We start from the raw sequence: 114,582 nt of genomic DNA, 5'->3' as shown, positions 1-114,582 counted from the left end.
CCAGCACCGTGAGCAGCTCGCGCGGAACCCGGTCTACGAGCACGACCGCACCCACGTCTCCGACCACCCGATCCGGGTGGGCCTCTCGACCTCCTCCGTCTACCCGATGACGGTGACCGAGGTGTTCGGCACCGCCCAGCGCCTGGGCTACGACGGCGTCGAGGTGATGATCACGAACAACGCCGAGACCCAGGACGTCGACCTCATGCGCGGCCTCACCGCGCAGACCGGGCTGCCGGTGATGTCGCTCCACGCCCCCACCCTGCTCTTCATGCCGCGCGTCCTCGACAAGGACCACTGGGTCAAGCTGCGCCGGACCTGCGAGATGGCGAAGGAGGTGGGCGCGCGCTCCGTCGTCGTCCACCCGCCGTTCCGCTGGCAGGGCGAGTACGCCAAGGGGTTCGTGCCCGGCGTGCGGGAGCTGTCGAAGGAGACCGGGATGATCCTCGCGGTGGAGAACATGTACCCGTGGCGCGCCGGCGTGCGCGAGGTGCTCGTCTACTACCCGGACTGGAATCCGCTCGACGAGGACTACGACGCGATGACCTTCGACTTCTCCCACGCCGCGACGGCCGGGATGAACGCGCTCGAGACCGTCGCCGGCATCATCGACCGCCTCGCCCACGTCCACCTCACCGACGGCGCCGGCTCCCTCAAGGACGAGCACCTGGTGCCCGGCCGCGGCACGATGCCCGTCGCGGAGACCCTCCAGCACCTCGCCAAGCACAACTGGTCCGGCGACGTCATCGTCGAGGTCAACACCCGGTTCGCCCGCAAGAAGTCCACGCGCGAGGAGATGCTCGCCGAATCCCTCGCGTTCGCCCGCAAGCACCTGGGACTCGATGCCGCTCAGGCGCGAGCCGAGTCGGGGGGATCGGCCGTGACCGCAGACGAGGAGAACGCATGACCATCGCATTCATCGGCACCGGATCCATGGGCGGGGCGCTGCTCGCCGGCGTGCTCCGCGGGGACACCGATCCGGCATCGATCATCGCCACCACGCAGTCCCGCGAGTCCGCCCGGCGGCTCCACGACGAGCTCGGGGTGCGGACCACCGCGGTCGAGGACGACGCGGAGGCCAACCGCGGTGCGGCGGCCGAGGCCGACTACGTGTTCCTCGGGGTCAAGCCCTGGCTCATGGCCGACACGCTCGCCGAGATCACCGACGCCCTGCGCCCGGGCACGATCCTCGTGTCCATGGCCGCCGGGGTGTCGCTCGCGCAGCTCGCCGAGGGGTCCGGCGGCGCGCCGGTCATCCGGGTCATGCCGAACACGCCGAGCGGGATCGGCCACGGGGTCATCGCGCTCGCCGCCACCGCAGACGTCCCGGAGGACGCCGTGACCGAGGTGTCGGAACTGCTCGCCGGGGCCGGTGACGTCGTGCCGATGACCGAGGACGAGCTGCAGACGATGATCGGGCTGTCCGGTTCCGGCGTGGCGTACTTCTTCCTCCTCGCCGAGGAGCTCGTCGCGGCCGGCATCGCCCAGGGGATGAGCCCGGACATGGCGCGGCGGATCGTCGTCGGCACCGCCAGCGGGGCCGGCCGCCTGCTCGAGGACACCCCGGATCCCCGGAAGCTGCGCACCGCGGTGACGAGCAAGGGCGGCACCACGCACGCCGCGATCACCTCGTTCGCCGCCGACGACTTCTCAGCGATCGTCGAGCGCGCCGCCCGCGCTGCCTCCGCCCGGGCCCGGGAGATGGAATCCGGCGACTGATCGCACGGCTGCGGCCGCGGCGCCGGTAACCCATCCACCTGACGCGTGTGCTCGAACCCTCCGTCGACCTGCCATGTGTGCTCGCCGGAGGGCTCGATCATCGAGCGCATGTGCCAGGTCGATGATGCACAGGTGGCTGGTCGGCGTACCGGAGCATGACCTGTTCCAGGGCACCTCACACCGGGACTGCACGCAGTTCGAGGGCCTCCCGGATCTCCCGGCAGAACCGCGCCGCCGAGGTGCGCCGCGTGATCCGGATGACGATCCATTCGTGCCGGACGAGCGCGCCGTAGCGCTCGATGTCACGATCCCACTGCGATTCGTCGAGCCGGTGCTGGGGGCCTTCGTACTCGATCGCGATCCGCGGACCGACATATGCCATGTCCGGGTGGATCGCGGTGGGGAGACTCGGCAGCCGCACTGCGGGTGCCACCTCGGGCTCGGGCAGCCCCGCAGCGACGATCGCGAGCCGTGTCCGCGTCTCTCCCGGAGACCGGACACCGGCGCGCGCTCTCGTCAGGGCCTCGAGCGCAGTGCGCCGGCCCCGGTAGTGGACACGTCCGGTGAGGAGGTCGCGGAGTTCCTCCGCAGTGAGATCCGGGGTGTCCTGCCAGGTGCCGAGCAGCGCGTCGAAGACTGCGATGAGATCGCCGATGCGCAGGTGTCCGGCGAGTTCGTGGATCACCAGATCCCCGCGGTTGATCCGCACGCCGCAGTGCCCGCGCGGGTCCAGATGCCGGCTCGCGTGCCCGACGACCCCGGGTCGGCGGACGGGGCGGGTGCCGAAGGGGACCGTGACGTGGAGAAGCGCATCGGCCCGATAGGGGGTCGGGAGACCGAGGAGGAGCGCTGCAGTCGTGTGGGATCCCACGGCGTCCGGGCGAACGGTCTGCAGGGCGGCGAGCCGCTGCTGCACCTCGATCCATGTCGGATCCGCCCACCGGGGAGCGATGACGACGCGGGTGCGGCCGGCATCCTCGTAGACCCCGCGGTGGATGCGCGTGGCGCCGCGTGAGCGCGTCGGCTGATAGCGGGACAGGCCGTGCTCGGCGCGGTCGGCGGAGCAGAACAGTGCCGGCAGTTCGATGCGCTTCGGTGAGGCGGACATGGCGTTCATGCTGTGCGGATCGAACCCGTGGCGCACGGGGCGCGGCCGAGGTGTGGACAGCGACCGACGATCCACAGCCTGGCTCTCGCACCGGTCACCCCGGTATCCACAGCCGACACTCGCATCGGTCGGCCGACGTGCGCCCCGAGTCTCAGACCACCAGGTGCGTCATCGACCTGCCGCTTCTGCTCGAACCGGTCATCGATCTGTCAGCAATGCTCGATTCCCGGGCCGATTGTCGTGCACAACTGGCAGGTCGATGGGATCGTCGTGCACAAGTGGCAGGTCGACGGGGAAGAGGGGACGTGTGCTCGAGGGATTCGGTTCCTGGGGCGCTTCAGCCCTCAGGGGCGGCCGGCGAAGCGGCCGAGGAGCTCGACGTGCCCGGCGACGATGAGCACGTCCTGGCTGCCCACCCGGCTCGAGGGCTCGGCATAGGTGAAGTCGCGGCCGGGGCTCTTGATGCCCACCACGGTGACGCCGTACGTGTCGCGGATCCCCGCCTCGGCCAGGGTGAACCCCTGGACCTCCTTGGGCGGGCGCATCTTGACGACGGCGAAGTGCCCGTCGTCGAACTCGATGAAGTCGAGCATCCGGGACGACACGAGGTGCGCCACGCGGGCGCCCGCCTCGGACTCCGGGTAGAGGACGTGCTCGGCGCCGATCCGTCGCAGGATCTTGCCGTGCGAGTTCGACATCGCCTTCGCCCACACCTGGTCGATCCCGAGGTCGACGAGGTTCGCGGTGGTGAGCACGCTCGCCTCGATCGAGGTGCCGATCCCCACGACCGCGGTGCTGAACTCCCCGGCGCCGATCTGCCGCAGCGCCTCGATGTTCGTCGAATCGGCCTCGACGACGTGGGTGAGGCGGCCCGACCACTCCTGCACGGCCTCGGGGTTCTTCTCGATCGCCATGACCTCGCGGCCGAGCTTCATGAGGTTCTCCGCCGTCGCTCCGCCGAACCGTCCGAGCCCGATGACGAGGATCGAGGCGCTCGACTCGATCGCTGACGCGCGGTCGGCGCGGGACTTCCTAGCCAATGATCGGCCTCTCTTCCGGATAGCGGAACAACCGGCGCGTGTTCTGCTGCGACAGCGCTGCGGCAAGCGTAATCGTACCGAGCCGCCCGAGGAACATGAGCACGCTGAGCACGTAGAGGCCGGAGTCCGGTGCCTCGGCGGTGACCCCCGAGCTCAGGCCGCACGTGCCGAAGGCGGAGATCACCTCGAACAGCACGAGGTCGAGCGGCATCCGGGTGAAGTGGAGCATCGCGAGGGTGCCGGCGAACACGAGCGCGCTGCCGGCGAGCGTCACCGAGATCGCGACCTTGATGACCGGCGGGTCGATCCGGCGATGGAACGCGGTGACCTCCTGGAGGCCGCGGGCCTCGGACAGCGCGGCGAGGGCGAGCACCGCGAGCGTGGTGACCTTGATGCCCCCGGCCGTCGACGAGGAGCCGCCGCCGATGAACATGAGCACGTCGAGGAGCAGATGGCTCGTCTGATTCATGTCCGCGATCTCCATCGTCGCGAACCCGCCCGAGCGCGGCATGACCGCCATGAAGAGTACCTCGAGGGCGGTGTGGCCCGGGCCCTCGGCGCCGAGGGTACGGGGGTTCGAGGCCTCGAAGAAGAGGAGCATGACGAAGCCGATGAACACGAGGATCGCCGAGGTCGCGAGCGTGAGCTTGGTGTGGAGGTCCCACGACCGCGGCCGGTTCCACGCGATGGTGATCATGAGGACGACGGGGAAGCCGAGCGAGCCAACGAACACCGAGACCATGATCACCGAGAGGAACCACGGGTCGTTCGTGAAGTGCTCCATCCCGCCGGGGTGGACGGTGAAGCCGGCGTTGTTGAACGAGGAGATCGCGTAGAACACCGAGTGCCAGATCGCGGTGCCGATCGACTCGCCCTTGCCGAGGAACGACGGCAGGAGGAGGCCGGCGACGATGACCTCGGCGATGAGGATCGTCGAGACCACGGTGCGCAGCAGGGTGCCGACCTGGCCGATCTGGAAGGTGTTCGTCGCCTGGGCGGCGATGAGGCGCTGCCGCACCCCGAGCTTCTTCGACACGGCCATGCCGAGCACCGAGGCGAGGGTGAGGATGCCGAGGCCGCCCACCTGGATGGCCGCGGTGATGACGCCGATGCCGAAATCCGACCAGTATTCCTCGGTCACCACGGGGGAGAGGCCGGTGACGCAGACCGCCGAGACCGCGACGAACAGGCTGACGGCGAAGCTGAAGTCCTCGGGGTTCCGATGGGCGACCGGCAGGCAGAGGAGCGCGGTGAAGATCGCGATCGCCCCGAGGAACGACACCATCGCCAGGCGCGCGGGCGAGGCGTCGGCGACCTCGTCGATGAAGTCGCGGAGGCGCCGGCCGGGGGAGAGCACCCGGTCGCGGAACGGGGAGGCCGGCCGGCGACCGTTCACGGGGACAGTCCATTCATAGGGACAGTGTAGACAGTGCCGACGCCCACCAGGAGCGATGGCGCTCCGGGTGGGCGTCGGCGGTTCGTGCGGACGGTCAACGGGCACGTGTCCGCCCGGCGGTCACCTCCCGATCACTGCGGGCGGTGGGGGAGTGCGGTCTCCTCGAACACGCGCTCGGCCATCGGGGCCATGTCGGCCTCGCCGCTCTCCCACCACTCGTCCATCTCCTCGAATGAGCCGCCGTCCTCGAAGCCGAGCTCCTCGACCGCGCCGCTCCAGGTCTCGATCGACTCGCTGACCCGGGCGTCGATGTCCTCGCCGAGGATGCCGCCGTCCACGACCTCCTGGCGCTGCCGGGCGTTCTCCTCCTTGATGAGCTCCTCGGTCGCCGGGTCGAAGACCGCGATCTCACCGCCGGCCTCCTTGGCCTGGCGCACGCTCTCCGCATTGCCGTCGGCCGTGATCCCGACGAAGCCGGAGTACGAGGTGGCCGCCGCGTCGAAGATGATCTGCTGGTAGGCCAGCGGGAGGTTCGCGAAGCTCGACCCGGCGAGCTCGGCGCCGACCGCGCGCGAGGACATGCTCGCCTCGTCCGTGCTGTAGGAGATGTTCGGGGCGACCTCGAGGATCCCCGATTCCGCCGAGGGGAGCAGCTGTGCGAAGGTGCAGTCCACGGTGCCGCGTTGGAGCGCCTCGAAGACCTCGACGTATTCCATCGACACCGGCGAGGCGCCGAGGGCGTTGGCGACGCCGTGATGCGAGGTGCTCGCGACGCGGATCTGCCGGCCCTTCCAGTCGTCGGGCTGCGAGCCCGGTTCGGCGCACACGGCGTAGTAGCCGCCCGAGGACACGATCGGGGTCAGGGGAGTGACGCCCTGCGCCTCGTACTCCTCGAGCAGCGATTCCGAGCTCCAGCCGATGTCCGCCGAGACCGCGGTCATCACCATCTCACCGGTCATCGGCGAGATCGGCACGCCGGAGAAGGACTTCGCCGCGGCGTCGAACGACGGGTAGTCGCTCGGGTTGTAGATCGGCAGATCGTAGGCGAGGTCGAGGCGGCCGTCGGCCAGCGCATCGTCGACCTCCGCGTACCCGGCGATGGCCTGGCCCCAGATGATCTCGATCTCGATCTTGCCGCCCGAGCGCTCCTCGATGTACTCCTTGTACCCGAGCGCGGCCGGAGCCATCACCGAGTTCTGCGAAGCTGCCGGCGGCTGGTACTTGAGCGTCACCGGTTCGAGGTCGGCGATCGCGGCGTCGACCTCCTCCTGCGAGGCGCCGTACTCGAATCCCTCGCCCCCGCCGGAGCCTGCGCCTCCGCCGCTGCCGGCGGAGCCCGCGCAGCCGCTGAGAACGAGTGCGCTCGAGGAGGCGAGTGCGAGGAGAGGAAGGGTTCTGGTCTTCATGCGTGAGGACACCTTTGTCGTCGGAGTGGATCGGGTGGATCAGGGGGTGACTGAAGACTACTAAACATTCGGTTGGGTTTGAAGACGGAGCGACGGCATGGACTTCCTGCCCGCTCCGGCAGCGGCATCGCACCGCGGTGCCCGGGTGCCGCCCCGGTTCCGGGGAGCGCCCGCGTCGGCCGGACCGACGCCCCGCATCACCCCCGTCCCACCTCTCCCGCACCCCCGAACCGACACCGGCCACTGCCCCGAACCCACACCGGCCACCACTGTGAACCGACACCGGCCGCCACCCGGTACCGACAGTGACCCGGCTCGCATTCGGCGCTACAGTGGGGGAATGAGCAGGCGCGAGACCGACGTTTTCGTCATCTGGGACGACTCCTTCACGGAGTACAATTTCGGGCCCGAGCACCCGATGAACCCGCTGCGCCTCGACCTCACGGCCAAGCTCGCCACCGATTTCAGACTCTTCGACAACGCCCGCGTCCACATCTCCGGCGTCCCCGAGGTCGACGAGCCCACCCTGCTCCGCCTCCACTCGCAGGAGTTCGTCGACGCGGTCAAGGACGCGGAGCGCTCGAGCTCGATCGACGAGGCGACCGCGCAGAAGTACGGCGTCGGCACCGAGGACGTGCCCCGCTTCGAGAAGATCCACGAGGCCTCCGGCCGCATCTTCCAGGGCAGCGTCGAAGCCGCTCGCGCGATCACCGGCGGGAACTACGAGCGCGCAGTGAACTTCTGCGGCGGCATGCACCATGCGATGCCGGGCCGCGCCGCCGGCTTCTGCGTCTACAACGACCTCGCCGGCGCGATCGACCACTTCCTCGCCGAGGGCTATGAGCGCATCGCCTACCTCGACCTCGACGCCCACCATGGCGACGGGGTGGAGAACTTCTACTGGGACGACCCCCGCGTGTTGACGATCTCGCTCCACGAGAACGGCCGCTTCCTGTTCCCGGGCACCGGCTTCGCCAACGACATCGGCGGGCTCTCCGCCTCCGCCTCGGCGGTCAACGTCGCCCTGCCCCCGCGCACCGACGACGCCGACTGGCTGCGCGCGATCGACTCCGTCGTGCCCGCCGTGCTCCGCGAGTTCCGCCCGCAGGTGCTGATCTCCCAGCACGGCTGCGACGGTCACCGCCTCGACCCGCTCACCCACCTGCGGCTCAGCGTCGATGCGATGCGCCGCGCCGCCGAATGGGTGCGCGACCTCGCCGACGACTACGCCGAGGGCAGGTGGCTCGCGACCGGCGGCGGCGGGTACGCGCTCGTCGACGTCGTCCCGCGCGCCTGGGTCAACCTCGTCGCGATCGCCGCCGGGGCCGACATCGTCCCCTCGACCGCCCTGCCCGAGCGCTGGAAGGACTACGTCACCGCGATCGCCGGGGTCACCCCGCCGGAGGTCATGACCGACGGCCACGACGGGATGTTCGCCTCCTGGGCCGGGGGGTTCGACCCCGAGTCCGACCTCGACCGCACGGTGATGTCGACGCGGAAGAACATCTTCCCCTTCTACGGCCTCGACGCCTACTACGACTGACGCCCGCAGCCGAGCCGCCCCGCTGCTCCGCCGCACCCCGCCGCCGAGGCGCCCCTGTCCCACCGCTCGGGGCGCACCGAGCGCCCCGCCCGCCGCGTGGGGTGCGTCTCACCGGGACGGGGAACTTGGGGTTCTCCCCCGGGAAGCGATAGAATCGAGCGGTTCAGTTCAGCAGGTGCGCACTGCGTGTTCACCTGGATTTCGACTCCGTGAGGAAACACTGTGGGTTCTGTCATCAAGAAGCGTCGCAAGCGTATGGCCAAGAAGAAGCACCGCAAGCTTCTCCGCAAGACCCGCCACCAGCGCCGCAACAAGAAGTAAGCCGCTGGTCCGCGGTTTCGGGCCCCCGTCGGAGACGCCGGCGGGGCTTCGTACTGCCGTCCGGGCCCAGCGCCGTCGAGGGAGCAGAGCATGAGCGTCGAGCTGACGTTCCTCACCCGCCGGGACTGCCATCTGTGCGAGACGGCGCGGGAGAACGTGCAGACCGCGATCGCCTCCCGCGACGTCACGCTCACCGAGGTCGACGTCGACACCGACGCCGATCTCCGCGACAAGTACGGCTGGGACGTGCCGGTGGTCCTCCTCGACGGCCGGCAGCACAGCTTCTACCGCGTCGATCCGCAGCGGCTCGCCCGCGCGATCGACGCGCTCATCGCCCGCCGGCCATGACCACGGCCGCCGGCGACCACATGGAACAGGAGTGAGCTCGGTGGTGGATACGGTGCCCCGGTCGGCATCCCGGCCCGGCATGCCCGCGCGCGCTGTCCCCGCCCCGGTGGTGGGTCGGCTGCCCGGCTACCTCCAGGCACTCGAGGCGCTCATCTCGGAGCGCGTCCCCACCGTGTCGAGCGAGGAGCTCGCCGGAATGTGCGGCGTCCGGTCCGCGATCCTGCGCCGCGACCTCAGCCACCTCGAGTCCGCCGGACGGCGCGGTGTCGGCTACGACTGCGCGGCGCTCGCCGCCACCATCCGCGAGTTCCTCGGCGTCGACCGGACGCGCCGGATCGGCATCATCGGCGCCGGCCGCCTGGGCTCCGCCCTCGCCGACTACGCCGGTATCCCCGACCGAGGCTTCGCCCTCCACGGCGTCTTCGACATCGACCCCGCGGTCATCGGCACGACCGTCGGCGGCGTCGCCGTCGCCCCGGTCGCCGAGATCCACCGCGTCGTCGCCGCCGAGCGCATCGAGCTCATCGTCATCGCCGTCCCCGCCTCCTCCGCCCAGGCCGCCGCGGATGCCGCGGTGGACGCCGGGGTGCGCGGGCTCATGAGCTTCGCCCCCGTCGTCCTCACCGTCCCCTCCGAGGTCAGCGTCCGGCACGTCGACCTCGCCACCGAGCTCCAGGTGCTGGCCTACTACACCTCCGTGGAGTCCCCGGACGCCGACTCGGCCGCGCCGGACACCGACCCGGCCGGAGCACGCACAGACACCGACGCACCAGCAGACACAACGGAGCAGCAGCAGTGACCCTTCTCGTCCTGGGAATCTCCCACCGGTCCGCGCCCATGTCGGTCCTCGACGCGCTGGCCCTCGATGCGACGGGGGTCGACGCCCTCCTCGGCCGTGCCCGGGAGGGGAAGTACGTCGGCGGGGCGACCGTTCTCGCCACGTGCAACCGGCTCGAGCTCATCGCCGATGTCGAGGCCTTCCACGGCGGTCTCGCCGACCTCGGCTCCGCGCTCGTCGAGGCGGTCGGACTGCCCTGGGACGAGCTCGCCCACCACGTCTACGTGTACTTCGACACCAAGGCGATGGAGCACCTCCTCACCCTCGCCGCCGGCCTCGACTCGATGGCGCTCGGCGAGGCGCAGATCCTCGGCCAGCTCCGCCAGTCGTTCACCTCCGCGCAGGAGTCCGGGGCGCTCACCGGCGACCTGTCCCGCGCCCTCCAGGAAGCGCTGCGCGTCGGCAAGCGCGCCCACTCCGAGACCGCCCTCGACAGCGTGTCCCAGTCGCTCCTCGACACCGCGCTCGCCGCTGCGGTGCCCCACATCGGCCCGCTCGAGCAGGCGAACGCGCTCGTCGTCGGGGCCGGTGCGATGTCCGGGCTCACCGTCGCCACCCTCCACCGCGCCGGGGTCGCACGCATCACCGTGGTCAACCGGACGCTCGAGCGCGCCGAACGGCTCGTCGCCCCCGTGGGCGGCCGTGCGATCACCCTCGACGAGGAGTCCCTCGCCCGCGAGATCGCCGATGCGGACCTCGTCGTGTCCGTCACCGGCTCCCGCGGCACCGTGCTCGGCCAGGACCAGATCATCGCCGGCATGCAGCAGGACCTCGACGCCCAGCCCAACAAGTTCCTCATCGACCTCGCGCTGCCCCACGACATCGCCCCCGACGTCGAGGAGCTCCCGCACATCCGCCTGCTCGGCCTCGAGGACCTGTCCGCGATGTTCGCCGACACCGGCCACCGCACCGACTCCGACGTCGTGTCCGTCATCACCGAGGTGCGCGGAATCATCCGCACCGAGATGGAGAGCCTCGCCGCCCACCGCGAGGCCCGCCGCATCGCCCCGACGGTGAGCGCGCTGCGCTCCCAGGCCGAGGCGACCGTCGACTCCGAGTACGCGCGCCTGGAGAAGAAGCTCGCCGGGAAGGTCGACGAGAGGGCGCTTGCGGAGATCCGCAAGGCGATGGCCCGCGCGGTGGACAAGATCATCCACACGCCCACCGTCAAGGTCAAGGAGCTCTCCGCCGGCGACTCCGAGGTCGACTACGCCGCGGCGCTCACCACCCTGTTCGACCTCTCCGCCAAGCCCAAGGCCGACGGCATCGACCGCTCGAAGGTCGCCGTCAGCGCCCCCGGCGTGCCTCCGGTGACCGCGCGGAACAACCACTACATCCCCGCCGACGGCCTGCGCCCCGTCGCCGACCACACGCTTGACGTCATCGAACCGGCCAAGCCCACCGGGCGCACCCTGCGGCTCGGTACCCGCCGGTCGATGCTCGCCCGCTCCCAGTCCACTGCGATCGCCCAGCAGATCGCCGCGCAGACCGGCTGGCGGGTGGAGATCGTCGAGGTCGTCACCGAGGGCGACGTCAACATGAACCCGCTCGCCCAGATGGGCGGCACCGGGGTGTTCGTGTCCGCCGTCCGCACCGCGCTCCTCACCGGCAAGATCGACGTCGCCGTGCACTCGCTCAAGGATCTGCCGACAGCGCCGGCGCCGGGCATCGAGCTCGCCGCGGTGCCGCCGCGCGTCGACCCCTCCGACGTCCTCATCGCCCGCGACGGACTCGCTCTGTCCGAGCTGCCCGCCGGGTCGATCGTCGGCACCGGCTCGCCGCGCCGGGCCGCCCAGCTGCGCGCCGCCCGCCCCGACATCGAGGTGCGCGGGGTGCGCGGCAACGTCGACACCCGCATCCGCCACGTCACCGAGGGCCGGATCGACGGCGTCGTGCTCGCCGCCGCGGGCATCCGCCGGCTCGGCCGGCTCGCCGAGGTCACCGACGTCATCGATTCCTCCGTCATGCTCCCGGCCCCCGGCCAGGGCGCGCTCGCGATCGAGTGCCGCTCGGTCGACTCCGACCTCGGCGAGTTCGACGCCGAGGTGCGCCGCGCCCTCGATTCGATCCACGACGAGGCGACCGCGCTCGCGGTGATGTGCGAGCGCGCCGTGCTGTCCCGCGCCGAGGCCGGCTGCTCCGCCCCGATCGGCGCGCTCGCGCAGATCGACGGCCACTCGCTGAGCATCACCGGGGTCATGGCCGACGACGCCGGCCGCCTCCAGCGCGTCAGCCGGATGGCGAGCCTGCCCCGCCGCAGCGCCGAGGTCACCCGCGCCGAGGTGCGCCATGCCGCCCGCTCGCTGGGCGCCGACACCGCCGATGAGATGCTCTCCGCACTCGGCATCACGATCGGCGGCTCGGCCGGCACCAACGCGCCGTCCGAGCACGTCGATCCGCGCACCCCGGCGAGCGTCGGCGCCGCCGGAGACACCCGGGACGGCACCGATGACTGAGCTGAAGAACGCACAGACGAATGCGCCGACGGCCGCGGCCGCCGCGCTCTCCGCCCTGCACGGCGGAGAGCCCCGCCCGCTCGTCTACTTCCTCGGCGTGGGCCCCGGCGACCCCGGTCTCATGACCTACAAGGGTGCGGAGCTGCTCGAGCGCGCCGCGCTCGTCGTCCGCGACCCGGGCGTGCTCGACGAGATCGTCGAGGCCTTCGTCGACACCGAGGTGCCGCTCGTCGACGCCGAGGAGCTCGGCCAGGCCGCCTCGACCCGCGGCCGCCGGCTCGCCGAGCTCGCCCGCGAGCACGGCACCGTCGTGCGCCTCGTCCCGCACGACGGCATCCTGTTCTCCACCACCACGGACGAGGCCGCCGCCTGCCGCCGCAACGAAGTCGAGTTCGAGATCGTCCCCGGCGTCGGCACGAGCTCGTCCATGTCGGCCTACACCGGCACCCCGATCACCACCAACCGGGTGCGCTCCGTGCGCTTCGTCGAGGCCGGCTCGCAGACCCACACCGACGTCTCCAAGCACCGCAACACCGGCCACGTCATCAGCGGCACCGTCGAGCAGATGATCGAGGCCCTGACCGCGCTGCTGTCCGATGGCTGGCCGGAGTCCACCCCGGTGCTGCTCGCCACCCAGATCTCCACCGTCCACCAGGTCACGATCGAGGCGACGATGTCGACGGCCGCCGCCCGGCTGCTCGACGAGGCCGCCGCGAGCGAGCCGGTCGTCATGCTCATGGGCCAGGGCATCGAGCAGCGCACCGACCTGTCCTGGTTCGAGTCGAAGCCGCTGTTCGGCTGGCAGGTGCTCATCCCGCGCACCCGCGAGCAGGGCGCCTCGACCGCGGAGCTGCTCACCGAGCACGGCGCCGTCGGCACGATCGTGCCGACGATCGCGATCCAGCCGCCGCGCACCCCCAACCAGATGGAGAAGGCGATCCGCGCCCTCGTCACCGGCGACTACCAGTGGGTGGGCTTCACCTCAGTCAACGCCGTGCGCGCGGTGCGCGACTGGCTCGAGCAGTTCGGCCTCGACACCCGCTGCCTCGCCGGCGTCAAGGTCGCCGCGGTCGGCGGACCCACCGCCCAGGCGCTGCTCGACTGGGGCGTGGCACCGGACCTCGTGCCGAGTGAGGAGTGGTCGGCCCGCGGCCTGCTCGAGGACTGGCCGGAGTTCGAGGACTCCGCCGACCCCATCAACCGGGTGCTGCTGCCGCGCGCCGACATCGCCACCGAAGTGCTCGTCGACGGACTGCGCGAGGCCGGCTGGGACGTCGACGACGTCACCGCCTACCGCACCGTGCGCGCCGCCCCGCCCCCGGCGCCCATCCGCGAGAGCATCAAGCGCGGCGACTTCGACGCCGTCCTCTTCACCTCCTCGTCCACCGTGCGCAACCTCGTGGGGATCGCGGGCAAGCCGCACCCCTCGACCGTCGTCGCGTGCATCGGCCCGGCCACCGCGCAGACCGCGGAGGACCACGGACTGACGGTCGACGTCATCGCCGCCGAGGCGCACCTCGGCTCCCTCATCGCCGGACTCGTCGACCACGCCCGGTCGCTGCGGGCCGCCGACAGCGCCGCCAACCGCACCCCGCAGCGCCCCTCGCAGCGACGCCGCACCGCTCGGAAGAAGAAGTGATATGAACGACTACACCCTGGCCCCCGGAGCCCCCCGACCCCGCCGCCTGCGCCGTTCGGCGGCCGTGCGCCGGCTGGTCCGGGAGCACCGGCTCAACCCCGCGGACCTCGTCCTGCCGATGTTCGTCAAGGAGAGCCTGCACGAACCCGCCGAGCTGCAGAGCATGCCCGGCGTCCACCAGCACACGCTCGACTCGCTCGTCGAGGCCGCGGTCGCCGCCGCCGACGCCGGGGTCGGCGGCCTCATGCTGTTCGGCATCCCCGCCGAGCGCGACGAGATCGGCTCGCAGGGGTGGGCGCCCGACGGCATCCTCAACCGGGCGATCGCTGCGGTCCGCGCCGCAGTGGGGGAGCGCACCGTCGTCATGGCCGATCTGTGCCTCGACGAATTCACCTCCCACGGCCACTGCGGCGTGCTCGACGCCGTCGGCGCGGTCGACAACGACGCCACACTCGACGCCTACACCCGGATGGCGCTCGCCCAGGCGGAGGCCGGGGCCGAGGTGCTCGGCCTGTCGGGCATGATGGACGGCCAGGTCGCCGCCGTGCGCCACGCCCTCGACACCGCCGGTCGCACCGACGTCATCGTGCTCGCCTACGCCGCGAAGTACTCCTCGGCGTTCTACGGCCCGTTCCGCGAGGCCGTCGAGTCCCCGCTCCAGGGCGACCGCCGCACCTACCAGCAGGATCCGGCCAACGGCCGCGAAGCGCTGCGCGAGCTCGACCTCGACCTCGCCGAGGGCGCCGATATCGTCATGGTCAAGCCCGGTCTGCCCTACCTCGACGTGCTCGCCGACGTCGCCGCCGTCAGCCCCGTGCCGGTGTGGAGCTATCAGATCTCGGGTGAGTACGCGATGATCGAGTTCGCCGCCCGCGCCGGGGCGATCGACCGGATGCCCGCGATCCTCGAGAGCCTGCTGTCGTTCAAACGGGCCGGGGCGGACGCGATCCTCACCTACTGGGCCGCCGAGGTCGCCGTGGAGATCGGGGCCGCCCGGTGAGCTCGGAGAAGCGCACCCGGCAGGATGCGAGCGGCGAGCCCCGCTGGCTCGACACCACCGAGCAGCACGCCTGGCGGAACCTCGTCGAGGCCTTCGAGCTCCTCATGCGCCAGCTCGACAAGGACCTGCGTGCGAACTTCCCGATCGGCATGCACGAGTACGAGCTCCTCGTCCGCCTCTCCGAGCAGCCCGAGCACACGATGCGCATGGCGGTGCTCGCCGACGAGGTCGGGATGTCCCGCTCCCGGCTCACCCACATCGTGACCCGGATGGAGAAGCGCGGGCTCGTGTCCCGCTGCTCGATCCCGGAGGACGGCCGCGGCGTCAACTGCACGATGACCGAGGACGGTCACGCCCTGCTCGTCGAGGCCGCCCCGATCCACGCCGCCGGTGTCCGGGAGCATCTCATCGACTTGCTGGACGAGCACGAGATCGAGACGATGAGGGACACCTTCCGCACCGTCAACGCCCACATGCGCACCCAGCGCTGAGACCCGAACCCCGATCCCGAGGAGCGACATGACCCCGCAGCCCACCGACCGGTCCCGGAGCCTGTTCGAGCGGGCCTCCGCCGTCATCCCCGGAGGCGTGAACTCCCCGGTGCGGGCGTTCGGCGCCGTGGGCGGCACCCCGCGCTTCATCGACCGTGCCGAGGGCGCGCTGCTCACCGACGTCGACGGCAACGAGTACGTCGATCTCATCGGCTCCTGGGGTCCGATGATCCTCGGCCACGCCCACCCGCAGGTGCTCGACGCCGTCCAGCAGGCCGCGGCCAGGGGGTTCTCCTTCGGCACCCCGAGCGAGAACGAGGTGCTGCTGGCCGAGGCGATCACCGCCCGGATCGACCCGGTCGACGAGGTGCGCCTCGTGTCCTCGGGCACCGAGGCGACGATGTCGGCGATCCGGCTGGCCCGCGGCTACACTGGCCGGCCCGTCGTCGTGAAGTTCGCCGGCTGCTACCACGGGCACGTCGACGCGCTGCTCGCCGAGGCCGGCTCCGGGCTCGCGACCTTCTCCCTGCCCGACACCCCGGGCGTGACCGGGGCGAGCGCGGCGGACACCATCGTCCTGCCCTACAACGATCAGGACGCGCTGCGCGCGGCCTTCGCCGAGCACGGCGACCGGATCGCGTGCGTCATCACCGAGGCCTGCCCGGGCAACATGGGCATCGTGCCGCCGCGCGACGGCTTCACCCAGCTCATGCGAGAACTCACCCACCAGCACGGGGCACTGCTGATCTCCGACGAGGTCATGACCGGCTTCCGGGTGTCGGCCACCGGCTGGTACGGCTGGGAGCACGAGCGCGTCGGCTACCCCGACGGTCCCCCGGACCTCTTCACCTTCGGCAAGGTCATGGGCGGCGGCTTCCCGGCCGCGGCCTTCGGCGGCCGCCGCGAGGTCATGTCCCACCTCGCCCCGGCCGGACCCGTCTACCAGGCCGGCACGCTGTCGGGGAACCCCGTCGCGACCGCCGCCGGGCTCGCGACGCTGCGCCTGACCGAGGAGCTCGACGTGTACCCGACCCTCGAGGCCGCTGCGGACGTCCTGCGCCCGGAGATCTCCGCCGCGCTGACCGCCGCCGGGGTGCCCCACGTCATCCAGAGCGCGAACTCGATGTTCTCGGTCTTCTTCACCGACCGCGAGGTCGTCGACTACGCCGGCGCCCGCAGCCAGGACAGCGCGGCCTACGCCGCATTCTTCACCGCGATGCTCGAGCAGGGCATCCACCTGCCGCCGAGCGCCTTCGAGGTGTGGTTCCTCTCCCTCGCCCACACCGGGGACGTCCTCGACCGGATCGTGTCCGCCCTCCCGGCGGCCGCCCGTGCCGCGGCCGGCGCCCAGGCCGGCGGGACGGGGTCGATATGAGCCGCGTGACGATCCACCTCACCCGGCATGGCGAGGTCCACAACCCCGAGGGCATCCTCTACGGGCGGATCCCCGGCTACGGCCTGTCCGAGCGGGGCCGCGCGATGGCCGAGCGCCTCGGCGGGTTCTACGCGGAGGCCGGCCGGGACGTGCGGCTCCTCGTGAGCTCCCCGCTCCAGCGCGCCCAGGAGACCATCGCCCCGATCGCGTCCGCGCTCGCGCTCGAGCCGCGCATCGATGAGCGGGTGATCGAGGCGGGCAACGCGTTCGAGGGCATGCTCGTCGACCGCAGCAGCCTGTCCCGCCCGGAGAACCTCGCGAAGGTCTACAACCCGTTCCGCCCGTCCTGGGGCGAGGCCTACACCGACCAGGTCAAGCGCATGCGCGCTGCGATGGCGAGCCTGCGGGTGCGCCTCGAGGCCCGCGCCCGGGCCGACGGCGGGGAGCCCGAGGGCGTCATCGTGTCCCACCAGCTGCCGATCTGGGTCACCCGCCGCGCAGCCGAGAGCCGGCCGCTGTGGCACGACCCCCGGGACCGGGAGTGCGCGCTCGCCTCTGTCACCTCATTCACATTCGAGTCCGGCACACTGGAGGCCGTGGAATACCAGGACGTGTGCGCAGACCTCCAGCCGAACCGGGCGGTGCCCGGGGCATGACGAGCCGACGCCAGCTGCTGTCCCTCGCCGCCACCGCCGCCGTCGGCGTGCTCGCCGTCGGCTGCTCCGCGGAGTCCGATGCGCTCGCCGAGCAGGCCGGCTCCGACCAGGGCTACGTGTCCGGCACCGGCGTCATCACCCAGGTGCCGGCCGAGGAGCGCGGCGAGCCCCTCGAGCTCGAGTTCGAGCTGCTCGACGGGACCACCGCCTCGCTCGCGGAGTGGCGGCCGAAGGCCGTCGTCATCAACCTCTGGTACGCCGCCTGCCCGCCGTGCCGCAAGGAGGCCCCGGACCTCGCGAACGCCGCGCAGGCCTTCTCCGAGGAGACGATGTTCCTCGGCGTCAACGTCCGCGACCAGGCCGCCGCCGCGCAGGCGTTCGTCGACTCCTTCTCCGTGCCGTACCCGAACATGCTCGACACCGACGGCACCATGGTCGCCGCGCTGTCGACGATCCTGCCGCCGCAGGCCACTCCCTCGACGGTGATCCTCGACGCGCAGGGCCGCGCCGCCGCCCGCGTCGTCGGCGCCGTCGAGGAGTCGACGCTGCGCGGTCTCATCGAAGACGTGCTGGCGGAATGATCCGTGCCTGACGTCCTCGCCGGAATCGGATCGACCTTCGCCCAGACCGCGCTCGACGGCCCGCTGCTCGCCGCGATCGCGGTCGCCGCGCTCGCCGGGGCCGTGTCCTTCGCTTCGCCGTGCGTGCTCCCGCTCGTGCCCGGCTACGTCGGATACGTCACCGGGCTGTCCGGCGATGCGCTGAGCGACCGGCGGACCGGCCGGGTGGTGCTCGGGATCAGCCTGTTCGTCCTCGGCTTCGCCGTCGTGTTCGTCGCGCTCGGCACCCTGTTCTCCGGCCTCGGGATGATCCTCGCGCCGTGGATCGACCTCGTCACCCGGATCATGGGTGTCGTCGTCATCATCGCCGGCATCGTGTTCCTCGGCGGCCTGCGGATCTTCCAGCGCGAGGCCCGCATCCACGCCCGGCCGCGCGCCGGCCTGTGGGGCGCCCCCGTGCTCGGGGCGACCTTCGCGCTCGGCTGGGCGCCGTGCATCGGCCCCACGCTCGCCGCCGTGCTCGCGCTGTCGACCGGTTTCGGGGCCGAGGGCGGCCTGTGGCGCGGCGCGCTCCTGACCTTCGTCTACTGCCTGGGTCTCGGCATCCCCTTCATCCTGCTCGCCGTCGCCCTCCACAAGGGGATGGGCCGGGTCGCCTGGCTGCGTCGGCACCAGCGGACCATCGTGCAGGTCGGCGGCGCCATGCTCATCCTGCTCGGCATCCTCCTCGTCACCGGCCTGTGGACGCGCTGGATCTACAGCCTGCAGGGACTCATCTCCGGGTTCGAGATGGTGATCTGAGACCGCCATGAAGCGAGAGGAGACGAACGCGCCCGTGACGCGCACGAACGAGACGGCCGACCGGCAGGGATCCGGGTCCGCTGCGAAGAAGTCCGGCGCCAAGGCCGCGCCGGCGGACATCGGCACGATCGGGATGCTGCGCTGGGCCTGGCGCCAGCTCACCACCATGCGGGTGGCGCTCATCCTCCTCCTCATCCTCGCGCTCGCCGCGATTCCCGGATCCCTGTTCCCGCAGCGCATCCAGGATCCGGGCCGAGTGACGCGCTTCATCGAGGAGAACGGCCGCTGGGGGGAGATCCTCGACAGCCTCCAGGTCTTCGACGTCTATTCCTCGTTCTGGTTCTCCGCCGTCTACATCCTGCTCATGATCTCGCTCGTGGGCTGCATCCTGCCGCGCACCGCGCAGCACTGGAGGGCGATGCGCGCCCGGCCGCCCAAGGCCCCGCGCCGGCTGACCCGGATGCCGGGCTACGCGACCTTCCCACTCGGCGACGACGACCCCGCGGACCTCCTCGACCTCGCCGAGGAGCGGCTGCGCAAGCACGGCTACCGGACCGCCCGCAACGCCGACCACATCGCCGCCGAGCGCGGCTATCTCAAGGAGACCGGCAACCTCGTCTTCCACGCCGCGGTGCTCGGCACCGTCATCACCATGGCGGTCGGCGCGCTGCTCGGCTACTCCGGCCAGCGGGTGCTCGTCGAGGGCGACACCTTCACGAACTCGCTCGTGTCCTACGACTCGTTCGAGCGCGGCACGTACTTCGACGCCGACCGGCTCGACGACTACCGGCTGCGGCTCAACTCCTTCACCTCGACCTTCGACGACGAGGCGATCGGCAACCAGTTCGGCCAGCCGCGCAGCTTCGAGGCGGACATCACCGCGTTCCACGACGGCGCGGAGACCCAGCACCGGGTGCGGGTCAACGAGCCGATCCGGATCGACGGCAGCCGCATCTACCTCACCGGCAACGGCTATGCCCCCGTCCTGACCACCCGCGACGCCGACGGCGACGTGACCTTCTCCGGGCCCGTCGTGTTCCTCCCGCAGGACGGCGTGTACACCTCGCGCGGGGTGCTCAAAGTGCCCGATGCTTCCCCGGAGCAGCTGGGCTTCGTCGGCATCCTGCTCCCCACCGCCGCGCTCAACGACGACGGGGAGCTCGTGTCCGAGTTCGCGGAGCTGCGGAACCCGTACCTGGTGATGAGCGCCTACGCCGGCGACCTCGGGCTCGACGACGGGGTGCCGCAGTCGGTGTACGAGCTCGAGGCGGAGAACATGGCCGAGGTGATCGACCCCGCGGGCGTCCCGGTCACCCTCCAGCTCGCCCCGGGGGAGACCACCGATCTCCCCGGCGGCCACGGGAGCGTGACCTTCGAGGGCGTGCAGACCTTCATCGCCCTCGACATCCGCCACGACCCCACGCAGGGGCTCCTGCTCCTCTTCTCCACCCTGCTGCTCGCCGGCCTCGGGCTCTCGCTCTTCATCCCCCGCCGCCGCGTGTGGGTGCGGGTGAACGGGGCCGAGGTCGAGGTCGCCGCGCTCGCCCGCGGCGAGGACCCCAGGGTGGAGCAGACCGTGGAGGACCTCGCAGTAGAATTGAACGACTGACCGCCGGAACCGCCGGGCGCTCCGTCAGCGGAGCGCCGCCAACCTCGTAGGGGATACGCACCCATGGATGTCGATTACGAACTCGCCAGCTGGTCGAACCTGCTGACCTATTCGGCGATGGCGGTGTACGCGATCGCGTTCATCGTCTACGCCTTCGACCTGTTCGGCGGGCAGCGGCTCCGCTCCACCGAGGCGGCCTCCGGCGACCGGAAGGCGACGGCGAGCGCGCGCGGGGCCGGGGCGGCAGATCGATCGGGTGCGCGGGCGGATGCCCGGACGAGCGCACGCAGCGGGGTGCGGCGCACCTCGCGCGGGGCATCCGTCGCCGTCCTCGACGAGGCCGACACGACGACCGCGGAGGCCCCGGCCTCCGGCGGCCCGGCGGGCGGCGCCGGTTCCGGTGGCCGCGGCGGCGTGAAGGGGCGCGCGAGCGGCGGCGATGCGGCGGAGGCGCTCGACCTCGGCCCGCGCTCGCGGAAGCTCGCGCGCATCGCGACCTCGCTCACCGTGCTCGCACTCGTGCTCCACGTGGGTGCGGTGCTCACGCGCGCGCTGTCGGTCATGCGGGTGCCGTGGGGCAACATGATGGAGTACGCGATGACCGCCGCGGCCATCGCCGGCATCGTCTACCTCGTGGCGCTGCGGTTCCGCGACATGCGCTACCTGGGCACCTTCGTCACCGGCGCGATCCTCGTCACCCTGGGTGTGTGCATCACCGTGTTCTACACCCCGGCCGCCCAGCTCGTGCCGGCGCTGCAGAACTACTGGATCTACATCCACGTGCCGATCGCGATCCTCTCCACCGCGCTGCTGTCGGTCTCTGCGGCACTGGCGCTGTTCCAGATCTGCAAGGCCTGGTCGGAGTCGCGCGGCTCGTCGCGCCGTCTGGCGTTCATGGACCGGGTGCCGAGCAGCGGCGACATCGAGCAGGTGTCCTACCGGATCGCCGCGGTCGGCTTCATCACCTGGACCTTCACCCTCATCGCCGGTGCGATCTGGGCCGAGCTCGCCTGGGGCCGGCCGTGGGGCTGGGACTCCAAGGAGATCTGGACCTTCGTCGTCTGGGTCATCTACGCCGCCTACCTCCACGCCCGGGCGACCCGCGGTTGGGGTCCGACGAAGGTCGCCGTCCTCAACCTCATCGGCATGGCCTCGCTCGTGTTCAACTTCGCGATCGTCAACGTCTACTTCGACGGCCTCCACTCCTACTCCGGCATCTGACCCAGCACTCAGTTCACGAAGCTTGAGCACTCAATTCACGAAGGTTCCTGAGAGCGAAACCGCAAGATTCTGCGATCTCACGGCGGGTGAGGAGGGCGGACCCTCCGGCGGAGTTCGGCCCCACCGCAGCGGAGTCCGAACCCTCCGGCGGAGCCCGGCCCCACCGCAGCGAACTGCGCGGTATCCGAAATCAGGCGCGCAATTGCGCGCGTGAATCCGGATACTCCGCGGTTGGACGAAGCCCTGCCAGTGCGTGGTCGGGATCGGGGCGAAGTCGCGGGTCGATAGGGGGGCGCAGTCATGGTGTCTGTCCCCGCAACGAACTGCGCGGTATCCGAAACCAGGCGCGCAATTGCGCGCATGATTCGGGATACCGCGCAGTCGGGTGAAATGCTGCTCCGGAGCTCAGCTGCCGGGCTTGGGATCCTGACCGTCACCGGGCGCGGGACCGGTGGCACCGCTGTTCGGGCCGTTGTCCGGGTCGGCGTCCGTGCTCTGCTCCTCGGTCCGCTTCTCGTTCCGGCCCGCGGCCGAGGTGCCGTGCTTCTCCGCACGGGCGCGCTCCTCGGCCTCGGCGCGGTGCCGGCGGCGACGCTTCTCCGCCTCGACATCGTCGGCGATCCGGCGCAGGAACTCGGGATCGTCGTCGGGGGCGACCGGGCCGGACTCCGCGCGCGGCTTGAACGAGGACCGTCCGAACACGTACCAGAGGACGACGCCGAACACCGGCACGAGCAGGATGACGAGCGCCCAGGCCCACTTGGGCATGATCCGGATGTGCTCGCGGTCGCGCAGCAGACAGTCGAACACCCCGTAGAGGGTGATGGCGGTCAACAGGACGATCGCTCCGACGAGGATTCTGGGCATGCCATCCAGCGTAATCGACCGACCTGGGAAGCCACTAAACTCGGAGGCATCATGCAGAACATCGTCGTGTACTCCCTCCTCCGCCTCGTCCTCCTCGCCGCCACCGTGGGCATCGTGTGGTGGATCGCCGGGATCTCGCTGCTGAGCACGCTCGCGGCGATCATCATCGCCACCCTGCTGAGCATCCTGCTGCTCGGCGGAGCACGGCGGAAGGCCACGTCGACGATGGAGAGCTGGGACGGCGAGCGGAAGCAGCGCCGGGCCGCCCGCCGCAGCGCCGTCGCCCCGGATTCCGACGAATCCGTCGAGGACGCCGCGCTCGAGGACATCTCCGGTCACGTGGGCGCACCGAGCGAGGCCGCCGAGGCGCGCGCCGAGCAGGATGCGCAGGTCGAGGAGGGTGGATCGGATCGCTCCGCTGCCGAGGGTCACGTCGCAGATCATCCCGCGGCCGACCGTCCGGAGACGAACCCTGCTGCTGCCGGCCGCCCGGTCACCGATCTGCCTGTCTCCGGCCAGCCCGGCACCGATCGCCCGGCAACCGACCCGTCAGAGAGCGAGGCCGAGCGCGAGGAGCGCTGAGTACGTCAGGGCCGTGAGCCCGGTGTTCTTGATCGGCGGGATGAGCGCGGTGCCCTGGGATCCGCTGAGCACCGTCTGCAGCGGGCCGATCGCGAGCACGAGCGAGAGCGCGGCGAGGACCGCCGCCGGGTGGCCGGACAGGATCGGCACGAGGAGCAGCAGGTACGGGACAGCGACGAGCAGGGTGTAGGCCGCCCGCGCCCGCTGATCGCCGAGCAGCACCGCGAGCGTCGTCTTGCCGGCCTCGGAGTCGGTGGGGATGTCGCGGAGGTTGTTCACCATGAGCACGGCGCACGAGAACAGGCCGATCGCCACCGCTCCCGCCCATGCTGCCGGGGGCAGCTGCTGGATCATGACGTAGGTGGTGCCGAGCGTGGCGACGAGCCCGAAGAAGATGAAGACGAACACCTCTCCGAGCGCGTAGTAGCCATAGGGGTGGCTGCCGCCGGTGTAGAACCACGCGGCGAGCACCGCGAGGATCCCCACCGGGACGAACCACCAGGACTGCGACACGAGGACGAGCACGATGCCGGCGAGCGCGGCGACTCCGAAGGAGATGAACGCCGCCCGCTTGACGGCTCCGGGCGGGGCCGCGCCCGAGGCGGTGAGCCGCTGCGGGCCCACCCGGACGTCGTCGGTGCCGCGGATCCCGTCGGAGTAGTCGTTGGCGAAGTTCGAGCCGATCTGCAGGCCGAGGGAGACGATGACGGCGAGCAGCGCCCGGAACAGCAGGGTGCCGATCCCGAGCTCGGGCCGGTCGGCCGGATCCACGGAGCCGATGATGAGCGAGGAGAACCCGCCGATCGCCCCGAATGCGGCGCCGGTGCCGATGAGCACCGGTGCGATCGCGAGCGGCAGGGTGCGCAGCCGCGCGCCTTCCGCCCACTGGGCGATGGTGGCCATCGCACCTCTTTCCTCACAGCTGACGAAAACCGACGTCCTCATGGTACCCACGTGCAGGTGAGGGACCTCGGGCGGGTGGGTTTCAGGTTGATAACCATTGACCCGCGCATGTGCTCCCCGGCCGATCGCCGTCGACCTGCCGGTTCCGATCGACGACACGCCGGGCGCGCGTGCAGGAGCGGCAGGTCGACGGTCGGGAGGTGACCGCTGGTGCCGGTCGACCGTGGATCGCTCAGTTGGGGCCGAGGAGCTCGCCGGCGAGGCGACGGGCCGCGGCACGATCCGGCTTGCCGATCGAACGCACCGGCAGACTGTCGACCGCGTACACGTGGCGCGGCAGCGCATGACGGGGGAGGGTGCCCGCCGCGAGGTCGCGCACCTGCTCGGTGAGCTGTTCCGCCGCCGAGGCGCCCACCCCGGCCGGGCTCAGCAGCGCGATGAGCGCTTCGCCCCACTCCGGGTCCGGGACGGAGGTGACGAGCACCTCCGCGATGCCGTGCGGCTCGAGCAGGGCGAGCAGGGCGTTCTCCACCGCGTGCGGGGAGACGTTCTCCCCGCCGGTGATGATGACGTCGTCGGCGCGGCCGAGGATCTCGAGGACGCCCGCGTCGAGTCGGCCGAGGTCGCTCGTGAGGAAGGACCGGGCGCCGGTCGCGGTGTGCCCGAACCCGGTGCCCGAATCCGGCAGAGCGATGAGCCGCAGCCCGTGGTCGGAGTCCTCGACCCGCAGGTATCCGTCGGCGACGACGGGGCCGGCGAGCGCGACCCGCCCGTCCTCGATCGTCACGGCGACCTCGTCGAAGGGGTGCCCGTCGTACACGCAGCCACCGCAGGTCTCGCTCATCCCGTAGGTCCGCACGATCCGCAGCCCGGCGGCCTGCGCGGCGGTGAGCAGCGCAGGCGAGATCGCCGAGCCGCCGAGCAGGATCGCGTCGAAGGCGCGGGCGGCGGCCTGCGCGCGCGGGTCGGCCATGATCCGCACGAGCTGGGTGGGGACGAGCGAGGTGTAGAGCGGGGTGCGCGCCGCGGGGCTCCTGCGCGCGCCGGATTCCTCGCTTCCCGCAGCGTCTTCGGCCCGCACCGTCATCCGGCCGACATCGGCGGCGAACGCCTCGGCGGTGAACCGTCCCTGCGCCACCACCGGCTCGGTGCCGGCGAGGATCGAGCGCAGGAGCACCTGCACCCCGGCGATGTGGTTGTCCGGCAGCGTGAGGTACCAGCGACCGGGCCCGGCGAGGAACCGCTCGGTCGCCCGGGCCGAGGCGGTGAGCGCTGCCGCGGAGAGCGCCACGGCCTTGGGAGCGCCTGTGGAGCCGGAGGTGAAGAGCACGAGCGCGGGGTGCTCGCGCCCGGTGCCGGCGGGATCGTAGCTCGCCGGGTCGACGACGCGGAGCTCTCCGCCGCGGTCACGGGGGAGGACGACGGCGACCTCGCCGGCGAGGGCACGCCGGAGCACGGCCAGGGTGGCCTGCGGCGAGGGTGCGTTCCGCTCACCAGATGCGTCCGCCGCCGGCCCCGTGCTGGCCGGCCCCGTGCTGGCCGGCCCCGTGCTGGCCGGCCCCGCGTCCGCTGCCGGCACCGCGCTCGATGTTCCCGTGCTCCGAGCCTCGGCTGCGTCCGGGGCCTCGGCTCCGCTCAACCCGCCCACCGGGCTCAGTAGTACCAGGGGTAGGGCGACCAGTCGGGGTCGCGCTTCTCGAGGAAGGCGTCGCGGCCCTCGACGGCCTCGTCGGTCATGTAGCCCAGGCGGGTCGCCTCGCCGGCGAACACCTGCTGGCCGACGAGCCCGTCGTCGACGAGGTTGAACGCGAACTTGAGCATGCGCTGCGCATTGGGCGACTTGCCGAGGATCTCGCGCGCCATGGTCAGGGCCGCGGTCTCGAGCTCGGCGTGGTCGACGACCTCGTTGACCGCCCCCATGTCCGCCATGTCCTGCGCGGAGTAGGTGCGGCCGAGGAAGAAGATCTCTCGCGCCTTCTTCTGCCCCACCATCTTCGCGAGATAGGCGGAGCCGTAGCCGGCGTCGTAGGATCCGACGTCCGCATCGGTCTGCTTGAAGCGTGCGTGCTCGCGGGAGGCGATCGTCATGTCGCACACGACGTGGAGGCTGTGTCCGCCACCGGCCGCCCAGCCGGGCACGACCGCGATGACGACCTTGGGCATCATCCGGATGAGCCGCTGCACCTCGAGGATGTGGAGGCGGCCGGCGCGCGCCGGGTCGACGGTCTCCGCGGTGTCGCCGCTCGCGTACTGGTACCCGGAGCGGCCGCGGATCCGCTGGTCCCCGCCGGAGCAGAACGCCCAGCCGCCGTCCTTGGGGCTGGGCCCGTTGCCGGTGAGGAGCACGCAGCCGACGTCCGGGGTCTGGCGCGCGTGGTCGAGCGCGCGGTAGAGCTCGTCGACGGTGTGCGGTCGGAAGGCGTTGCGCACCTCGGGCCGGTCGAAGGCGATCCGGACGCATCCCAGATCGCTGCCGTCGGGGTCGAGGGCGCGGTGGTAGGTGATGTCCGTGAAGTCGAATCCGGACACCTCCCGCCAGGCGCTCGGGTCGAAGATCTCGGACACGGTGCTGGTCTCGGTCATGGGCCCCAGCATATCGGCGGCTCGCCGGGCCGTGAGACAGTGTCCCACCGGTGCGCCCTAGCATGGGGGCATGACCACACGCGACGGCAGCGCTGGACACCCCGGTCGAAGTGTGGGGGATTCGGCGATCGGTGGTGGTGCTGTTGCCACCACTCGAAGCCGAAAGTCCCACACTCCGGGGGCGAACATCGCCTTCGCCGCGCTGCCCGCCGGCCCGCGCGAGGTGTTCTCCCGGATCGCCGTCGTGTCCCTGCCGATGGTCACCCGGTTCCGGGGCATCACCACCCGCGAGGCGCTGCTCCTCGAGGGCCCGGCCGGCTGGGCGGAGTTCTCGCCCTTCCTCGAGTACGAGGTGCCCGAGGCCTCCCGCTGGCTCGCCGCCGCCCTCGAGTACGCGTGCACCGATCCGCCGCTCCCGCAGGCCGACGCGGTGCCGGTCAACGGGACGATCCCCGCCTGCCCACCGGGATCCGTCGCCGCGGTCGCCGCCCGGTACCCGGGTGCCGGCACCTTCAAGATCAAGGTCGCCGAACACGGCCTCGACTCGCTGGCCGAGGACTGCGCGCGCATCGACGCGCTCCGCGCCGCCGCTCCCGGAGCGCAGGTGCGCCTCGACGCCAACGGCCGCTACACCGTGGCCGAGGCGCGCACCGCGCTGCGGACGTTCTCCCGGTTCGAGCTCGACTACATCGAGCAGCCGGTGATGGACGTCGAGGACCTGGCCCGGGTCCGCGCGGACGTGGACCGCGCGGGCCTGGGGATCCGGATCGCTGCGGACGAATCGATCCGCAAGGCCTCGGATCCGCTGCGGGTCGCCGCGCTCGGCGCCGCCGACGTCATCATCGTCAAGGTCCAGCCGCTCGGCGGCGTGCGCGCCGCGCTCGGCGTCATCGGGGCTTCGGGGCTGCCGGCGGTGGTGTCGTCGGCGCTCGACACTTCGGTGGGGCTGAGCGCCGGAGTCGCGCTCGCCGCGAGCCTGCCCGCGAGCGCCCGGCTGGGTGAGGGCATCCCCGCGTGCGGGCTGGGGACGAGCGCCCTGTTCCACTCCGACGTCGCGGACCCGCCGCTGCGCGCCTCGGGCGGGGTGCTGCCCGTCGGCCGCGTGACGCCCGCGGAGGAGCGGCTCAGCGCGCTCGCCGCGACTCCGGACCGGGTGCGCTGGTGGACCGATCGGCTGCAGCGCTGCTGGGACCATCTGCGGACCTCTCCGCACTGACCGGACCCGAGAGCGCCTCCGCGCCGGAGCGCGAGCCCGTGCCCATGCCGGAGCCCGTACCGGCTGCCGCATCGGCGCCCATCGCGTCCTCGGGCGAGTCCAGCGGGGTGATGCTCACCGTGGTGAGCGCGTCCTGGCCCCAGGTGCGGAAGTGGCGGGTGCGCTTGCCGGGGACGATCGGGTCGTGGAGCGCGCCGGCCATCCGGCCGGTGAGCTCCAGGCGCCCGTCCGCGTCGGCGGCGAGATCGTAGACGTTCTCCGCCAGCGGCGAGGAGATCGCGATCCGGTAGCGCTGTCCGGGGTGGTAAAGCGCCGGCGTGCGCACGCGGAAGGTGCCCGCGCCGTTGAGCGTGAAGGACGCCGGGGTGACCTCGGCGAAGGTGACGAGCTGGGCGCGTCGCCGCGAGATCGCCACATCCCAGCCGTGCACGGCGAACACCGGCTCCCCGGTGACGTAGGTGAAGGCCGCGCCGTCGTGCACGCCTCGCGCGCCCGCAGCCACCGGCTGCTCGTCGCGCAGCCCCGGCAGCCCGCCGCCTGCCGCCGAGGTGCCCCGCCGGCTGGGATCGTCGAGCGCGGCGAGCCATTCGGCGAGCTCCCGCTGCCAGGCGAACCAGTTGTGGAGGCCGGTGGCGCGCGGCGACCAGGTGTGGTCGATCCCGAGCTCGGTGAGGCGCTCGTGGAACTTCAGCCCGTGCTGGTTGACCGTCGCCTCGAGGACGTCGACGTGATCCTCGTCCTCGTCGTCCGCATGCGGAGTGCCGGAGCCGGCGGTGAACCACAGGTCGGTGCCGGCGAGGTTGGGCGCCAGGCTCATCGGCGAGTTCGCCTGCCATTCGGCGAGATCCCGCTTGGGGTCGCCGAACAGCGACTTCGCGGCCCCGCCTTCGCGCAGCGCGATGATGTCGAACAGCGGCACCGCGGAGAGCGGGTCGAGCGGGGAGGAGAACGCGGCGGCCGCGCAGTAGCGGTCGGGGTGCTGGGCGGCGTACTTCATCGCCCCGTACCCGCCCATCGACAGGCCGGCGAGCAGCGCCCCCGAGCGCTCCGGGTTCACCGAGTAGCGGTCGGCGATGAAGGCGGGCAGCTCCGCGGTGTGGAAGGTCGGCCAGTCGAGGGTGGTCTCCGTGCGCTCGCCGCCGCCGATCGTGTGGCGGGAGTACGAGGCGGCGCCGGCATCGGGCATGACGACGAGGTACGGGCTGTCCGCCGTGAGCTGCTCGGCGGCGCCGAGGTCGGTCCACGACCGGAAGTCGTCCCCGCCGCCGTGGAACAGGTAGATGACGTCGGCGACCTCGCTCGGCCGGCCGGGCAGGAGCACGCGCACGCCCACGGTGCGCCCGAGTGCAGGGGAGTAGACGAAGAACTCGCGCAGCCGGGCCGACAGCTTGCGCTTCTCCCGCACATGGAAGGTCGCCGCCGCCTCGCCCGTGGGCTCGGGTCCGAGGAAGCTCAGGGTCTGGTTGCGGCCGGGGAATTCCCCGGCGCGGGTGCGGGCAGCGGTGAGTACCCGCACGAAGCGGGCGCCGACGGAGAGCATGAGGGAGCGGGAGTTCATGGAGGATCCTCGAGGTGGAACGTGGGGTTCTGGGTTCTGGGTTCTGAGTTCTGCCGGTCGGAGGGTGCGGGGCGGCGCACGGCCGGCAGGTGCGCGGCCGACCGAGCGCGCGGTCCGCAGCGCTTCGCGCGGGAGATCGGGGGAATCGGAGGGCGGAGATGGACGCGGGGTTGCGAATATACCTCCCGAAGGTGAACGGACCACCCGGAGAATCCGGAGAGCTCGCTCGGAATCCGCCGCATGATCGCTGCGCCCCATGATTGAATCGAGGCGATGAACACCTCCACCGCGACCGCCCGCGCCCTCGTCTCAGCCCTGCTCGCCGCCGGGGTGCGCGACGTCGTCGTCTCCCCGGGTTCGCGGTCCGCCCCGCTCACCTACGCCGTCGCCGAGGCGGCCGCCGCCGGGCTCCTCGACGTCCGGGTGCGCATCGATGAGCGCGAGGCCGGCTTCCTCGCCCTCGGCATCGCCAAGGGCCGGCGGGCCGCCGGGACCGACCGGCCGGTCGCCGTGGTGACGACCTCCGGCAGCGCCGTCGCCAACCTCCACCCCGCCGTGCTCGAGGCGTCCTACGGCTGCCTCCCGCTGCTCGCCCTCACCGCCGACCGGCCTGCCCGCCTCCGCGCGACCGGCGCCAACCAGACGATCGACGACCAGTCGCTCGTACTCAGCGACGTGCGCGAGCGCTTCGACCTCACCGCCGGCCCGGATGCCGCGGCGCTCGCCGCGGACGTCGCGGCCACCGCAGTGCGGCTGAGCATGGGCGAGGGATTCGCCGGGGGCCGCCCGCCCGGCCCCGTCCAGCTCAACGTCCAGTTCGATGTGCCGCTGGTCCCGGACGCCGCGGATCCGGACGCCTGGTGGGGATCGAAGGCGCGCCTCGAGCGCGAGCCGGTGCCGCTCGACTCCGCCTTCGTCCGCACGGTCCTGCCCGCGCTCGCCGGTGAGGTCGCGGCGCTCGGCGGGGATGCCTTCGGGCTGTCGGCGGAGCGCCTCGGCGGGCTCCTCGCGGAGTTCCGGGTGCCGGTGCTCGCCGAACCGTCCTCCCCGCTCCTGCGCTCGCCGCACCTCGTCACGGATCACACGCGCGTCCTCGATGCCCGCGGCGACCTCGTCGAGCGCATCACCGATCTCATCGTGCTCGGCAAGCCGACGCTGTCGCGCCAGGACCAGCGGCTCCTCAGCCGTCCCGGGCTGCGGGTGCACCGCGTGCAGCCCGACCTCGACCAGGTGGCCGGAGAGGAATGGCAGGCCGCGCTCGCCCAGGCCCTGCCCGAGGTGCCCGCCGGCCGCGACGCCTGGACCGCCGCCTGGCTCGACGCGGCACGCACGGTCCAGCCCGATCAGCACTCCGCCCCGCCGGCGACCCGGGGCGGCACACCGCACGCAGACCTCGACGACGACCCTGCCCACCTGGACGATCCCGCCCACCTGGACGACCCTGCCCACCTCGACGGCTCGGCCCCGCTCACCGGCGAGGCCGCCGCCGCGGCGGTCGCAGGTGCCCCGGGCACGGTGTACATCGGGAGCTCGAACGCGGTGCGCTACCTCGACCGGGTGCTGGCCCCCGGAGCGCCGGTGGAGGTGTTCGCCTCCCGTGGGCTCGCGGGGATCGACGGGCTCGTCTCCACCGCGATCGGCTTCGCCGCCGGCAGCGGACGCCCGGTGCGGCTGCTGCTCGGCGACGTGTCGCTCCTCCACGGCATCGGCGGTCTGCTCCGCGAGGCCGAGGAGCCGCTGCCGCCGGTGCAGATCTTCGTCCTCAACGACGACGGGGGCGCGATCTTCGCCGGCCTCGAGCACGGCCGGCCGCACCTCGCCGCGCACTTCCCGCGCTTCTTCGCCACCGCGCACGGCCGGACCTTCGCCGAGCTCGCCCGCGGCTACGGGTGGCCCTACGCGGTGTGCCGGACGACCGCGGAGGTCGGCGCGGCCGTGGCGACCGGCGAGCCGGGGGTCTACGAGATCCCGATCGTCCCGGTGCTGGGCTGAGCCGGCGCCCTCAGCGCTCGACCCCGAGCGCGCGCTTCATCGGGGCGAGCTTCGCCTCGGTCTCGGCGAGCTCGGAGGCCGGGTCGGAATCGGGCATGATCCCGGCGCCGGCGAACAGCCTGATCCGGTTCGGCGCCTCGAGCTGACCGCAGCGCAGCGCGATCCCGAACTGGCCGTTGCCGCGCTCGTCGATCCAGCCCACGGGCCCGGCGAAGCGGCCCCGGTCCGCGTCCTCGAGCTCTTCGATGACCTCGAGCGCCCGGTCCTTGGGGAAGCCGCCGACCGCCGCGGTCGGGTGGACCGCCCGGGCGACCTCGAGCGCGGTCGGGCAGCCGTGATCGCCCCGGCGCAGCGTGCCGTGGGCGTCGGAGGCGAGGTGGATGACGGTGGCGAGCTGGAGCAGATGGGGCTCGGCGTCGACGTGGAGGTCCTCGCTCACCGTCGACAGGCTCGCGGCGAGCGAATCGATCGCGAAGGCGTGCTCGCTCGAGTCCTTCGCGGAGCCCAGCTGGGCGCGGGCGGCGGCGATCTCCTCGGCCGGATCGCCCTGCACCTGATAGGTGCCGGCGAGCACCCGGGAGGTCACCTGCCCGTCGGTGACGCCGATGAGGAGCTCCGGCGTGGCGCCCACGAGCCCGGCGACGTCGAACGTCCAGCAGGTCGGGTAGGCGGAGTTGAGGCGGCCGAGCACGGCGCGCACATCGATCTCCTCGTCGGTCTCGACGACCTCGTCGCGCGCGAGCACGACCTTGCCGAGCGGCTCCCCGGCCGCGGGCCCGGCTCCGGCGGACGTGCCGCCCCCGGTCGAGGCGCCCGCCCCGGCCGGTGTGCCCGGTGCGCCGTCCGCTCCCGCCTCGGCTCCGGCTCCCGTGCCCGCCTCGGCGCGGAGGCGCTCGACGGCCCGGGCGACGATCTCGACGTAGTCCTCCGGGGTGACATAACCCGGCCGGGTCCGCGGAGCGCGCGGGGGAGCGAGCGGCGTGTGGGAGAGCGCGAGTCCGCCGGCGTCCTCGGGATCCCCGGGCGTGGTCACGGCGGTCAGCCACACCCGGCCGTCGCGGCGGCCCATGACGAAGCGCGGGATGTCGATGACCGAGGCGGTCGCCGAGTGTGCGGAGAAGGCGAGCGCGGCGAACCCGATGAGCCCGGAGCCCGGCAGCCCGACCTCGTTGTCGACCTCGGCCGCGGCGGCGATCTCCTGCCAGGCCGCGGACAGCGCATCGAAGCGGTCCGGCCCGGCGGCGCGCAGGCGCAGCGCCCGGCCGATCCCCACGAGACCCGCGGTGCCGCGCACCCAGCAGCTGAAGCCCGATGGCGGGAGCTGGGCGAGGAACTCCTGGGGGCTCGCCGGCAGGCCCTGCACGAACGGTCGGGGAGCCTGCGGGCTCACGCCGTCGATGAACCACGAGCGCACCGCGAACCCGGGTGCCGGGGCCGGCATGCCGGCGGTGACGTCGAAGGTCTTCATCGCCCTCGATCCTAACCGGGACGCCGATCGGCCGGGACGCCGATTGGCGCGCGGGTGCGCTCCCTTGAGACCATGGGACGCATGACTCGCGCGCGGCTCGACAAGAAGAAGACCGATATGGCGTCGATGTTCGACGGCGTCGCTCGGCGCTACGACATCACCAACGATGCGATGACCTTCGGTCTCGCCCGACTGTGGCGCCGGGAGATCACGAAGTCCGTGGACCCGCGGCCCGGCGACCGGATCCTCGACCTCGCCGCCGGCACCGGGGTGTCCTCCGTGCCGCTCCAGCGCGCCGGCGCCCAGGTGGTCGCCGGGGACATCTCGGAGGGGATGCTCGACGTCGGCCGGCAGAAGCACCCGGAGATCGAGTTCGTCTACGCCGACGCCACGGACCTGCCGTTCGACGACGATTCCTTCGACGCCGTGACGATCACCTACGGCCTGCGCAATGTGCAGAACCCGGAGCTCGCCCTCCACGAGATGCTCCGGGTCCTCAAGCCCGGCGGCCGCCTCGTCATCGCCGAGTTCTCCACCCTCGAGTCCGCGCCGCTGCACACCGTGTACTCGGAATACATCATGGCCGCGCTGCCGGCGATCGCCCGCGCCGTGAGCTCGAACCCCGACGCCTACGTCTACCTCGCCGAGAGCATCCGCGAGTGGCCCGACCAGGTGACGCTGGCCCATCTCATCCGCGACGCCGGATTCGACCAGGTGAAGTACCGCAACCTCACCGGCGGGATCGTCGCCGTCCACCACGCGCTCAAGCCGCAGGCCGGGGCCGAGGCGCCCGCCGCACCGTCCGCTGCCCGCAGCGACTCCGACGGATCCCGCGCCGACGCCGGCGATACCGGCCCCCGGAGCGGTTCCGACGACGCCCCTGCCCGCGACAGCGCCTCCGACGGCGACCACGACGTCGAGGTCCGGCTCGCAGTCGAGGCCGCGGACGCCCGCCCGGAGCCGGGTGCATGACCACCACCATCGACGCCGACGTCATCGTCGTCGGCGCCGGACCGGCTGGCTCGACGGCCGCGGCGCACCTCGCCCGCGCCGGGCTCGAGGTCGTCGTCCTCGAGAAGTCGTCCTTCCCGCGCGACAAGGTGTGCGGCGACGCCCTGACCCCGCGCGCCGTCCAGGAGCTCGATCACCTGGGATTCGCGACCCCGGAGGCGTCCGGCTGGCACCGCAACCGGGGGCTGCGGCTGATCGGCGGCGGCCACCGGCTCGAGATCGACTGGCCCGAGGTCCAGGGAGTCCCGTCCTACGGGCTCACCCGCGCCCGCTCGCGCCTCGACGAGGAGCTCGCCCGCCACGCCCAGGCCTGCGGCGCGCGTCTGTTCGAGCAGGTCCACGCCTCGGAGCCGGTGTTCGGCGCCGACGGCTGGGTGCGCGGGATCAAGGCGACCGGGACTGACCACCGCGGTCGCAAGGTCGGGCCCGAGGCGCTGTTCCGGGCGCCCACCGTGATCGCCGCCGACGGGGTGTCCGCGCGGATGGCGATCGCGCTCGGCATCGAGAAGCGCGACGACCGGCCGATCGGCGTGGCCGTGCGCACCTACCACTCCTCCCCGCGGCACTCCGAGGCCTACCTCGAGAGCTGGCTCGAGCTGCGCGCCCGCACCGATGCCGGTGCGCTCGGCGAGCCGATGCCCGGCTACGGCTGGCTGTTCCCCATGGGCGACGGCACCGTCAACGTGGGCCTCGGCATCCTCGACACCTCGCCCCAGTTCGGGAAGGTCGACTACCGGGCGGTGCTCCGCGACTGGATCGCCGCGATGGGCGAGGAGTGGTCGATCGGGGAGGAGACGCGGCTCGAGCCCGTGCGCAGCGCCGCCCTGCCGATGGCCTTCAACCGCACCCCGCACCTCAAGCAGGGCGTGCTGCTCGTCGGGGACGCCGCCGGGATGGTCAACCCGTTCAACGGGGAGGGCATCGACTACGCGATGCTCAGCTCCCGGCTCGCCGCCGAGGTCGTCGCCACCTACGCCCGGTACCCGGAGCGGATCCGGCGGGAGAAGCTCGCGGAGTACCCGGCGCTCGTGCGCGGACACCTCGGGAGCTATTTCACGCTCGGCCGGGTGTTCGCCGCGCTCATCGGCAGGCCCGAGATCATGGCGCTGGGGATCAAGTACGGTATGAGTGTCGACACCCTGATGCGTTTCGTCGTCAAGCTCTTGGCCAATCTGTATCAGGACTCGGCGGTGCGCGAGCGCGATCTGTACGATCGCCTCATCACCGCTCTGACGACCGTGGTCCCCGCGACCAGCAATGACTGAGCAGCGAAGCGATGACTGAGCGCCGCGCCCCACAGCGCGCGGCGCCCGAGCCCCTGAGGACGATTGAAGAGGACATGACGAACGCCGCCGAGACCTCGCCCACCCCGGTGGAGCACGGCACGCGCGAGGCGCGGCCGCTGACCCCGGCGGCGTTCGTGCAGGCCGACTCCGCGCTCGCGGAGCGGCTGGCGGACCGACTGGTGCGGATCGAATCGCTCCTCAACGCGGTCGTCGAGCAGGCGAGCGCGCTGCCCGACGAGGCCTGCCACCACCTGCTGCGCGCCGGCGGCAAGCGGGTGCGCCCGCTGCTCGTGCTGCTCGCCGCGGAGTTCGGGGAGTCCGACCGGGTCGACGTCGACCGGGCCGCGGCCGCCGTCGAGCTCATCCATCTCGCCACCCTCTACCACGACGACGTCATGGACGATGCGCCGATGCGCCGCGGGGCGCCCGCCGCCCACACGGTGTGGGGCAACAGCGTCGCGATCCTCACCGGCGACCTGCTGTTCGCCCGTGCCTCCCTGCTGACCTCGCAGATGGGGACGGCCGCGGTGCGGCTGCAGGCGGAGACCTTCGAGCGCCTCGTGCTCGGCCAGCTCCACGAGTTCACCGGGCCCGCCGACGGCATCGACCCGATCGACCACTACCTCGAGGTGCTCGGCGACAAGACCGGGTCCCTCATCGCGGCCGCCGGCGAGTTCGGGCTGCGCTACTCCGACGCCCCGGGCGAGCTCATCGCCCCGCTGCGGGAGTACGGGGAGAAGGTCGGGGTGGCGTTCCAGCTCGCCGACGACCTCATCGACCTCGTGTCCGACGGTGCGAAGTCCGGCAAGACTCCGGGCACCGACCTGCGCGAGGGCGTGGCGACCCTGCCCGTCCTCTACGTCCGGCAGGACGCCCGGGCCGGTGACGCCGCCGCCCGTGAGGTCGTCGCGCTGCTCGAGGAGGACCTGGGCTCGGACGCCGCGCTCGAGCGCGCCCGGCAGGCCCTCGTCGCGCACCCTGCCACTGCCCGGGCCCGGCGCGCCGCCGAGGCGTGGGCCGAGGATGCCGTGGCCGCGCTCGCCCCGGTGCCCGACGGCGAGGTCAAGGACGGGCTCGTCGAGTTCGCCCGCTCCGCCGTCACCCGCGCCGCCTGATCCTGCAGGGGTGCACCCGGCCCTGCGCTTCACTCGGCTCTGCTTTCCCAGGTCGATCCAGTGCGGTTACCCTCGGGTATCCGCACTGAGGTGACCGCGGAACGCCCGCGACCACACTGGAGTGTCCCCGGAACGCCCGAGGCCCCTACCGTCGCGCCTGATCCCAGCTCCGCGCCTCAGCCGGCTCCGCGCCTCGGCTGGCCCCGCGCTTCAGCGGCGGGGGCGGCGGCGGGAGGCGCGGACCATGTCCACGGTGAGGATCGCGACCGCGGACCAGATGATGAAGAAGCCGATCCAGCGGGCGGTCGACATCTCCTCCCCGAGCACGGTGACGCCGAGGATGAACTGCATCGTCGGGGTGATGTACTGCATCATCCCCACCCAGGACAGCGGCACCCGGCGGGTCGCCGCCCCGAACAGGATGAGCGGGATCGCGGTCACCGGCCCGAGCGAGAGCATGATGAGCGTGTGGCCCACCCCCTCGGTGCCGAAGTGCGAGTTCCCGCTGAGCACGAACCAGGCGATGGCGGCGAGCGCGAACGGGGTGAGCACGGTGGACTCGACGGTGAGCCCCTCGAGCGCGCCGACCCGCCCGCCGACCTTGTTCTTGATGAGTCCGTAGAGGCCGAAGGAGAACGACACAAGCAGCGCCAGCCACGGCACCTGGCCGTAGCCCACCGCGATGACGACGACGGCGATCGTGCCCACGGCCATCGCGACCCACTGGAGAGGTCGGAGCTTCTCGCCGAGGAACACCACACCGAGGAACACGGTGACGAGCGGATTGAAGAAGTAGCCGAGCGAGATCTCGATGACGCGTTCGAGCTGCACGCCGAGCAGGAACCCGAACCAGTTGATCGCGACGACGAAGCTCGCCAGCGCCAGCGTCCAGAACACACCGCGGTTCCGGAACGCCGTGAGGACCCGGCCGTAGCCGCGGGCGGCGGTGAGGAGGAGGACGCAGGTGACGAGCGACCACACGATCCGGTGGGCGAGGATCTCGACCGGGCCGGCCGGCTGGGCGGCGGCGAAGATCAGCGGCATCCCGCCCCAGAACAGGTACCCCGAGAGTCCGAGGATGAGGCCCGCTCTGCGCCGTGCGGACTCGTCGTCCGGGATCTCTGGGTCATTCACATCGGCAGTCTAGTGACTATCTGCACAGTGTGCTGTGACTTCGGTGATTTCGGACACTTCGGTTCGCCCCGATTCCGCGCCCTCACTAGACTGGGTGGCTGACCGAAACGAAAGGTTGTGAGAATGACACGTCCCCTCCGGGTGGCCATCATCGGCGCAGGTCCAGCAGGGATCTACGCGGCCGACCTCCTCACCAAGGCCGAACGGGACTTCGACGTCAGCATCGATCTCTTCGAACGGCTCCCGGCCCCCTTCGGACTCGTGCGTTACGGCGTGGCACCCGACCACCCGCGCATCAAAGGCATCATCAACGCACTCATCAAGGTCCTCGACCGCGGCGACATCCGGCTGTTCGCGAACGTCGAGTACGGCACGGACATCACGCGCGAGGAGCTCCAGCGCCACTACGACGCGGTGATCTTCTCGACCGGGTGCTTCATCGACGCCAAGCTCGACATCCCGGGCGTCGACCTCGACCGGTCCTACGGGGCGGCGGACTTCGTCAACTGGTACGACGCGCACCCCGACGTGCCGCAGACCTGGCCGCTGGACGCCGAGCGCGTCGCGGTGATCGGCAACGGCAACGTCGCCCTCGACGTCGCGCGCGTGCTCGCCAAGCAGGCCGACGACATGCTCAGCACCGAGATCCCGGACCACGTGTACGAAGGTCTCAAGCAGTCGCGGGTCACCGATGTCCACGTGTTCGGCCGGCGCGGTCCCGCGCAGGCGAAGTTCACGCCGCTCGAGCTCCGCGAGCTCGGTCACGTCAAGGACGTCGACATCATCGTGTACCCGGAGGACTTCGAGTTCGACGAGGCCTCGATGGCGACGATCCATTCGAACAATCAGGTCAAGCAGGTGACGAAGACGCTCACCGACTTCACCCTGCGCGAACCCACCGGCGCCCCGCGCCGTCTCCACCTGCACTTCCTCCACGCGCCCGTCGCGGTGCTCGGCGACACGGGCGTGACCGGCCTGCGCACCGAGCGCCAGGAGCTCGACGGCAGCGGCGGCGTGACCGGCACCGGCGAGTTCACCGACTGGCCGATGGACGCCGTCTACCGGGCGGTCGGCTACTTCGGCACCGCCCTGCCCCAGCTGCCGTTCGACGACCGGCGCGGCGTCATCCCCAACCACGAGGGACGGGTCGCGGACACCCTGCGCCAGGCCGACGCCGCCGAGGCCCCCGTGCTGCCCGGCGTGTACGCCACCGGGTGGATCAAGCGCGGGCCCGTCGGCCTCATCGGCCACACCAAGGGCGACGCGCTCGAGACGATCACCCACCTCATCGCCGACCGCGCCGCCGGCGGCCTGCCCGAGCCCGAGGCGCCCACCGAGGACGCGATCATCGAGCTGCTCCGCTCGAAGTCTGTCGACTTCGTCGACTGGGAGGGCTACCACCTCCTCGAGGCGGCGGAGAAGGCGCTCGGCGAGCCCCACGGGCGCGAGCGCATCAAGATCGCCACGCGCGAGGCGATGCTCGCCGAGGCGCGCCGGGCCGTCGTCGCCGCCGACGAGACCGTCGGCTGAGTCGGACTCAGCACCGCACGGCACCGCACCGGAACATGACAGGGCCGGGACGAGGATTCCTCGTCCCGGCCCTGTCGGGTCCGAGCCCGCGCCTCGGCGGCGGTCCGGCTCAGCGGTAGTTGGCGAACTGGAGATCGACGTCGAGGTCCTTGCCCTTGAGGAGGGCGATGACGGCCTGGAGGTCGTCGCGCTTCTTCGAGCTCACGCGCAGCTCGTCGCCCTGGATCTGGGCCTTGACGCCCTTGGGCCCCTCGTCGCGGATCGTCTTGGAGATCTTCTTCGCGTTCTCCTGGTCGATGCCCTCCTTGAGGCTCCCCTCGATCCGGAACTCCTTGCCGGAGGGGAACGGCTCGCCGGTGTCGAGCGACTTGAGCGAGATGCCGCGCTTGACGAGCTTCGACTGGAAGACGTCGAGGACGGCCTTGACGCGGTCCTCGCTCACCGCCTTCATGAGGACCTTCTCGCCGGACCACTCGATCGAGGCCTCGGTGCCCTTGAAGTCGTAGCGGGAACCGATCTCCTTGGCCGCCTGGTTGAGCGCGTTGTCGGCCTCCTGCCGGTCCACCTTGGACACGATGTCGAACGATGAATCACTGGCCATTGCTGCTCCTCGCGATGGGGGATGTCGGTCGACGGCCAGTCTAGTGGGCGCGGTTTGGCGTTTTCCGGGAGGGCCTAGTATTCTTCCATAGGTGCTCGGCGAAGAATCGGCGGGCGCGCAGCATTGGCAGGTTGCCCGAGCGGCCAAAGGGATCTGACTGTAAATCAGACGGCTTCGCCTTCATAGGTTCGAATCCTATACCTGCCACAGCTCGGACGGCCCCGGCCCGGTGGAGACACCGGACCGGGGCCGTCGTCGTCCGCCGCCGAGGGGCGGCCCGGCCCCCTCACCCGCCCGCACGGCCACGCCCGCAGCGCCCCGCTCGCGTGCGGTCCGCGCCCGGCCGGACGCCGACTCGCGCCCGCGCGCGATTCCGATAGTGTGGCCGTATGCACGCACCCATCCAGAGATACCTCGACACCGTCCACGAGAGCCTCCTCGACATCCGCGGCGGGTCCACGAAATCGTCGAACACCGTGCTCGCCTCCCAGGACCCCAACCTGTGCGGGCTGGCGATGACGACGTCCGACGGCTTCACCTACACGGCCGGCGATGCCGAGGTGCCCTTCGCGATCCAGTCGATCTCGAAGGTCTTCTGCTACGCGATCGCGCTGCAGGACCGGGGCTTCGCCTACATGGACTCGAAGATCGACGTCGAGCCCTCCGGCTCGTCCTTCGCGGACCTGTCCTCGGAGTCCGGCAGCGGCCGGCCGAAGAACGCGCTCATCAACATCGGCGCGATCGCCGCGACCGGGCAGATCCTCCCCGAGCGCGGCAGGACCGTGTTCGACAAGATCCTCACCGTGATGTCCGCGTGCGCCGGCCGCGAGCTCGAGATGGACGAGGACGTCCACTCGCAGGACAGCCAGGGCAGCGCCCACAACCGCGGCCTCACCTGGTTCCTCTCCTCCTGGGGCATCCTCGAGGGCGATCCCAACCCCGCGCACGACGACTACACCAAGCAGTGCGCGATCGCCGTCACCGCCCGGGACCTCTCCGTCATGGCCGCCACGCTGGCCAATCGCGGCGTCAACCCGGTGACGCAGGAGCGGGTGTTCGACACCCGTGTCGTGCAGCGGGTGCTCTCCGTCATGCTCACCTGCGGCATGTACGACGACTCCGGGGACTGGGTGGCGAGCGTCGGCCTGCCCGCCAAGAGCGGCGTGGGCGGCGGCATCATCTCCGTGCTGCCCGGCCAGCTGGGCCTCGCCTCCTTCTCCCCGCCGCTCGACGAGCACGGCTCGAGCGTGCGCGGGCTCGCCGCGCACCGGCAGATCTCGAGCGACCTCGAGCTCCACTTCGTCCGCACCTTGAAGGCCGGGCTGTCGACCATCCGCTCGAACGAGACGATCGACAAGACCCCGTCGACCACCCGTCGCCCCGAGGCCGCTGAGAAGGTGCTCGCCGAGCACGGCCACCAGGCGCACGTCGTCGAGGTCATGGGTGACCTGCTGTTCTCCGGTGCGGAGGTGCTCTCCCGCGAGGTCGCGAAGTTCGGCGACGACACCGAGTGCATCGTCCTCGACCTCAGCCGCGCCGACGACATCGCCGAGGTGTCCGTGCGCCAGCTGTCGCGCATGGCGCGCGCGCTCGACGAGGTCGGGGTCGCCCTCGGCCTCGTCGACCCCGACGACCGGCTCAGCGAGCTCATGGTCCCGGTGGAGATGGACGTCGAGATCTTCGGCTCCCGCAACGAGGCGCTGACCTGGGCGGAGAACCGGATCCTCGAGGAGTACGGCGACGCGGACTGCTTCCCCGACGAGGAGGCCGACCGCCCCACCCTCATCGGCTCGATCGACCCCGAGTTCCGGGAGAAGATCGCCGAGCACCTCGTCGACGAGGAGTACGCCGCCGGCGACGTCATCCGCCGGATCGGGCAGAAGTTCGACGGGATCCGCTTCATCACCTCGGGCACGGTCCACACCCTCTCCCCGGCCGACCGCGGCCGGGAGGTCGTGTCGATCCTCACCGCGGGCATGTCGTTCGGGGAGCTCTCCCTCAACGACCACTTCAAGCAGCCCTTCACCGTCAAGGCCGTGACCGACACGGAGATCAAGCTCCTGCCCAAGGACGCGATCGAGAAGATGATGGAGACCGACCCGATCACGGCCTCGCACCTGTGGCGGGCCATCGCGGTGGAGGGCTACGCGCGGCTCGGCCAGGTGCTCCGGGGCCACAGTTGAGATTCGCCGAGTACCTCCGCGCACAGCGGGTGGCCGCGGCACCGGGCCGGGACGACCGGCCCTGGGTCATCGCCCACCGCGGCTACTCGGGTGCCGCGCCGGAGAACACCCTGGCCGCGGTCGACGCGGCTCGGGCGATCGGCTGCGACTTCATCGAGGTCGACCTCGGGATCAGCGGGGACGGCACCCCGATGGTGCTCCACGACTCGACCCTCAACCGCACGACGACCGCCACCGGCACGATCGCGCAGATGAGCGACGAGCGGATTTCGCTCGCCGATGCCGGGTCCTGGCTGGGGCCCGGTTTCGCCGGCCAGCGGGTGCCGAAGCTGCGGACCCTGCTCGCCGACCTCGCCGAGCACGGCGGCAGGCTCCTCCTCGAATTCAAGGACGACTGGTCCCCGGGGGCGGTGTCCCAGGTCGCCGCGGACATCATCGAGACCGGGATGGCCGACCGGATCATCATCCAGAGCTTCTCCGTGCGCACCCTCGAGGCCGCCCGTGACCTCATCCCCATGGTCCCGCGCTGCCTGCTGCGCCTCATGCCGCGCGACGGCGACGTCGAGCTCGCGCACGCCCTCGAGGTCATCGGCTACAACCCCTCCGAGCGCGGCTTCTTCGCCCGCCGTCAGCTCGCCGAGGAGTTCATGGAGCTCGGCTTCGGGATGTTCGTGTGGACCGTCGACGCGCCTGCGGTGTGGGAGCGGCTGCTGGGCTCGGGGATCTCCGCGATCATCACCAACCACCCGGGACGACTCCAGGGCTACCTCGCCGCCAAGTACGACGCGGTGTGACAGCGGGGCGAGCGCGCGGAACCGTCGGCGGTCGGGACCGGTGACGTCGGCGCACCGACCCGGTGACGCTCTCGCCGCAGCTGTGCCGGAACCGGAACACCCCGGCCCGGCCATGGACCGCCCCGCGTCATAGAGTGCTCAGTATGCTCATCCGACCGCTGTCCTCCGTGGAGCCCGCCCACCGCGGCGCGCGCCGTGCCCCGGTGCTCCGGAGGCTCCTCGTGACGGCTGCGTGCGCCGTCCTCGGGGCCGGATCCGTCATCTCCGCCGTGCCCGTGACGCCGACCGTCGCAGCCCCGGCCCCCACCGCCGAGGCGCCCGCCCCGAGCCGGACACCCGCCCCGGACGAGGGACCCGACGAACAGGCCGCCGGCGCCTCGGATGAGACCGAGCTCGCTGAGTCCGCCCGGCAGTGGTACATCGACGGCTACGTCGAGCGCATGGGGGAGGCCTGGGACGACGGCGAAGTTTTCACCGACAGCGCCACCGCTGCGTTCTGGGACGAGAGGCAGCGCGGGATCGTCGACGATGCGCTCGCCGAGCTCGAATCAGATGTCCCCTCGGTGTACATCGGGCTGATGAATCGCTTCCCGTCCCGCGATCGCACCGGAGAGCAACTCAGTGGGGACACGTCGGAACGGATGCTCGAGGAGATCCTCCTCGCCGACGCCGAAGCGCGTGCCATCGAGACCGCCTACTACGTCCTGTGGAACTCGGATGCTGAGCTCTACACGATGGGATTCTCCGAGGGGGTCCTCACCCGCTCTCTCACGAAGGAGAGGGTCCCCGAGCTCAATGCGGAGGTTCCGGGCCCGGCGATCCACTACGCGATCCGCACCGGGCTCGATCACGCAGAGGACCCCGCTGCGAACGACATCGAGAGGCTGACCTCCGCGGCCCAGGATGTGCGACCCGAGCACGCCGCCGTCGATCGGGTTCCGCTGTTCCCCGTCTTCCACACCATCGTGCTCATCGGGGTGGGCGGACTCCTCGGTGCCGGCTACCTCGTGCTCGGCGGGATGATCCGCTCCGGCGCCGAGGTCCTCGGCTCCCTGCTGTTCGGGCGCCGGGAGAAGCGGCGCGCCCGCGCGGCGGCGGACTCCGTCGAGCAGCTGCGCGACCTCAATCGGATGCGTGACCGCGCTATCGGAGCACGCCTGAGCTTGCGCCGGCGCGAGCCGCTGCCGGGCGATCTCGGCGCGGCCGTCGACCGGCTGCCCGCACCGGGCGACACGACCAACCCGCTCGTATGGACCGCATGGACGGTCCTCGACGACGAGGCGCGCGGGCGCCGTCGTGAGCGGTGTTTCTTCCTCCCGCACCTCGAGGCCCAGGAGCGGCGGACCTGGGACGGCTTCGGCGGCGACATCGAGGTGCCGGTCTCGACCGTCATCGCCCAGGAGCTCGCGGCCGGGGAGGCGCCCGACTTCCTCTCGGACAGGGGAATCGCGCAGGGCCGTCCCTACTGGCAGGACGAGGATTCGCCGTTCGCGCTCAGCGGCTTCGGCGCGTTCGGTCCGCTGAGCACGGCGCTCGCCTCGGCGTCCGAGGGCTGGGAGCCCTCGCCGGGATTGTTCGAGAGCCCGTCCGAGTTCGAGGCGGCGTTGAGCGCGGCCGACGAACAGGATCGTGCCCGGAAGGGTCATCGAACAGGCGGTCGCAAGACGGCTCCGAGGAGCGCACCGGTGCGTCCCTGGCTGCCTGCGTGGATCCACATCACAGCCGTCTCGCTCGTCATCCCGGTTCTCGTCACGGGGCTCGGGTGCCTGTACGAGCAGAATCGGCGTGCGGGCATCGCTTCCGTCGCCTCGCCGGCCCACCTGCCGCTCGTCGCCCTCGAGGGCGAGGTCGACACGACACGGGTCGATGCCGCGGCCCGGGCCGTCGAGGAGGACGGTGTGTACATCGATCCCACCCAGCGGCTCGGGTACGCTCCCGAGGACGAAGAGCGCTTCGCCCGCCTCGTCGCCGAAGCCGAGGACCCGGTCGCCGTCGTGGTGATCGACTTCGAGAGCACCGACGCGTACCGCGGCGGGTCCACAGGCTTCGAGCTCGCACTGCACGACCGGATCCCGGAGGACACCACCCTCGTGATCGCGAGCAGCGGCTTCGTGCAGCTCAGCCGCTACGAGGCGATCCCGCGCTACGACGGCGGGGAGGCCGAGCTCCGTGAACGCACCGCCGACCTGCCGGTGCGCGACGTGGTGAAGGAGTACATCACTGCGCTGCCCGGCATCGGGTGGTCGGAGACGCGGGACCCGGAGACCGAGCACCGGAACTTCTACGACTATCAGGCCGAGGAATACGAACCGGGGCCGTTCCCGGGTACCCCGGAGTACTTCGACCGGGTGCGGACCTCGGTGATCAGCTCCGGCGCCGTCGCGCTCGTCCTGCTCATCATCGGCGGTCTGGTGTTCGGCCGCGCATACCTCGACAACACGAGAAGGAAGTGAGGATCCGGTGGGACGCTTGCTTGCAGCCGCGGTGCTGACCGAAGCACTGCTCGGAGGCGGCCCTGTGCTCGCGGCGGCGGTGGAGGCCCCGGACCGTGCCGCAGTGGTCGCTTCCGCGGGGAGCGCGGAAGCGGCGGAGGGCACGGCCGAGGATTCCGGAGCCCCCGAGCCGACCGATGCGGAGAGGGTCGAAGAGCTCTTCGAGGGCACCGAGACGACACTCGAGGCCGCGGTGCGGATCGCCGCGGAACTCGACGAATCCCCTCTCTACGTCGACGAGGCCGCGGCGGATCGCTATCCGCAGGCCACCCTGGACGTGTTCGAGGAGAAGGTCGCCGCGACCGAGCACCCGACCTATCTCGTTCTGCTCGGGGTGACCGATTACGCCGATTCCCGCGACCTTCCCATGCTCATCGCGCAGGCGCACGGCGGCGAGGGCGCCTTCATCGTCGTGCCCGCCGACGGGATCCTCCGGCACACCGTCGAACTCGCGGACCTCGACGCGCATCTGGCCGTCGAGCAGCAGTTCGACCGATGGCATCACGATCCCGACTCTCGGGTGTCGAGCGTCGAATGGCTCAACGATGTGCTCGATCGGCTGGCTGACCCGCAGTACGAGGAGTACGAGCCGCCGCTGTCGGACCGGATCCGCCAGGCGATCACCTACCACCCGGTGCGCTCCGCCGTCATCGCCGGGGTGGTGCTCGTCGGGCTCGTGGGCGGGGTCTGGTTCCTCGCCCGGAGGCGTCCGGTGCGCACCCGCAAGTACCGGATCCCCGACAGCGTCATGGCCGCGGCCAGGGACTCCGACCGCAGCAGGATGCGTCGCGTGCTCGGCCAGGACGCGCTGCGGATCGCGGAGAAGCTCGAAGCGCTGCAGACGGAGGGGCTCAGCGCCGAGCAGTCGGCGACCGTGCAGCGCGGGCTCGACGCCTTCGGCCTGGCACGGCGCATCGCCGAGGACGAATCCGCGGCCGAGGACGACCTCGTGGGCTCGCTCGTCCTGTTCGACATCGCAGAGCGGTCTCTCGAATCGGTCGAGCGCCAGCGCTCGGCGCGGCTCACCGGCGGCCGGCCGCTGCGCGGGCCGTGCACGGTGAACCCGCGCCACGGCGAGGCGCACAAGGTGGGGAAGGTCACCGCCGGCGGCGGTCGCGGACTCACCGTGCCGATGTGCGCCAGGTGTGCGCTCGAGCAGCGCCGCGGCCACCCGCTCCAGTGGCTGCGCGTGGACGGCGCCCCCTACCCGGACCGCGACACGGTGTGGGCGCGCACCCTCTACGGTGCGACCGAGGCCGACCTCGTCGAGGAGGTCATCCGCGCCCGCGCCATGCGCTGAGCCGGTGCGAAGACGGTGCATCCGGGCCTCCTGATCGCTGTGTGAGACCCCGGTTCAGCCGATTTTGCGTTCACGGAATCGGGTGTGTAGAGTGTCTTCTCGTTGCCCCAATAGCTCAGTCGGCAGAGCGTTTCCATGGTAAGGAAAAGGTCAAGGGTTCGATTCCCTTTTGGGGCTCTCGTACGAATCACGATTCGTGCCGGGGCGGGGTAGCTCAGCTGGTTAGAGCGCACGACTCATAATCGTGAGGTCGCGGGATCGAGTCCCGCTCCCGCTACAGAACAGAAGGCCCATCGGCATCATGCCGATGGGCCTTCGTCGTCCCCTCTTGACCTCGCGCCGTCGTCCGGGCAGACTAAAGTCACTATCCTGAACGTTCGCTCGGTCGATTGAACCCGACGCGGAGGTGCATCGCAGCGCATCGATCTCGAGGAGGAGACGCGATGGGAGCCGACGGCCCGACCGCAGCCCACCCGCCGCAGGCGGACAGCAGCCGGCCGACTGCCAGCACGCACCTCGCCCGCGCCTTGTCCCGGATCCTCGGCACCCCGGTCCACGAGGTCGCGGTGAGCACACTGGCCGGGGGAGCGAGCCGGGAGATCCTCCGGTTCGACGCGCGCACCACCGACGGCACCCGCACCTGCGTGCTCCGGGCGGACCATCGCGGGAACGAGGCGCCGGAGGCGAACGCCTCCGAGGCGGCCGTGCTCGCCGCCGCCGGCCACGCCGAGGTGCCCTGCGCGCGCCTGATCCACGACGACACCGCCGGAGAGCTCATCGGCACGCCGGCCCTCCTCCTCGAGCACGTCACCGGGGAGGCGATCGCCCGTCGGATCCTCCGCGACGAGCGGTTCGCCGCCGCCCGTACCGCGCTGCCCGACGACCTCGCCCGCGCCGCAGCCCGGATCCACGCGATCGACCCGGCCGCAGTCGCCCGGGCTGAGCTGACCCGCCTGAGCGATCCCGTCGAACGGCTCGCCGCGGACTACCGGGAGATCGGCATCGTCCGCCCCGTCATCGAGGTCTCTCTGCGCCGGCTCGCGGAGACCCGGCCCCCGGCCGGGGGCGAATCCCTGGTCCACGGCGACTTCCGGCTCGGGAACCTCATGGTCGACGAGTCCGGACTCGCCGCGGTCCTCGACTGGGAGCTCGCCCACCTCGGCGATCCGGACGAGGACCTCGGCTACCTCTGCATGCGGGCCTGGCGGTTCGGCGGACCCGGAGAGGTCGCCGGCCTCGGCGACCTCGATGCCTTCCTCGACGCCTACGCCGAGGCATCCGGTCGCCGCCCCGACACCGCCGCGGTCCGCTGGTGGCAGGCCCGCGCCACCCTGTGGTGGGCGATCGGCACGCTGCGGCAGATGCAGCGCGCCCATGAGGAGCACCCCAACGAGCTCGAGCTGCTCGCGATCGGCCGACGCTGTGCCGAGCAGGAGCACGACCTCCTCCGCCTCCTCTTCGCCGATCACCTCGCTCCCGCACCCGAGGCGCACTCAGCAGCGGAGTCCATCCCGACCGGATCCGGGGGGCCGGCCCCGGCCGTGACCGCGGACGCCGCCCACGGGGTGCACGCCGCACCGAGCGGCCCGGCGCTCACCGCCGATGACCTGTTCTCCGCGCCCACCGCCGACGAGCTCCTCGGCGCGCTGTCCCGCTGGCTCACCCGGGACGTCGTCGCAGGCGACGGCTCCGTCACCGCGTTCCGCGGCCGGGTGGCACGCAACGTCGTCGACCTCGTGCGCCGGCAGCGCAGCCTCGAGCCCGCGGCGCTGGCCGAGGTCTCCGCCGGCCTGGCACGTCTCGGCGTCGCCGGCGAGCACGGACTCGCCCAGCTGATCCGGGAGGGTGCCGACCCTGCCGAGGCCGCCGCGCTCGTCCCCGTCCTCGACACCGCCACCCGCTGGCGCCTGCGCACTTCCAACCCCGCTCACCTCCAGGAGACCTGACATGGACTACCGCCTGCCCGACCACCTGACGACGCTCATGGGAGAGCTCGACACCTTCATCGAGACCACGCTGCGCCAGCTCGAGCAGACCGACGACAACATCCGGTTCTTCGACCACCGCCGGGAATGGGCGCGCACCGACTGGGACCGGGGCGGCATCCCGCGCACCGACTGGGAGGACCTCCTCGGCACCGCGCGGCGACTGGCCGACGAGGCCGGCTTCTACCGCTATCACCTGCCGAAGGACGCCGGCGGCTCCGGCGGCACGAACTACGACATGGCGGTGCTCCGCGACTTCCTCGCCGCCAAGGGCCTCGGGCTCCACTGCGACCTGCAGAACGAGCACTGCATCTTCGGCAACAACGTGGGGCTCCTCCTCATGCACGCCTACGGCTCGCCGGAGCAGCAGGCGGAGTGGAACGCCGGCCTCGCCGACGGCAGTCGCCATCTGGCCTTCGGCATCACCGAGCCCGACCACGGGTCCGACGCCACCCACATGGAGACCACCGCGACCCGCACCGCCGACGGCTGGCGCATCAGCGGGGAGAAGATGTGGAACACTGGCGTCCACACCGCCGAGCGCGACATCATCTTCGCCCGCACGAGCGGCGAACCCGGCGACGCCCGCGGCATCACTGCGTTCCTCGTGCCCACCGACGCGCCCGGATTCGAGGTGCTCGAATACGTGTGGACCTTCAACATGCCCTCCGACCACGCCCACATCCGTCTCACCGATGTGGAGGTGGGCGACGCCGACATCCTCGGCGAGGAGGGTCGCGGGCTGCAGATCGTGCAGCACTTCTTCAACGAGAACCGGATCCGGCAGGCCGCCTCGAGCCTGGGCGCGGCGACGTACTGCATCGAGGAGTCGGTGGCGTACGCGCAGGAGCGCGCGCCGTTCGGCAAGCCCCTGGCGTCCAACCAGGCCATCCAGTTCCCGCTCGCGGAGCTCCACGCCCGGGCGTCCTCGCTGCGCTCGTTCATCCGGGAGACCGCGTGGCTCATGGACACCGACGGCGCGTTCTCGGTCTCCGACCGGGTGTCGATGGCGAACTACCTCGCCAACCGGCTGTGCTGCGAGGCCGCCGACCGGGCGATCCAGGTGCACGGCGGCATGGGGTACTCGCGGAAGAAGCCCTTCGAGCATATCTACCGCCACCACCGCCGCTACCGCATCACCGAGGGCTCCGACGAGATCCAGCTCCGCCGGGTCGCCGGCTACCTCTTCGGGTTCATGAAGACCCGTGCCCCCAAGGGCGTCGACGCCTGAGCCGGGCTCCCGACCCTGTCAGTCCCGCAGCTGCCGTCGCAGGATCTTCCCCGTCGCCGTCTTGGGCATCTCCTCCATGATCTCCACCTGGCGCGGGTACTTGTACGCCGCCATGTTCGCCCTGCAGTGCGCGATGAGCTCGTCCGCATCCGTGCGATGACCGCTCTTGAGGGTGACGAACGCCTTGACGGTTTCACCGCGGTAGGGGTCGGGGACGCCGACCACTGCGGCCTCGCTCACCGCGGGGTGGCCGTAGAGGACGTCCTCGACCTCCCGGGGCCACACCTTGTACCCCGAGGCGTTGATCATGTCCTTCTTCCGGTCGACGAGGTAGAACCAGCCGTCCCCGTCGACGAACCCGACGTCGCCGGTGCGCAGGTACTCGCCGTCGAAGGCCTGTGCGGTCGCGTCCGGATTCTCCCAGTACCCGGACGTGATCTGCGGTCCGGCGCTGAGGATCTCCCCGTACGCGCCCGGCTCGCAGTCGTCCCCGTTCTCATCGACGATCCGGGACCGGGTGCAGTAGATCGGCTGACCGACGGACAGGGCTCCCGAGGTGGGATCGACGGGAGCCTTCTCCCCTCGCGGGACGCTGTGCGTCGGCGAGGACGTCTCGCTCATCCCGTAGATGTTGTGGACGTACGCCCCGAAGATCCCCTCGAGACGGTCCGCGAGCGCCGGGGCGATCGGGGCGCCTCCGGAGAAGATCGTGGTGAGGGAGTCGAAGTCGCCGTCCTCCTGCGCCGGGCTGTCGGCCAGCGCCATGAGCGCGGTGATCGCGCCGACGGCGAAGACCGGTCGCCGCCTGCGGATCGACTCGAGCATGACCGCAGGATGGAACCGGTGGCTGAGGACGAGCGGGCTCCGGGCCCGGATGGCGAGCATGATGTGCCCGACCATCCCGGTGATGTGGAACAGCGGAGCGATCCCGAGCACCGGCTGCCCCGGTTCGAGCCCGGTGATCTCGAGGTAGCTCTCGGCGTTGAACACGAGGTTCCCGTGGGTGTTCTGCGCGCCCTTCGGCTTCCCGGTCGTGCCCGAGGTGTACGTCAGGACCGCGATGTCCTCGGCGGAGATGTCGGGAGGCACGGACTCCTCGCGCCGCTCCTGCGAGAAGATCGACTCCGCCGACAGGACGTCCGCACCGAGCTCCTCGCCGACCCGGGCCTCGGAGATCTCGACCTCCTCGCCCTGCTGCGTCCACTGCGTGTGCCCACCGACGACGGTGAGGACGACGGCGGTGTCGCCGACGACGTCCTGCGCCACAGCGCGGTACAGGCTCGGGATCGTGACCAGGACGCGCGCCCCCGAATCCTCGAGCTGATAGCGCAGCTCGCGGGTCGTGTTCATCGGGTTGATCGGCACCGCGATCCCGCCGACCTCGAGCGCGGCGATGAGGCCGACGACGAAGATCGGATCGTTCTGCGTGTACAGCGCGACCCGGTCGCCGCGCCCGACTCCCGCACGGCTCAGCTCAGCGGCGAACGTGCGTGCCCGGTCATCGACCTCCGCGAACGTCCATGTCGCGTCGAAGCTGTGGAGGAAGGGGCGGTCGCCGGCCTCGTCCACCGCGGCCCGCCACATCTCGACGACGGTGGAGTACGGCGAGGCGATCGGAGTGGAGAACGGCTTCATCGGATCACCACGGGGTTGACCGGTGAACCCGTCGCCCGGTGGATCTTGATCGGGGCGGCGGTGTAGAGGAAATCCCACCGGTTGTCGGCGGCGCACGCGGCCGCGAGCTTCTCGAGGTCGCAGATCTCGGTGAACACCACTCCGAGATTGCGCATGAGGGCGTTGTGGAGGATGAGGGATGCTCCGGTGTTCGGATCCGTCGTCACCTCGTTGGCGATCGTGTCGGTCACGAGGTTCGGGATCTCGGTGTCGTGGAACCACTCGACGAGTTCCGGGGAGTACGCGAGCCCGGGTTCGCAGAAGTCCTCGTAGAACGCGTCCCCCTCGTCGAAGAAGCGCTGGAGGTGGTTCGTCCGGATGACCAGGATGTCGTGCTTCTCGATCGTCACACCCTGGGATTCTGCGCATTCCAACAGGTCGTCGCGGCCGAAGGTGCGCCGGGATTCGATCGAGTCGACCCCGAAATGCCGTGCCATGTCGAGGAGGACGCCGCGACCGACCACGCCACGATCACCGATCGGTTCGACGCTCGCCTTCTCCATTCCTCCGATGGTGGTGCGTGCGTCGTACCCGTTCCACAGCTGCCCGTCGTACCACACGTGTCCGAGCGCGTCGTACTGTGTGGAGCCCTGGAGGAACGCGAGGAGCTTGTCATCCGCGTAGTGCAGACCGCCCGGGAACTGCGGGGCGTCCTCCCCGTCCCAGGTCGACTCGTCGAGGATCATCTCCCGCTGGGCCGGCTCGCGGCCGGGGAAGACCGGGTCCCCCTTAGGGTCGCCGATCAGCCGCTGCAGAGTGTGGACCTCGCCCGAGACGACGCTGCGAACGCCGCGGAGGACTTCGTCCTTGGTTAGGTAGTTGAGGGAGCCGATCTCATCGTCAGGGCCCCACTTGCCCCAGTTCTTCGGGGCGTCGGCGAGAATCTCAGTCAGGTCAGGAACGTTGGTCATGGCGTCATTGCCTTTCGCGTTTCGACTGCATCTTCACAGATCCGAACGAGCGCTAACTCGAACGGGCCCCCAGACTATGCGGGGTGCGAGTTTTTGTGAAGCTGCGGGGAGTGAGAGCGGCACACGAGTGTTAGGGTTTTTAGCATGACTAAAGACACTGCGGCACCGGCGGAGAGCGGCGAGCTCGGACGGCGCGTCCGCGCGGCCCGCAACTCCGCCGGCCTGACCCTCGAACAGGTGAGCACGCGGATCGGCGTGAGCCCGGCGACGCTGTCCCTCATCGAGCGCGACAAGGTCTCGATCACCGTCGACCGGCTCACCGACATCGCCGCCGCCCTCGACATCGAGCTCGACGCCCTCGTGTCCGGCTCCGCGGTCCCCACCGCGGGCGGGTCCCGCACCGACAGCCGGCACGACCACACGCTGCCAAAGGTGCTCGAGGCGGCCATCACCTGCTTCAACCGCTGGGGCTACCACGGCACCTCGATGCGCCAGATCGCGCAGGAGGCCGGGGTGAGCGTCGCCGGCGTCTACCACTACTACGAGAGCAAGCAGCAGATGCTCGTCGCGATCCTCGACACCACGATGGCGAACCTCATCGAGGGCGTCGAGGGCGTGCGCGCCAAGGTCGCCGACCGCCCGCCGGAGGAGCGCTTCGCCGCCGTCGTCGAGGCGCTCGCCTACTACCACGCGACCGCGCGGAGCAAGGCGTTCATCGGGGCGAGCGAGATGCGCAGCGTCGAGGAGCCGCACCGCACCCGCATCGCCGAGCTGCGCCGCTCCGTCCAGCACATCATCGACGAGGAGGCCGCGGCCGGGGTGGAGACGGGCGTGTTCACCGTCCCCGACCTCAAGATCGCCAGCCGCGTCGTGGCGAACATGTGCACCTCGCTCGCCCAGTGGTACGACCCGAGCGGACCGGTGAGCCCGGAGTCCGCCGCCGCCGACCTCGCCGACTACGCCGTCGCGATCATGCAGGTGGGCCCGCGCCGCTCCGGCTGATCGGACTCCACGCCGAGCTGCGGCGCCGCGGAGTGACGCGGCTCGCACCATCCCGGACCCGTCCGACATGAAGGCGGGGGCCGTCCGCCGATAGACTGCCAGGACCGAGACCGCCGGGTCCGGGCGCCGAGCGCCCGCTCCGGCGGGCCAGACCACCAGAAGGAGCAGCATGGCAGTGAACACGGAGCTGCAGGGCTCGAGCTATCCGCTCGCGCAGCCGTTCGAGGTCACCCGCGAGGCGATCGCCCAGTTCGCCCGCGCCACCGGTGCGAACAGCCGGTCCCACTTCGATCCGGAGTCCGCGGCCCAGTTCGGCTACTCCGACGTCGTCGCCCCGCCCACCTTCGCGGTGATCCCCGCCCAGCGCACCGAGGCTCTCTACATCACCCGGCCCGACGCCGGCATCGACTTCGCCCGGGTGGTCCACGGCTCGGAGCAGTTCACCTACACCCGTCCGATCGTCGCCGGGGACGTGCTCGCGGCGACCTGCCACGTCGACGGCATCCGCGAGGCCGGCGGCCACGCGATGATCACCACCCGCACCGAGCTCACCACCGCGGACGGCGACGAACCCGTCGCCACCGTGGTCTCGACCATCGTCGTGAGAGGAGAGGACGCATGAGCGACCAGCCCACCGGAGTCCCGCGCGAGGAGTACCGCCCCTCGCCGTCCGACATCGCCCCCAAGCTCGCCGACCTCCAGGTCGGGCGCACCGTCGTCACCGCGAGCATCCCGCTGTCCCGCGCGGACCTCGTCCGCTACGCCGGGGCCTCGGGCGACTACAACCACATCCACTGGAACGAGCGCTTCGCCCGCGAGGTCGGCCTCGAGAACGTCATCACCCACGGCATGCTCACCATGGGCTCGGTGATCTCCCGGATCGCCGAATGGGCGGTGGACCCCGGCGCGATCGTCGACTACCGCACCCGGTTCACCTCCCCGGTCGTCGTGCCCGATGCGGAATCCGGCGCGCCGGACACCCCGACGACCTCGCTGGAGATGACGGCCTCCGTCGGCGCCGTCGACACCGAGGCCGGCATCGCCCGCCTCGACGTCGAGGTGACCTCCGGCGGCACGAAGGTGCTCGGCCGGACCCAGGTCAAGGTCCGCCTCTCGTGAACCTCGCCGAGCTCACGACCTTCCGCGTGGGTGGGCCGGCCGACACCGTCACCGAGGCGCCCACCCGGGGCGCGCTGGCCGAGTTCTGCGCCGCCCACCCGCTGCAGGCCGGCGGGCCGCGCCCGGACGTGCTGTTCGTCGCCGGCGGCTCGAACCTCCTCATCGGCGACGCGGGGTTCTCCGGACCCGTCTGTCTCATCCGCTCCACCGGGGTGCAGATGCACGAGGTCACCCCCGACGAACGGCTCCTCACCGTCGAGGCGGGCGAGAACTGGGACGCGTTCGTCGCCGACACCCTCGCTCGCGGCCTCACCGGTCTCGAGGCGCTCTCCGGGATCCCCGGCACCGTCGGCGCCACCCCGGTGCAGAACGTCGGCGCCTACGGGGCGGAGGTCGCCGAGTCGATCGAATCGGTGCTCGTGTTCGACCGGATGAGCGGCGACGAGCTGCGCCTCGACCGCACCGACCTCGAGTTCGGCTATCGCACCTCGCGCCTCAAGCGCACCGCGGCGAACACCGGGGCGGTGCAGTTCGTCGTGCTCGCCGTGACCTTCCGGCTCGGCGTGTCCCGGCTGTCCGCCCCGGTGCGCTACACGCAGCTCGCCCGCGCGCTCGAGGTCGACCTCGGTGAGCAGGTCGACACCCGCGAGGTGCGCGAGGCGGTCCTCGCGCTGCGCGCCTCCAAGGGCATGGTGCTCGACGACGCCGACCACGACACCTGGTCCGCCGGCTCCTTCTTCACCAATCCGATCCTGCCCGCCGACGCCGCACTCCCCGCCGAGGCCCCCGTGTACCCCGTCACCGACCCGGTGACCGGCGCCCGCGACCCGCGCCTGGTCAAGACCTCGGCGGCATGGCTCATCGACCGGGCCGGGTTCGGCCGCGGATTCGGGCTGGGGGAGCGGTCCACCCTGTCGCAGAAGCACACGCTCGCCCTCACCAACCGCGGCGATGCCCGCGCCGCGGACATCCTCGAGCTCGCCCGGCACATCCGCGCCGGAGTGCGCGAGGCGTACGGGATCACGCTGGAGCCGGAGCCCAACCTCATCGGGTGCAGCCTGGACGCATGAGCCCTCTCCTCACCCGGACCCCTCCCGGTGGGCGCCCGGGGCGGCGGACGCACCGATTCGACGAGCCGCGCGACATCGCCCGCACCCTGTTCCGCGTGCTGCCGGGCCTCGGGGTCGTCCTCGCCTGCCTGCTGCTCGTCGCGCCGTGGGCCGTGCTCACCGCCCGGACCGAGGCGAACTTCGGCCCGCACATGGCCGAGTACTCGCTCACCACGGATGCCGCGGTGACGATCGACCTCGGGGCGCTCGGCAGCGTGCGGATGCCGGCGGCCGAGCTGCTCCCGTTCGGCCTCGGCGCGCGCATCGACGTCGGCGAGATCCCGGCGGAGTCCGCGCTCGGCGGCACCACCCTCGACGCGCTCGGGGAGGACGTGTCCGCATACGCGACGTTCTTCTCCTCACCCGAGGGGCAGTTCCGGATCGTCGCCCGGGGACTCGCCGCCGACGCCCTCGCCAGGGAGGCCGGGGCCGGGCTCGGGCTCGCCGCCCTCATCGGCGTCGTCGTCGTGATGCGCGGGCCGCCGGACCGCAGCACGCCGCGCTCGCGGCGCCGCACCACCGCCGGACTCGCCTCCGGCACCGCGCTCGCGTGCCTGCTCGCCGTGCTCCTCGTGCCGATCCAGCGCCCGCAGCCCATCACCGCCAACCCCGCCTTCGCCGGCACCCCGCTCGCCGGGGCGGAGGTCACCGGTCGGCTGTCCGGGGTGATCGACGAGGCGGTGGGGCTGGTCGACGGATTCATCGAGGACAACGACGCGTTCTACGACCAGGCGCTGGCCGCGCTCGACACCGCCTGGACCGAGCGCCCGTTCGACGCCCGCTGGTCGGCGGCCGCCGCGCTCGTCCCGCCGCCGGACCCGCGGACCGGCGGACACAGCGGCGAGGTCGTCACCGCGGTGCTCGGCTCCGACCTCCACTGCAACGTCGGCATGGCCCGGGTCGTCGGGGACGTGGTCGTGCGCACCGGGGCCGACCTCTACCTCGACGGCGGCGACATCACGATGACGGGCACCCCGGCGGAGAACTACTGCGTCGACGCGCTCGCCCACCAGCTGCCGGACCGGCTGCCGCGCGTCCTCATCAAGGGCAACCACGACTCCCTCGACACCGCTCGGCACGCGGCGAGCACCGGCTGGACGGTGCTCGCCGACGGCACCGTCGAAATCGCGGGGCTGCGGATCCACGGCGGTCCGGACCCGCGGCGGACGGTGTTCGGCGTCTCCGAGCCGGTGCTCGAGACCGGGGAGACCGCCGCGGAGTTCGGCGCACGGATGGCCGCCGAGGCGTGCGGGGCCGAGGCCGACATCACCCTCATCCACGACCCCCGGCACGCCCAGCCGGCGCTCGAGACCGGGTGCGTGCCGTTCGCGCTCAGCGGCCACTGGCACCGCCGGGTCGGCCCCGAGCCCTTTGCGCGGGGCATCCGCTACGTCAGCTCGACGACCGGTGGGGCGCTCGCCGACGCTCTCACCCCCGGCCCGCTCAAGATGCCCGCCGAGCTCAGCATCATCCGCTTCGACGCGGACACCGGGGCGCCGCTCGACCTCCAGGTCGTCACCGTGGACATGGATGCCGGGGTGACCTTCTCCGCCCGCGAGACCGTGCCCCGGCCCGGCCCCTGGGCGCCGGCCGAGGATCCCGAGGCCGGGGCGCAGGCGGACGGCGGGCCGTGAGGAGGGTGCCGACGGGCAGCGACCGGCCGGCGGCGGGCGCCTCGGCCTCGGGACCGGCCCGGTTCGACGGCGAGGCGGCGGAGACTGTATGCTCGTGCCTTGGCGGTGGGCCCTCCGCTTCACGCGGGTGCCCCTCCACGCCGAAGGGGTGTGGCGCAATTGGTAGCGCAACGGTCTCCAAAACCGTAGGTTGCAGGTTCGAGTCCTGTCACCCCTGCTCAGGCTTCGCCGGTCGGTTCGACGATCCGGCTCGGCGGCACAGGACCATTTCAACGACGACCGAGTGAGGATGCGTGGCAGACACACCTGCAGAGGCCTCGGGGGCTCGGAGAGAGCGCTCCGCGGACCAGAAGAAGCGCGGGCTGTTCGGCGGCCTGCTCCAATTCTTCCGCGAGGTCGTGGCCGAGCTCAAGAAGGTCGTCACCCCGACCCGCAAAGAACTCATCAACTACACCCTCGTGGTGCTCGCCTTCGTCGTCGTGATGATGCTGCTGGTGACGGCACTCGATTTCATCTTCGGCAAGCTCGCCGGGACCGTCTTCGCAGGAAGCCCCCTCTGGCCGCTCTGGTGAGCCGCCCACCGCACCTCAACAGCGCGCGGACCGCGCAGCCCTGGCGCACGCCAACCACTCACTCATAAGGAGAACTGGTGTCGGACAACACCCCGGAAACCGAGAACGTCGAAGCAGTCGAGCCGCAGGCGGCCCCTGCCGAGGAGCAGACCGCCACGGTCGACCCCGCAGAGACCCCTGAGACCGCCGACGCCGCGACCGAGGGTGCTGAGACCGTCGACCCCGTCGATCCCGTGCAGGACGCCCCCGCCGAGGCGACCGCCGATTCCGCGGACGCCCCTGCCGATGCGACCGAGGCACCTGCCGACGGCGCAGCCGAGACCGGCGAGCAGGCCGGTGAGGAACAGGCCGCCGAGTCCGAGGGCGCGGATGCCCCGGACGAGGACGAGGTCGACCCGGCCGAGGAGTTCAAGGCCGAGCTGCGGATGAAAGAGGGTGACTGGTACGTCATCCACTCCTACGCCGGCTACGAGAACCGGGTGAAGGCCAACCTCGAGAACCGGATCGTCAGCCTCGACATGGAGGCGCACATCTTCGAGATCCAGGTCCCCATGGAAGACGTCGTGGAGATCAAGAACGGCCAGCGCAAGCAGATCCGCCGCGTCCGGATCCCCGGCTACGTGCTCGTCCGCATGGACCTCACCGACGAGAGCTGGGGCGTGGTGCGCCACACCCCGGGCGTTACCGGATTCGTCGGCAACGCCTACGACCCGGTCCCGCTGCGCCTCGACGAGGTGTTCTCCATGCTCGCCCCGGTGTTCGAGGAGCAGCAGGCGAAGGCCCAGGCCGAGGCGGGCGCCGGCGGCGGTTCCCAGGCCGGCACCCCGATCTCCGTCGAGTTCGAGGTCGGCGAGTCCGTCATGGTCAAAGAGGGCTCCTTCGAGGGCCACCCCGCCACCGTGCAGGAGATCCGCCCCGAATCGCAGAAGCTCACCGTGCTGCTCTCGATCTTCGAGCGCGACGTGCCCGTCGAGCTCGGCTTCGAGCAGGTCGCCAAGATCTGATCAGCACCCCCCAGCACTCACCGCGGCAGGCGCTCGGCACGGTCCGGGCGCCTGCCGCGTTCCAGGACCCGGAGGCGCGGATTCGCGCCGGCGGGCGTTCCGTGGAACAATGGTGTGGTTTGATTGCCGTTTCTCATCGGCTTCGGCGATCACCCGCCCTGCAGCACTCGGCTGCGGGGCCGACGAAACAGAAAAGGACCGAAACATGCCTCCCAAGAAGAAGGTCACCGGTCTGATCAAGCTCCAGATCCAGGCAGGTGCCGCCAACCCGGCGCCTCCGATCGGCCCGGCGCTTGGTCAGCACGGCGTCAACATCATGGAGTTCTGCAAGGCGTACAACGCCGCGACGGAGAACCAGCGCGGGAACGTGGTCCCGGTGGAGATCACGGTGTACGAGGATCGCTCGTTCACCTTCATCACCAAGACCCCGCCGGCCGCAGAGCTCATCAAGAAGGCCGCCGGCGTCAAGTCCGGTTCGGCCACCCCGCACACCGACAAGGTCGCTCACCTGAGCGCCGACCAGGTGCGCGAGATCGCCGAGACCAAGATGCCCGACCTCAACGCCAACGACATCGAGGCCGCCTCGAAGATCATCGCGGGCACCGCTCGTTCGATGGGCATCACCACCGACATCAAGGCCTGATCCTCTCGGATCGGACCCCACCAGTGGCAGGGCCTGCGCGGCCCGGACCACGACTGCAAGGAGAGAAGCAGATGGCACAGCGCTCGAAGGCCTACAGGGCCGCCGCGGAGAAGATCGCGGCAGACACGTTCTACGATCCGGCACAGGCGATCGCCCTGGCCAAGGACACCTCGGTGTCGAAGTTCGACGCGACCGTCGAGGTCGCGTTCCGCCTGGGCGTCGACCCGCGCAAGGCAGACCAGATGGTGCGCGGCACCGTCAACCTCCCGCACGGCACCGGCAAGACCGCCACGGTCCTGGTGTTCGCCGCCGGCGACCGTGCAGAGGCTGCCCGTGAAGCAGGTGCCGATTACGTCGGCTCCGATGACCTGCTCGAGAAGGTGGCCGGCGGGTTCACCGCGTTCGACGCGGCCGTCGCCACCCCGGACATGATGGGCAAGGTCGGACGCCTGGGCAAGGTGCTCGGTCCCCGCGGCCTCATGCCGAACCCCAAGACCGGCACGGTGACCATGGACGTGGCCAAGGCCGTCCAGGACATCAAGGGCGGAAAGATCGAGTTCCGGGTGGACAAGCACTCGAACCTCCACTTCATCATCGGCAAGGCGTCGTTCGACCAGGAGAAGCTCCAGGAGAACTTCGACGCCGCGCTCGAAGAGGTGCTCCGTCTCAAGCCGTCCTCCTCGAAGGGCCGCTACATCTCGAAGGCCACGATCTCGACCACCAACGGTCCGGGCGTGCCCGTCGACGCGAACGCCCTGCGCCCCTGACGCAGCGCTGAACCGCCGCCACCGGCGGGGTGCGGATCCGTCCGCACCCCGCCGGTGGCGTATTCACACACCAGTGATCGTTCTGCGCTCGATGGTGCGCGTCCGATGCACTGGAAGGGTCCGCCGAAGTGCGGCCAGCCGTCGGCGAGGCCGTGACCGTGGGCGCGGTACGGGCCGGCCCGCTGCCCTGACCGGGGTGGTGAGGCGGCGCGGCGCTCAGTCGTCGGCGCGGCGCTCGATCCACCAGTCGCCGAGGCGCGAGATCGCGAACCCGAGCACGATCGACAGCACGATCGCGATGATCACCGCGACGATCGTCGGGACCGGGATCCACCGTGCGGTGACCCAGCCGAAGCCCACGGAGTACAGGGCCCAGAGGACCGAGGCAGTCGTCAACGCACCGGTGAAGTCGCGCAGCGGCATCCGGCCGGCGCCGGCGAGCAGCGACACGGCGGTGCGCCCGAGGGGGATGAATCGGGAGATGACGAGCACCTCGAGCGCTTCGTCGGTGAGCCGGTCCTCGATCCGGTCGAGCCTGCGCTGCGCGCGGGGGGAGGACAGGAGCGGCCACCGCCGGAAGTCGAAGCGGGAGGCGACCGCATAGAGGACGAGGTCCCCGGCGATCGAACCGGCGATCATCGCGAGGACGAGTCCCAGGAAGGACGGCTCGCCGTTCGTGGCGTTGAGCGCGCCGAGGCCCACGAACAGAGCCGTCGAGGGGATCGGCGGGACGATGCCGGCGATCGCATTGACGAATGCGGCGATGGGGTACACCGCGAGCGTTCCGGCGAAGCCCGCCACCCATGCACCGATCTCCTCCACCGCCCCAGGCTACAGGTCTCCCCGGGCGGCCCGGCCGCGGCCCCGTCGCGGCCCCGGCCCAGCCGCGGATTTGGAGTCCGGGGCCGCGTGCACTAGCATGAAGACTGCCCAAGACCGTCGGTCCCCGTGGGAATCACCTCATCCGGAATCGGATGATCGTGCCCACTGGCGAAGACTCGCAGAGAGTGACCAGCGCAGGTGTCATGAGAACGATGATCAGGATGTTCGCATCCGCAGTCGCAGCGTTCCGTGCATTCTGCGCGGAGCGCTTTTTCGTGTTCTCGGCACCGACATCGTACGAAAGGAATACCATGGCGAGGCCTGACAAGGCAGCGGCAGTTGCGGAGCTCAAGCAGTTGCTCGAGAACTCCCCGGCTGCAGTGCTGACCGAGTACCGCGGTCTCACCGTCGCGCAGATGAAAGACCTGCGCGTAGCACTCGGTGAGACGGCAAGCTACGCCGTGGTGAAGAATACGCTCACCGCTATCGCTGCCAAGGAAGCCGGCATCGAGGCATTCGACGGACTCCTCAACGGACCCTCCGCCATTGCCTTCATCACCGGCGAACCGTCCGAGGCCGCGAAGGCGCTGCGTGACTTCGCCAAGGCGAATCCGCAGCTGGTCATCAAGGCAGGCTACCTCGAGGGGAAGCCGCTGACCGCTGACGAGATCACGAAACTCGCCGACCTCGAATCCCGCGAGGTGCTGCTTGCGAAGGCAGCCGGTGCCATGAAGGGCAGCCTCTACAAGGCCGCCTACATGTTCACCGCCCCGCTGGTCAAGACCGTCCGGACCGTCGACGCTCTTCGCGAGAAGAACGCCGGCTCCGAGGCCGCCGCGACCGAGGACGCATGAGTTTCACCCCTGTAAACCACCCCGGCTGCGATCGTCAGCCATGTAAGGAAGGACATAGCCACCATGGCTAAGCTCACCCCCGAAGAGCTCATCGAAGCGTTCAAAGAGCTCTCCCTGATCGAACTCTCCGACTTCGTCAAGCAGTTCGAAGAGACCTTCGAGGTCGAGGCCGCCGCTCCGGTCGCCGCTGCCGCCGCCCCTGCTGCCGGCGGTGCCGGTGGCGAGGCCGCCGCCGAGGAGAAGGATGAGTTCGACGTCATCCTCGAGTCCGGCGGCGAGAAGAAGGTCCCGGTCATCAAGGAGGTCCGCGGACTGACCTCGCTCGGCCTCAAGGAGGCCAAGGAGCTCGTCGACGGCGCTCCCAAGGCCGTCCTCGAGGGCGTCAACAAGGAGACCGCGGAGAAGGCCAAGGAGGCCCTCGAGGCCGCCGGCGCCACCGTCTCCCTCAAGTGATCCGATCCGCCGCGGTCCGAGCGATCGGACCGTGAGCGGAGCGTATCCAGCACCGGACCCCGCTGCCCCCGTGGCAGCGGGGTCCCGTGCATTCACCCCTCAATTTTTGTAGGTTCCTGAGAGCGATTCCGCGAGAATCTGCAATCTCAACGCCGCGGCGGCTGCTCGAGGACCCGGTGCGCGTGGAATCCGGAGTGCGGGGTCCGGTGCGCGGTATCCGGTGTGTCCGGACCGGCACGCGTCCGCCACATGCGGGATCGCCGCGGGCTCTACCGTGATCGTATGAACCGATCCCGTGCTCGCAGAATCTCCCGCGGCTGTGGTGCCACTGCCCCCTCGGGTGCCCCCGCTCACCGCGGCGCCGCAGCCGGCCGAGGTGCCATGGTCTCGCGCGGCCACCGCCGCCGGGGCGCCCCCGCCCTCGGCACGGTGGCGCTCGCCATCCTCTGCCTCAGTGCCTGCGGATTCGTCCCCGACCCTCTCCCCACTCCGGACCCCACGGTCGGCCCGTCGACGGAGTCGGACGCCCCGCAGCCGGCCCCGTCGCCGCTCGACCCCGCGGAGACAGCCCTGCGGATCATCCACCGCGACTCCTCGGTGCCGCCCCGGTACCACCGGAGCTACCGGCTCGACGCGGATCCGAGCGCCGCGAGCATCACCGTCGACTCGTACGGGGCCCACATCGGGCAGGCGCGCGAGCAGATGGACGCCGAGGTCTGGGCGGATGCGATCGCCGCCGCCGAGCACGCAGTGCTCAGCGATCAGACCTGTGGCGGCGAACCGCCCCCGGCCGGAACGAAGTCGACCACGCTCGAGGTGTGGGTCGGGGACGATCGCCTCCACGTGATCGAGGGCCGGAACAGCTGCAGCCGCGACGGGCAGGCGTACCCGGTGGTCGAGGAGGTCGCAGCGTCGCTGCGCGGCCTGTTCGACGAGCAGGCGGTGTTCCGCCCGGACGAGGAGCCGGGCAGCGCGTCCGCGTTCCCGCCGGAAACCGGGGCGCCGCGCCCGTGACCCTGCAGGACCCCGGCCGGCCCGGGCTCACCCCGAGGATCCCTGGAGTACTCGATCGGGGTCCGGTGCCTGCGACCATCAGCGGATCGAAGCGCGCTGACGAAGCGACCGGCACACCGCTGCTTCAGCGCAGCCGGCGCACCCCGGCCGGCAGGTGGGAGCCTGCCCCGGTGCCCACCCAGGTGAACGGGGGAGCGGTCCGGGATGGCACCTCGGCAGTGGAGTCGCTCTCTGCCACCGCTGCGATGTCCCCGAGTTGGGCGGCGAGGAACGTACGGTCGACGGGCTGACCGTGCCCGGGCGCGAATACCTGCGGCTGCGGGAGAGCGAGCAGGGTCTCGAGCGATTCGGCCCACCGCGCCGGGAGCGCATCGTCGCCGAACTGAGGCGGCGCACCCTCTTCGACGAGATCCCCGACGAGCGCGACGTCCTCGCACAGGATGACGAGGTCGGACTCGGTGTGCCCGCCGAGCGGGAGGAACTCGACCGTGCAGTCGCCCAGCGACAGCGTCTCACCGGTGTCGACCGCCGTCACGGGGACGAGGAGGTCCTCCGGCGTGGGCAGGTCCGGCTCGTGCTCGAGGGGGACGGCTTCGAGCTGGATCCACGCCGAGGCCCGGTGATCGCGGACGAATCCGGGGGAGGCGAGGAAATCGTCGACCCCGTCCGCGGCGAATGCGGCATTGCCGAAGAAGTGGTCCCAGTGGTCGTGGGTGTTGACCACGGTGAGCGGCAGATCGGTGAGGGCACGGAACGCCGCGAGGATGGATCCTGCCTGGGCAGGTCCGGCGCCGGTATCGACGACGAGTGCCCGCTCGGGGCCGACGACGAGGTACGAGTTGAGCTGCACCGGGTCCGAGGTGAACACGTAGATCTCAACCATGCGGGCTCCTGTTCGGTGGGGGAGGCCCGGGTGGGGCCGGTGGGCCGGGTGGAGGGGGTTCGGAGCTGTGCGGAGGTCCTGGAGTGTGCGGCGGCCCGGGCGGGCGGGGCTGCTGCGGCCGTGGCGACCACTGCTCATCGGGCCGACCGGCCCAACCCGGAGGCCCCCACGGAGACGGCTGCTCCGGCCGTCCGCCGGAACCGGGGTACGGCGTCTGGGCCGGACCGTTCGGGGCAGGGCCGCCCGGGTTCGTTCCGGGTATGCCCCCGAGTCGGGCGTGCGACGGAACCGGTGGACGTGGTGCCGCTTCCGCAGCGCTGCGCGGTCCCGGCACCCCCGGCCCTGCCTGCGGCACCCCCGGCCCTGCCTGCGGGACCCTCGGCCCTGCCTGCGGCACCCCCGGCCCTGCCTGCGGGACCCTCGGCACTGTCTGCCGGAATCCCGGTCCCGGCGCCCCAGGCGCTCGCGAGTATCCCGGACCCGGCGGGTACCCCGGCCACTCCGGACCGACAGACCCGCCCGGCCTCGGCGCCTGCTGCCCGCCCCGGGTCTGGTCCTGCGGCTTGCGGAGCAGGAGCCACACCACGACGCCGATGAGCACGAGCGCGAGGACGATGAGAGCGAGCCAGACGAGATCGCGGAGGAACCACACGATCGCCGCGACCGAGGCGCCGAGACCCCACCACAGTGCCCAGGCCCGCGAGCGGACCGCACCGTAGACGAGCAGCGCGACGTGGTCGACGAGGAACAGCACCGTGTACCAGCCTCCGTCGACGAGCCCGGCGTACACGCCGGTGAGGCTCACCGCGGCCGCGGAGATCACCCGGCGCAGGGTGCCGCCGACGGGTGCGTCGCCGCGCCGGTCGGCCAGCCACGCCCAGAGCCAGGCGACCGCGGCGAGGAAGTGGAGATTGACGACGAGAGCGGTGGACACGACGCCGTGGGCGGCGATCATGAGGCCGATGGCACCGACGAACGAAGCGCATTCGGGCAGGATCCGGCGGATGGTCGTGTCCCTGACCCGTGCGGTGAGGAGGGCGAGCATGAGCGCGGGGATCGTCACCGAGACGCCGACGGCGAGCTGCGTGACGGAGTTGAGCCAGGGGACCTCGACGTCGAGCAGCGGGGTCGCGACGATCGCGGTGACAGCGGCCGCGAACGCGACCGCCAGCGGAGCCGTGGCCGGCTTCCCGGCCGAGGTGAGCGCCCAGTAGCACCCGTACCACAGGGCCCAGACGACCCAGGCGGAGACGACGGTCCGGAGCGCCCCGTCGTCGAACGGCAGACCGGAGAGCTTGATGACTGCGATGGCCGAGGCCGCGGCGACCGGGAGCAGCAGCCACTGGTTCCGGTGCACGAGGGTCGCGTGTGCCCCGGCGGCGGCGAGCAGCACACAGGTGATCACGGCGAACAGCGTGGACGCCTGGCCGGCCCGGAACACGGTGAGGACGGTGAGCGCACCGAGGCCCACCCAGACTGCGGTCGAACCGAGACCGGGAGGCGCGTGTCGGCTGCCCGGGGCGCGGGGCCGCATCCGGTGGCCGAAGACCACCACCGCGTGGAGCAGGAGCAGGCCGCCGACGGCGCCGAGGGCGAGCACCCCGAGGCCGAGGTCGCTGTCCGGAGCGGGGAACACGGGGACGAGGACGTCGAGGGCGACGGCACCGGCGAGGAGCAGGGCCATGGTCCCGGCGTAGCGGGCGCGCCAGCGGCGTCCGGCCCGCAGCAGCAGGACCTCCGCGACGACGACTCCGCCGAGCAGCGCGACGGTGAGCCCCAGGCGCACGACGTCGTTCGGGACCGGGGCGGTCATGCGCAGGCCGTCCGCCCCGTACGACGAGGCCACGGTGAGTGCTGCTGCGGTGACGAGCGGGATCGCGCCGGTGAGGAGGAGCGCGGAGCGCACCGCCCAGGCGGCGGCGCACAGCGCCAGGAGCAGGACGAGGTAGCCGCCGAACGCGAGGAGCGGGTGTCCGGCATCGGGCGCGCCGAACGCGGGGGCGAGCAGAGTGCCGCTCGTCACCGCCGACAGCAGCGGGGCGGAGCGGCGGAGGTGGAGCAGATGCCGCCCGCGCTTCGAGGTGATCCACGCCGCGCCCGCGCCGTCCGCGGCGAGCACGAGGACGAGACCCACCATGAGGAAGAGGTACGGAGCCCCGCTCGAGGGGGACACCTCGGCGTCGCTCACGCCGAGTGCGGCGGCTGCCCAGGGGCCCAGGGTGCAGCCGAGCGCCACCGCTCCGGCACGCGCCGGGGGGAGGTCGAAACGCAGCGCGCAGACGACGAGCAGCACCACGAGGAGCACGGTGAGGGCGATCGTGCCGCCGGCGAGCGGCCGCACCAGGGGCGAGGCCAGTGAGAACGGCGAGACGAGCGTGGCGATGAGCCCGATCCCGGCGGCGACTCCGAGGACGAACCAGGTGGCGAGGGTGCGACGGCGGTGGAGCAGGGTCTCCCCGAGGAACCCGGCGGACAGGGCCAGGGCGGTGAGCACCATGGCGCCTGCCTGGGTCGCCGGGGGCTGGTCCGGCCAGAGGCTGCCGATGGTCGCGCCGACGGCCCAGATGAGGGAGGTCGAGAGCGCCAGCCGGGCGATCGGACCGCGGACCGTCGAGCCCAGGCACCACGCCCCGACGAGGTAGTGGACGCCGAGCACAGCGAACAGTGCGGCCCAGGCCCACGCGCTCGGGAACGGATCGATGAAGACGGAGGCGACCACCGCCGCCGGCGCGACGACCTCCCCGAGCACGAGGTGCGGCAGGACGAACGCAGGGTGGACCCGGCCGGTGAGCAGCCGGGCGGCGACGGCGAATGCCGTGGCGGCGAGCACGAGAGCGCAGAAGTACCAGACCGTCGGGGCGGGCGTCAGGGCCATCATCGACAGCACGAGGGAGAGGACGAAGAGCAGTCCGAACCAGGTGATGAGCGCCGAGCGCAGCCGGAAGGCGGCGAAGCCGTAGCAGAGCGCCCCGACGGCGGAGGAGATGAACCACGCCAGCGACGGGCTCGTCAGCGACAGCCCGCCGAGCAGCCCGCCGGCGATCGGGACGAGCGCGAGGCCGAGCCCGGTGAGCGCGATGCCGATCGGGCGCAGGCGCGGTGCCAGGCCGTGGAGGAGCAGACCCGCACCGTAGGCGAGGAGCGCGACGGCCCAGATGCTCACGGCCCGCAGCACCGCCGACTGGCTGATCCCGGCGAACACGACCGCGGCCGCGAGGACGAAGAGGCAGGCGACGCCGAGGAGGAGATTGGGGTACAGCACGCTCCGGTCGGTGCGGGCCGGAGAGGGAGCCGGTCGGCCGCCCTGCGATCGACCGGGCACCGGATGGCCGGGCGCAAGATGCCCGGCAACCGGTTGGCCCGGCGTCGGAGCCGCCGTGCGAGGGGCCTGCATCCCGGGTGCGTGCATGCCGGGGGACTGGTTCCCGGGCGCGTGCATGCCGGGGTGCGCAGCGGAGCGCGGTATCGGGGGGCCGGCGACCTGCGCGTCCGCCTGCGGCACCCAGGGCGGGCGCGGAGGCATCGTGCCAGGGCGGGGGAAGGGTACCCGGGGCGACCAGCCGCACGAGTGGCCCGCGGCCGGGGCGCCTCGGCGGCTCCCCGCCCCGCGCCGAGGCTGATGAGGGTGGCGATCCCCGCGGCGAGGAGCACCGGCAGGGCGACGGCCCAGGAGATCCACAGCCACACGATGAGATATCCGGGATCGGCCCCAGTGTCCATGTCTCCTCCGGTCCAGGCAAGGGCGCGGCGATGCGCGACCGCGCCGTCAGCCCGAACCTACCAGCCGCCGATGCCGCGCCTGCGGTTGTCCACAGTCAACCGCACCCGCGTGGCGACGGCCCCGCCAGGCATCGCTCCGGACGATCGGCGGTGGTAGAAGTGGACCATGAGCGCATCCCCGGCACCCTCATCCGCCGCGCTGCTCGCTCATGCCCGTCCGGCGCCGGACGACGGCACCCGGCCCGCCGAGTCGGGGGACCCCGCGCGGCCGACCCCGGCCACCGGCCCGGGCTCGGCCGACCTGCGCCTCCTCCGGGCCGCCGACGTCGCCGCCGACCCGCAGCTCTTCGGCGAGTTCCTCGACCACGTGCAGGCGATCGAGGAGGAGGTGCTCATGGAGAGCATCGGCCTCCCCGAACTCGTCACCACCGCCGCGGAGCGCCGTGCTGGCTGGGAATCGGACCCCCACCACCTGCGCGATCTCGCTCTCGCCGTCGGCGGGGACGCGTGCCTCGGCTGCGCCGTCGTCGTCGCCCCGCTCCGGGACAACCTCGACTCCGCCGACGTCGCGGTCGATGTCCTCCCCGGCCTCGCGCCGGAGACTGCCGCCGCGGTCGACGATCTGCTCTGGGCCCACGTCGACGCGGTCGTCTCGGAGGTCGGCCGCACCGTCCTCTACGCCGACGAGCAGCACCCCGACCACCCGGACGACAACTACTCCGCAACCGCACTCGGGCGGCCCGCCGCCCATTTCGACGGTGCCCGTCCCGAGGGCGGCTCCGACTCCGGTACCGCCCGTCCGGACCCCGGGGCGGCTCGCCTCGACCCCGATCGCGGGCCGAACGGCACCCGGCCGCTGCGCCGCCTCGCGCCCGGCCACGGCGCCCTGTTCGCCGACGACCCGGCGCTCCTCCTGCTCGAGTCCCGCGGGTTCAGCCTCGTGCAGATCGAGCGCTTCGCCGTCCTCCCCGTGAGCGACGTCCCCGCGCCCGAGGTGCCGGCCGGCCTCCGCGCGCACAGCTGGGTGGGCGATGTCCCCGCCCACCTCCTCGACGCGCTCGCCCACCTCCTCACCGTGTTCGAGGCGACGATCCCGGTGGGGGAGGCCGATTTCGAGCCCGTCGTGCACACCCCGGAGCGCGTCCGCGACGAGGACCGGCTCACCCGGGCCCGCGGCATCACGGCCTACGGGACGGTGCTGCTGCGGGCGGACGACGGCGCGCCGCTGGGCGCCACCGTCTACCACGTCGGCGAAGGCCGCGAGTTCGGGTTCCAGGAATCCACGGTGACGGTGCCGGAGGCCCGCGGGCGCGGATACGCGGTGCTCCTCAAGCGGCTCAATGCCGGCCACCTGCGCGCGAGCGCCCCGGAGGTCGAGCGGGTGTACACGTGGAACGCCGCGGAGAACACGCCGATGCTCGCGATCAACGACCGGGTCGGCTTCCGGGCGCTGGGGATGACCGGCACTTGGCAGCGCGGAGGCGGGTGATCCCTCGCCCCGGGATCGCTCCTACGGGGTACCTGACCAGGAGCGGGAGTGGAGCGCAGAGGAAAAAGTGAGAGCCTACCACATCCGCACTTGCGTTCCGGGCATTACAGGTCTAGTGTGGATATTTGCGTTGCTTCGCCTTCGTGGTGCCTTCATATAGCGGTGGGCACATCGGAAATCCCGGCCTGAGCAGACCGTGGAACCCGGATGTGTACGTCACACCTGGTCCCTGCGGTCCTCGACGCCGGCTCAGGTGAAGCCGGACTCAACAGGTGACCCACTCGGAAGGATCCCATTGGCCGCCGCCAACGAAAACACCAGGACCGCTAACCCGCCCCAGCGCATCTCCTTCGCGAAGATCCACGAGCCGCTCGAGGTACCCAATCTGCTCGGACTGCAGACCGACAGCTTCGACTGGCTGATCGGCAACGAGCGGTGGCAGGACCGCGTCATCGATGCCACCGAGCGCGGGGACGACTCCGTCGCCACGACCGCCGGTCTCGAGGACATCTTCGAGGAGATCTCGCCGATCGAGGACTTCTCCGGATCGATGTCGCTGTCGTTCCGCGAGCACCGCTTCGAGCCTCCCAAGTACTCGATCGACGACTGCAAGGAGAAGGACATCACCTACTCCGCTCCGCTGTTCGTCACCGCGGAGTTCATGAACAACAACACCGGCGAGATCAAGAGCCAGACGGTCTTCATGGGCGACTTCCCGCTCATGACCGAGCAGGGCACCTTCGTCATCAACGGCACCGAGCGCGTCGTCGTCTCGCAGCTCGTCCGGTCCCCGGGCGCCTACTTCGAGTCGACCCCGGACAAGACCTCCGACAAGGACATCTTCACCGCGAAGATCATCCCCTCGCGCGGCGCCTGGCTCGAGTTCGAGATCGACAAGCGCGACCAGGTCGGCGTCCGCCTCGACCGCAAGCGCAAGCAGTCGGTCACCGTGCTGCTCAAGGCCCTGGGCTGGACCGAATCGAAGATCCTCGAGGAGTTCGGCGACTTCGAGTCGATCCGCGAGACCCTCGCGAAGGACACCGTGTCCACGCGCGAGGAAGCCCTCATCGACATCTACAAGAAGCTCCGCCCGGCCGAGCCCGCGACCGTCGAGGCCGCCGAGGGGCTGCTCAACAACCTCTACTTCAACCCGAAGCGCTACGACCTCGCCAAGGTCGGCCGCTACAAGGTCAACCGGAAGCTCGGCATCGACCGGCCGCTCTCCGACTCCGTCCTCATCACCGAGGACATCGTCGCGACGATCCGCTACATCGTGTCCCTCCACGCCGGGGCGGACACCATGCCCGGCGTCCGCGACGGCGAGGAGATCGACCTGCGCGTCGCGCTCGACGACATCGACCACTTCGGCAACCGCCGCATCCGCGCGGTCGGCGAGCTCATCGAGAACCAGGTGCGCACCGGTCTGTCCCGCATGGAGCGCGTCGTCCGCGAGCGCATGACCACGCAGGACGTCGAGGCGATCACCCCGCAGTCGCTCATCAACATCCGTCCCGTCGTGGCCGCGATCAAGGAGTTCTTCGGAACCTCCCAGCTCAGCCAGTTCATGGACCAGAACAATCCGCTGGCCGGGCTCACCCACAAGCGCCGCCTGTCGGCGCTCGGCCCCGGCGGCCTGTCGCGCGACCGCGCCGGCATGGAGGTCCGCGACGTCCACCCCTCGCACTACGGACGCATGTGCCCGATCGAGACCCCGGAGGGCCCGAACATCGGCCTCATCGGCTCGCTCGCCTCGTACGCGCGGATCAACCCGTTCGGGTTCATCGAGACGCCGTACCGCAAGGTCGTCGACGGTGTCGTCACCGACTCCACCGAGTACCTCACCGCCGACGACGAGCTCGAGTACTCGATCGCCCAGGCGAACGCCCCGCTCACCGACGACCAGAAGTTCGCCGAGGAGTTCGTCCTCGCGCGTCCCAAGGGCGGCGGCGGCGAGGCCGAGCTGCTCCCGGCCGACGAGATCGACTTCATGGACGTCTCCGCCCGCCAGATGGTGTCGGTGGCGACCGCGCTCATCCCGTTCCTCGAGCACGACGACGCCAACCGCGCGCTCATGGGTGCGAACATGCAGCGCCAGGCCGTGCCGCTGGTGCGCAGCGAGGCCCCGCTCGTCGGCACCGGCATGGAGTACCGCGCCGCGGTCGACGCCGGCGACGTCATGGTCGCGACGAAGGCCGGCGTCGTCACCGACGTCTGCGCCGACTACGCCACCGTCCTCAACGACGACGGCACGACCATCACGTACCGGGCGGAGAAGTTCCGCCGCTCGAACCACGGCACCTCGTACAACCAGCGCATCCTCGTCGACGAGGGCGACCGCGTCGAGGTCGGCGCCGTGATCGGCGACGGCCCGTCGACCGAGAACGGCGAGATGGCGCTCGGCAAGAACCTCCTCGTGGCGTTCATGTCCTGGGAGGGCCACAACTTCGAGGACGCCATCATCCTGTCCCAGCGCATGGTGCAGGAGGACGTCCTGTCCTCGATCCACATCGAGGAGCACGAGGTCGACGCGCGCGACACCAAGCTCGGCGCCGAGGAGATCACCCGGGACATCCCGAACATCTCCCCGGAGGCGCTGGCGGACCTCGACGAGCGCGGCATCATCCGGATCGGCGCGGAGGTCACCGACGGCGACATCCTCGTCGGCAAGGTCACCCCCAAGGGCGAGACCGAGCTCACCCCGGAGGAGCGCCTGCTCCGTGCGATCTTCGGCGAGAAGTCGCGCGAGGTGCGCGACACCTCGCTCAAGGTGCCCCACGGCGAGTCCGGCACCGTCATCGCGGTCAAGGAGTTCGACCGCGAGGACGACGACGAGCTCGCTCCCGGCGTCAACCAGCTGGTGCGCGTCTACGTGGCGCAGCGCCGCAAGATCACCATCGGCGACAAGATGGCCGGCCGCCACGGCAACAAGGGCGTGATCTCGAAGATTCTGCCGATCGAGGACATGCCGTTCCTCGAGGACGGCACCCCGATCGACATCATCCTCAACCCGCACGGCGTGCCGCGCCGCATGAACATCGGACAGGTTTTCGAGATCCACCTCGGGTGGGTCGCCAAGCAGGGCTGGAAGATCGAGGGCAACCCCGACTGGGCCAAGGAGCTCAAGCACTTCCACTTCTCCCGCGAGGCGGAGCCGGGCACGAACGTCGCCACCCCGGTGTTCGACGGCGCCCACGAGGAGGAGCTGCGCGGACTGCTCGACTCGACGCACCCCAACCGCGACGGCGACCGGCTGATCGACAGCTCGGGCAAGGCGCGGCTGTACGACGGCCGCTCCGGCGAGCCGTTCCCGTACCCGGTGTCGGTGGGCTACATGTACATCCTCAAGCTCCACCACCTCGTCGACGACAAGATCCACGCGCGCTCGACCGGACCGTACTCGATGATCACCCAGCAGCCGCTGGGCGGCAAGGCGCAGTTCGGCGGTCAGCGATTCGGCGAGATGGAGGTGTGGGCGCTCGAGGCGTACGGCGCCGCGTACACCCTCCAGGAGCTGCTGACGATCAAGTCCGACGACATCCCGGGCCGCGTCAAGGTCTACGAGGCGATCGTCAAGGGCGAGAACCTGCCGGATCCGGGCATCCCGGAGTCCTTCAAGGTGCTCATCAAGGAAATGCAGTCTCTGTGTCTCGACATCGAGGTCCTGTCCTCGGACGGCATGCAGGTGGAGATGCGCGACTCCGACGAGGAGGTCTTCCGCGCGGCCGAGGAGCTCGGCATCAACCTGTCCCGTCACGAAGCCAACACCGTCGAAGAAGTCTGATACTTACGAACGCGAACCGACGATCGTGCGCGATCGTCACCGAGAAAGAGGATTTACGTGCCTGACGTCAATTTCTTCGATGAGCTGCGGATCGGCCTGGCCACTGCCGACGACATCCGCCGCTGGTCGCACGGCGAGGTCAAGAAGCCCGAGACCATCAACTACCGCACCCTGAAGCCGGAGAAGGACGGCCTGTTCTGCGAGAAGATCTTCGGACCGACCCGCGACTGGGAGTGCTACTGCGGCAAGTACAAGCGCGTGCGCTTCAAGGGCATCATCTGCGAGCGCTGCGGGGTCGAGGTCACGCGGGCCAAGGTCCGCCGTGAGCGGATGGGCCACATCGAGCTCGCCGCGCCGGTCACCCACATCTGGTACTTCAAGGGTGTGCCCTCCCGCCTGGGCTACCTGCTCGACCTGGCGCCGAAGGATCTCGAGAAGATCATCTACTTCGCCGCGTACATGATCACCTGGGTCGACGAGGACTCCCGGCACCGGGACCTGCCGACCCTGCAGAACCAGATCGACGTGGAGAAGAAGCAGCTCGTCGACCGTCGCGACGCCGACATCGACCGGCGTGCCCGGAAGCTCGAGGAGGACCTCGCCGCGCTCGAGGCCGAGGGCGGCACCGCCCAGGCCAAGAAGAAGCTCCGCGACCAGGCGGAGCGCGAGATGGCGAACCTCCGCAAGCACTCCGAGCGCGACATCGACCGCATCGAGAAGGTCTGGGACCGGTTCAAGAACCTCGCCGTGTCCGACCTCGAGGGCGACGAGTCGCTCTACCGCGAGATGGTCGAGCGCTTCGGCATCTACTTCTCCGGCGCGATGGGCGCCGAGGCGATCCAGAAGCGGCTCCAGGACTTCGACCTGGAGGCGGAGTCGGATGCGCTGCGCGAGCTCATCAAGACCGGCAAGGGGCAGCGCAAGACCCGGGCACTCAAGCGCCTCAAGGTCGTCAACGCGTTCCTCACCACCGACAACACCCCTGAGGGCATGGTCCTCGACGCGATCCCGGTGATCCCGCCGGAGCCCCGCCCGATGGTGCAGCTCGACGGCGGCCGGTTCGCGACCTCGGACCTCAACGACCTCTACCGTCGGGTGATCAACCGCAACAACCGGCTCAAGCGCCTGCTCGACCTCGGCGCCCCGGAGATCATCGTCAACAACGAGAAGCGGATGCTCCAGGAGGCCGTCGACTCGCTGTTCGACAACGGCCGCCGCGGCCGTCCGGTCACCGGGCCGGGCAATCGCCCGCTCAAGTCGCTGTCGGACATGCTCAAGGGCAAGCAGGGCCGGTTCCGCCAGAACCTGCTCGGCAAGCGCGTCGACTACTCCGGCCGCTCGGTCATCGTCGTCGGCCCGACCCTCAAGCTCCACCAGTGCGGTCTGCCCAAGACGATGGCGCTCGAGCTGTTCAAGCCCTTCGTCATGAAGCGGCTCGTCGACCTCAACCACGCGCAGAACATCAAGTCCGCCAAGCGCATGGTCGAGCGCCAGCATCCGCAGGTGTGGGACGTCCTCGAAGAGGCGATCACCGAGCACCCGGTGCTGCTCAACCGCGCACCGACCCTGCACCGCCTGGGCATCCAGGCCTTCGAGCCGCAGCTCGTCGAGGGCAAGGCCATCCAGATCCACCCGCTCGTGTGCTCGGCGTTCAACGCCGACTTCGACGGCGACCAGATGGCCGTGCACCTGCCGCTGTCCGCGGAGGCGCAGGCCGAGGCCCGCGTGCTCATGCTGTCGGCGAACAACATCCTCAAGCCCTCCGACGGCAAGCCGGTCACCATGCCCAGCCAGGACATGATCATCGGCATCTACCACCTGACGAGCGAGCGGTCGGGCGCCGAGGGCACCGGACGCGAGTTCTCCTCGATCGCCGAGGCCATCATGGCCTTCGACCGCGGCGAGCTCGACCTCGGGGCGAAGATCCGCGTGCGGATCGACGACATCGTCCCGAACGAGTCGATGACCATGCCCGAGGGCTGGGAGCCGGGCACGCCGGCCGTCGTCGAGACGACGCTGGGTCGCGCGCTGTTCAACGAGACGCTGCCGTCGGACTATCGCTTCATCGACGCCACCGTCGACAAGAAGATGCTGTCGAAGATCGTCAACCGGCTCGCCGACTTCTACCCCAAGGTCGAGGTCGCCGCGACGCTCGACAACTTCAAGGCCACCGGCTTCTACTGGGCCACCCGCTCGGGTCTGACGGTCGCGATGTCCGACATCGTGTCCCCGGACGCCAAGGAGGGCATGCTCGCCAAGGCGGAGGACCTCGCGGCCAAGGTGCAGGAGCAGTACGACTTCGGTGCTCTGACGGACGACGAGCGCCGCAACGAGCTCGTCAAGATCTGGTCGGAGACCACCGACGAGGTCGATGATGCGATGCAGAAGAACTTCCCGGAGAACAACTCCGTGCTGCGCCTCGTCGAGTCCGGCGCCTCGGGCAACTGGACGCAGGTCCGGCAGCTCGCGGGTATGCGAGGCCTGGTGACGAACCCCAAGGGTGAGATCATCCCGCGTCCGATCAAGTCGAACTACCGCGAGGGCCTGTCGGTGCTCGAGTACTTCATCGCGAGCCACGGAGCCCGCAAGGGACTCGCCGACACCGCGTTGCGGACGGCGGACTCGGGCTACCTCACCCGTCGCCTCGTCGACGTGTCCCAGGACGTCATCGTGCGCACCGAGGACACCGACACGACGAAGGGCCTCACCCTGCCGATCGCGCAGGAGGGGCCGACCGGGGAGCTCGAGGTCCACGAGTTCGCGGAGACGAGCGTGCACGGCCGCCTCACGGTGTCCGACATCACCGACTCCGACGGCACCGTGCTGTACCCGGCGAAGACCGATGTCACCGTCGAGGTCGTCGAGAACCTCGTCGCCCACGGCATCCGTGAGATCAAGGTGCACTCCGTGCTCACCGCCGACTCCGACGTGCAGATCTCGGCCGTCCACTACGGACGGTCGATGGCCACCGGCCAGCTCGTCGACATCGGCGAGGCGATCGGCACGGTCGCGGCGCAGTCGATCGGCGAGCCCGGCACCCAGCTGACGATGCGCACCTTCCACACCGGTGGCGTGGCCGCCGGCGGCGGAGGAGACATCACGCAGGGTCTGCCGCGTGTGACCGAGCTGTTCGAGGCGCGCACGCCCAAGGGATTCGCGCCGATCGCCGAGGCCACCGGCCGGGTCAAGATCGATGACTCGCGCAAGACGCGCTACGTCATCATCGTGCCCGACGACGGGGCCGAGGAGATCGAGCACGCCGTGGGCCGCCGCTCGCAGCTGCTCGTCGAGGACGGCCAGCACATCACCGCCGGTGAGAAGCTCGTCCAGGGCGCTGTCGACCCCAAGCAGGTGCTCCGCATCCGCGGTCGCCGGGAGGCCGAGCGCTTCCTCGTCGACGAGGTGCAGAAGGTGTACCGCTCGCAGGGCGTGGGCATCCACGACAAGCACATCGAGGTCATCGTGCGCCAGATGCTCCGGCGCGTCACCGTCATCGAGTCCGGCGACACGACGCTGCTGCCCGGCGAGCTCGTGGACCGCGGGCGGTACCAGGCGGAGAACCGGCGGATCGTCGCCGAGGGCGGCACCCCCGCCTCGGCCCGCGACGAGCTCATGGGCATCACCAAGGCCTCGCTCGCGACCGAGTCGTGGCTGTCGGCGGCCTCCTTCCAGGAGACCACCCGTGTGCTCACCGAGGCGGCCCTCGAGGGCAAGTCGGATCCGCTGCTCGGCCTCAAGGAGAACGTCATCCTCGGTAAGCTCATCCCGGCCGGAACCGGAATGCACAAGTTCCGCGACATGGTCGTCGAGCCCACCGAGGAGGCCAAGCAGGAGATGTTCAGCAACTCCTACGGCGACTTCTACCCGAGCCTGACCGGGGAGGGTGCGGCCATCCCGCTCGAGGACTACGACTTCGGAGCGTTCAGCTGAGCTGAGCCCCCGCGGTCATAGGACCCGCAGACACGCGCTGGGCCCGGAGTGAATCTCTCCGGGCCCTGCGGTCATTCACGGGTCCTGCCGGCCCCGATCATCGAGTGGTCAGTTTCCTTCGGATACTCGCGGGAATCCGAAAGAACCTGACCACTCGACGGGAGCTGCGGCGGCGCGGCTCAGTAGAGCGCGACGAGGCGCCCGACGACCTCGCCCTTGGCGAGCTTGTCGAGGCCCTCGGGGATGTCCTCGAAGCCGATCGTGGTGAGGGTGGGCTCGAGCTCGCCGGTGGCGAGGTACTCGTACACCCCGGCGATGTCCTCCTTGGTGCCGCCCTGCGAACCGATGAGGGTGACCTCGGAGAGGATGAGGGCCCTGGTCGAGATCGTCGCCCCGAGCCGGCCCATGCCGACCTGCACGACGATGCCGCCGCGGCGCACGGTCTCGATCGCCTCGGCGGTGGTGGTGCCGAAGCCGGCGTAGTCGATGATCGCGTCGAACTCGACGTCGGAGAACTCGCTGATCGACTTCGCGACGCCCTTGGCGCCGTTCTTCTTCGCGGCGTCCCAGACCTTCTCGTTCACCTCGGCGACGTAGACCTCGGCGCCGGCGAGGATCGCCACGCGCGCACCGATCTGGCCGAGCCCGCCGAAGCCGATGACGCCGATCTTCTCGCCGGGGCCGGCCTGGCCGTTGGTGATGATCGCGTGGTACGAGGTCATGCCCGCATCCGTCGCGGCCGCGCCCTGCTCCCAGGACACGCCGTCGGGGATCGGCACGAGCGCATTCGCGTCGAAGGCGATCTTCGGCTGGAAGCCGCCGTCGGCGACGTAGCCGGGAGCGCCGGCCGGGGTGGTCGGGCAGACGCCCACCCGGTCACCGACCTTGACGTTCGTCACGCCCTCGCCGAGCTCGGCGACGACGCCGGCGTTCTCGTGGCCGATGGTGATGGGCTGCTTGGCCAGCGTGGACAGCCACCCCTCGTCCTCGAGCAGACCGACATCGGAGTTGGCAGAGGCCCGCGGCCTTCATCTCGATGACGACCTGGCCGGGTCCGGCCTTCGGCTCCTCGACCTCGTTGAGGACGAGGAGCTCGTGGGTGTTCGTGAACTGCCATGCCTTCATGGGGCACCGCCTTCCTGTGCAGAGGTCCCGGCGGACCGGTAGGTGCACCGGGAATCGGATGATTCAACCATGAACCTCAACGCATACGAGGGCGATGGGGTTCACGGAGTGACCCTCGTCGTATCAGTCAGCGGCGGAATCGACCGCTGAGGTGCCCCGTGGTCCGCTCGGGCAGGTGGCCCACGGCCTGCTCGGGCAGGTGCCGCACGGCTCGAGCGGGCAGGGGAGGGACCTCTGCCTCGGGGCCCTCAGCCGAGCAGCACCTGCACCTCGTCCCAGCGGTGCTGCGGGACGAGCTTGAGGTTGTCGACGGCGTCGGCCATCCGGACGCGGGTGATGTCCGTGCCGTCGAGCGCGGCCATCTGGCCCCAGCCCTCGTCGAGCACGATATCGACGGCCGCCATCCCCAGACGGGTCGCGAGCACCCGGTCGTAGGCGGTGGGAGAGCCGCCGCGCTGCAGGTGGCCGAGGATCATCGCCCGGGTCTCGATCCCCGTGGCCTCCTCGATGAGCGGGGCGAGGTGGTCGCCGATCCCGCCGAGGCGCACCCGGCCGTGCTTGTCGGTGCCGCGGTCGGCGACCTGGTCCTCGACGCCCTCGGGCACGAACCCCTCGGCGACGACGACGAGCGGCGCGCGCCCGCGGTCCCAGGCCGAGCGCACCCAGTCGAAGATCTGCTCGTAGCTCACCGGGAACTCGGGGATGAGGATCGCATGGGCGCCGCCGGCCATCCCCGCCTGCAGGGCGATCCAGCCGACGTTGCGGCCCATGACCTCGAGGACCATGCAGCGGTGGTGGGAGTCGGCGGTGGTGCGCAGTCGGTCGATCGCCTCGGTGGCGATCGACTGGGCGGTGTCGAAGCCGAAGGTGTAGTCGGTGCCGTCGAGGTCGTTGTCGATGGTCTTCGGCACGCCGACGACGGGCATCCCCTCGTCGTCGGCGAGCCGGGCGGCGCCGGCCAGCGTGCCCTCGCCGCCGATCGCGATGATGGCATCGATCCCGCGGCGCTCCATCACGGTGCGCATCTGCTCAGGGCCGCCCTGGGAGTACGGGTGGGTCCGCGAGGTGCCGAGGATCGTGCCGCCGCGGCCGGACAGGCCGCGCACGTCGACCATATGGAGCGGGTGGGTGTCGTCCTCGAGGAGCCCGCGCCAGCCGTCGCGGATCCCGGTGAAGGAGAAGCCGTGGGCCCGGATCCCCTTGCGCACCGCGCCGCGGATGACGGCGTTGAGGCCGGGGCCGTCGCCGCCCGAGGTCATGATTCCGATGTTCATCTGTTCTCCTTCGGTCGTGCGCGGATCTGTGGTGTCGTGCGCGGATCGGCGCTGGGCGGGCGTCGGTGGTGCCGGGCCCGGGCCCGGCCACGTGTCGTGCGGTTCCCATGCGGGCCCGGGCCGGGGATCCGGCGGCAGACTATCGGCACCGGATGAGCAGGAGGTTACGAGCGGGAGATCGCGCGCGCCCAGCCCGGATCGATCTTGACGTCGTGGCCGGCCATGAGGCTGAAGCCGGTGAGCACGAGCGTGCCGTTCGAGCCGTCGCCGCGCGCACCCTTCTTGATGTCGTTGCCGGCCAGGACGTTGACGGTGCGGTCGATGATCCGGACCCCGCCGGGGACGTAGATCGTGTTGCCGCCCATGAGCGCGTAGCAGTCGACCGTGATCTCCACCCCGGGTCCGAACGCGTCGGTGAGGTAGAGATCGTCCCCGCCCATGACGCAGCAGCTGCGGACGGCGGGCGTGCCCGGGGCGACCTCGATCTCGCGGCCGCTGAGGATCGCCACGGAGTTCTCCTCCGGGCCGAACCCGGCACGCGCGGGGACCACCTCGCCCGCGCCCGAGGTGCGGGCCGGGACGATCGTGCCCGCACCGGACGCCCCGGGGCCGTCGGGGCCCGTGCCGAGCTGCCGCTGGATCCGCAGGGTGAGCTCGGCGCCCTCCGGCAGGTCGGCGATCGGCTCGAGGAGCTCGTCGAGGAACTTCGACCCCACGACGACCGTCTGCCGCTCGTCGACCTCGAGGGGATCGAGGCGCCCGGAGGCGTGCGCGGCGGCGAGCACGTCGAGGACGGCGTCGCGGTCCTGGTCGCCGGCCCGGATCCGCCGCGGTGCGGGCTCGATGGGGGAGTCGGGGGTCATGGACCCAACTCTAGGGCAGGACCCGGCGGCCCACCACAGACGGGGTGCGCCCGTGTTTTGACCGATGGAACCCGCACCGTCTACGCTTGACCGTGTCTGATTTCTTTCAGGCATGTCCGCACGCCCGCGTGTGGGCCGGGCCGTCGGGACCGTACTCCGGCGGCGCACACCGGACCACCGCATGGGCGAGCAGGCCGCACAGTCCACCTGCACCACCGGTCGGGCGCGGAGCCGTGAGCTCGCGACACACCCGACCTCGGGGTGGGAGGGGCCGTGCGTGGACTGGGATCGAGCAGGTCGCTTCACTCGATTCCGGTGGGACATGTGCGAGGGGTACGGGCAGGGTCCGCACCGGCGGCACCCGCGCCCTCGGACTTAGGAACAGCGAGAAGCAAACGGAGAAGAACTCAGTGCCGACAATCCAGCAGCTCGTCCGCAAGGGACGGCATGACAAGGCCGCGAAGAACGCAACGCCTGCCCTCAAGGGCAGCCCGCAGCGCCGCGGTGTGTGCACGCGTGTGTACACCACCACCCCCAAGAAGCCCAACTCGGCGCTCCGCAAGGTCGCCCGCGTGAAGCTCTCCAGCCAGATCGAGGTCACCGCCTACATCCCCGGCGAGGGCCACAACCTGCAGGAGCACTCGATCGTGCTCGTCCGCGGCGGTCGTGTGAAGGACCTCCCCGGCGTCCGCTACAAGATCGTGCGCGGCTCGCTCGACACCCAGGGAGTCAAGGGTCGTCAGCAGGCCCGCAGCCGCTACGGAGCCAAGAGGGAGAAGAAGTAATGCCACGTAAGGGCCCCGCACCCAAGCGCCCGGTCGTCATCGACCCGGTCTACAGCTCGCCGCTGGTCACCCAGCTCATCAACAAGATCCTGCTCGACGGCAAGCGCTCCACCGCCGAGCGCATCGTCTACGGCGCGCTCGCCGGTGCCGGCGAGAAGACGAACACGGATCCCGTCGTGCTGCTGAAGAAGGCGCTCGACAACATCCGTCCCTCGCTCGAGGTCCGGTCCCGCCGCGTCGGCGGTGCGACCTACCAGGTGCCGGTCGACGTGCGCCCCGTGCGCGCCACGACCCTCGCCCTGCGCTGGCTCGTGGGCTACTCGCGGCAGCGCCGCGAGAAGACCATGACCGAGCGTCTGCAGAACGAGATCATGGATGCCAGCAACGGCCTCGGCGCCGCAGTCAAGCGTCGCGAGGACACCCACAAGATGGCCGAGTCCAACAAGGCCTTCGCCCATTACCGCTGGTGACCTCCGGGCCGGCCGGACCACCGTCCGCCCGGCCGGTACACCCAGTCATCGAGACGAGAGAGAGACACCGTGGCACTCGACGTGCTGACCGACCTCAACAAGGTCCGCAACATCGGCATCATGGCCCACATCGACGCCGGTAAGACCACCACCACCGAACGCATCCTCTTCTACACCGGTGTGAACTACAAGATCGGCGAGACCCACGACGGCGCCTCGACGATGGACTGGATGGAGCAGGAGCAGGAGCGCGGCATCACCATCACCTCGGCTGCCACGACCTGCTACTGGGAGGGCAACCAGATCAACATCATCGACACCCCGGGGCACGTCGACTTCACCGTCGAGGTGGAGCGCTCCCTGCGCGTGCTCGATGGCGCCGTCGCCGTGTTCGACGGCAAGGAGGGCGTGGAGCCCCAGTCGGAGACCGTGTGGCGCCAGGCCGACAAGTACAACGTCCCGCGCGTGTGCTTCGTCAACAAGATGGACAAGCTCGGTGCGGACTTCTACTTCACCGTCTCCACCATCAAGGACCGTCTCGGTGCGAAGCCGCTGGTCATCCAGCTGCCGATCGGGGCGGAGAACGACTTCGCCGGAATCGTCGACCTCGTCGAGATGAAGGCCTGGATCTGGCCGGACGAATCCCAGAAGGGTCAGGACATGACCGAGACGGAGATTCCCGCCGACCTGGTCGAGCGCGCCGAGGAGTACCGCAACCAGCTCATCGAGGACGTCGCCGAGGCGGACGAGGAGCTCATGGAGAAGTACCTCGACGACGGTGAGCTCACCGTCGACGAGATCAAGTCCGGTATCCGCAAGCTCACCATCGCCTCCGAGGCGTTCCCGGTGATGTGCGGTTCGGCGTTCAAGAACAAGGGCGTCCAGCCCATGCTCAACGCCGTCATCGACTACCTCCCGACCCCGCTCGACGTCGAGGCCGTCGAGGGCCACCCGGTGGGCGACGAGGAGACCGTCGTCACCCGCGAGCCCTCGACCAGCCAGCCCTTCTCGGCTCTCGCGTTCAAGGTCGCGACCCACCCGTTCTTCGGCTCGCTGACCTACGTCCGCGTGTACTCCGGCAAGGTCGCCTCCGGCGCCCCGGTGCTCAACACCACCACGGGCAAGAAGGAGCGCATTGGCAAGCTCTTCCAGATGCACTCCAACAAGGAGAACCCGGTGGAGGAGGCCGTCGCCGGCCACATCTACGCGTTCATCGGCCTCAAGGACACCACCACCGGTGACACCCTGAGCGACCCGAGCGATCCCGTCGTGCTCGAGTCGATGAGCTTCCCCGATCCCGTGATCTTCGTGGCGATCGAGCCCAAGACCAAGGGCGACCAGGAGAAACTGTCGACCGCGATCCAGAAGCTGGCCAAGGAGGATCCCACCTTCACGGTCAACCTCAACGACGAGACCGGTCAGACCGAGATCGGCGGCATGGGCGAGCTGCACCTCGACATCCTCGTCGACCGCATGAAGCGGGAGTTCAAGGTCGAGGCGAACGTCGGCAAGCCGCAGGTGGCCTACCGCGAGACTATCCGCCGCAAGGTGGAGAAGGTCGACTACACCCACAAGAAGCAGACGGGTGGATCCGGCCAGTTCGCGAAGGTCCAGGTCACCTTCGAGCCGCTCGAGGTCACCGGTGAGACGATCTACGAGTTCGAGAACGCCATCACCGGCGGCCGCGTGCCCCGTGAGTACATCCCGAGCGTCGACGCCGGCATCCAGGACGCCATGCAGATGGGCGTGCTCGCCGGCTACCCGCTGGTGGGGGTCAAGGCCATCCTGGTCGACGGCGCCTACCACGACGTCGACTCCTCGGAGATGGCGTTCAAGATCGCCGGCTCGATGGTCCTCAAGGAGGGCGTCAAGAAGGCGAACCCGGTTCTGCTCGAACCGCTCATGGACGTCGAGGTCCGTACGCCCGAGGAGTACATGGGCGACGTCATCGGCGACCTGAACTCGCGGCGCGGACAGATCCAGTCGATGGAGGATGCATCGGGCGTCAAGGTCGTCCGCGCACTCGTCCCGCTCTCGGAGATGTTCGGCTACATCGGCGACCTGCGGTCGAAGACCCAGGGCCGCGCCGTGTACTCGATGCAGTTCGAGAGCTACTCGGAGGTCCCCAAGGCTGTTGCCGAGGAGATCATCCAGAAGGTCCGCGGAGAGTAATCTCCGCCCCCAGTCTGCGCGGGCTCCACAGCCCGACGGCATATGAATATCCAACCCAGGCGTAGGATGTGAACCGCACATCCTGCACCACCCACGAGGAGGAACCCAGTGGCAAAGGCTAGCTTCGACAGGACCAAGCCGCACGTCAACATCGGCACGATCGGTCACGTCGACCACGGCAAGACCACGCTGACCGCGGCGATCACCAAGGTCCTGGCCGACAAGTACCCGGATCTCAACGAGGCGCGCGCCTTCGACCAGGTCGACAACGCGCCCGAGGAGAAGCAGCGCGGCATCACGATCAACGTGTCGCACGTCGAGTACCAGACCGAGAAGCGTCACTACGCTCACGTCGACGCCCCCGGTCACGCCGACTACATCAAGAACATGATCACCGGTGCGGCCCAGATGGACGGCGCGGTCCTCGTGGTCGCCGCCACCGACGGCCCCATGCCCCAGACCCGTGAGCACGTGCTGCTCGCGCGTCAGGTCGGCGTGCCGTACATCGTGGTCGCGCTCAACAAGTCGGACATGGTCGACGACGAGGAGCTCCTCGAGCTCGTCGAGATGGAGGTGCGCGAGCTCCTCTCCGATCAGGAGTTCGACGGCGACAACGCCCCCGTCGTCAAGGTCTCGGCGCTCAAGGCGCTCGAGGGCGACGCCGAATGGGTCAAGACGGTCGAAGAGCTCATGGACCAGGTCGACGAGTACGTCCCGGAGCCGGAGCGCGACATCGACAAGCCGTTCCTCATGCCCGTCGAGGACGTCTTCACCATCACCGGCCGCGGCACCGTCGTGACCGGTCGTGTGGAGCGCGGTGTGCTCCTCCCCAACGAGGAGATCGAGATCGTCGGCATCAAGCCGACCTCCTCGAAGACCACCGTCACCGCCATCGAGATGTTCCGCAAGACCCTGCCGGACGCTCGCGCCGGTGAGAACGTCGGCCTCCTGCTGCGCGGCACCAAGCGCGAAGAGGTCGAGCGCGGTCAGGTCATCGTGAAGCCGGGTTCGATCACCCCGCACACCAAGTTCGAGGGCCAGGTCTACATCCTGTCCAAGGACGAGGGCGGCCGTCACAACCCGTTCTACTCGAACTACCGTCCGCAGTTCTACTTCCGGACCACCGACGTCACCGGCGTCATCACGCTGCCCGAGGGCACCGAGATGGTCATGCCGGGCGACAACACCGACATGTCGGTCGAGCTCATCCAGCCGATCGCCATGGAGGAGGGCCTCCGCTTCGCCATCCGCGAGGGCGGACGCACCGTCGGCGCCGGTCGTGTCACCAAGATCGTCGAGTGATCTGAAGCGCGACTGAGCAGAGGCCCCGGAGAGCGATCTCCGGGGCCTCTGTCGTGCCCGGGCGCCGTTCCCGACATCGCAGGGTGTGCCGTGCTAGCTCGGAAACCGGCTCTCCACACCCGTGCGTCCGGGGTTATGGTGGGGGCTGACAGGACATTTCGACGGCGACACGGAGGCTCGATGATGAGGCCGAGACGGCGGAGATCCAGGCGCCTGCTGCCCCTGGCGGCGGCCGCAGGAGCAGCGGTGATGGCACTCTCCGGCTGCCAGACCGACCCGGGCGGGAACACGATCACGTGGTACATCAACCCGGACAACGGCGGGCAGGATGCACTCGCGGAGAAGTGCAGCGCGGACTCCGGCGGCGAGTACCGGATCAGCACCTCGGTGCTGCCGAACGACGCGGAGAGCCAGCGCGAGCAGCTCATCCGGCGCCTCGCCTCGAACGACTCCTCGATCGACATCATGAGCCTCGACACCGTCTACGTCCCCGAGTTCGCCAACGCCGGCTACCTCGAGCCGGTGCCCGAGGAGTACACGGAGTCCTTCACCGAGGACGTCATCGAGGCCGCCGCGGAGTCCTCCTACTGGGAGGACGAGCTCGTCTCCGCCCCGCTCCAGGCCAACACCCAGATCCTGTGGTACCGCAAGTCCGTCGCCGAGGCCGCCGGGCTCGACATGTCGCAGCCGGTGACCTGGGACCAGATCATCGAGGCCGCGCAGAGCCAGGAGAAGGAGATCGGCGCACAGGGCATCCGCGCCGAGTCCCTCACCGTGTGGCTCAACGCCCTCATCGAATCCCAGGGTGGGCAGATCGTCGCCGATCCCGAGGCGGAGCCGGAGGAGACCGAGCTCGGCCTCGACACCCCGGAGGGGGAGAAGGCCGCGGAGATCATGTCGACGATCGGGAAGGAGGGCCTCGGCGGGCCCTCGTTCTCCAACCTCGACGAGAACGGCGCGCTGCTGCGTTTCCAGGGCGATAACGGCGGCTTCATGGTCAACTGGCCGTTCGTCTACTCGGCCCTCGTCGCGGGCGGCGAGGACGGCTCGATCGACCAGGCGGTCCTCGACGACGTCGGCTGGGCGCCGTACCCCGCCGTCGAGGAGGGCACCCCGGGCGCTGCTCCGTTCGGCGGCGTCAAGCTCGCCGTCGGCGCCTTCTCCTCGAACCCCGAGGCCGCGTTCGCCGCCGTCGACTGCATCCGCCAGCCGGAGAACCAGGCGGAGTACTTCATCACCGACGGTCTGCCCCCGGCGACCCGCGAGGCGTTCGACGATCAGGCGGTGCAGGACGAGCTGCCGTACGCGCAGGCGATCCTCGACTCCCTCGAGACCGCCGCCTCCCGTCCGATCTCGCCCTACTACTCGACGATCACCGGCGGCATCCAGCGGTCCTGGCACCCGCCGGCCGACATCGACCCGGCCACCACCCCGGCCGAGTCCACCGCACTCGTCCTGGAGATCATGCGCGGGGAGGCACTGCTGTGAGCGAATCGACCGAACTCCGCGGCCCCGGCGGCGCCTCCGCCCAGTCCCCGGGCACGACGCGCGGCCGCGAGAAGCCGGGCCGGACCGGGACGCGGAAGCGCTACACCTCGGAGCGCAGCCGGGCCGAGGCGAAGCTCGGGCTCATGCTCGCCGCGCCGGCGGCGATCGTGCTCCTCCTTGTCACCGGCTATCCGATCCTCCAGGCCGTCTACCAGTCGTTCTTCAACCTCCGGCTCACCGACCAGGAGAACTCGTACTTCAACTGGGGGGCGAACTACGTCACGGTGCTGTCGGACCCGCTGTGGTGGCAGACGCTGGGCTTCACGCTCCTCATCACCGTCGTCACCGTCGCCGTCGAGCTCGTCCTCGGCTTCTTCTTCGCGATGGTCATGCTCAACGCGATGAAGGGTGTGCGGGGGCCGATCCGCACGATCATCCTCGTGCCCTATGGCATCATCACCGTCGTCGCGGCGTTCTCGTGGAAGTACGCCTTCGACCTCGGCACAGGTTTCGTCGGCACGTGGTTCGGGATCGAGGGCTTCGACTGGTTCGGCAACTTCTGGTCCGCGTTCGCAGTCATCTCGCTCGCCGAGATCTGGAAGACCACGCCGTTCATCTCGCTCCTCATGCTCGCCGGGCTCGCACAGATCCCCGGTGACATGGTCGAGGCCGCGACCGTCGACGGCGCGAGCTGGTGGCAGCGCCTCACCCGCGTCATCCTGCCGAACATGAAGTCCGCGATCATGGTCGCCCTGATGTTCCGCACCCTCGAGGCGTTCCGGATCTTCGACTCCGTGTTCGTCATGACCCAGGGCGCCAACGGCACCGCGACGGTGTCCTCGCTGGCCTACGACCAGACGATCTCGCAGCTCCAGACGGGCCTCGGCTCCGCGGTCTCGGTGCTCCTGTTCCTCTGCGTGGGCCTCATCTGTCTCCTGTTCATCAAGGGGTTCCGCGTGAACCTCGGCGATTCGAGAGGTTGAGCCATGGCCGCCACGCGCACCACCTCGCCGCTGACGAAGACACTGTGGATCGTCGCCTTCGTGCTCATCGCACTGTGGGCGCTGTTCCCCGTCGTCTGGATCCTGTCCCTGTCGCTCAAGAGCCCCTCGGACATCGCCAACCGCCAGTTCTGGCCGACGGAGCTGTCCTGGGAGAACTACGACCTCATCCTGTTCGGCGGCGCCCAGGAGCTGTTCCTGCCGGCGCTGCGGAACTCGATCGGGATCTGCCTCATCGCCACGCTCGTCGCTGTCGTCCTCTCCACCCTCGCCGCGTACGCGATCGCCCGCCTCGACTTCCCGGGCAAGAACGTCGTGCTCTACATGTCGCTGGCGATCACCGTGTTCCCGGTGATCTCGATCGTCACCCCGCTGTTCAACCTGTGGTCGACGATCGGCCTCTACGACACGTGGCTCGGCCTCATCATCCCGTACCTCTCGCTCACCCTGCCGATCTCCATCTGGACGCTCACCTCGTTCTTCAAGGAGATCCCCTGGGAGCTCGAGCAGGCCGCGCAGGTCGACGGGGCGACTGCCTTCCAGGCGTTCCGCAAGGTCATCGTGCCGCTCGCCGCACCGGGTGTCTTCACCACCGCGATCATCGCCTTCTTCATCGCGTGGAACGACTTCCTCTACGGCATCTCGCTGACCTCGACCTCGGCGGCCCGCCCCGTGCCGGCGGCGCTGTCGTTCTTCACCGGCGCCTCGCAGTTCGAGGAGCCGGCCGGCTCGATCGCCGCCGCCTCGATCGTCGTGACGATCCCGGTGATCATCATCGTCCTCCTGTTCCAGCGCCAGATCGTCTCCGGCCTGACCTCGGGCGCGGTGAAGGGATGACCCGCGCGCTCGTCACACCGACCTCCGTTCGCCCCCGTCAAGGAGCACACCATGGCTGAAATCGAACTCCGGAATCTCGTCAAGCGCTACGGCGACGGGTTCCCCGCCGTCAACGACGTCAGCCTGCGGATCGAAGACGGCGAGTTCGTCATCCTCGTCGGGCCCTCGGGTTCGGGCAAGTCCACCGTCCTGCGGATGATCGTCGGTCTCGAGGACATCACCGACGGCGACCTCCTCATCGACGGCGAGCGGGTCAACGACAAGGCCCCGCGCGACCGCGACCTGTCGATGGTGTTCCAGAACTACGCGCTCTACCCGCACCTCACGGTGTACGAGAACATCGCGTTCCCGCTGCGCCTCGACAAGACCTCGTACCCGGAGGACGAGGTGAAGGCGCGCGTCGACCGGGCGGCGACGATGCTCGAGCTCGGCGAGCACCTCGAGCGCAAGCCGGCGAACCTGTCCGGCGGCCAGCGCCAGCGCGTGGCCATGGGGCGCGCGATCGTCCGTGACGCCAAGGCGTTCCTGTTCGACGAGCCGCTGTCGAACCTCGACGCCAAGCTCCGCGGGCAGATGCGCACGGAGATCGCCCGGATGCAGCGCAACCTCGGCGTCACCACCGTCTACGTCACCCACGACCAGACCGAGGCGATGACGCTCGGGGACAAGGTCGCCGTCCTCAAGCGCGGCGCGCTGCAGCAGTATGCGAGCCCGCAGGAGCTCTACCGGGAGCCGGTCAACATCTTCGTCGCCGGCTTCATCGGATCCCCGTCGATGAACTTCCTGCCGGTGACCAATCGCGGCAACGGCGAGCTCGAGTCGCCCTTCGGCACCTTCCGGCTGCCGGAGGAGCGGGCCCGGGGGATGGCCGAGGCGCCCGAGCTGCTCATCGCCGGCCTGCGCCCCGAGGCGTTCCAGGATGCCGACCTGCTCGAGGAGGACGAGCTGGACCGGGGCGCCGTGATCACCGCCGAGGTCGATGTCACCGAGTGGCTCGGCAACGAGATCTACGCCTACCTCCCCTTCGAGGCCACCCCCGAGGTGCAGGAGTCGCTCGACGAGCTCGACCGCGACCTCGACGGCGAGGGCATGCGCACCCAGGTCGTCGCCGCGCTCGACCCGCAGTCGCGAGTGCGCGAGGGCGACACCGTGCGCCTGTTCTTCGACCCCGCCGACGTCATGGTGTTCGACCCCGCGACCGGGGACAACCTCACCCGCGACGAGGAGCGCGCCGCGGAGATCACCCGGAAGTCGGAGGAGGCCCGGAGGCGGGCCCTCGAGCGCGCCCGCAGCGAGCAGGGCGCCGGAGGGCAGAAGCGCGGCAGCGGGAACGGTGCCGCGGGCGCGGGCCAGAGCGCGAGCGGCCGGACTGACGCCGGCACGGGCGACCGCACTGCGGACGGCGGCTCCACCACGGGGTCCACCTCGACCGGGCGCTGAGCAGCCGCCGGCGAACTGCGCGGTATCCGAAACGCGACGCGCAATTGCGCGACAGGTTCCGGATACCGCGCAGTCCATGAGACGATTCGGAGACCGGAGACCGGAGACCGGAGACCGGAGACCGGAGACCGGAGACCGGAGACCGGAGACCGGCAGGGGCGGTGGGACCGTACCGCCCCCCTCCACCGCACGGTGCGGTGAAGGTCACAGACCGTCGTGCGCCCCGGATTTGCGGTGCCTTGGCGGCTGTGACAAGATGGACAAGTTGCATTTCGGCCTCATGACCCCTGCACAGCGGCACTCAGCCGCGAACAGGCCGGAATCCACCGGGAGAATCTGCCGCAGGCGGGTTCGTCAGCACCGGGCAGCCGATTGATGAAGTGTCAGCTTCGCCCGCAAGGGAGTGGCGACACGCCCGACCTCGGGGGTCGGTCACACCAAGCCGGAGCAGACCGCGCGATCCGTACAGGACGGCGGTTGATGTCCGGGAAGACCAAGAGAAAGAGTTACGACGCCATGGCGGGACAGAAGATCCGCATCCGGCTCAAGTCGTACGACCACGCGGTCATTGACAGTGCAGCACGCAAGATCGTGGACACTGTCACCCGCGCGGGCGCTACGGTCGTGGGCCCCGTGCCGTTGCCGACGGAGAAGAACGTGTACTGCGTCATCCGTTCGCCGCACAAGTACAAGGACAGCCGCGAGCACTTCGAGATGCGCACCCACAAGCGGCTCATCGACATCGTCGACCCGACGCCGAAGGCCGTCGACTCGCTCATGCGACTCGACCTCGCCGACGACGTCAACATCGAGATCAAGCTCTAAGGGGGAGTAATGGCCAACATGCGTTCCAAGGCTCTCCCGACCACCCGCACCGTCAAGGGACTGCTGGGCACCAAGCTCGGCATGACCCAGGTGTGGGACGAGCAGAGCAACCTGGTCCCGGTCACCGTGATCGCCGCCGGGTCGAATGTCGTCACGCAGATCCGCAACGAAGAGGTCGACGGCTACACCGCCGTGCAGATCGCCTTCGGCGAGATCGATCCGCGCAAGGTCGACAAGCCCACCGCCGGACACTTCGAGAAGGCCGGGGTCGCCCCCCGCCGCCACCTCGTCGAGCTGCGCACCGCCGATGCCGGTGAGTACGAGCTCGGCCAGGAGCTCGGCGCAGACGTGTTCGAGGCCGGCACCAAGATCGACGTGACCGCCAAGAGCAAGGGCAAGGGCACCGCCGGCGTCATGAAGCGTCACGGCTTCGCCGGCGTGGGCGCCTCGCACGGCGCGCACCGCAACCACCGCAAGGCGGGCTCGATCGGCGGGGCTTCGACCCCCGGTCGCGTCTTCAAGGGCCTGCGGATGGCCGGTCGGATGGGCGCCGTCAAGCACACCACCCAGAACCTCACCGTCCACGCTGTCGACGCTGAGAACAATCTGCTCCTCATCAAGGGCGCCGTCCCCGGCCCCAAGGGCGCGGTCGTTCTCGTTCGCTCCGCCGCGAAGGAGGCCTGAGAGAGATGACTGAAACCACGACTATCGACGTCCTCGACGCCGCCGGCAAGAAGTCCGGAACCGCGCAGCTGCCCGCCGACGTGTTCGGGGTGGCGACCAACGTGCCGCTCATCCACCAGGTCGTCGTCGCCCAGCTCGCCGCGGCGCGCCAGGGTACCCACAAGACCAAGACCCGGTCCGAGGTCCGCGGCGGCGGGCGCAAGCCGTACCGCCAGAAGGGCACCGGCAACGCACGCCAGGGCTCGATCCGCGCCCCGCAGTACGCCGGCGGCGGGATCGTCCACGGCCCGGTGCCGCGCGACTACTCGCAGCGGACCCCCAAGAAGATGAAGGCCGCTGCGCTCCGCGGCGCCCTGTCCGACCGCGCACGCCTCGACCGCGTGTTCGTGGTCAGCGCACTCGTCGACGGGGACGTCCCGTCGACGAAGCAGGCCCGTGCGGCGCTGTCGAACCTCAGCGACCGGGCGAACAAGCTCGTCGTCGTCGAGCGCGCCGATGAGCTCACCTATCTCAGCGTCCGCAACCTCCCGAAGGTGCACGTGCTGCCCGCCGACCAGCTCAACACGTACGACGTGCTGATGGCCGACGACATCGTGTTCACCGAGGGCGCGCTGGCGACCTTCCTCGACGGTGCCGCCCGCGGCCGCGTCAAGGCAGGCGGACGCGACACCCGCGAGGAGGACGCAGAATGAGCGTGACGTTCAAGGACCCGCGCGACATCATCATCGCCCCGGTCGTCTCGGAGAAGACCTACAACCTGATGGACGAGGGCAAGTACACCTTCCTCGTCGATCCGCGGTCGAACAAGACCGAGATCAAGTACGCAATCGAATCCATCTTCGGTGTGAAGGTCGCATCGGTGAATACCCTGAATCGCCAGGGGAAGCGCCGTCGGACCCGCTCCGGCTGGGGCAAGCGCAATGACACCAAGCGTGCCATCGTCGCCCTCAAGGAAGGTTCGATCGACATTTTCGGCGGATCGCTCTAAGCGATACCCCTCGTAAGAAGGATCAAGACTCATGGGAATCCGTAAGCACAAGCCGACGACCCCGGGCCGACGCGGCTCCTCGGTCGCCGACTTTGTCGAAGTGACCCGGTCTACGCCGGAGAAGTCACTTCTGCGCCCGCTGTCCAAGAGCGGCGGCCGCAACAGCCAGGGACGCGTGACCACCCGCCATCACGGCGGCGGACACAAGCGCCAGTACCGTGTCATCGACTTCCGTCGCCATGACAAGGACGGTGTGCCCGCACGCGTCGCACACATCGAATACGACCCGAACCGCACGGCGCGCATCGCCCTGCTGCACTACGCGGACGGCGAGAAGCGCTACATCCTCGCGCCGAACCGCCTCAAGCAGGACGACCGCATCGAGGCCGGCCCGACGGCCGACATCAAGCCCGGCAACAGCCTGGCCCTGCGGAACATCCCGGTCGGCACCGTCGTCCACGCAGTCGAGCTGCGTCCGGGCGGCGGCGCCAAGATCGCCCGTTCCGCCGGCTCCTCGGTGCAGCTCGTCGCGAAGTACGGCCCCTACGCGCAGCTGCGCATGCCGTCCGGCGAGATCCGCAACGTCGACGTGCGCTGCCGCGCCACGGTCGGCGAGGTCGGCAACGCCGAGCAGTCGAACATCGACTGGGGCAAGGCGGGACGCATGCGCTGGAAGGGCAAGCGCCCGACCGTCCGCGGCGTCGTGATGAACCCCGTCGACCACCCGCACGGCGGTGGCGAGGGCAAGACCTCCGGTGGACGCCACCCGGTCAGCCCGTGGGGTCAGAAGGAAGGCCGCACCCGCAAGCCCAACAAGGAAAGCGACAAGCTCATCGTGCGTCGCCGCCGCACCGGCAAGAAGCGTTGATAGGGAGCCTGAAGAATGCCTCGTAGCCTCAAGAAGGGCCCCTTCGTTGACGAGCACCTGTACCAGAAGGTCGCTGCTCAGAACGAAAAGGGCACCAAGAACGTCATCAAGACCTGGTCCCGACGCTCGATGATCATCCCGGACTTCCTGGGACACACCATCGCGGTGCACGACGGACGCAAGCATGTCCCGGTGTTCATCACCGAGGCCATGGTCGGGCACAAGCTCGGCGAATTCGCCCAGACGCGGACTTTCCGCGGCCACGACAAGGACGATCGCAAGGGCCGCCGCCGCTGAGGCGGGCAGCTCGAAGCGATCTTCGACAAGGAAAGAAGGAAGCGATGGAAGCCAAGGCGAAGGCGCGTTACCTGCGCGTCACGCCCCAGAAGGCTCGGCGCGTCGTTGACCTCATTCGTGGTCAGCAGGCAACCGAAGCTCTGGCGGTGCTGAAATTTGCAGAACAGTCGGCGTCCGATCCGATCTACAAGCTCGTCGCCTCGGGCATCGCGAATGCGCGTGTCCAGGCCGACAAGCTCGGTGAGGCGTTCGACGAGAACGAACTGGTCATCTCGGAAGCATTCGTGGACGAGGGACCGACCATGAAGCGGTTCCGGCCTCGTGCCCAGGGACGTGCCTACCGCATCAACAAGCGCACCAGCCACATCACCGTCGTGCTGGCATCGGGAGACGACCTCCCGGTGGGCGCTTCACGGAAGGGGAACCGCTGATGGGACAGAAGATCAATCCCAACGGATTCCGTCTGGGAATCACCACCGACCACAAGTCGAAGTGGTACGCCGACTCGACCAAGGCCGGGCAGCGCTACAGCGACTACGTGGGCGAGGACGTCAAGATCCGCCGCCTGCTGAGCACCGGCCTCGAGCGGGCCGGCATCTCGAAGGTCAACATCGAGCGGACCCGTGACCGGGTGCGCGTCGACATCCGCACCGCGCGTCCCGGCATCGTCATCGGTCGCCGCGGCGCCGAGGCCGACCGCATCCGCGGGCAGCTCGAGAAGCTCACCGGCAAGCAGATCCAGCTCAACATCCTCGAGGTCAAGAACCCCGAGACCGATGCACAGCTGGTGGCGCAGGGCGTGGCCGAGCAGCTCGCGAGCCGCGTGGCCTTCCGCCGTGCGATGCGCAAAGCGATCCAGTCCGCGCAGCGGGCCGGCGCCAAGGGCATCCGCGTGCAGTGCGCCGGCCGTCTGGGCGGCGCCGAGATGAGCCGCTCGGAGTTCTACCGCGAGGGACGCGTGCCGTTGCACACCCTCCGGGCGAACATCGACTACGGCTTCTACGAGGCGCAGACGACCTTCGGCCGGATCGGCGTCAAGGTGTGGATCTACAAGGGCGACTTCACCGACAAGGAGATCGCCGCCCAGGAGGCCGCACAGCCGAACGCACGGGGCCCGCGCGGCGCCGGCGGCGGTGCCCGCGGTCGCGGTCGCGGAGGACGGGGTCGGGGCACCGACCGTCGTCCCGAGGGCGGCCAGAGGAAGACTGACAACACTGCCGAGGCGGCTCCGGCCGCAGCGGCCGGATCGGAGGGCTGACACATGCTGATCCCTCGTCGAGTCAAGCACCGCAAGCAGCACCACCCCAAGCGCGGCGGCATGTCCAAGGGCGGCAACGAGGTCACGTTCGGTGACTGGGGAGTCCAGGCTCTCGAGCCGGCCTACGTGACCAACCGGCAGATCGAGGCGGCTCGTATCGCGATGACCCGCCACATCAAGCGCGGCGGCAAGGTGTGGATCAACATCTACCCCGACCGCCCGCTGACCAAGAAGCCCGCCGAGACCCGCATGGGCTCCGGCAAGGGCTCACCCGAGTGGTGGGTGGCGAACGTCAAGCCCGGTCGAGTTCTGTTCGAGCTCGCCGGTGTCCCCGAGGAAGTCGCTCGCGAGGCCCTGCGCCTGGCGATCCACAAGCTTCCTCTCAAGGCCCGCATCGTGCGGCGCGAAGGTGGTGAATGACAATGGCGATCGGTTCCAAGGACCTGTCCATGGACGCCCTCGACGGCTTCGACAACGACCGTCTTGTCGAGGAGCTGAAGAAGGCCAAGGCCGAGCTGTTCAACCTCCGGTTCCAGTCGGCCACCGGTCAGCTCGAGAGCCACGGTCGACTCAAGGCCGTGCGCCGCGACATCGCCCGGATCTACACCGTGCTCCGTGAGCGCGAGCTGTCGATCCGGACGAACCCGGCCGATGCCAAGGAAGAGGATAAGTGATGGCCGAGCAGACCCAGGCAGCCGCAGCACAGGAGTCGGAGCGCAATTCGCGCAAGACCGAGCGCGGGTACGTCGTCTCCGACAAGATGGACAAGACCATCGTGGTGGAGGTCGAGGACCGCAAGAAGCACCGTCTCTACGGCAAGATCATGCGGAAGACCAGCAAGATCAAGGTCCACGACGAGCAGAACACGGCAGGCATCGGCGACCTCGTCGTCGTGTCCGAGACCCGTCCGCTGTCGGCGACCAAGCGCTGGCGGCTCGTCGAGATCGTCGAGCGCGCCAAGTAAGAGGCCCGCACACGCCCCGGGTTCCCCCGGTCCCGCCCCTTCCGCGGCGGCCACCGGGACTCCCGGGGCAGGGCACACACGTCAACCATCCGTTCCGTCAGGCTCGCCACCGGTGAGAACCGACGAGACGACAGGAGATAAGCAGTGATCCAGCAGGAGTCGCGACTCAAGGTCGCCGACAACACGGGCGCGAAGGAGATCCTCGCGATCCGGATCCTCGGCGGTTCCGGCCGGCGCTATGCCGGCATCGGCGACACGATCGTCGCCACCGTCAAGGACGCCATCCCCGGCGGCAACGTCAAGAAGGGCGACGTCGTCAAGGCGGTCGTCGTCCGCACCGTCAAGGAGCGCCGTCGCGCCGACGGCTCGTACATCAAGTTCGACGAGAACGCAGCGGTCATCCTCAAGACCGACGGCGAGCCTCGTGGAACCCGCATCTTCGGACCCGTCGGGCGCGAGCTGCGCGACAAGAAGTTCATGAAGATCATCTCGCTGGCGCCGGAGGTGTTGTGAGCATGGCAGGAAAGCTCAAGATCAAGAAGGGTGACCTCGTGCAGGTCATCGCCGGTGCCCGCGCCTGGCGCGGGGGCGACCGCGGCAAGCAGGGCAAGGTCCTCGAGGTGTTCCCCGAGACCAACCGCGTCCTCGTCGAGGGCGTCAACCGGGTGACCAAGCACCGCAAGGCCGGCCAGACCGCCTCGGGCGCCACCGCGGGCGGCATCGAGATCCACGAGGCACCGATCCACGTGGCCAAGGTGATGCTCGTCGATCCCAAGGACAACAAGCCGACCCGCGTGGGCTACCGCACCGAGGAAGTCGAGCGCGACGGCCGCACCCGCACCGTGCGGGTCCGCGTCTCGCGTCGTACCGGGGAGGACATCTGATGACCGACAGCACCGTGCAGACCCGCCCGGCACCGCGCCTCAAGCAGGTCTACCGTGAAGACATCGTGCCGAAGCTCCAGGAGGAGTTCGGCTACGGCAACCCGATGCAGGTCCCTGGCCTCGTCAAGGTCGTCGTGAACATGGGTGTCGGAGACGCCGCGCGCGACTCCAAGCTCATCGAGGGCGCGATCCGCGACCTCACCCTCATCACCGGCCAGAAGCCCGTGGTGACGAAGGCCCGGAAGTCGATCGCGCAGTTCAAGCTGCGCGAGGGACAGCCGATCGGCGCCCACGTCACCATGCGCGGGGCCCGGATGTGGGAGTTCCTCGACCGCGTCGTGTCGCTCGCGCTGCCGCGCATCCGCGACTTCCGCGGACTGTCGGACCGCCAGTTCGACGGCAACGGGAACTACACCTTCGGTCTGACCGAGCAGTCGATGTTCCACGAGATCGACCAGGACGCGATCGACCGCGTCCGCGGCATGGACATCACCGTGGTGACCACCGCCAAGACCGACGACGAAGGCCGGGCGCTGCTGCGCCACCTGGGCTTCCCGTTCAAGACCAACTGAATCTCTACGTTGTAGGTCCGACGCGGCGCACGCCGCCGACGAAACCCCAACGAGGAAGGGCAACAGCCCAATGACAATGACTGATCCCGTCGCAGACATGCTCACGCGTCTGCGCAACGCCAACTCGGCGTACCACGAGGATGTCAGCATGCCCTACAGCAAGCTGAAGTCGAACATCGCCGAGATCCTCAAGACCGAGGGCTTCATCTCCGACTGGCGCGTCGCTGACGCCGAGGTCGGCAAGAAGCTCGAGCTCGACCTCAAGTTCGGCCCCAACCGCGAGCGCTCGATCGCCGGCATCCGCCGCGTGTCGAAGCCCGGTCTGCGGGTCTACGCGAAGAGCACGAACCTGCCCAAGGTGCTCGGCGGACTCGGAATCGCGATCCTGTCGACCTCCTCGGGTCTGCTCACCGACAAGCAAGCATCGAAGAAGGGCGTGGGTGGGGAAGTCCTCGCCTACGTCTGGTAAGGAAGGGGGAGAGCACAATGTCACGTATTGGCAAGCAGCCGATCTCCGTTCCCTCCGGTGTCGAGGTGAAGATCGACGGTCGCCGCGTCTCCGTCAAGGGACCGAAGGGCGAGCTCGGACTCACCGTCGCCGAGCCCATCGAGGTCACCCTCGAGGACGGCGCCGTGAGCGTCACCCGTCCGAACGACGAGCGCGAATCGCGTTCGCTCCACGGACTCACCCGCACCCTGATCAACAACCAGATCGTCGGCGTCACCGAGGGCTACTCGAAGTCGCTCGAGATCGTCGGCACCGGTTACCGCGTGCAGGCCAAGGGCTCGAACCTCGAGTTCGCCCTCGGCTACAGCCACTCGATCACCGTCGAGCCGCCGGCCGGGATCACCTTCTCGGTCGAGGGCCAGAACAAGCTGACCGTCTCCGGCATCGACAAGCAGCTCGTCGGCGAGGTGGCGGCAAACATCCGCAAGCTGCGCAAGCCCGAGCCCTACAAGGGCAAGGGTGTGCGCTACGCCGGCGAGAACGTTCGCCGCAAGGTCGGAAAGGCTGGTAAGTGACCATGGCCTTCGGAAAGAAGCAGAGCTACGGCAAGGGGAAGGGCGCTGCACGCGCTCGCCGCCACGTCCGTCTGCGCAAGCACATCAACGGCACTGCCGAGCGTCCCCGTCTCGTCGTCAAGCGATCGAGCCGCCACGTGTTCGTGCAGGTCATCGACGACAGCGTCGGGAAGACCCTGGCATCGGCCTCCACCATGGAAGCCGATCTCCGGTCCGCCGGCGACGACAAGACCACGAAGGCACGCCGGGTCGGCGAGCTCGTCGCCGAGCGCGCCAAGGCCGCGGGCATCGAGTCCGTGGTGTTCGACCGCGGCGGCAACACCTACCACGGTCGTGTCGCCGCGATCGCCGAAGGTGCACGCGAAGGAGGACTGTCCCTGTGAGCACTGAAGAGAACAAGGACCAGCAGGTGGCCCAGACCGAGACCCCGCAGACCGATGACCGCAACCGCGGTCGCGGCCGGGGCCGCGGCGAGGGCGGCGGCCGCGACGGCCGTCGCGGCAACCGGCAGGACCGCGACGACAAGAACCAGTTCATCGAGCACGTCGTCACCATCAACCGCGTGTCGAAGGTGGTCAAGGGCGGACGCCGGTTCTCCTTCACCGCGCTCGTCGTCGTCGGTGACGGCAACGGCATGGTGGGCATGGGCTACGGCAAGGCCAAGGAAGTTCCCGCGGCCATCGCCAAGGGTGTCGAGGAGGCGAAGAAGAACTTCTTCCGCGTCCCCCGCATCCAGAAGACCATCCCGCACCCGGTGCAGGGTGAGGCCGCCGCAGGCGTCGTCCTGCTGCGTCCGGCCGCCCCGGGTACCGGCGTGATCGCCGGCGGTCCGGTCCGCGCCGTCCTCGACTGCGCCGGCGTCCACGACATCCTGTCGAAGTCGCTGGGCTCCTCGAACGCCATCAACATCGTGCACGCCACGATCGCGGCGCTCAAGGGCCTCGAGCGTCCCGAGGAGGTCGCGGCCCGCCGCGGCCTGCCGGTCGACGAAGTCGCGCCGTACGCGATGCTGCGCGCACAGGAGAGCGGAGCGAACGCCTGATGGCACAGCTGAAGATCACGCAGATCAAGTCCGAAATCGGTGGCAAGCAGAACCAGCGCGAAACCCTCCGGAGCCTCGGTCTCAAGAAGATCAACGACGTCGTCGTGAAAGAGGACCGGCCGGAGTTCCGCGGCATGGTGAACACCGTGCGCCACCTGGTGAAGTGCGAAGAGGTGGATTGAGATGGCAGAAGAGAATGTGCTGAAGCTGCACCACCTGCGTCCTGCCCCCGGCGCCAAGACCGCGAAGACCCGTGTGGGTCGCGGTGAGGCGTCGAAGGGCAAGACCGCCGGTCGCGGCACCAAGGGAACGAAGGCTCGTTACCAGGTTCCGCACGGCTTCGAGGGCGGGCAGACCCCGCTCCACATGCGGCTCCCGAAGCTGCGCGGGTTCAAGAACCCGAACAAGGTGACCTTCCAGGTCGTCAACCTCGACAAGCTCTCGTCGCTGTTCCCCGAGGGCGGCACCGTGGGCGTCGAGGACCTGGTCGCCAAGGGCGCCGTGCGCCCCAAGCAGCCGGTCAAGGTGCTGGGCACCGGAGAGATCTCCGTCAAGCTCGACATCACCGCCGACAAGTTCTCCGCGTCCGCGATCGAGAAGATCGAAGCGGCCGGAGGGAAGACGACGACCGCCTGAGGGTGACCCCTCGGCCCGGTCGCTGGGAGGGAGGTCGCCTGCGGGCGGCCTCCCTCCTGTCGCGTCCGCACCCCTGAGCGTGCACCGGGGACCCCCGTCCGGGGCCGGCCGTTCGGTTTCAGGGGCGCGGAACCACCCTGCTACAGTTCAACAGGTACTCTCAACGACTCATCATCCGAGGATCGCCGGCCCCTGCGCACGCGCGCGGCCGCCCGCCTTGGTGGACACCCCCAGGAGGACGCTTGCTCGGCGCAATTGGGCGGGCTTTCAAAACGCCCGATCTGAGGAACAAACTCCTCTTCACACTCGGCGTGATCGTGCTCTACCGGCTCGGCTCGTACATCCCCGCCCCCGGCATCGACTACGCGCAGGTCCAGCAGTGCGTCGCCAACCCGCAGCTCAACCAGGGTGCGTTCGGGCTCGTCAACCTGTTCAGCGGCGGAGCGCTGCTCCAGCTGTCGATCTTCGCGCTCGGCATCATGCCCTACATCACGGCGAGCATCATCACCCAGCTCCTGCGCGTGGTGATCCCGCGCTTCGAGGCGCTCCACAAGGAGGGCGCCTCCGGCCAGGCGAAGCTCACCCAGTACACCCGGTACATGACGATCGGACTGGGCATCCTCAATGCCACGACCCTCGTCTCCACGGTGCGCACCGGTGCGCTGTTCGGCAATGTCGAAGGCTGCCAGGACCTCATCGTCAACGACACCTGGTGGGGCGTCCTCATCATCGTCATCACCCTGACCGCCGGCACCGGCCTCATCATGTGGCTCGGCGAGCAGATCACCGAGCGGGGCGTCGGCAACGGCATGTCGCTGCTGATCTTCACCGCCGTCGCCGCCGGGTTCCCGGCCGCCTTCGGCGCGATCCTCACCTCGCAGGGCATCGACATCTTCCTCATCGTCGTCGCGGTCGGCCTCGCGATCGTCGCGCTCGTGGTGTTCGTCGAGCAGTCCCAGCGCCGCATCCCGGTGCAGTACGCCAAGCGCATGGTCGGCCGCCGGATGTTCGGCGGGACCTCGACCTATATTCCGATCAAGGTCAACCAGGCCGGCGTGATCCCCGTGATCTTCGCCTCCTCGGTCCTCTACCTCCCCAGCCTCATCGCGCAGTTCGGCGACCCCGAGGCGCAGTGGGTGCAGTGGATCACCGAGTACCTCACGACGGGCGACCACCCGATCTACATGCTCGTGTACTTCCTGCTGACGATCTTCTTCACGTACTTCTACGTCGCGATCACCTTCAACCCGGAGGAGGTCGCGGACAACATGAAGAAGTACGGCGGATTCATCCCCGGCATCCGCGCCGGCCGTCCGACCGAGCAGTACCTGAGCTACGTGCTCACCCGGATCACCTTCCCGGGCTCGCTGTACCTCGCGTTCGTCGCGATGATCCCGCTTATCGCGCTCGTGCTCATCGACGCCAACCAGAACTTCCCGTTCGGCGGCACCTCGCTCCTCATCATCGTCGGTGTGGGCCTGGAGACCGTCAAGCAGATCGATTCGCAGATGCAGCAGCGCCACTACGAGGGGCTGCTGCGCTGACCCCGACCGTCTCGGCCGCGCCCGCCCCGGGTACCGGCCGGCGGCGGGACCATCCTGAAAGGAACACACCATGAGCGAACGGATCATCCTCATCGGCCCGCCGGGAGCGGGCAAGGGCACCCAGGCCGCCCGCCTCGCGGAGAAGCTCGGCATCCCGGCGATCTCCACCGGCGACATCTTCCGCGCCAACGTCGCGGGCGAGACCGAGCTCGGGAAGACCGCCAAGCGCTACATGGACGCCGGCGAGTACGTGCCGGACGAGGTCACCAACTCGATGGTCAAGGACCGCCTCGCCCAGGACGACGCCCAGCCCGGGTTCCTGCTCGACGGCTACCCGCGCACCGAGGCGCAGGTCGCCGAGCTCGACTCGATGCTGTCCGAACTCGACGAGTCCCTCGACCATGTCGTCGAGCTCACCGCCGACACCGACGAGGTCGTCGAGCGCCTGCTCGCCCGCGCCCAGCTCCAGGGCCGCTCGGACGACACCGAGGAGGTCATCCGCCACCGCCTCGACGTCTACGCCGAGCAGACGCAGCCGCTCACCCGGATCTACGCCGACCGCGGTCTGCTGCGCCAGGTCGACGGCCTCGGGGAGATCGACGCGATCACCGGCCGCATCCTCGCGCAGATCGGGCACTGAGTGTTCGGTTCCAAGCTGGAGCTCAAGACCGAGGCGCAGATCCGCACGATGCGCCGCGCCGGTCTCGTCACACGGGCGGCCCTCGCGGCCGCCCGTGCCGCGTCCGTGCCCGGGGCCACCACCGCCGAGGTCGACGCAGCCGCGGCCGCCGTCATCGCCGAGGCCGGTGCGCGCTCGAACTTCAAGGGCTATCACGGGTTCCCCGCTGTGGCCTGCATCTCCGTGAACGAGGAGATCGTCCACGGCATCCCCGGCGCGCGCGTCCTCGAGGCCGGCGATCTCGTGTCGATCGACTGCGGAGCGATCGTCGACGGCTATCACGGCGACTCCGCCTTCACCCTCTGCGTCGGCGGCTGGGAGCACGCGAGTGCGGCCGACCGGCGTCTCTCCGACATCACCGAGGAATCGATGTGGGCCGGCATCGCGGCCTTCGCCCGCGCCAAGCGGGTCGGCGAGATCGGTGCGGCGATCGAGGAGTTCGCGCTGGCCGAGGCTCCGGACCTCGGGCTGCTCGAGGACTACACCGGGCACGGCATCGGCACGCAGATGCACATGGAGCCCGAGGTGCTCAACTACCGGGCCAGGAACATGGGGCCGAAGATCCGGCCCGGGCTGTGCCTGGCGATCGAGCCGATGCTCGTCGCCGGTGACATCGCCTCGCGCACCCTCGACGACGACTGGACCGTCGTCACCGTCGACGGGGCGCGGGCCGCCCACTGGGAGCACACAGTGGCTCGCCACGAGCGCGGGATCTGGGTGCTCACCGCCGAGGACGGCGGGGCCGAGCGCCTCGCCGCCTACGGCGTGACCCCGGTGCCGCTCGAGGACTGACGCGGCACCGGCGGGCCACCGGGCCCGCCGAACGGACCGGCCGGAGTGCGTGTGCACTCCGGCCGTCGTCGTATCCAGCGGTGAAGCGGGCGCGGGCGTCACGTGGACGCACCCGGATCAGACCTGTGCGGCAGCGGCCCGGGTGTCCGGCACCTCCCTCATCTTCCCGCGGACTCCCAGGAAGGTTCCCAGATAGGTCCCGCCTGCTGCCAGGAGACCGAGTGCGAACATCCATGTCGCGGTGGTGGTGATGCCTGCACCGACGATCATGAATGCTGCGAAGGCGATGACTACGGTGAGCGAGGCCGCCACGCTGGCCGCGGCGAGGGAGAAGCTGTGGGCAGCGCGAGCTCTCTCGAGCGCTGCTGCGAAGGACTGGGACATGGTGGACCTTTCTGAGACAACGGGTATCGCTGTCCACGCTATGGTGGCGGTTCACCCCTTGCCACGTCCTCCCGAAACGGAGACGAACAGTGACGGATCAGCACCGCTACCGCATCACCCGCGGTGGTTTCGACGTGGTCTCCGTGTTCGGCTCGCTCGGGGCGAGCGCAGTGCCGGGGCCGGTGATCACCTCGGTCCTCGCTCTCCACGGCTACAGCGAATCCGCTGCTCGCAACCAGGTCGTGCGCCTCGTCTCACGCGGTCTGCTGCACCGGTCCCAGGTGGGAAGGATCGCCGTGTACCGCCTCGCCGAGGCCCTGCGTCCGAGCTATGGGCGGCTCGCCGGGCGGGTGGAGCACACGGAGTTCTCCGGGGCGTTCGCCGCCGTCGTCCTGTCGATCCCCGAGGCTCGTCGCTCCGATCGTGACCGCGTGCTCTACCTTGCACGGAGATCCGGCTACCGGCCGCTCCGGCCGGGAGTGCTCATCGCTCTCACCGAGGCGGTCGCCGGGTTCCGGGCTGAGGTCGGTGCGGACATCGGGGTCGAAGGCAGGGCCTGGCTCGAGTTCTGCTCCCTCGTGCCCGAAGACATGGACCAGGCCCGGCGATGGGCCGACCGGGCATTCGGGATCGCCGCGCTGCGAAGCATGATCGGCGATGCCGAGGCGCGGGTCGCCGCAGCACTCGGCGGCTCCGAACTCGGCCTGGTCGATTACTTCGATCTCTACTATGCAGTCTCCGGCGAGCTCATGAGCGCACCGGTCCTGCCGGCAGACCTCGCCCCCGGCCTCGACATCCACACCCGGCTGGGCCACTGCATGAGCACGCTCAACGAGTACTACTGGGCAGCGTTCGGCCCCGCCGTGCTGAGCCGGGTGCAGGCGCTGCCGAATGCGGACCTCATCGAGTGGGATCCGCAGGCGCCTCCTGCCGACCGTCGATCGCCTCGGCCATCCGTTCGACGATCTCCGTGAGGACCGCCCGCGGGGTCGCGGTGTTGATGCGCACGTGCCCGGCGCCGGCCTCACCGCACTCGCGGCCGTTCGTCAGCGCGATCCCGGCGGACTCGCGGAGGAACCGGGCGGGGTCCTCGCCGAGGTCGTAGGCCCGCAGGTCAACCCAGGCGATGTAGCTCCCGGCGGACGGCAGGTGTCCCGCTTCCGGCAGCCGCTCGGCGAGGAGGGCAGCGAGCGCTGCGCGGTTGTCGTCGAGGTAGGCCAGCAGCTCCGCCAGCCAGTCCCCACCCTCCCGGTAGGCCGCGGTCGTCGCGACGATGCCGGGGCTCGCCGTCGAGTGCGCGACGAACTCGCCGAGCTCGGCGAACCGGGCGGCGTCGACGCGGTTCGTGAACACCATCTGCGCGCACTTGAGGCCCGGGATGTTGAACGCCTTGGAGGCCGACAGCGCGGTGATCGAGTGCTCTCCGGCAGCCTCGGACACCGTGGCGTAGGGGATGTGGCGGGCGCCCGGGAAGACGAGCGGGGCATGGATCTCGTCGGCGAACACCCGGGACCCCGTGGCCTCGACGATCCGGCTGATGGCCTCGAGCTCGGTGCGCTCGTAGACGTTGCCGATCGGGTTGTGGGGATTGCAGAGGACGAGCAGCCCGCCGCCGGCGAGCGCGGACTGGAGGGCGGGCCCGTCGACGTCCCAGCCGTCGGCGGTGCGGATCATCGGCACCTCGCGGATCTCGCGTCCGCACAGCGGCGGCACCTTGAAGAACGGCATGTACGCCGGGGTCATGAGGACGACCGGGGTGCCCGGTGCGGTGAACAGGTCGATCATCGCGCGGTACGCGGTGATGACATCGGGCACCGCGGCGACCTGTGCGGGGGCGATGTCCCAGCCGAAGCTCCGTGCGCAGTGCTCGGCGGTGGCCTCGCGGAGATCCCGGAGCATCGCCGGCGGCGTGTAGGTGAAGAGCTCCTTCTCGGTGAGCTCGGCGAGGGCCGAGTGCACGGCCGGGGCGGTGCCGAAGTCGGCCTCGGCGATGAAGGCGCCCAGGGTCTCGGGGATCGCGGTCCACTTGAGGCCGCCGCGGGCGCGGAGCTGGTCCGGGGTGTACTCGGGAATCGTCATGCCTCCACGGTACCGCTCGGTCGGCGGGGCCTCAGCGCAGGCGGGGGCCGACATTGACGCTGATGAACGTGCGGCGGAGCTGGGCCGCGGAGAGGAACAGATCGGTGCGCCGGGGTTCGCCCTCGGTGCCGCCGAGCGGATTGTGCACATGGACCCGCAGCGGCTCGTGCGGGTCGGGTGAGCCGTCCTCGCTCAGCCGGGCGACCCGCCGCACCACGTAGACGTGGCCGTCCATGACGGCGACCGAGCGGTGCGGGTCGTCCTCCCGCGGCACCCGGAACGATCCGCCGGGTCGCACGAGCGTCGAGGCGACGACCGGACGTCCGGCCGCGAGCCAGTGCTCGATCCGCGACAGGCGCAGCGGGACCGGCCGGGCCGGGCACCACCGGCCGGTGAGGAGCCCGAGCGCGACGCCGGCGAAGTCCCCCTGGATCCGCCGGTAGGAGCCGCGCCCGTAGGTCAGTGCGGCCGCCTTCTCCACGAGCGAGGCGGCGTTCGGTCGCAACCGGCGGTCCCCGGCGCGGTGCGCGGCGGGCACGCGGGGGCTGAGCGTCACCCAGCGGGCCCCCGGCGTGTGGAGCCGCACCTCGACGAGCCCGTTGTCGGTGGGACGGACGAGCGAGGCGGTGAATCCGGGGCGCATGTGCTCGCAGGCGGCGAGCACTGCGATGAACCAGCAGTCGCTCAGACGTCCCTGCCGGATCGAGAGCGGTCGGACGGGCCGGTTCCGTTCCCCCTCCGCCGGCCGCGCAGCGGCGGACCCGGGGGCGGTGAGGCCGCGCAGCGGCACGGGGACCCAGCGGGCCGGCCCGCGCGGCACCGGTTCGAGCGCCGGCACGGTGTTGAGGGCGCGGGCCACCTCGGCGGCGGAGAGGTCGTGGGCGGCGGCGAGGAGCCGGGGGCCGCGCCGGTCGTCGATGCGCAGGCGGCTGCGGAGGCGCCCCGTCAGGGAGGAGGAGCGGCCGCGGGCGGGACGGAGCTCGGCGGACAGGGCGCCGAGGTCGGCGCGGGGGAGCGGGTCGACGGCGAGCAGCGTGCGGAGCAGACGGAGATCCTCGGCCCGGCGCGCCCGCACGGAGCGGGGCCGACGGACGCGACGACGCTCGGTTGGCATGCGCGACCCGATTCCGGTAGAGTAGTTCACTGGTCTGTTATGGGCAAGGAAAGAACCCGCCGTGTCGCACCCGAGCTTAGCGCACGGAGGCCCGCCGGCGGTGGATTCCCCACCTGCAGATCCCGGTCGAATCGGAACCCGCCCGGGAGACCGAAGAGGATCCGAGATACGAACGATGCGTGGCCGTCCTGCGGCCACGGGAAGATGAGGTTGACGAACGATATGGCCAAAAAAGAAGGGGTCATTGAGATCGAGGGCTCTGTTGTGGAGGCTCTGCCGAACGCCATGTTCCGCGTCGAGCTGACCAACGGGCACAAGGTGCTCGCGCACATCTCCGGAAAGATGCGCCAGCACTACATCCGCATCCTCCCCGAGGACCGCGTCGTGGTGGAGCTGTCTCCCTACGACCTGTCCCGCGGACGTATCGTCTACCGGTACAAGTAAACGGTCTTTTCGACAGTTTTCGCCGCTCACAGCCCCCGGGTCCTGGCCCGGGGTCTTCGCGGTGAGAAGAAGGATTAACGATGAAGGTCAAGCCCAGCGTCAAGAAGATCTGTGAGAAGTGCAAGGTCATCCGGCGCAACAGCCGCGTCATGGTGATCTGCGACAACCCGCGCCACAAGCAGCGTCAGGGCTGATTCGCTCACCTCGAGCAGATCGACACAGCTGTGCCGCACCCGCGGCGCCAGCGAGCACCACACCCAAGCAGGCCTCGCCCCCTGGACACAGGACGACACCCGCGGCTCGGAGGCCGCGGACCGGTGAGAGCACCGGACAGGTCTGAGCAAGCACCTCCGAACAACCCATGGAGTACACACAATGGCACGTCTTGCCGGAGTCGACCTCCCGCGTGAGAAGCGCGTGGAAGTCGCCCTGACATACATTTTCGGTGTGGGCCGCACTCGTGCGAGCCAGACCCTGACGGAGACCGGGATCAACCCGGACACCCGCGTGAAAGATCTGTCCGATGCCGAGCTCGTGCAGCTGCGCGACTACATCGAAGGCACATTCAAGGTAGAGGGCGACCTCCGTCGCGAGGTCGCCGCCGACATTCGCCGCAAGGTCGAGATCGGCAGCTACGAAGGCCTGCGCCACCGCCGGGGACTCCCCGTCCGCGGCCAGCGCACCAAGACCAATGCGCGCACCCGCAAGGGCCCCAAGCGCACGGTGGCCGGTAAGAAGAAGTAAGCCCTCCAGCCTTCGAATCAGGAGAATCCACACTTATGCCTCCCAAGACACGCGCAGCCTCCGCTGCCCGCAAGACCCGCCGCAAGGACAAGAAGAACGTCGTCAACGGCCAGGCCCACATCAAGTCGACGTTCAACAACACGATCGTGTCGATCACCGACCCGACCGGAGCCGTGATCTCATGGGCTTCCTCCGGTGAGGTCGGCTTCAAGGGCTCCCGCAAGTCCACCCCGTACGCTGCGCAGATGGCCGCGGAGTCCGCCGCCCGCCGCGCCCAGGAGCACGGCCTCAAGAAGGTCGACGTGTTCGTCAAGGGCCCGGGCTCCGGACGCGAGACCGCGATCCGCTCCCTCCAGGCCGCCGGCCTCGAGCTGGGCACCATCCAGGACGTCACCCCGACGCCGCACAACGGCTGCCGCCCGCCCAAGCGCCGGCGCGGCTGACCCGGACCGGCCGGACGATCCGGCGGACCCCACGGGTCCGCTGCGATCGGACGCCGGGCCACCCACCACCGCAAGCGTCACGAGTAGCGATACTCTCAAGTGCATTGCGAGCGTCATATAGCGGATGCTCGCCGAAAGGAAGCCCACGTGCTGATTGCACAGCGTCCCACGCTCACGGAAGAGGCTGTAGACACCTACCGGTCGCGGTTCGTCATCGAACCGCTCGAACCGGGCTTCGGCTACACCCTCGGCAACTCGCTGCGGCGAACCCTGCTGTCCTCCATTCCCGGTGCCGCCGTCACGAGCATCCGGGTCGATGGTGTGCTTCACGAGTTCACCACGGTCCCGGGCGTGAAGGAGGATGTCACCGAGTTCATCCTCAACCTCAAGTCCCTCGTGGTCTCCTCGGAGTTCGACGAGCCCGTCGTGGCCTACCTGCGCAAGCAGGGTCCCGGCGCCGTCACCGCCGAGGACATCTCCGCCCCCGCCGGAGTGGAGATCCACAACCCGGAACTGTTCATCGCCACCCTCAACGAGGACGGCCGCCTCGACATGGAGCTCACGATCGAGCGCGGTCGCGGCTACGTGTCCTCGGCGCAGAACAAGAACGCCGACGCCGAGATCGGCCGGATCCCGGTCGACTCGATCTACTCGCCGGTGCTCAAGGTCACCTACAAGGTCGAGGCCACCCGTGTCGAGCAGCGCACGGACTTCGACCGCCTCGTCGTCGACGTCGAGACGAAGCCCTCCATCACCCCGCGTGATGCCGTGGCCTCGGCCGGCAAGACCCTCGTCGAGCTGTTCGGGCTGGCCCGTGAGCTCAACGTCGAGGCCGAGGGCATCGACATCGGACCGTCGCCGGTCGATGCCGCCCTCGCCGCCGACCTCGCCCTGGCGATCGAGGATCTCGATCTCACCGTCCGCTCGTACAACTGCCTCAAGCGCGAGGGGATCCACACCGTGGGCGAGCTCGTCGGTCGCAGCGAGACCGACCTCATGGACATCCGCAACTTCGGTTCGAAGTCGATCGACGAGGTCAAGCAGAAGCTCAGCGAGCTCGGCCTGAGCCTCAAGGACAGCCCCGCCGGCTACGAGAGCCCGGTCGACGGCGAGGACGTGTCCTTCGTCGAGGACGAGCAGTTCTAAGAATTCCAAGGAGATAAATCATGCCTACGCCCACCAAGGGTCCCCGCCTCGGCGGCTCCCCGGCGCACGAGCGGATGCTGCTGAACAACATGGCGTCCCAGCTGTTCGAGCACAAGTCGATCACCACGACCGTGACGAAGGCCAAGCGCCTCCGTCCCGTCGCGGAGCGCCTCATCACCTTCGCCAAGCGCGGAGACCTGGCCGCACGCCGCCGCGTGCTCGGCCAGATCGCCGACAAGTCGATCGTGCACGAGCTGTTCACCTCGATCGCTCCGGCCGTGGCCGAGCGTCCGGGCGGCTACACCCGCATCACCAAGATCGGCCCCCGCAAGGGCGACAACGCCCCGATGGCCGTGATCGAGCTCGTCCTCGAGGCGTACTCGCCCAAGCAGGCGACCGTCAAGGAGGCCGAGGCGGCCACCGCCGCGGCCGCGCCCAAGGCCGAGGAGTCCCAGGACACCGGCTCGAAGGACGCGGAGTCGACCGAGGAGACTCCGGCGACCGAGCCGGACGTCACCACCGAGTCCGATTCCGAGGACGAGATGGCCGAGGCGGAGTCAGCCGAGGAGAAGTCCGAGGACAAGTGACCTGCTGATCCGCTCCCGCGGATCGACGATCGCCCCGACGGCGGTGCGTGCCGAGTGCACGCACCGCCGTCGTCGTCCTCCCCGGGGATCCGCGCTCCCGTGCGGCGGTGCGGCAGTCCGCGACGCTGTGGCGCGCCGCTGACCCGGGGCGGCATGGCGGATCCGGGATAGGCTCGGGGCAACCGAGGACAGGAGATCCCCGATGCCCCGCAGCCCCTCGCGCACCGACGTTCGCCCTGCTGCGCGCCGGCGCCGTGGACGCCTGCGGCGGATCCTCATGCTCGTCCTCGCCGCGCTGCTCGTCCTCGTCCTCGTGCTCAGCGGGGTCGCCGCCTGGTCGGTGGTGCGGGCCTTCCCGCAGACCGACGGCACCCTCGAGGTGCCGGGCCTCCAGGAGACGGTGACCGTGCAGCGCGATGCCCGCGGCGTCCCCACGATCACCGCCGCCCGCGCCGACGACCTGCTGTTCGCGCAGGGCTTCGTCCACGCCCAGGACCGCTTCTGGGAGATGGACTTCCGCCGGCACATGACGAGCGCCCGGCTCTCCGAGCTGTTCGGCGAGTCCCAGGTCCCCACCGACACCTTCCTCCGCACACTCGGCTGGCACCGCACCGCACAGGCCGAGGTCGCCGCACTGCCCGCCGAGGAGCGCGGGTACTACGAGGCCTACGCCGCCGGGGTCAACGCCTATCTCGAGGAGCGCTCCGGCGGCGGACTCGGTCTCGAGTACTCGGTGCTCGGGCTGCAGAACCGCGGGTCCTCCCCGGAACCGTGGACGCCGGCGGACTCCGTCGCCTGGCTCAAGGCGATGGCCTGGGACCTGCGGACGAACATCGAGGACGAGACCGCCCGCGCGCTGCTGGCCGGTGACCTCGATCCGGAGCGGATCGCCGATCTCTATCCCGGCACCCCTTCGACGAGCATCCGGTGATACTGGCCGAGGATCCCAGCGGCGCCGGGATCGGCGACGGCGAGGTGCCGCAGCCCGCCGGTGCTCCGGCGGAGCCTGCGCAGCGCGGCGGTGGAACCGCCGATCATCGGGAGCCGGGGAGCGCAGCGGCACACCCCGAGGCGGGCGCGCTGTTCGCCGCGGGCGGCATGGCGGAGATCCTCGCCGAGGTCGACGCGCTCGTCGGCGGACAGGGCGAGGGCATCGGCTCGAACTCCTGGGTGGTGTCCGGTGAGCACACCGCGACCGAAAGCCCGCTGCTCGCCAACGATCCCCACCTCGGCGCCTCCCTGCCCTCGGTGTGGACGCAGATGCAGCTCCGCTGCTCCGAGGTCACGCCGGACTGCCCGTTCGACGTCGCGGGATTCTCCTTCTCGGGGCTGCCCGGGATCGTCATCGGCCACAACGCGCAGGTCGCCTGGGGGTTCACCAACCTCACCACCGATGTCGCGGACCTCTACGTCGAACGGGTCGACGCGGACGGCTACTGGCGCGACGGCGAGAAGGTCCCCTTCGAGACCCGGGAGGAGACCCTCCGGGTGGCCGGCGGCGAGGACGTCGAGATCACCGTGCGGACGACCGGGCACGGCCCGATCGTCTCCGGGCTCACCCCGGAGTTCACCGGGATCGCGGCCTCCCCACCCACCGGAGCCGATGCCGGGGCCGATGCCGGGGCCGGGCCTGGTGCCGGGGGCGGGGCCGGAACCTCTGCCGGGGAGAGCACGGACGCCGCGGACGACTGGTCCGGCGAGCACGCGCTCAGCCTGCGCTGGACCGCGCTCGAAGCCGGTACCACCGCGCAGGCGATCTTCGCCCTCAACCGGGCCCGGGACTTCTCCGACTTCCGGGCCGCGGCCGCGCTCTTCGACGTCCCGGCGCAGAACCTCGTCTACGCCGACGTCGACGGCAACATCGGCTACCAGGCACCCGGCCGGCTGCCGATCCGCGGCGCCGGGGACGGCTGGATGCCCCAACCGGGCTGGGACAGCGCCTACGACTGGCAGGGATTCATCCCGTTCTCCGAGCTGCCGGTGGAGTACAACCCGGACTCCGGGATCATCGTCACGGCGAACAACGCGATCGTCGACGACGCCTACCGGCACCCGCTCAGCCGCGACTGGGACTACGGGGACCGTGCCGCCCGGATCGTCGATCTCCTCGACGAGGCCGTCGCCGCCGGTCCCGTGACCGGCGCGGACCTCGCCGCGATCCAGCTCGACACCGCCACCCCGGTGGCCGCACCCCTGCAGCGCGCCTACGCCGAGCTCACGGTGGACGACCCGGACGTCACCGAGGCCCTCGAGCTCCTCGCCGGCTGGGACGGACGCAACGACGCGGACTCCGCAGCCGCGGCCTATGCGAACGTCCTCTTCGACCGCGTGACCGCCGCGCTGCTCGCCACGCAGAGCACCGACATCCCCCGTGACGACCAATCGCGCATCGCACTGGTCCTCGACCAGCAGCTCGACGACCCGGGATCCCCGTGGTGGGCCGGGGACCGGGACGCCCTGCTGCGCACCGCGGCAGCCGAGGCGCACACGGAGCTCGTCGAGCTCCAGGGGGAGGACCCGGCCGGCTGGAGCTGGGGCGAGCTCCACGCCCTCACCCTCACCCACGGCTCCTTCGGGGAGAGCGGCATCGCCCCGATCGAGGCGCTGTTCAACCGCGGCCCCTATCCCGTGGGCGGCGGGTCCGGGGTGGTCAACGCGACCGGATCGGACCTCGACGCGGGCTTCGCGACGACCACCGTGCCCTCCCTGCGGATGGTCATCGACGTCGCGGACTGGGACGACTCGACCTGGCAGAACCTCACCGGAGCGAGCGGCCACGCCTTCCACCCGCACTACACCGACCAGGCCGAGCCCTGGGCCGCAGGTGTCCAGGACCGCTGGGCCTGGTCCACGGCCGCCGTCGACACCGCGACCGAGGACACGCTCACCCTGCGCCCGCGCTGATGTTGGGCAGGCACGGCAGGTGGCCGGGTGCGGGCATCGCGGACCGGCCGCTCAGACCGGCAGGCGTGGAGCCCGGGGGACGGGCGAGGTCGAGCGGCCGGCGGAGAACACCCCGCACGGCTCACCCTCCCGCCCGCGGCGTCCCAGGAAGGCGCGGAGCCCCTCCCGGGTGTCCGGGCAGTCCTTGAGCTCGGAGTGCGCGGCCACCCGCAGACCGTGCCGGCCCAGCACGAGCCACAGCCGCAGCAGGTCCCGGCCGCGCGCGATCCCCGCTATCGGATCCGTGCCGGAATCCTCGGCGCGGCCCCACACGACCAGGCGCGCCGGCGGGCGGCCGATCCCGGGCAGCACGGCCCGGACGGCAGAGCTCGCCGCCGTCGCGGCGGGCAGGGTCTTCACGGTGTCCGCCGTGCAGAGCACCCGGCGGGCGAGCGGCTGCACCCGGGCGAGCGCTCGGGCGACGACCGGGGCCGCCCGAGCACCGAGCACCGGGGCGAGCATCCGGGTGCCGGCGGGCAGCCGCAGGCAGTCGGCGGTGAGGCCGTCGCGCTGGTAGGCGGGGTCGCGCGGGTCGAGGCGCAGCCAGCCGAGCGTCTCCGCCGCCATCGCCGGAGTGGAGAGCACATGGGTGGCCGACTGCGCCTGCAGGTGGGAGAACAGCGGTTCGGGCAGCTGGCTGAGCGCGAGGTCCGAGCACCCCGGCAGCGCGGCGAACTCCGCGACCGCGGCATCGAGCGCGCGGTCATCGGGGAGGAGCCGGCCGCGGTCCACCTGCCGGGCGCGGAGTTCGCGCACGGTGAATCCGGTGAGCGCAGGAGCGGACGTGCGGGTGAACCGGAAGTCGAGGACGAGGTCCGGCCCGACCCCGGACACCGGGCCGGTCTGCAGGGACCACCCGGACTCCGCAGCCGCGATCGCGAGCGCCTCGACCCAGCAGCCGAGCGAGAGGTGGAGGTCCTCGTGCCGGGGATCGGCCTCGGGCAGGGTGCGCGCGGGGTCGACGGTGAGCCGCACCCCGGATCCGGTGGGAACGGGCCGCCACGGCTGGGTGTTGTGGGCCGAGGGCGCGCACCCGGCGACGGCGATCCAGCGATCGCGCAGCGCGGGTGCGGGCTGGGGGCGGGGTGCACTCATCGCAGGTCCCGGACGTAGGTGGTGAGCCCGTGGAGCGGCCGGCCGCCGGCCCGGTCGAACACCGCGGCCGACCCCGGGTTGTCCCGTCCGATCGAGGTCACCCGGAGGCGCCGGTACCCGCCGGCGATGAGGTTCGCGTACACCTGCCGGAGGACGAGGGTGAGCAGCCCGGAACCGGAGTGGTCGGGGTCGGTGCCCTGGATGAGGAGGATCGCGTCGCGGCCCCGGGTGCGGTGGGACGTGAGGAGCTCCGCGACCGCCCGCGGGCCGAGCCTGCCGTCGTGCCGCTGGAGGATCGCGGTGGGGTCGGGGACCACGAGTGCGAAGCACCTCGGGGGAGCGGCGGGAGGGTCGTCGAGACCGTCGGCGGTGACGATGAGTGCCGGGTCCATGAGGGCTTCGAGGCCGGCGGTCTGCCCGGCCATCTGCGCCGGCCCGATCTCCGTGTAGTACGGCAGGGCGGCGAACGCCCGGTTGAGGGTGGGCCGCAGGCGGCGCACGAACCGGCGGGTGCCCACGCGGGAGGGGTGGCGCAGACGCACCCCGGCGGCGGCCGCCTCGGCAGCGGTGGGCGCGGTGGCGCGGGCGGCCGGGACGCCGCCGAGGTCGACGATCCAGGAATCGGCCTGAGCCCAGCGGGTGAAGCCGTGCGCCTCGTAGGCCGCGGGCACGTGTGCCGGGTTCCACGGCGAGTCGAAGAACCCGCGCTCGGCGAAGCCCGCGGTGACGACCCCGCCGGTGGTGTTCGGCAGCGGCGACACCGGACCGAACAGGTGGGTGCAGCCGGTGTTACGGGCCCGCGCGCCGAGCGCCTCGAAGAGCTCTGCGGCGGCGTGCTCGTCGGCGAACTCGGTGGCCCCGAAGCACAGGGCGCGGACCGTGGGCGCGAGCGCCTGCGGCCCGGTCGACAGGCGTGCGTCGAGCGCGGCGCAGCGGTGGGCGGTGGTGCGGCCGGTGACGGTGCCGCCGGTGCGGGCCAGCAGCAGCTCGATCGGCGCCGGGAACCACGTGCGGCCGGTGTGCCAGGACCGGATCTCCGAGCGCAGCAGCG

108 protein-coding genes, 4 tRNA genes and 1 pseudogene (2 of these 113 running past the window's edge) are annotated in these 114,582 nt (G+C 70.4%); 88 read left to right on the top strand and 25 right to left on the bottom strand.

Annotated features, from left to right (window positions below):
* Positions 1-907 carry the 3' portion of a sugar phosphate isomerase/epimerase gene (locus FDF13_RS00820; protein ID WP_137318031.1) on the top strand. 68 nt of this gene lie to the left of the window's left edge, so the window shows 907 of its 975 coding nt (coding positions 69-975); the start codon falls outside the window, past its left edge; it ends in the stop codon at positions 905-907.
* Positions 904-1,719: a pyrroline-5-carboxylate reductase gene (gene proC, locus FDF13_RS00815; protein ID WP_137318030.1), complete on the top strand. Its 816-nt coding sequence runs from the start codon at positions 904-906 to the stop codon at positions 1,717-1,719. Before FDF13_RS00820 ends, proC begins: the two co-directional genes overlap by 4 nt.
* A gap of 175 nt (positions 1,720-1,894) precedes the next feature.
* On the opposite strand, the gene FDF13_RS00810 is transcribed toward proC, so the two are convergent.
* The 4 genes from FDF13_RS00810 to dctP form a co-directional block, all read right to left on the bottom strand.
* Positions 1,895-2,827: a hypothetical protein gene (locus FDF13_RS00810; RefSeq protein ID WP_137318029.1), complete on the bottom strand. Its 933-nt coding sequence runs from the start codon at positions 2,825-2,827 to the stop codon at positions 1,895-1,897.
* A gap of 344 nt (positions 2,828-3,171) precedes the next feature.
* The gene (locus tag FDF13_RS00805; RefSeq protein ID WP_175406789.1) at positions 3,172-3,867 is read right to left on the bottom strand and encodes a TrkA family potassium uptake protein; all 696 of its coding nucleotides are present in this window, start codon (positions 3,865-3,867) and stop codon (positions 3,172-3,174) included.
* The gene (locus FDF13_RS00800; RefSeq protein ID WP_254668845.1) at positions 3,860-5,263 is read right to left on the bottom strand and encodes a TrkH family potassium uptake protein; all 1,404 of its coding nucleotides are present in this window, start codon (positions 5,261-5,263) and stop codon (positions 3,860-3,862) included. The genes FDF13_RS00805 and FDF13_RS00800 overlap by 8 nt, the downstream gene beginning before the upstream one ends.
* A gap of 131 nt (positions 5,264-5,394) precedes the next feature.
* Positions 5,395-6,669 (bottom strand): TRAP transporter substrate-binding protein DctP, encoded by a 1,275-nt coding sequence (gene dctP, locus FDF13_RS00795; protein ID WP_137318028.1) that lies wholly within the window; start codon positions 6,667-6,669, stop codon positions 5,395-5,397.
* A 340-nt stretch (positions 6,670-7,009) separates the two neighbouring features.
* Here dctP and FDF13_RS00790 point away from each other — a divergent pair, with 340 nt between their 5' ends.
* The 14 genes from FDF13_RS00790 to ccsB all read left to right on the top strand — a co-directional run bounded on the left by FDF13_RS00790 (position 7,010) and on the right by ccsB (position 21,527).
* A complete protein-coding gene (locus FDF13_RS00790; RefSeq protein ID WP_137318027.1) occupies positions 7,010-8,212 on the top strand; it encodes an acetoin utilization protein AcuC in 1,203 nt (400 codons plus the stop codon).
* Between the two features lie 222 nt (positions 8,213-8,434).
* A complete protein-coding gene (locus tag FDF13_RS00785) occupies positions 8,435-8,533 on the top strand; it encodes an AURKAIP1/COX24 domain-containing protein (protein WP_003792170.1) in 99 nt (32 codons plus the stop codon).
* Positions 8,534-8,623: 90 nt separating this feature from the next.
* Positions 8,624-8,881: a glutaredoxin family protein gene (locus FDF13_RS00780; protein ID WP_137318026.1), complete on the top strand. Its 258-nt coding sequence runs from the start codon at positions 8,624-8,626 to the stop codon at positions 8,879-8,881.
* Between the two features lie 79 nt (positions 8,882-8,960).
* A complete protein-coding gene (locus FDF13_RS00775; protein WP_137318025.1) occupies positions 8,961-9,680 on the top strand; it encodes a redox-sensing transcriptional repressor Rex in 720 nt (239 codons plus the stop codon).
* Positions 9,677-12,175, top strand: coding sequence for a glutamyl-tRNA reductase (gene hemA / locus FDF13_RS15510; RefSeq protein ID WP_137318024.1), 2,499 nt, complete (start codon positions 9,677-9,679; stop codon positions 12,173-12,175). The genes FDF13_RS00775 and hemA overlap by 4 nt, the downstream gene beginning before the upstream one ends.
* The gene (locus FDF13_RS00765; protein ID WP_137318023.1) at positions 12,168-13,814 is read left to right on the top strand and encodes a uroporphyrinogen-III synthase; all 1,647 of its coding nucleotides are present in this window, start codon (positions 12,168-12,170) and stop codon (positions 13,812-13,814) included. The genes hemA and FDF13_RS00765 overlap by 8 nt, the downstream gene beginning before the upstream one ends.
* A 1-nt stretch (position 13,815) precedes the next feature.
* Positions 13,816-14,814 (top strand): porphobilinogen synthase, encoded by a 999-nt coding sequence (gene hemB, locus FDF13_RS00760; RefSeq protein ID WP_137318022.1) that lies wholly within the window; start codon positions 13,816-13,818, stop codon positions 14,812-14,814.
* Complete coding sequence (locus tag FDF13_RS00755) at positions 14,811-15,305, top strand: MarR family winged helix-turn-helix transcriptional regulator (RefSeq protein ID WP_254668844.1); 495 nt, start codon at positions 14,811-14,813, stop codon at positions 15,303-15,305. Before hemB ends, FDF13_RS00755 begins: the two co-directional genes overlap by 4 nt.
* A gap of 28 nt (positions 15,306-15,333) precedes the next feature.
* On the top strand, positions 15,334-16,680 hold the full coding sequence (gene hemL, locus FDF13_RS00750) for a glutamate-1-semialdehyde 2,1-aminomutase (RefSeq protein ID WP_137318021.1): 1,347 nt from the start codon (positions 15,334-15,336) through the stop codon (positions 16,678-16,680).
* Complete coding sequence (locus FDF13_RS00745; protein WP_137318020.1) at positions 16,677-17,336, top strand: histidine phosphatase family protein; 660 nt, start codon at positions 16,677-16,679, stop codon at positions 17,334-17,336. The genes hemL and FDF13_RS00745 overlap by 4 nt, the downstream gene beginning before the upstream one ends.
* Entirely contained in the window at positions 17,333-17,917 is a 585-nt protein-coding gene (locus FDF13_RS00740) for a TlpA disulfide reductase family protein (protein WP_137318019.1), read from the top strand. The genes FDF13_RS00745 and FDF13_RS00740 overlap by 4 nt, the downstream gene beginning before the upstream one ends.
* Positions 17,918-17,920: 3 nt before the next feature.
* Positions 17,921-18,697, top strand: a complete 777-nt coding sequence (locus tag FDF13_RS00735; RefSeq protein WP_137318018.1) for a cytochrome c biogenesis CcdA family protein — start codon at positions 17,921-17,923, stop codon at positions 18,695-18,697.
* Positions 18,698-18,731: 34 nt separating this feature from the next.
* Positions 18,732-20,306, top strand: coding sequence for a cytochrome c biogenesis protein ResB (locus tag FDF13_RS00730; RefSeq protein WP_247618278.1), 1,575 nt, complete (start codon positions 18,732-18,734; stop codon positions 20,304-20,306).
* A gap of 63 nt (positions 20,307-20,369) precedes the next feature.
* Positions 20,370-21,527 (top strand): c-type cytochrome biogenesis protein CcsB, encoded by a 1,158-nt coding sequence (gene ccsB / locus FDF13_RS00725; RefSeq protein ID WP_137318017.1) that lies wholly within the window; start codon positions 20,370-20,372, stop codon positions 21,525-21,527.
* A gap of 405 nt (positions 21,528-21,932) precedes the next feature.
* Here the strand turns inward: ccsB and FDF13_RS14910 are convergent, their stop codons facing one another.
* Positions 21,933-22,394 (bottom strand): PLD nuclease N-terminal domain-containing protein, encoded by a 462-nt coding sequence (locus tag FDF13_RS14910; protein ID WP_217494874.1) that lies wholly within the window; start codon positions 22,392-22,394, stop codon positions 21,933-21,935.
* 51 nt (positions 22,395-22,445) lie between these two features.
* Here FDF13_RS14910 and FDF13_RS00715 point away from each other — a divergent pair, with 51 nt between their 5' ends.
* Positions 22,446-22,976, top strand: a complete 531-nt coding sequence (locus FDF13_RS00715) for a DUF4229 domain-containing protein (RefSeq protein ID WP_137318016.1) — start codon at positions 22,446-22,448, stop codon at positions 22,974-22,976.
* Here the strand turns inward: FDF13_RS00715 and FDF13_RS00710 are convergent.
* The 3 genes from FDF13_RS00710 to FDF13_RS00700 all read right to left on the bottom strand — a co-directional run bounded on the left by FDF13_RS00710 (position 22,944) and on the right by FDF13_RS00700 (position 26,462).
* Positions 22,944-23,879: a 1,4-dihydroxy-2-naphthoate polyprenyltransferase gene (locus FDF13_RS00710; protein ID WP_137318015.1), complete on the bottom strand. Its 936-nt coding sequence runs from the start codon at positions 23,877-23,879 to the stop codon at positions 22,944-22,946. The two genes, FDF13_RS00715 and FDF13_RS00710, sit on opposite strands and share 33 nt — an antisense overlap.
* Positions 23,880-24,111: 232 nt before the next feature.
* A complete protein-coding gene (locus tag FDF13_RS00705) occupies positions 24,112-25,335 on the bottom strand; it encodes an AMP-binding protein (RefSeq protein ID WP_254668843.1) in 1,224 nt (407 codons plus the stop codon).
* A gap of 197 nt (positions 25,336-25,532) precedes the next feature.
* On the bottom strand, positions 25,533-26,462 hold the full coding sequence (locus FDF13_RS00700) for a 1,4-dihydroxy-2-naphthoyl-CoA synthase (protein WP_137318014.1): 930 nt from the start codon (positions 26,460-26,462) through the stop codon (positions 25,533-25,535).
* Positions 26,463-26,532: 70 nt separating this feature from the next.
* Between FDF13_RS00700 and FDF13_RS00695 the strand changes: the two genes are divergently transcribed.
* Positions 26,533-27,678, top strand: coding sequence for an o-succinylbenzoate synthase (locus FDF13_RS00695; RefSeq protein ID WP_137318013.1), 1,146 nt, complete (start codon positions 26,533-26,535; stop codon positions 27,676-27,678).
* On the opposite strand, the gene FDF13_RS00690 is transcribed toward FDF13_RS00695, so the two are convergent.
* On the bottom strand, positions 27,587-29,236 hold the full coding sequence (locus tag FDF13_RS00690) for an alpha/beta hydrolase family protein (RefSeq protein ID WP_137318012.1): 1,650 nt from the start codon (positions 29,234-29,236) through the stop codon (positions 27,587-27,589). The genes FDF13_RS00695 and FDF13_RS00690 overlap by 92 nt on opposite strands.
* Positions 29,237-29,509: 273 nt before the next feature.
* Between FDF13_RS00690 and FDF13_RS00685 the strand changes: the two genes are divergently transcribed.
* A complete protein-coding gene (locus FDF13_RS00685) occupies positions 29,510-31,228 on the top strand; it encodes a thiamine pyrophosphate-binding protein (protein ID WP_137318011.1) in 1,719 nt (572 codons plus the stop codon).
* A 10-nt stretch (positions 31,229-31,238) separates the two neighbouring features.
* Here the strand turns inward: FDF13_RS00685 and FDF13_RS00680 are convergent, their stop codons facing one another.
* A complete protein-coding gene (locus FDF13_RS00680; RefSeq protein WP_254668842.1) occupies positions 31,239-32,696 on the bottom strand; it encodes an isochorismate synthase MenF in 1,458 nt (485 codons plus the stop codon).
* Between the two features lie 81 nt (positions 32,697-32,777).
* Here FDF13_RS00680 and FDF13_RS00675 point away from each other — a divergent pair.
* The 3 genes and pseudogenes from FDF13_RS00675 to FDF13_RS00665 form a co-directional block, all read left to right on the top strand.
* A pseudogene (locus FDF13_RS00675) lies at positions 32,778-33,467 on the top strand (demethylmenaquinone methyltransferase); the annotation flags it as partial.
* A 197-nt stretch (positions 33,468-33,664) separates the two neighbouring features.
* The gene (locus FDF13_RS00670; protein WP_137318010.1) at positions 33,665-34,972 is read left to right on the top strand and encodes a geranylgeranyl reductase family protein; all 1,308 of its coding nucleotides are present in this window, start codon (positions 33,665-33,667) and stop codon (positions 34,970-34,972) included.
* A gap of 11 nt (positions 34,973-34,983) precedes the next feature.
* On the top strand, positions 34,984-36,108 hold the full coding sequence (locus FDF13_RS00665) for a polyprenyl synthetase family protein (protein ID WP_254668841.1): 1,125 nt from the start codon (positions 34,984-34,986) through the stop codon (positions 36,106-36,108).
* Between the two features lie 210 nt (positions 36,109-36,318).
* Here FDF13_RS00665 and rarD read toward each other — a convergent pair whose 3' ends face one another.
* A complete protein-coding gene (gene rarD / locus FDF13_RS00660) occupies positions 36,319-37,242 on the bottom strand; it encodes an EamA family transporter RarD (RefSeq protein WP_254668840.1) in 924 nt (307 codons plus the stop codon).
* Positions 37,243-37,365: 123 nt separating this feature from the next.
* On the opposite strand from rarD, the gene FDF13_RS00655 reads away from it, so the two are divergent.
* Positions 37,366-38,772 (top strand): FAD-dependent oxidoreductase, encoded by a 1,407-nt coding sequence (locus FDF13_RS00655; protein ID WP_137318009.1) that lies wholly within the window; start codon positions 37,366-37,368, stop codon positions 38,770-38,772.
* A gap of 109 nt (positions 38,773-38,881) precedes the next feature.
* On the opposite strand, the gene FDF13_RS00650 is transcribed toward FDF13_RS00655, so the two are convergent.
* The gene (locus FDF13_RS00650) at positions 38,882-39,373 is read right to left on the bottom strand and encodes a YajQ family cyclic di-GMP-binding protein (RefSeq protein WP_137318008.1); all 492 of its coding nucleotides are present in this window, start codon (positions 39,371-39,373) and stop codon (positions 38,882-38,884) included.
* Between the two features lie 125 nt (positions 39,374-39,498).
* Between FDF13_RS00650 and FDF13_RS00645 the strand changes: the two genes are divergently transcribed.
* The 9 genes from FDF13_RS00645 to FDF13_RS00605 all read left to right on the top strand — a co-directional run bounded on the left by FDF13_RS00645 (position 39,499) and on the right by FDF13_RS00605 (position 49,358).
* A tRNA-Tyr gene (locus tag FDF13_RS00645) sits at positions 39,499-39,580 on the top strand.
* A gap of 182 nt (positions 39,581-39,762) precedes the next feature.
* Positions 39,763-41,556: a glutaminase A gene (gene glsA / locus FDF13_RS00640; protein WP_137318007.1), complete on the top strand. Its 1,794-nt coding sequence runs from the start codon at positions 39,763-39,765 to the stop codon at positions 41,554-41,556.
* The gene (locus tag FDF13_RS00635) at positions 41,553-42,350 is read left to right on the top strand and encodes a glycerophosphodiester phosphodiesterase family protein (protein ID WP_137318006.1); all 798 of its coding nucleotides are present in this window, start codon (positions 41,553-41,555) and stop codon (positions 42,348-42,350) included. The genes glsA and FDF13_RS00635 overlap by 4 nt, the downstream gene beginning before the upstream one ends.
* Positions 42,351-42,493: 143 nt before the next feature.
* Positions 42,494-44,803 (top strand): hypothetical protein, encoded by a 2,310-nt coding sequence (locus FDF13_RS00630; protein WP_137318005.1) that lies wholly within the window; start codon positions 42,494-42,496, stop codon positions 44,801-44,803.
* Between the two features lie 7 nt (positions 44,804-44,810).
* Entirely contained in the window at positions 44,811-46,142 is a 1,332-nt protein-coding gene (locus tag FDF13_RS00625) for a hypothetical protein (RefSeq protein ID WP_137318004.1), read from the top strand.
* A gap of 104 nt (positions 46,143-46,246) precedes the next feature.
* Positions 46,247-46,319: transfer RNA gene (locus FDF13_RS00620), tRNA-Thr, on the top strand.
* A 26-nt stretch (positions 46,320-46,345) separates the two neighbouring features.
* A tRNA-Met gene (locus tag FDF13_RS00615) sits at positions 46,346-46,419 on the top strand.
* A 166-nt stretch (positions 46,420-46,585) separates the two neighbouring features.
* Entirely contained in the window at positions 46,586-48,088 is a 1,503-nt protein-coding gene (locus FDF13_RS00610; protein WP_137318003.1) for a phosphotransferase, read from the top strand.
* Position 48,089: 1 nt separating this feature from the next.
* Positions 48,090-49,358, top strand: a complete 1,269-nt coding sequence (locus tag FDF13_RS00605) for an acyl-CoA dehydrogenase family protein (protein ID WP_137318002.1) — start codon at positions 48,090-48,092, stop codon at positions 49,356-49,358.
* Positions 49,359-49,376: 18 nt separating this feature from the next.
* On the opposite strand, the gene FDF13_RS00600 is transcribed toward FDF13_RS00605, so the two are convergent.
* Both FDF13_RS00600 and FDF13_RS00595 read right to left on the bottom strand, forming a co-directional pair.
* Positions 49,377-50,993, bottom strand: coding sequence for a class I adenylate-forming enzyme family protein (locus FDF13_RS00600; protein ID WP_137318001.1), 1,617 nt, complete (start codon positions 50,991-50,993; stop codon positions 49,377-49,379).
* The gene (locus FDF13_RS00595; RefSeq protein ID WP_137318000.1) at positions 50,990-51,943 is read right to left on the bottom strand and encodes a cyclase family protein; all 954 of its coding nucleotides are present in this window, start codon (positions 51,941-51,943) and stop codon (positions 50,990-50,992) included. Before FDF13_RS00595 ends, FDF13_RS00600 begins: the two co-directional genes overlap by 4 nt.
* Before the next feature lie 144 nt (positions 51,944-52,087).
* Between FDF13_RS00595 and FDF13_RS00590 the strand changes: the two genes are divergently transcribed.
* From FDF13_RS00590 to rplA, 10 genes are all read left to right on the top strand, one after another.
* On the top strand, positions 52,088-52,945 hold the full coding sequence (locus FDF13_RS00590) for a TetR family transcriptional regulator (RefSeq protein WP_137317999.1): 858 nt from the start codon (positions 52,088-52,090) through the stop codon (positions 52,943-52,945).
* Positions 52,946-53,114: 169 nt separating this feature from the next.
* On the top strand, positions 53,115-53,567 hold the full coding sequence (locus FDF13_RS00585) for a MaoC family dehydratase N-terminal domain-containing protein (RefSeq protein WP_137317998.1): 453 nt from the start codon (positions 53,115-53,117) through the stop codon (positions 53,565-53,567).
* On the top strand, positions 53,564-54,064 hold the full coding sequence (locus tag FDF13_RS14905; protein ID WP_137317997.1) for a MaoC/PaaZ C-terminal domain-containing protein: 501 nt from the start codon (positions 53,564-53,566) through the stop codon (positions 54,062-54,064). The genes FDF13_RS00585 and FDF13_RS14905 overlap by 4 nt, the downstream gene beginning before the upstream one ends.
* Positions 54,061-55,134, top strand: a complete 1,074-nt coding sequence (locus FDF13_RS00575; protein ID WP_217494873.1) for a UDP-N-acetylmuramate dehydrogenase — start codon at positions 54,061-54,063, stop codon at positions 55,132-55,134. The genes FDF13_RS14905 and FDF13_RS00575 overlap by 4 nt, the downstream gene beginning before the upstream one ends.
* Positions 55,131-56,807, top strand: a complete 1,677-nt coding sequence (locus tag FDF13_RS00570) for a metallophosphoesterase (RefSeq protein WP_137317995.1) — start codon at positions 55,131-55,133, stop codon at positions 56,805-56,807. The genes FDF13_RS00575 and FDF13_RS00570 overlap by 4 nt, the downstream gene beginning before the upstream one ends.
* 144 nt (positions 56,808-56,951) lie before the next feature.
* A tRNA-Trp gene (locus FDF13_RS00565) sits at positions 56,952-57,024 on the top strand.
* A 76-nt stretch (positions 57,025-57,100) separates the two neighbouring features.
* Positions 57,101-57,379 carry a preprotein translocase subunit SecE gene (secE, locus tag FDF13_RS00560; protein ID WP_137317994.1) on the top strand — a complete coding sequence of 93 codons (279 nt, stop codon included), beginning with the start codon at positions 57,101-57,103 and terminating at the stop codon, positions 57,377-57,379.
* A gap of 233 nt (positions 57,380-57,612) precedes the next feature.
* Positions 57,613-58,383, top strand: coding sequence for a transcription termination/antitermination protein NusG (nusG, locus tag FDF13_RS00555; RefSeq protein WP_137320283.1), 771 nt, complete (start codon positions 57,613-57,615; stop codon positions 58,381-58,383).
* A 205-nt stretch (positions 58,384-58,588) separates the two neighbouring features.
* A complete protein-coding gene (gene rplK / locus FDF13_RS00550) occupies positions 58,589-59,026 on the top strand; it encodes a 50S ribosomal protein L11 (protein ID WP_137317993.1) in 438 nt (145 codons plus the stop codon).
* Positions 59,027-59,097: 71 nt separating this feature from the next.
* Positions 59,098-59,793: a 50S ribosomal protein L1 gene (gene rplA / locus FDF13_RS00545; RefSeq protein ID WP_137317992.1), complete on the top strand. Its 696-nt coding sequence runs from the start codon at positions 59,098-59,100 to the stop codon at positions 59,791-59,793.
* Positions 59,794-60,009: 216 nt separating this feature from the next.
* On the opposite strand, the gene FDF13_RS00540 is transcribed toward rplA, so the two are convergent.
* Positions 60,010-60,615: a DedA family protein gene (locus FDF13_RS00540; protein ID WP_137317991.1), complete on the bottom strand. Its 606-nt coding sequence runs from the start codon at positions 60,613-60,615 to the stop codon at positions 60,010-60,012.
* Between the two features lie 311 nt (positions 60,616-60,926).
* Here FDF13_RS00540 and rplJ point away from each other — a divergent pair, with 311 nt between their 5' ends.
* The 3 genes from rplJ to FDF13_RS00525 all read left to right on the top strand — a co-directional run bounded on the left by rplJ (position 60,927) and on the right by FDF13_RS00525 (position 62,936).
* Positions 60,927-61,469 (top strand): 50S ribosomal protein L10, encoded by a 543-nt coding sequence (gene rplJ, locus FDF13_RS00535; protein ID WP_137320282.1) that lies wholly within the window; start codon positions 60,927-60,929, stop codon positions 61,467-61,469.
* 63 nt (positions 61,470-61,532) lie between these two features.
* Positions 61,533-61,922: a 50S ribosomal protein L7/L12 gene (rplL, locus tag FDF13_RS00530; RefSeq protein ID WP_101652197.1), complete on the top strand. Its 390-nt coding sequence runs from the start codon at positions 61,533-61,535 to the stop codon at positions 61,920-61,922.
* Positions 61,923-62,303: 381 nt separating this feature from the next.
* Positions 62,304-62,936, top strand: coding sequence for a hypothetical protein (locus FDF13_RS00525; protein ID WP_137317990.1), 633 nt, complete (start codon positions 62,304-62,306; stop codon positions 62,934-62,936).
* Positions 62,937-63,060: 124 nt separating this feature from the next.
* Here FDF13_RS00525 and FDF13_RS00520 read toward each other — a convergent pair whose 3' ends face one another.
* Entirely contained in the window at positions 63,061-63,819 is a 759-nt protein-coding gene (locus FDF13_RS00520; RefSeq protein ID WP_137317989.1) for an MBL fold metallo-hydrolase, read from the bottom strand.
* On the bottom strand, positions 63,812-67,081 hold the full coding sequence (locus FDF13_RS00515; RefSeq protein ID WP_137317988.1) for a proline-rich domain-containing protein: 3,270 nt from the start codon (positions 67,079-67,081) through the stop codon (positions 63,812-63,814). The genes FDF13_RS00520 and FDF13_RS00515 overlap by 8 nt, the downstream gene beginning before the upstream one ends.
* Positions 67,082-67,705: 624 nt before the next feature.
* On the opposite strand from FDF13_RS00515, the gene FDF13_RS00510 reads away from it, so the two are divergent.
* From FDF13_RS00510 to FDF13_RS00500, 3 genes are all read left to right on the top strand, one after another.
* Positions 67,706-69,028: a GNAT family N-acetyltransferase gene (locus tag FDF13_RS00510; protein ID WP_137317987.1), complete on the top strand. Its 1,323-nt coding sequence runs from the start codon at positions 67,706-67,708 to the stop codon at positions 69,026-69,028.
* 295 nt (positions 69,029-69,323) lie between these two features.
* On the top strand, positions 69,324-72,809 hold the full coding sequence (rpoB, locus tag FDF13_RS00505; RefSeq protein ID WP_137317986.1) for a DNA-directed RNA polymerase subunit beta: 3,486 nt from the start codon (positions 69,324-69,326) through the stop codon (positions 72,807-72,809).
* A gap of 57 nt (positions 72,810-72,866) precedes the next feature.
* Positions 72,867-76,739: a DNA-directed RNA polymerase subunit beta' gene (locus FDF13_RS00500; protein ID WP_137317985.1), complete on the top strand. Its 3,873-nt coding sequence runs from the start codon at positions 72,867-72,869 to the stop codon at positions 76,737-76,739.
* A 179-nt stretch (positions 76,740-76,918) separates the two neighbouring features.
* On the opposite strand, the gene FDF13_RS00495 is transcribed toward FDF13_RS00500, so the two are convergent.
* The 3 genes from FDF13_RS00495 to FDF13_RS00485 form a co-directional block, all read right to left on the bottom strand.
* Positions 76,919-77,689, bottom strand: a complete 771-nt coding sequence (locus FDF13_RS00495; protein WP_368074063.1) for a zinc-binding dehydrogenase — start codon at positions 77,687-77,689, stop codon at positions 76,919-76,921.
* A gap of 423 nt (positions 77,690-78,112) precedes the next feature.
* Complete coding sequence (locus FDF13_RS00490) at positions 78,113-79,138, bottom strand: ATP-dependent 6-phosphofructokinase (protein WP_137317984.1); 1,026 nt, start codon at positions 79,136-79,138, stop codon at positions 78,113-78,115.
* Positions 79,139-79,302: 164 nt separating this feature from the next.
* Positions 79,303-80,001, bottom strand: a complete 699-nt coding sequence (locus tag FDF13_RS00485; RefSeq protein WP_137317983.1) for a DUF1707 domain-containing protein — start codon at positions 79,999-80,001, stop codon at positions 79,303-79,305.
* A 410-nt stretch (positions 80,002-80,411) separates the two neighbouring features.
* On the opposite strand from FDF13_RS00485, the gene rpsL reads away from it, so the two are divergent.
* The 31 genes from rpsL (at position 80,412) to map (ending at position 102,552) form a co-directional block, all read left to right on the top strand.
* Complete coding sequence (gene rpsL / locus FDF13_RS00480) at positions 80,412-80,786, top strand: 30S ribosomal protein S12 (RefSeq protein ID WP_102161472.1); 375 nt, start codon at positions 80,412-80,414, stop codon at positions 80,784-80,786.
* The gene (gene rpsG, locus FDF13_RS00475; protein WP_137317982.1) at positions 80,786-81,256 is read left to right on the top strand and encodes a 30S ribosomal protein S7; all 471 of its coding nucleotides are present in this window, start codon (positions 80,786-80,788) and stop codon (positions 81,254-81,256) included. The genes rpsL and rpsG overlap by 1 nt, the downstream gene beginning before the upstream one ends.
* A 69-nt stretch (positions 81,257-81,325) precedes the next feature.
* Positions 81,326-83,428 (top strand): elongation factor G, encoded by a 2,103-nt coding sequence (gene fusA, locus FDF13_RS00470; RefSeq protein WP_137317981.1) that lies wholly within the window; start codon positions 81,326-81,328, stop codon positions 83,426-83,428.
* A gap of 108 nt (positions 83,429-83,536) precedes the next feature.
* Positions 83,537-84,730 carry an elongation factor Tu gene (gene tuf / locus FDF13_RS00465; RefSeq protein WP_137317980.1) on the top strand — a complete coding sequence of 398 codons (1,194 nt, stop codon included), beginning with the start codon at positions 83,537-83,539 and terminating at the stop codon, positions 84,728-84,730.
* 249 nt (positions 84,731-84,979) lie between these two features.
* Positions 84,980-86,218, top strand: a complete 1,239-nt coding sequence (locus FDF13_RS00460; RefSeq protein ID WP_254668838.1) for an extracellular solute-binding protein — start codon at positions 84,980-84,982, stop codon at positions 86,216-86,218.
* Positions 86,215-87,201 (top strand): carbohydrate ABC transporter permease, encoded by a 987-nt coding sequence (locus FDF13_RS00455; RefSeq protein WP_254668837.1) that lies wholly within the window; start codon positions 86,215-86,217, stop codon positions 87,199-87,201. Before FDF13_RS00460 ends, FDF13_RS00455 begins: the two co-directional genes overlap by 4 nt.
* A gap of 3 nt (positions 87,202-87,204) precedes the next feature.
* Positions 87,205-88,056 (top strand): carbohydrate ABC transporter permease, encoded by an 852-nt coding sequence (locus tag FDF13_RS00450; protein WP_137317979.1) that lies wholly within the window; start codon positions 87,205-87,207, stop codon positions 88,054-88,056.
* 51 nt (positions 88,057-88,107) lie between these two features.
* Positions 88,108-89,496 (top strand): ABC transporter ATP-binding protein, encoded by a 1,389-nt coding sequence (locus FDF13_RS00445; protein ID WP_137317978.1) that lies wholly within the window; start codon positions 88,108-88,110, stop codon positions 89,494-89,496.
* A gap of 516 nt (positions 89,497-90,012) precedes the next feature.
* Positions 90,013-90,321 carry a 30S ribosomal protein S10 gene (gene rpsJ / locus FDF13_RS00440; protein ID WP_009379191.1) on the top strand — a complete coding sequence of 103 codons (309 nt, stop codon included), beginning with the start codon at positions 90,013-90,015 and terminating at the stop codon, positions 90,319-90,321.
* Positions 90,322-90,339: 18 nt separating this feature from the next.
* Positions 90,340-91,005, top strand: coding sequence for a 50S ribosomal protein L3 (gene rplC, locus FDF13_RS00435; protein WP_247618364.1), 666 nt, complete (start codon positions 90,340-90,342; stop codon positions 91,003-91,005).
* Between the two features lie 5 nt (positions 91,006-91,010).
* Complete coding sequence (gene rplD / locus FDF13_RS00430; RefSeq protein ID WP_137317976.1) at positions 91,011-91,697, top strand: 50S ribosomal protein L4; 687 nt, start codon at positions 91,011-91,013, stop codon at positions 91,695-91,697.
* The gene (gene rplW, locus FDF13_RS00425; protein WP_101652159.1) at positions 91,694-91,993 is read left to right on the top strand and encodes a 50S ribosomal protein L23; all 300 of its coding nucleotides are present in this window, start codon (positions 91,694-91,696) and stop codon (positions 91,991-91,993) included. Before rplD ends, rplW begins: the two co-directional genes overlap by 4 nt.
* Positions 91,994-92,024: 31 nt before the next feature.
* A complete protein-coding gene (gene rplB / locus FDF13_RS00420; protein WP_137317975.1) occupies positions 92,025-92,861 on the top strand; it encodes a 50S ribosomal protein L2 in 837 nt (278 codons plus the stop codon).
* 15 nt (positions 92,862-92,876) lie between these two features.
* Positions 92,877-93,158 (top strand): 30S ribosomal protein S19, encoded by a 282-nt coding sequence (gene rpsS / locus FDF13_RS00415; protein WP_101652155.1) that lies wholly within the window; start codon positions 92,877-92,879, stop codon positions 93,156-93,158.
* A 44-nt stretch (positions 93,159-93,202) separates the two neighbouring features.
* Entirely contained in the window at positions 93,203-93,589 is a 387-nt protein-coding gene (gene rplV / locus FDF13_RS00410; RefSeq protein WP_137317974.1) for a 50S ribosomal protein L22, read from the top strand.
* Positions 93,589-94,416, top strand: coding sequence for a 30S ribosomal protein S3 (gene rpsC, locus FDF13_RS00405; RefSeq protein ID WP_137317973.1), 828 nt, complete (start codon positions 93,589-93,591; stop codon positions 94,414-94,416). The genes rplV and rpsC overlap by 1 nt, the downstream gene beginning before the upstream one ends.
* Positions 94,417-94,419: 3 nt before the next feature.
* On the top strand, positions 94,420-94,836 hold the full coding sequence (gene rplP, locus FDF13_RS00400) for a 50S ribosomal protein L16 (protein ID WP_101652149.1): 417 nt from the start codon (positions 94,420-94,422) through the stop codon (positions 94,834-94,836).
* Between the two features lie 2 nt (positions 94,837-94,838).
* A complete protein-coding gene (rpmC, locus tag FDF13_RS00395; RefSeq protein ID WP_137320279.1) occupies positions 94,839-95,090 on the top strand; it encodes a 50S ribosomal protein L29 in 252 nt (83 codons plus the stop codon).
* Positions 95,090-95,380, top strand: a complete 291-nt coding sequence (gene rpsQ, locus FDF13_RS00390; RefSeq protein WP_137317972.1) for a 30S ribosomal protein S17 — start codon at positions 95,090-95,092, stop codon at positions 95,378-95,380. The genes rpmC and rpsQ overlap by 1 nt, the downstream gene beginning before the upstream one ends.
* Positions 95,381-95,524: 144 nt before the next feature.
* Positions 95,525-95,893, top strand: coding sequence for a 50S ribosomal protein L14 (rplN, locus tag FDF13_RS00385; RefSeq protein ID WP_137317971.1), 369 nt, complete (start codon positions 95,525-95,527; stop codon positions 95,891-95,893).
* Positions 95,894-95,895: 2 nt separating this feature from the next.
* On the top strand, positions 95,896-96,264 hold the full coding sequence (rplX, locus tag FDF13_RS00380; RefSeq protein ID WP_137317970.1) for a 50S ribosomal protein L24: 369 nt from the start codon (positions 95,896-95,898) through the stop codon (positions 96,262-96,264).
* On the top strand, positions 96,264-96,836 hold the full coding sequence (gene rplE / locus FDF13_RS00375) for a 50S ribosomal protein L5 (protein WP_137317969.1): 573 nt from the start codon (positions 96,264-96,266) through the stop codon (positions 96,834-96,836). Before rplX ends, rplE begins: the two co-directional genes overlap by 1 nt.
* A gap of 70 nt (positions 96,837-96,906) precedes the next feature.
* Positions 96,907-97,305, top strand: a complete 399-nt coding sequence (gene rpsH, locus FDF13_RS00370; protein ID WP_101652137.1) for a 30S ribosomal protein S8 — start codon at positions 96,907-96,909, stop codon at positions 97,303-97,305.
* A 17-nt stretch (positions 97,306-97,322) separates the two neighbouring features.
* The gene (rplF, locus tag FDF13_RS00365; protein ID WP_137317968.1) at positions 97,323-97,859 is read left to right on the top strand and encodes a 50S ribosomal protein L6; all 537 of its coding nucleotides are present in this window, start codon (positions 97,323-97,325) and stop codon (positions 97,857-97,859) included.
* Positions 97,860-97,861: 2 nt separating this feature from the next.
* On the top strand, positions 97,862-98,242 hold the full coding sequence (gene rplR / locus FDF13_RS00360) for a 50S ribosomal protein L18 (RefSeq protein WP_137320278.1): 381 nt from the start codon (positions 97,862-97,864) through the stop codon (positions 98,240-98,242).
* Between the two features lie 26 nt (positions 98,243-98,268).
* A complete protein-coding gene (rpsE, locus tag FDF13_RS00355; RefSeq protein ID WP_137320277.1) occupies positions 98,269-98,901 on the top strand; it encodes a 30S ribosomal protein S5 in 633 nt (210 codons plus the stop codon).
* The gene (gene rpmD, locus FDF13_RS00350; protein ID WP_101652129.1) at positions 98,901-99,083 is read left to right on the top strand and encodes a 50S ribosomal protein L30; all 183 of its coding nucleotides are present in this window, start codon (positions 98,901-98,903) and stop codon (positions 99,081-99,083) included. The genes rpsE and rpmD overlap by 1 nt, the downstream gene beginning before the upstream one ends.
* Position 99,084: 1 nt before the next feature.
* Positions 99,085-99,537 (top strand): 50S ribosomal protein L15, encoded by a 453-nt coding sequence (rplO, locus tag FDF13_RS00345; protein ID WP_137317966.1) that lies wholly within the window; start codon positions 99,085-99,087, stop codon positions 99,535-99,537.
* A 242-nt stretch (positions 99,538-99,779) separates the two neighbouring features.
* Positions 99,780-101,081, top strand: a complete 1,302-nt coding sequence (gene secY, locus FDF13_RS00340; protein WP_137317965.1) for a preprotein translocase subunit SecY — start codon at positions 99,780-99,782, stop codon at positions 101,079-101,081.
* A gap of 70 nt (positions 101,082-101,151) precedes the next feature.
* On the top strand, positions 101,152-101,721 hold the full coding sequence (locus tag FDF13_RS00335) for an adenylate kinase (protein WP_137317964.1): 570 nt from the start codon (positions 101,152-101,154) through the stop codon (positions 101,719-101,721).
* Positions 101,722-102,552: a type I methionyl aminopeptidase gene (map, locus tag FDF13_RS00330; protein ID WP_137317963.1), complete on the top strand. Its 831-nt coding sequence runs from the start codon at positions 101,722-101,724 to the stop codon at positions 102,550-102,552.
* Positions 102,553-102,669: 117 nt separating this feature from the next.
* On the opposite strand, the gene FDF13_RS00325 is transcribed toward map, so the two are convergent.
* Positions 102,670-102,936 (bottom strand): hypothetical protein, encoded by a 267-nt coding sequence (locus tag FDF13_RS00325; RefSeq protein ID WP_137317962.1) that lies wholly within the window; start codon positions 102,934-102,936, stop codon positions 102,670-102,672.
* A gap of 89 nt (positions 102,937-103,025) precedes the next feature.
* Between FDF13_RS00325 and FDF13_RS00320 the strand changes: the two genes are divergently transcribed.
* A complete protein-coding gene (locus FDF13_RS00320) occupies positions 103,026-103,910 on the top strand; it encodes a hypothetical protein (protein WP_175406786.1) in 885 nt (294 codons plus the stop codon).
* On the opposite strand, the gene FDF13_RS00315 is transcribed toward FDF13_RS00320, so the two are convergent.
* Together FDF13_RS00315 and FDF13_RS00310 are read right to left on the bottom strand one after the other, a co-directional pair.
* Positions 103,837-105,015 (bottom strand): MalY/PatB family protein, encoded by a 1,179-nt coding sequence (locus tag FDF13_RS00315; protein WP_137317960.1) that lies wholly within the window; start codon positions 105,013-105,015, stop codon positions 103,837-103,839. The genes FDF13_RS00320 and FDF13_RS00315 overlap by 74 nt on opposite strands.
* Positions 105,016-105,046: 31 nt before the next feature.
* The gene (locus tag FDF13_RS00310; protein WP_137317959.1) at positions 105,047-106,129 is read right to left on the bottom strand and encodes a C2 family cysteine protease; all 1,083 of its coding nucleotides are present in this window, start codon (positions 106,127-106,129) and stop codon (positions 105,047-105,049) included.
* 222 nt (positions 106,130-106,351) lie between these two features.
* On the opposite strand from FDF13_RS00310, the gene infA reads away from it, so the two are divergent.
* The 8 genes from infA to FDF13_RS00275 all read left to right on the top strand — a co-directional run bounded on the left by infA (position 106,352) and on the right by FDF13_RS00275 (position 112,397).
* Positions 106,352-106,573, top strand: a complete 222-nt coding sequence (gene infA, locus FDF13_RS00305; RefSeq protein ID WP_137317958.1) for a translation initiation factor IF-1 — start codon at positions 106,352-106,354, stop codon at positions 106,571-106,573.
* A gap of 80 nt (positions 106,574-106,653) precedes the next feature.
* Positions 106,654-106,767, top strand: a complete 114-nt coding sequence (gene rpmJ, locus FDF13_RS00300) for a 50S ribosomal protein L36 (protein WP_101652107.1) — start codon at positions 106,654-106,656, stop codon at positions 106,765-106,767.
* Positions 106,768-106,948: 181 nt separating this feature from the next.
* Positions 106,949-107,317 (top strand): 30S ribosomal protein S13, encoded by a 369-nt coding sequence (gene rpsM, locus FDF13_RS00295; protein ID WP_137317957.1) that lies wholly within the window; start codon positions 106,949-106,951, stop codon positions 107,315-107,317.
* 35 nt (positions 107,318-107,352) lie between these two features.
* Positions 107,353-107,760 (top strand): 30S ribosomal protein S11, encoded by a 408-nt coding sequence (rpsK, locus tag FDF13_RS00290; protein ID WP_137317956.1) that lies wholly within the window; start codon positions 107,353-107,355, stop codon positions 107,758-107,760.
* A gap of 147 nt (positions 107,761-107,907) precedes the next feature.
* Positions 107,908-108,906, top strand: coding sequence for a DNA-directed RNA polymerase subunit alpha (locus FDF13_RS00285; RefSeq protein ID WP_137317955.1), 999 nt, complete (start codon positions 107,908-107,910; stop codon positions 108,904-108,906).
* Between the two features lie 20 nt (positions 108,907-108,926).
* A complete protein-coding gene (gene rplQ, locus FDF13_RS00280; protein ID WP_137317954.1) occupies positions 108,927-109,493 on the top strand; it encodes a 50S ribosomal protein L17 in 567 nt (188 codons plus the stop codon).
* Between the two features lie 202 nt (positions 109,494-109,695).
* The gene (locus FDF13_RS15505; protein WP_348983863.1) at positions 109,696-110,424 is read left to right on the top strand and encodes a penicillin acylase family protein; all 729 of its coding nucleotides are present in this window, start codon (positions 109,696-109,698) and stop codon (positions 110,422-110,424) included.
* Positions 110,421-112,397, top strand: coding sequence for a penicillin acylase family protein (locus tag FDF13_RS00275; protein ID WP_368074046.1), 1,977 nt, complete (start codon positions 110,421-110,423; stop codon positions 112,395-112,397). The genes FDF13_RS15505 and FDF13_RS00275 overlap by 4 nt, the downstream gene beginning before the upstream one ends.
* A 51-nt stretch (positions 112,398-112,448) precedes the next feature.
* Here the strand turns inward: FDF13_RS00275 and FDF13_RS00270 are convergent, their stop codons facing one another.
* Positions 112,449-113,531, bottom strand: a complete 1,083-nt coding sequence (locus tag FDF13_RS00270; RefSeq protein WP_137317953.1) for a hypothetical protein — start codon at positions 113,529-113,531, stop codon at positions 112,449-112,451.
* Positions 113,528-114,582: the 3' portion of a hypothetical protein gene (locus tag FDF13_RS00265; protein WP_137317952.1), read on the bottom strand. Its footprint extends 100 nt past the window's final position; 1,055 of the gene's 1,155 nt are visible here — the last part of the coding sequence; its start codon lies off the right edge, out of view; its stop codon occupies positions 113,528-113,530. Before FDF13_RS00265 ends, FDF13_RS00270 begins: the two co-directional genes overlap by 4 nt.

This window comes from Brevibacterium sp. CS2 (assembly GCF_005280295.1).
Taxonomy (GTDB): Bacteria; Actinomycetota; Actinomycetes; order Actinomycetales; family Brevibacteriaceae; genus Brevibacterium; species Brevibacterium pityocampae.
The sequence above is the reverse complement of the archived record's forward strand: the minus strand, read 5'-3'. Positions and strand labels throughout refer to the sequence as shown.

Excerpts from the sequence above, each read along its gene's own strand:
- rplL (WP_101652197.1), top strand. The coding sequence starts at position 61,533 with ATGGCTAAGCTCACCCCCGAAGAGCTCATCGAAGCGTTCAAAGAGCTC.
- rplV (WP_137317974.1), top strand. The coding sequence starts at position 93,203 with ATGGAAGCCAAGGCGAAGGCGCGTTACCTGCGCGTCACGCCCCAGAAG.
- rplC (WP_247618364.1), top strand. The coding sequence starts at position 90,340 with ATGCGTTCCAAGGCTCTCCCGACCACCCGCACCGTCAAGGGACTGCTG.
- FDF13_RS00520 (WP_137317989.1), bottom strand. The coding sequence starts at position 63,819 with ATGGTTGAGATCTACGTGTTCACCTCGGACCCGGTGCAGCTCAACTCG.
- FDF13_RS00740 (WP_137318019.1), top strand. The coding sequence starts at position 17,333 with ATGACGAGCCGACGCCAGCTGCTGTCCCTCGCCGCCACCGCCGCCGTC.
- rpsM (WP_137317957.1), top strand. The coding sequence starts at position 106,949 with ATGGCACGTCTTGCCGGAGTCGACCTCCCGCGTGAGAAGCGCGTGGAA.
- hemB (WP_137318022.1), top strand. The coding sequence starts at position 13,816 with ATGAACGACTACACCCTGGCCCCCGGAGCCCCCCGACCCCGCCGCCTG.
- rpsH (WP_101652137.1), top strand. The coding sequence starts at position 96,907 with ATGACAATGACTGATCCCGTCGCAGACATGCTCACGCGTCTGCGCAAC.
- glsA (WP_137318007.1), top strand. The coding sequence starts at position 39,763 with ATGCACGCACCCATCCAGAGATACCTCGACACCGTCCACGAGAGCCTC.
- FDF13_RS00715 (WP_137318016.1), top strand. The coding sequence starts at position 22,446 with ATGCAGAACATCGTCGTGTACTCCCTCCTCCGCCTCGTCCTCCTCGCC.
- rpmC (WP_137320279.1), top strand. The coding sequence starts at position 94,839 with ATGGCGATCGGTTCCAAGGACCTGTCCATGGACGCCCTCGACGGCTTC.
- rpsK (WP_137317956.1), top strand. The coding sequence starts at position 107,353 with ATGCCTCCCAAGACACGCGCAGCCTCCGCTGCCCGCAAGACCCGCCGC.
- rpmJ (WP_101652107.1), top strand. The coding sequence starts at position 106,654 with ATGAAGGTCAAGCCCAGCGTCAAGAAGATCTGTGAGAAGTGCAAGGTC.
- rpsQ (WP_137317972.1), top strand. The coding sequence starts at position 95,090 with ATGGCCGAGCAGACCCAGGCAGCCGCAGCACAGGAGTCGGAGCGCAAT.
- FDF13_RS15505 (WP_348983863.1), top strand. The coding sequence starts at position 109,696 with ATGCCCCGCAGCCCCTCGCGCACCGACGTTCGCCCTGCTGCGCGCCGG.
- rplB (WP_137317975.1), top strand. The coding sequence starts at position 92,025 with ATGGGAATCCGTAAGCACAAGCCGACGACCCCGGGCCGACGCGGCTCC.
- FDF13_RS00790 (WP_137318027.1), top strand. The coding sequence starts at position 7,010 with ATGAGCAGGCGCGAGACCGACGTTTTCGTCATCTGGGACGACTCCTTC.
- FDF13_RS00765 (WP_137318023.1), top strand. The coding sequence starts at position 12,168 with ATGACTGAGCTGAAGAACGCACAGACGAATGCGCCGACGGCCGCGGCC.
- dctP (WP_137318028.1), bottom strand. The coding sequence starts at position 6,669 with ATGAAGACCAGAACCCTTCCTCTCCTCGCACTCGCCTCCTCGAGCGCA.
- FDF13_RS00590 (WP_137317999.1), top strand. The coding sequence starts at position 52,088 with ATGACTAAAGACACTGCGGCACCGGCGGAGAGCGGCGAGCTCGGACGG.
- FDF13_RS00270 (WP_137317953.1), bottom strand. The coding sequence starts at position 113,531 with ATGAGTGCACCCCGCCCCCAGCCCGCACCCGCGCTGCGCGATCGCTGG.
- rplD (WP_137317976.1), top strand. The coding sequence starts at position 91,011 with ATGACTGAAACCACGACTATCGACGTCCTCGACGCCGCCGGCAAGAAG.
- FDF13_RS00315 (WP_137317960.1), bottom strand. The coding sequence starts at position 105,015 with ATGACGATTCCCGAGTACACCCCGGACCAGCTCCGCGCCCGCGGCGGC.
- rplX (WP_137317970.1), top strand. The coding sequence starts at position 95,896 with ATGGCAGGAAAGCTCAAGATCAAGAAGGGTGACCTCGTGCAGGTCATC.
- FDF13_RS00630 (WP_137318005.1), top strand. The coding sequence starts at position 42,494 with ATGCTCATCCGACCGCTGTCCTCCGTGGAGCCCGCCCACCGCGGCGCG.
- FDF13_RS00690 (WP_137318012.1), bottom strand. The coding sequence starts at position 29,236 with ATGAACTCCCGCTCCCTCATGCTCTCCGTCGGCGCCCGCTTCGTGCGG.
- FDF13_RS00325 (WP_137317962.1), bottom strand. The coding sequence starts at position 102,936 with ATGTCCCAGTCCTTCGCAGCAGCGCTCGAGAGAGCTCGCGCTGCCCAC.
- FDF13_RS00570 (WP_137317995.1), top strand. The coding sequence starts at position 55,131 with ATGAGCCCTCTCCTCACCCGGACCCCTCCCGGTGGGCGCCCGGGGCGG.
- rpsJ (WP_009379191.1), top strand. The coding sequence starts at position 90,013 with ATGGCGGGACAGAAGATCCGCATCCGGCTCAAGTCGTACGACCACGCG.
- FDF13_RS00700 (WP_137318014.1), bottom strand. The coding sequence starts at position 26,462 with ATGACCGAGACCAGCACCGTGTCCGAGATCTTCGACCCGAGCGCCTGG.
- rpsS (WP_101652155.1), top strand. The coding sequence starts at position 92,877 with ATGCCTCGTAGCCTCAAGAAGGGCCCCTTCGTTGACGAGCACCTGTAC.
- FDF13_RS00655 (WP_137318009.1), top strand. The coding sequence starts at position 37,366 with ATGACACGTCCCCTCCGGGTGGCCATCATCGGCGCAGGTCCAGCAGGG.
- FDF13_RS00665 (WP_254668841.1), top strand. The coding sequence starts at position 34,984 with ATGACTGAGCGCCGCGCCCCACAGCGCGCGGCGCCCGAGCCCCTGAGG.
- rpsC (WP_137317973.1), top strand. The coding sequence starts at position 93,589 with ATGGGACAGAAGATCAATCCCAACGGATTCCGTCTGGGAATCACCACC.
- rplW (WP_101652159.1), top strand. The coding sequence starts at position 91,694 with ATGAGCGTGACGTTCAAGGACCCGCGCGACATCATCATCGCCCCGGTC.
- rplP (WP_101652149.1), top strand. The coding sequence starts at position 94,420 with ATGCTGATCCCTCGTCGAGTCAAGCACCGCAAGCAGCACCACCCCAAG.
- rplK (WP_137317993.1), top strand. The coding sequence starts at position 58,589 with ATGCCTCCCAAGAAGAAGGTCACCGGTCTGATCAAGCTCCAGATCCAG.
- rplF (WP_137317968.1), top strand. The coding sequence starts at position 97,323 with ATGTCACGTATTGGCAAGCAGCCGATCTCCGTTCCCTCCGGTGTCGAG.
- rpsG (WP_137317982.1), top strand. The coding sequence starts at position 80,786 with ATGCCACGTAAGGGCCCCGCACCCAAGCGCCCGGTCGTCATCGACCCG.
- FDF13_RS14905 (WP_137317997.1), top strand. The coding sequence starts at position 53,564 with ATGAGCGACCAGCCCACCGGAGTCCCGCGCGAGGAGTACCGCCCCTCG.
- FDF13_RS00460 (WP_254668838.1), top strand. The coding sequence starts at position 84,980 with ATGGCACTCTCCGGCTGCCAGACCGACCCGGGCGGGAACACGATCACG.
- FDF13_RS00780 (WP_137318026.1), top strand. The coding sequence starts at position 8,624 with ATGAGCGTCGAGCTGACGTTCCTCACCCGCCGGGACTGCCATCTGTGC.
- FDF13_RS00600 (WP_137318001.1), bottom strand. The coding sequence starts at position 50,993 with ATGAAGCCGTTCTCCACTCCGATCGCCTCGCCGTACTCCACCGTCGTC.
- FDF13_RS00335 (WP_137317964.1), top strand. The coding sequence starts at position 101,152 with ATGAGCGAACGGATCATCCTCATCGGCCCGCCGGGAGCGGGCAAGGGC.
- FDF13_RS00680 (WP_254668842.1), bottom strand. The coding sequence starts at position 32,696 with ATGAAGACCTTCGACGTCACCGCCGGCATGCCGGCCCCGGCACCCGGG.
- FDF13_RS00670 (WP_137318010.1), top strand. The coding sequence starts at position 33,665 with ATGACCACCACCATCGACGCCGACGTCATCGTCGTCGGCGCCGGACCG.
- FDF13_RS00810 (WP_137318029.1), bottom strand. The coding sequence starts at position 2,827 with ATGTCCGCCTCACCGAAGCGCATCGAACTGCCGGCACTGTTCTGCTCC.
- rpmD (WP_101652129.1), top strand. The coding sequence starts at position 98,901 with ATGGCACAGCTGAAGATCACGCAGATCAAGTCCGAAATCGGTGGCAAG.
- FDF13_RS00610 (WP_137318003.1), top strand. The coding sequence starts at position 46,586 with ATGGGAGCCGACGGCCCGACCGCAGCCCACCCGCCGCAGGCGGACAGC.
- rplA (WP_137317992.1), top strand. The coding sequence starts at position 59,098 with ATGGCACAGCGCTCGAAGGCCTACAGGGCCGCCGCGGAGAAGATCGCG.
- FDF13_RS14910 (WP_217494874.1), bottom strand. The coding sequence starts at position 22,394 with ATGCCCAGAATCCTCGTCGGAGCGATCGTCCTGTTGACCGCCATCACC.
- FDF13_RS00650 (WP_137318008.1), bottom strand. The coding sequence starts at position 39,373 with ATGGCCAGTGATTCATCGTTCGACATCGTGTCCAAGGTGGACCGGCAG.
- rplO (WP_137317966.1), top strand. The coding sequence starts at position 99,085 with ATGGCAGAAGAGAATGTGCTGAAGCTGCACCACCTGCGTCCTGCCCCC.
- FDF13_RS00695 (WP_137318013.1), top strand. The coding sequence starts at position 26,533 with ATGACCACACGCGACGGCAGCGCTGGACACCCCGGTCGAAGTGTGGGG.
- rplE (WP_137317969.1), top strand. The coding sequence starts at position 96,264 with ATGACCGACAGCACCGTGCAGACCCGCCCGGCACCGCGCCTCAAGCAG.
- hemL (WP_137318021.1), top strand. The coding sequence starts at position 15,334 with ATGACCCCGCAGCCCACCGACCGGTCCCGGAGCCTGTTCGAGCGGGCC.
- FDF13_RS00310 (WP_137317959.1), bottom strand. The coding sequence starts at position 106,129 with ATGCCAACCGAGCGTCGTCGCGTCCGTCGGCCCCGCTCCGTGCGGGCG.
- ccsB (WP_137318017.1), top strand. The coding sequence starts at position 20,370 with ATGGATGTCGATTACGAACTCGCCAGCTGGTCGAACCTGCTGACCTAT.
- proC (WP_137318030.1), top strand. The coding sequence starts at position 904 with ATGACCATCGCATTCATCGGCACCGGATCCATGGGCGGGGCGCTGCTC.
- FDF13_RS00745 (WP_137318020.1), top strand. The coding sequence starts at position 16,677 with ATGAGCCGCGTGACGATCCACCTCACCCGGCATGGCGAGGTCCACAAC.
- rplR (WP_137320278.1), top strand. The coding sequence starts at position 97,862 with ATGGCCTTCGGAAAGAAGCAGAGCTACGGCAAGGGGAAGGGCGCTGCA.
- FDF13_RS00605 (WP_137318002.1), top strand. The coding sequence starts at position 48,090 with ATGGACTACCGCCTGCCCGACCACCTGACGACGCTCATGGGAGAGCTC.
- FDF13_RS00595 (WP_137318000.1), bottom strand. The coding sequence starts at position 51,943 with ATGACCAACGTTCCTGACCTGACTGAGATTCTCGCCGACGCCCCGAAG.
- FDF13_RS00685 (WP_137318011.1), top strand. The coding sequence starts at position 29,510 with ATGAACACCTCCACCGCGACCGCCCGCGCCCTCGTCTCAGCCCTGCTC.
- FDF13_RS00490 (WP_137317984.1), bottom strand. The coding sequence starts at position 79,138 with ATGAACATCGGAATCATGACCTCGGGCGGCGACGGCCCCGGCCTCAAC.
- infA (WP_137317958.1), top strand. The coding sequence starts at position 106,352 with ATGGCCAAAAAAGAAGGGGTCATTGAGATCGAGGGCTCTGTTGTGGAG.
- FDF13_RS00710 (WP_137318015.1), bottom strand. The coding sequence starts at position 23,879 with ATGGCCACCATCGCCCAGTGGGCGGAAGGCGCGCGGCTGCGCACCCTG.
- FDF13_RS00525 (WP_137317990.1), top strand. The coding sequence starts at position 62,304 with ATGGTCTCGCGCGGCCACCGCCGCCGGGGCGCCCCCGCCCTCGGCACG.
- FDF13_RS00775 (WP_137318025.1), top strand. The coding sequence starts at position 8,961 with ATGCCCGCGCGCGCTGTCCCCGCCCCGGTGGTGGGTCGGCTGCCCGGC.
- rplJ (WP_137320282.1), top strand. The coding sequence starts at position 60,927 with ATGGCGAGGCCTGACAAGGCAGCGGCAGTTGCGGAGCTCAAGCAGTTG.
- rplQ (WP_137317954.1), top strand. The coding sequence starts at position 108,927 with ATGCCTACGCCCACCAAGGGTCCCCGCCTCGGCGGCTCCCCGGCGCAC.
- FDF13_RS00510 (WP_137317987.1), top strand. The coding sequence starts at position 67,706 with ATGAGCGCATCCCCGGCACCCTCATCCGCCGCGCTGCTCGCTCATGCC.
- FDF13_RS00445 (WP_137317978.1), top strand. The coding sequence starts at position 88,108 with ATGGCTGAAATCGAACTCCGGAATCTCGTCAAGCGCTACGGCGACGGG.
- FDF13_RS00450 (WP_137317979.1), top strand. The coding sequence starts at position 87,205 with ATGGCCGCCACGCGCACCACCTCGCCGCTGACGAAGACACTGTGGATC.
- FDF13_RS00585 (WP_137317998.1), top strand. The coding sequence starts at position 53,115 with ATGGCAGTGAACACGGAGCTGCAGGGCTCGAGCTATCCGCTCGCGCAG.
- FDF13_RS00485 (WP_137317983.1), bottom strand. The coding sequence starts at position 80,001 with ATGACCCCCGACTCCCCCATCGAGCCCGCACCGCGGCGGATCCGGGCC.